Origin of the sequence: Thalassobacillus sp. CUG 92003, assembly GCF_013618635.1 — a bacterium.
Taxonomy (GTDB): Bacteria; Bacillota; Bacilli; order Bacillales; family Halobacillaceae; genus CUG-92003.
Genome location: NZ_JABLSJ010000009.1, coordinates 1 through 115,343, shown reverse-complemented (window position 1 = coordinate 115,343; position 115,343 = coordinate 1). Strand labels below are relative to the sequence as shown.

The following is a 115,343-nucleotide window of genomic DNA, read 5'->3' as shown; positions in this document are numbered from 1 at the left end:
ATAAAACAGATGTCACCATCGGCTCTGAAGTCGGTAATACCTGTCCTGTTTGCCGTAAGGGGAGCATAGAGGATATTGGAGGCTGTAATACCTGCACGAATTGTAATGCTCAATTAAAATGTGGTTTATAATAACGATCGTTTGACACGAGGCATTTTGAAAGGTTTGGGGGGGGGACGGTATAAACAGCCGTCTCCCCCAATTGAACTTTCTAATGTTTCGTGTTTTTCTTATTATCATGTGAGCTTCCTTGTCACTAGACGGAAAGTAGTGTATCATTTTGATGAGTGAAACGTTCGTAATGCCAAGCAATATTGGGGGATGATTCATGCCAACGCCAAGTATGGAAGATTATATTGAACAAATATATATGCTTATCGAAGAGAAAGGTTATGCAAGAGTTTCGGATATCGCAGAGAATTTGCAGGTTCATCCTTCATCCGTTACCAAGATGGTCCAAAAGCTTGATAAAGACCAATATTTAAATTATGAAAAATACCGGGGCCTTATCCTGACGCCTAAAGGAAAGAAAGTAGGCAAACGCTTAGTCTACCGTCATGAGTTGCTTGAACAATTCCTTGAAATTATCGGAGTGGATAAGGGTAATATTTATGAAGATGTTGAAGGTATTGAGCATCATCTGAGTTGGAATTCCATTGATCGTATCGGTGATCTTGTGCAATATTTTGAAGAAAACCCTGCAAGTATAAAAGGACTAAGGGAAGTTCAGGATCAGAATGAACGTCAAAATGATGAAGAAGCCTAATTGAACATATCGTTAAGATTGAAAGCTGTCGAGGAATGCTCGGCAGTTTTTTTGTTGCTTAGGAACTTATAAAATTTGGGCCCTGTGGATAACACATACCTCATAAGCCACGTCCGGCTCCAGCGCCCAGCTCCTCGCGACATAAGTAACCCACCTGCGGAAGGAAAGACCACTTGCGCCTTTGTTCTTTTCACTCTTCTCCCTGAACCACGTGCTATCGTCACCTTTTTGACTTTTTATATTAGCTACCATATGAAGTTCTAGCTGCTAAACGATTGTTCTATACATAAGTAAGGCGCTTGCTTTTAGGGAGGTAGCTTATGAAAATTGACGGGGTGTTTTCCGGCGGGGGGATCAAAGCCCTCGCGTTCATTGGGGCATTGCAGGTTATCGAAGAGGAAGGGTATGAGTTCACTCGATTTGCCGGCACCTCTGCTGGGGCGATTACCGCGAGTCTGCTTGCTGCCGGGTTTTCAGTTAAAGAACTGGAAGACCATTTAAAAACGATTGATTATAACTTATTTATTGACCCTCCTTTTATTGAAAAAATGCTGCCGTTCACAAAGTGGCTCATGTTGTATTTTCGAATGGGGCTATATAAAGGGGAGCAACTCGAAGCGTGGCTCTCTGACATCCTGATGTTGAAAGGAGTAAGAACGTTTAATGATCTGCCTGAAGGGTCGTTGAAGGTTGTCTGCTCGGATCTTACACTCGGTCGCATCCTCGTCATACCGGATGATTTGCGGGAGTTCTACAATATTGATCCGAAGACGTTTTCGGTTGCTAAAGCCGTGAGGATGAGTGCCGGGCTGCCCTACTACTTTATGCCGGTTAAATTGACAGGTAAGGCAGGAAGAAAATCGTTGATTGTGGATGGGGGGTTATTAAGTAATTTTCCGGTATGGGTGTTAGAAGAACGCAATGGGAATCGCAAGCGGCCGATTTTAGGGATGAAATTGAGCGATCCCCCGTATTATGTACCTAAACGTAAAATCCGTAATTCGATTGAGATGTTCCATGCGTTGTTTACAACGATGAAAAAAGCCCATGATGCCCGTTATATTTCGAAATCCAAATCAAACGATATTTTGTTCATTCCAGTCAAAGGGGTGGATACGACCGATTTTCAGTTGACCACAGATCAAGTAGAGCGATTAATCGTAACAGGGAGAGAGTATGGCTCGGAATTTCTAAAACAATGGTCAAAATAAATAATCGAGCCTTAATTCGAGGCTCGATCTTTATCTTTATTTTTATGGCCTTCAATGACACGAAGATGAGGCGCGCTGCTGCGCTTCTTTTTCTTTTTAGGGGCAGGGGCTGTTTTAATGGGTTCACGGGCTGTTGCTGCCTGAGAGGTTGATTTGCCACTGTATCTCATTTTAGACTGTTTTACAGCCTGTTTGTATTTTTTCATTTCTGCAGAAGATCCACCCATTCGCGGACGCAGGAAGAAGTAATAAATCGCACCATACAGGAGCGCTGCCACACCGACCATAATCAGTATGGATGTCAAAAACCCCATGGTATCCCTGAATAATTGGACGCCGACACCAAAGACGGCAAGAGCCATCAAAATATAAATAACAGGCGTGAGACGGCTGCGGGTCATAGGTTTATTCCCCCCTTCTACATCAATTGGATTAAGAAACCACCTTACTATTCTCTATACCACGTTTAGCGCTGTTCTTATCATTTTCTAATACTTTGTTAAAAGAATGGATCGCAACATCGACTTGATCATCCTTAGGTTCTTTTGTCGTCAATAGTTGCAGCCAAAGGCCAGGATAGCCCAGTAAATTCAGGAGAGGAACATTTCTGACTTTATTGGTAAACTGTAAAACTTCGAATGAAATCCCGATCACAACAGGGATTAAAAGTATGCGGTTCACTACACGCCACCACAAGGGATCAGGCTCTACAAACATATAAACAAACATGCCGACGATCACCGTAAACAGAATGAAACTAGAGCCACAGCGATAGTGGAGACGTGATTGCTGCTGAACATTTTCTACGGTCAAGTCTTTGCCATTTTCATACGTGTTAATCACTTTATGCTCTGCTCCATGATATTGGAAAACCCGTTTGATGATGGGCGTCATCGAAATAAGATAGATATAAAGCAAGAGCAGTATTAGCTTAAAACAACTCTCTAAGATAACCTGACCGACCGTTCCCGACACGATAGGGGTGAAAAAATTCGCGACAATGGCTGGTGTTACCGTGAAAATCAACTTACCAAATAGAAAGGAAAGAATTCCGACAGCACCCACACCTAGAATCATAGCAAGTTTAGACGTTTCTTCTTCTGATTGAATCTCGTCATCATCGTCCGGGTGAACATCGTAACGTTCGCTTGAAAAATTGAGATGTTTCGTGCCGTTAGCACTTGCTTGAAGCAGTGACACAATCCCTCGGACGAACGGAATTTTTTTCAATCGCCTTGCTACTTTAGATTCTTTCCTATCCAGCTCAAAATATTCAATACTTTCATCTTTTCTTCTTACAGCTGTGACGTAGCTGCTTTTACCAGCAAACATGACACCTTCAACGACGGCTTGACCGCCGTAAGCTGTCTTTTGTGACTTCTTCATTCCCCCACCAACCTTTTTCATATTCATTACATATTATTTTACAGGAAAATGCAGAATATCACTAGTGGTATCCGTGTTGCAGGATGAATTTTGCCTATTGTGGAAAAACTAAGGCTGAGGTGATGAATGTGTCTAAACGTAAGCACGACCAACGAAAACAGGAACCCCAAAAGAGTGTGGTATCCAAAGCGGTAACAACAGGTTTTGTCTCAGGGGTGCTTTGGAGCGGCATTGGAGCTTTCACTTATTTTTTTCATTTCTCAGAAGTCTCACCTGCATCCTTTTTCATTCGGTCATTTTGGCAAAATGAATGGACGTCAACATGGATTGCAGAAGTGTTAGGCGTGCTGGCTGTAGCTCTGATTTCAATGGTTACAGCACTCGTCTATTACCTGGCTTTGAAGAAGCTGCATGGGATGTGGCCTGGAATAGTTTACGGTATTCTCATTTGGCTGCTTATATTTTTAGCCTTCAATCCTATATTTAATGCTGTGCCGGCTTGGGGAGAGCTCAGCAGTGATACGATGGTGACTACGTTCTGCCTTCATGTTTTATATGGTGTTTTTATAGGGTATTCCATATCATATGAGTATCATGACTTTAATCAGTCAGCAAAATGATTATTCATATAATAGGGGAGTATGATAAACTTAGTATCGGATACCTGTTATAGACATGAGGGGAAGAGATGGACATGAAGCGATTATTACTGTTAAATGGACCGAATTTGAATCTGTTAGGCTCGAGAGAACCAGGCGTTTACGGATCACAAACTTTAGAATCAATCATCAATAGCGTAAATGAGTCCGTGGAACCGCATGGGTTTTCCATTGAACATTTTCAGTCCAACCATGAAGGGGAGTTGATTGATCGTCTTCAACAAGCGAATGGGAAGGTGACAGGTGTCGTGTTCAACCCCGGAGCTTACACACATACGAGTATCGCTTTACGAGATGCGATTCAAGCAATTGATCCCCCTGTTATAGAAGTTCATTTGTCAAATGTTCACAACAGAGAATCTTTCCGGCACCATTCCATGCTTGCTCCAGTGTGTACCGGCCAAATCGTTGGTTTAGGAGCAAAAGGCTATCAATTGGCCGCTATGGCCTTGATTGACCAGCAAAAATCGTGAAGGGAGTTTTTAGTTTAATGGGGAAACTGAATAAATTACGAGAAGAAATGAAAGACCGTGATTTGGAAGGGTTATTGATTACAAGTGATAAAAACAGGCAATATATCACAGGCTTCACGGGATCATCGGGTGCAGTGTTAATTACACACGATAGAGCCATTTTAATTACAGATTTTAGATACACTGAACAAGCTGCTGATCAAGCTCCTGATTTTGAATTGATTGAACATAAAACGCCGATCACAGAAGAAGTAGGCAGCCAGACACAGCAACTGAGTCTGAACCAATTGGGCTTTGAAAAGGATTATCTTACATATAGTTTATTTGAAAAGTATGACAAGCATATTGAAGCCACGCTTGTTCCAACATCCAATATGGTTGAAAAGCTTCGTCTGATTAAGTCAGATGAAGAACTTGCTATATTAAAGGATGCAGCCAAAATAGCGGACGATGCGTTCACTCATATTTTGGATTTTATCAAGCCTGGTGTAAAGGAAATTGACGTTTCCAATGAATTAGAGTTTTTCATGCGGAAACAAGGGGCGGTATCGTCAAGTTTTGATATTATAGTAGCTTCCGGTTATCGTTCAGCCTTGCCGCATGGCGTTGCATCGACAAAACAGATCCAAACGGGGGAGCTTGTGACCCTTGACTTTGGTGCTCTGTATCAAGGATATTGTTCAGATATCACTCGTACGATAGCTGTCGGGGATATCAACGACGAGCTGAAAACGATCTATGACACGGTTCTTCAGGCGCAGTTGAAAGGCATGGATGGACTTAAAGCAGGGATTACAGCCAAACAAGCTGATGCCTTAACACGTGATTATATAAATGACCAGGGTTATGGTGAGTACTTCGGTCATTCAACTGGACACGGCATCGGATTGGATGTACATGAGGGACCGGGGTTATCGTTCCGCTCTGAGCAATTATTGGAGCCGGGGATGGTGGTCACTGTTGAACCCGGCATCTATGTCCCGAAGGTAGGCGGTTGTCGGATTGAGGACGATACGGTCATTACGGCGGACGGAAATGAGAGACTCAATACGTCCCCCAAAGAGCTTATTACATTGTAATATTAAGGAGGAATAAAATGGTTTCTGTAAATGATTTTCGGACAGGCTTGACCATCCAGGTAGATCATGATATTTGGCAAGTTATTGATTTTCAGCATGTCAAACCAGGAAAAGGCGCCGCGTTTGTTCGCTCTAAATTAAGGAATATGCGTAATGGCAACATTCAAGAAAAAACATTTCGTGCAGGGGAAAAAGTAGAGCGTGCTCATATTGAAAACCGCAAGATGCAATACTTGTACTCCTCTGGGGATATGCATGCCTTCATGGATACGGATACGTTCGACCAAATGGAATTACCGACCAGTTCAATTGAGCGAGAATTGAAATATCTTAAAGAGAATTCTGAAGTGAACATCTTAACCTATGAAGGGGAAACCATCGGTGTCGACCTCCCTAAAAACGTTGAACTGAAGGTAGAAGAAACAGAACCGGGCATCAAAGGTGATACGGCGAGCGGTGGTACAAAGCCAGCCACGTTAGAAACTGGCCTGATTGTACAAGTGCCTTTCTTTATCGAAGAAGGGGAAAACTTAGTCATCAGCACAACAGACGGTAAGTATGTTTCACGCGCATAGCATTTTTTCTCATTCAGTTTTAAAAAAACTGTTTGAAGCTTAGGGTCAATCGAAATAAAGTCAAAAGAAACAACTAGCAGCTTTAGCTCTATTCTAACCAGAGCTAAGGCTGTTTTTTTTGATTCCATCTGTCGTTCATAACTGCCATGGGCAGCTATACTAAGACGATTCTGTATGAGCGCGCTTAATCATAAACCCCGCCCAAATGATTAATGGAAGCAGCATGCCGTGTGTTAGTGCATAGAGGAACCATGTCTCCCCAAGAAAGGCTTCGAAATAAGCGACATCAGGGTAAGCCACAATAGACAATACAACCATGCCCATCCCGGTAGGAAGAAGCAATGGCCTGTAGTCTTCCATGTTGAGAAAATTGGCTGTGCCAAGTGAACAAGCAAAATAAATGATGACGAGCTTGAAAAATATGGTCAGCATCCAGATGATGGCGACAATAATTTCTACTCCTTCAAGAAATCCAGCTAAATTAATTTTCTTGGCCAGTTCATAACTAGGGTAAGCGTTTAAGGCAGTTAAATCGCTGCCCATCACCAAAACACTGAACAACGTCACTAATGTCAATATCAAGCCGCCGATCAAGGCGCCTAAGATCCAGGCTCGTCCTGCCTTCTTTTTTTCTTTCACGTAGGGGAACACCATCAGGAAAATCACCATTTCCAGCAAAGGAGTGCCCAAATACGTAAGCGACGATGACAAGATCGGTTTAATGCCTCCACCTAGAATCGGCTGGAGGTTGTCTAGATTAATTTGGGGAGAAATGGAAAAAAATAAAAAAAACAGTAGCAGAAATATCCACGGAATAAATATTTCCGAAGAACGCCCGATTACCTCAAGTCCTTGCCTTGCTCCAAAAATGACCACAAGCAAAAATAATATATGGGTGAACTGTAACGGGGTGTCCGGCATGATTTGCGTAGTCATAAAGTCTCCAATATTCCTCAATACTAGCGCACCCAGAATAAAAATGAAGCTTAAATAAAAGAAGCTGAGCAATCGTCCAAACCAATTGCCAAATGCAAAAATGGCAGCCTCTACAAACGTCTTATTCTCTAATTGCCTGCCAAACGTACTTAAAAACCAAATGATCAAGGTACCTGCTGACACTGGTAAAAGGACCGATAACCATGCATCCTGTTTAGCCATCGCAGCAGTCGGGGTTGGGATGATTAAGATGGAGCTCCCAACTGTAAAGAGGATGACCAGGTACATAAATTGCCGGGGACTAATTGTGTGATTGCCCATCTAGACCTCCCTTTCTTTCTCATTAAACCTGTAACGGATTAGTTTTGGAACCATGATCGGATTGGAGCATAGACGGACTGAATAAAGTCGAGTGGGTTAGGCGTCTCCATCCCTGTGCTTTCGTACAGAGTGGCGGCGGTGGCTAAGGCGAGCAGAATAATAACATACCACATATCTTTTATTTGCTTCTTTTTTTTCAGCTTAGGGACTTCCATGAAGAAGATAGCGCCAGCTACGATTAATATAGCAATGATCGCCCACATACGATTTGCCTACCCTTCCGATTGAAGTGGTTGCGTTGATTTTCCTTTACGACGAATTTTGACTTTAACATCCGTTTTAACCTCTAATTCTGAGAAATGGCTTTTCCAATCGTATTTTATTTGTTTCCAATATGCAGGATGGTTTCTGTGAATGACATTGCCAAAACCGAAAATATCGCTAGCGTATTCTTCCTGAGTGACGTTGATCGCCGCATTAATTTTCTTTTCAATGACTTCTTCTGTCTTTTTATTAATATCTTTCATTTTGTCGTCATCACTTAGATCAATGACACAATCGACTTCGCCCACGTTTCCTTCAACCTCGACTCGGATCGTAATCGTTGGTTTTCCCGATCGCAGTTGCGCATCCATACTTGCGTTCGATCGTAGAATTTCCACACTTAACGTTCCAGGATTGTCACACGCAAAAGTTTCTATCGTGCTCTGCACTGTTCCGGTAGCATAATTATAGCCTTGACTTTCCTCTTCCTTTAACCATCCCACCAATTGATCCCCACGGAAAATACTTAAACCATCTATGCTTAACTTAGTTGGCGCATCGACTTTTTCTACGTTTGTCGTGCTTGTGCCAGTAGCTGCGTCGCCTTCCATCAGAATACCCGGCAGGACCGCTTCTTTTCCGTTACTCCGAACGTCCGCAATCAAATTGTCAATCGTAACGCTTTTAGTGATGCCTAAATTTTCTTCGGTATCAATCAGTGAGTCCATCAATTTTTTAGCAGGTATGCGCTCATAAGGTGTGAGCGTGCTCAAAATATCGCTGACAGATGCATCCCTCGCGACGGTGACAAAGAAGGTCGGTCTGAATTCATGATTCCGGTACAAGAGGTCGAGTGCCGGCGTGACACCTTCGTTCACAATCTCGGGTCCTAATACAACCATGCGTAATTGCGAGACATATACTTTTCTCGGAGAGTGGGTCGTCATATTTCGAAAAGCTTGAAATAATGTATCACCTGTTGTGGTGTATAAGGTAACGGGCGGCCGCGTTGTCGGGGCATCAGAAGCAACCTCGGAAGGGTTAATGATCTGGACAGATAGCACATACCTATCATCCTCGTCTTTATCAACTCCAATCGCAACCGCCACACCTAGTTCATCCAACTCCCTGCTGCTCCAACAGCCTGTGAGTGTCAATACCATTACTACCCATACCAATGTCCATTTCACATATCCGTGTGGAGCTAACGGGTGCCTCATGATTGCCCTCCCCTCGATGAATGGCTGGTTCTGCCTTGATTATTTTTCGCTTGTGTACTGGGACGTGAGAATAGCCCCCAGTGAGGAAAGCGTACCAGTACGTCTTTTTGATCTTTCGTTGTTAACGGAGCGAAGGGGGACATGTAAGGCGAGCCAAACGATTTTAAACTGCACATGTGGATGATCAGGGCGATCAATCCTAAAATAATCCCGTATAACCCGAAAGTGGCTGCCAGAATCATAAATAAAAACCGAAGCATACGAATCGGAATGGCCATATTGTAAGATGGAAAAACAAAACTACTGATCGCTGTCAGAGCAACCACGATGACCATAGCCGGTGAAACGAGCCCTGCCTGGACTGCTGATTCACCAAGGACGAGAGCCCCAACAATCGAAACGGCCGACCCGACAGCCTTTGGTAACCGTACCCCTGCCTCCCTCAAAATCTCAAAAGTGAATTCCATCAATAACGCTTCAACGAAAGCCGGGAACGGCACGCCTTCTCTTTGAGCCGCTAGACTGATGAGTAATGACGGTGGAATCATCTCCTGGTGAAAAGTCGTAAAAGCAATGTATAAAGAAGGCATAAACAAAGCGACGCAAAAAGACAAAAGCCGAAGTAACCGGATGAACGTCCCGATATCGTACCTTTGGTAATAGTCTTCACTTGATTGCAAGAAATTCACGAATAAAGCCGGCACGAGTAAAACATTCGGTGTACCGTCTGTAATAATGGCAACCTTTCCTTCTAATAAACCGCCTGCTATCGCATCGGGCCTTTCCGAGTAATAAACAGTCGGAAAGGGGGAGAAGTGAGCATCTTCTATATATTCTTCAAGATAACCACTCTCTAACACCCCGTCTATGTCTATAGCATCAAGTCTACTATGAACTTCTTCTACAACAGATTCATCTGCAAGACCGTCCACATAAATAACTGCGATCTCGGTTTGAGTGACACGCCCAATCACTTTTCCATCAATACGAAGCTTGGGATCCTTTATTTTCCTGCGAACCAATGCTGTATTCGTCCTTAACGTTTCTGTAAAGGCTTCTTTTGGCCCGCGGATAACACTCTCGGAATTGGTTTCCTGGACTCCCCGGTCTCTCCAGCCTTTGGTACTTGCTGCAAGCGCTGAAGTCTCTTCATCAAGGAGGAGTAATGTTTCACCGGAGAGGAGTCGACTGAATAAATCTTTGAATTGTTTAACTTCTTCGAGCTCTCCTATGGGGAGCGAAGCATCTTTAATGGTGTTATACAGCGTAGTAACGCTGACACGGCGTTTTGGCATCTCAAGCATCAAAGCTTCCATAAGAAAATTCTGAACCGTATGTTTATCGACTAAGCCGTCAATAAATAACACGGCACATTTGGTTTTATTAAGCTGGATATGCCTGATGACCAAGTCGGTACTATTTCCTAAGGCAGTTTCAATATACGCTATGTTTTTCTCTACTCTGGAAAAGAGAGCATGCGGGGCACTATCATCTAATTCGTTTGTTTGTTTATCTTTGTCTGTCATGAAAATGCCCCCTTTCAAAGAGTTTGTCTTAGAATGTGTTGTTTTGTGACTTTTATTACAAAGCCTTTAGGTTAGGTTAAGTTATTCCAACGCTATATGGGCATAGCTTAATGAAGTGTCACGTAATAACGTTCGTTGATTTATATATTCAACAGTTGCTTTTGAGAGGGGAGAGAGTCATAAGCTTCTCTCTTAGACATATATATGAAGTAAAAACAGAGAAGAGGGTCATGCCTTGTGGAGGAGATAACGATCCTGTTTCCAGACCGTTTGAAACACATTCTGGAGAACAATATTGACTGGCAGAACGTGCAAGAAATACGCATCCGGGTAGGCAGGTATATTGAAGTGAATTACACGCATAAGCACGAATTTCTCCAGCAGACCATCATGCGAGCTGAAGATACCGCATATGTATTAAATCAAATCAGTGAGTTTTCACTTTACGCTTATGCAGATGAATTGAAAGAGGGGTTTATAACGATTAATGGCGGTCATCGCGTCGGGTTATCAGGAAAAGTGAACAGTTTTGGTAAAACCATTGAAACGATCAGGCACATCTCATCTATGAATATAAGAATTGCTAGAGAGAAAGTGGGACAAGCAGAAAAGTTGATGCCTTATCTATACGACAAGCACTATCTGAATACCCTTGTCGTCGGTCCTCCACAGTCTGGTAAAACCACATATTTACGGGACATAGCCCGTATTATAGGAACGGGTGGGAAAAACGTCTCTCCTTGTAAAGTTGCGATCGTGGACGAGCGTTCTGAAATTGCGTCATCGCTGCAAGGTGTTCCTCAATTAAATGTGGGGTTGCGGACTGATGTGATGGATGCCTGTCCAAAGTCAGAAGGCATGTTGATGATGATTCGTTCCATGTCGCCGGAAGTCATGGTAGTGGATGAAGTCGGCGGGGGAGCAGATGCGTCAGCAATCTATGAAGCAGTTTACACCGGAGTGTCATTAATCTGCAGTATTCATGGGGCGAATATGGAAGATGTGAAACGTCGCCCCTCTATCCATAAGCTGATCCAGGAGAAAGTATTTGATCGTTTTGTGATCCTATCAGGGAATCCGGCGAATAGCAGGCAGGTGATCACCATTTTCAATAAAAACGGTCAAGTTTTAACTACACAAGATGGGAGGGACCAACGTGCAATGGATAGGAGCGCTCATCGTACTGGCCGCAACTACGTGGGCGGGGTTTGACTTAGCAGCGAAATTCAAACAGCGCCCTCAACAGATTCGTCAATGGAAAAACGCGATCCAAATGATCGAGGCTGAAATGGTATACGGTCAATCATCCCTCCGAGAGGTCTGTGAAACCATTCAGAAACAGCTTCCTCAGCCGATTGCTCGTTTTTTTGCAGAATTAATCGCTGACTATGGAAAGAAGACAGACGACTTTTCGCAATTATGGGAAGACCATATTCATCTTCACTGGAAACAAAATGCCCTGGACCAGAATGAGAAGGAGATCTTGATCCAGTTTGGCAACACACTGGGGCAGCACGATTTGATCCACCAACAAAAGCAAATACGCTTAACGTTATCGCATTTGGAGCGGGAGCTCGAAGATGCTGTGACGATGTTTCATCAATATCATCAAATGGCGCGCGGTTTAGGGGTGCTGAGTGGATTATTAGTCATTATTCTGATCATTTAGGAGGAGGACAACCATTGTGTTGCATGATGCTACGATTTTATTTCAAATAGCAGGTATCGGCATTATAGTGGCAATGATTCACAGTATTTTAAAGCAAATGGGAAAAGAGGAAATCGCCCATGTTGCTACACTGGTAGGGTTTATCATTGTACTTTTTATCGTGTTGAACCGTTTAGCTGATTTATTTCAACAAATCAAATCTGTGTTCTTATACCAAGGGTAGGCTGATATGGATATATTACAAATTGTTTCCCTGGCCATCATCGCTGCGTTACTCATATTGTTGTTAAAAGAAAAAAAATCGACATTGGCTTATTTGCTCTTATTATTTACCGGCGTCATTTTATTCACAGTATTGATCACGCAAATCACACATGTTTTTTCTTTGATCACCTACATGTCCAATCAGGCCAATATTGACCGGATGTATGTAGAAGTCATCTTGAAGATCATCGGCATAGCCTATATTGCTGAATTCGGTGCTCACATAGTACGGGATGCAGGATTGGAAGCGATTGCTTCCAAAGTGGAAATGGCAGGTAAGATATTTATACTTCTTTTAGCTATGCCAATTCTGACCACGGTAATCGAATCGATACTAAAATTTTTGCCGGATTAACCTAAATAAGGGGCTTGCCATTCTATGAACAAGATCATGAACCTATTCATTGCTGTCATTCTGCTCCAATTTTTAGTTGCCATCCCAGACGTACAAGCCGAGACAGAAAAAACGCCAGAAACAGGCATGCTTGATGAAATATCACTAGAGGAGCTGCAAGAGTCCTGGGAATTACTGAGCGATGAATACGGTGAGTATCTTCCAGTAAACGATGTGAATGATCTTCGCTCTCTTCTAGAAAATCCAGAAAAGTTTGATTCGTCAAAGTGGATCCCCGGTCTGCTCCAATTTTTTCTGCACGAATTACTTGCAAATGGCAGGTTGCTTGCTTCGTTACTGTTTTTAACGTTGTTCAGCACTGTCCTTCAATCGATTCAAAATGCATTCGAATCAACAGCTGTCAGTCGTATTGCGTATATGATCATATTTCTTGTTCTTATTACGCTGGCTCTGGAAAGCTTTCATATCGTCATAGACTATACTGTCGATGCTATCGATCATATGAGCAGTTTTATGATGGGACTGCTTCCTCTATTATTAGGGATCATGGCCTCGATCAGTCACTTAATGACAGTTTCATTTTTTCATCCCATTATCATAGCTCTCGTTCATACGAGCGGTGTTCTTGTTAAAACCGTCTTAATTCCGTTATTCACGTCGTCTGCCCTATTAATGATTATCGGGACCTTATCAGATAGATATAAAGTCGATCAGTTGGCCCAGTTATTGCGCAATACTGGTATAGCTTTGTTAGGAGCGTTTTTAACGATATTTCTTGGCGTTGTGTCAGTACAAGGCGCGGTAACAGCTGTCCAGGATGGGGTTGCGATCAAGACAGCGCGTTTTGTAACAGGTAATTTTGTTCCGGTGGTCGGTCGGCTGTTCACCGATGCCACCGACACGATTCTGGGAGCGTCACTTCTATTAAAGAATACAGTTGGTCTTGCAGGCGTCGTTATCATATTAGGACTCGCTCTATTCCCAGCCCTTAAAGTATTTGCGATCGCTATAATTTATAAGGTGGCGGCGGCTTTATTGCAACCGTTAGGTGATGGGCCGGTAACCCAAAGTATGAATATCATCAGTAAGCATATCGTGTACGTATTTGCTTCTTTATTGATGGTGTCATTTATGTTTTTTTTACTCATTGTCATGTTGGTAGCAGCCAGCAATATTACCATGATGATTCGATAAGGATGAGGTTACGATGACATTTCTTACCCAATGGCTCACCCAGGTCGTTCTATTTTTGCTTTTAGCCATGACCGTGGATATGATCCTGCCATCAGGTTCGTTGAAAAAATATGCCAGGCTGGTTATCGGGCTGCTGTTAATATTGGTCCTTCTCGACCCGCTGTTCAGTTTGTTCCAAATCCGGCCCCAGGAGATAACCAATTATTCCATGGCAGCATTGAATCAGATTACAGAAGAGGAAGACATGGAAGAATCTATTGAAAAAAAGAAAAATGAAATACTCGTCCAACAAGATGCATATAAATTAGAACAAGTAAAACAAGCATTGCATGAAAAGCTCGAAACACCTTTATCAGAAGAATGGGATCTTCAATTAAACGGGGTTGATCTAACGTTCAAAGAGCCTTCGCCAAGCACTGAGACTTTAGAAAAGCTCATAGTCACAGTATCTGAGACAGAGGGGGCAGGCAACGTATCACAGGTGGAAATTGATATCGATTCCGATGAAAGCCAACGTGATAACCCGGAAAAGAAGGGATTGGTGGAATGGCTTGCCAAAGAGTTGGAAATGGATCAAGAAATAATCGACATTCATTGGGAGGATCCGGATGAGTAAGTATTTGAAAAATATGTTGGGCAATCTTTCGGGAGGAGAAGGCCGAAAATTCAATAAAAAAATTTACGTGATTGCTCTCGGGGTGATTGGAATATTTTTATTGCTGATAGGCAATTGGTTGCCCGATGACAAAGAAGCCCCCCCTGAACCACCGATCGCTTCCGAAGCCAATGAAGATCATGTCTCGAACGATGAGAGTGATAACAAAGAAATCAAAGCGTTAGAGTCAAGTTATGAAGAGCAATTACAACCACTATTAGAAAACATTGAGGGAATTAGTGATGTTGACCTCATGATTAATCTTGAAGCTACGCAAGAAAAAGTGTTTGATAAAAACTTGATTGTAGGGAAACAAACCACTGAAGAATTGGATGACAACGGGGGAGAGAGGAGTATTGAGGATTATAGCCGGGAGAATCAAATCATTTTAGTCAGACAGGGGGATCGCGAGGTGCCGCTGCTCGTGAAAACTAAAAAACCTGGTATAAAAGGGGTGTTGATTGTTGCCAAGGGCGTAGAGAACATGGAGTTGAAATCTTGGGTCGTAGAAGCCACATCTCGCGTGTTGGATGTTCCAAGTCACAGAGTTTCTGTAATGCCTAAACCATAGGAGGTTTTCCAATGTTAAAAAAACAAACAGTTTGGCTCATGACGATGTTAAGCTTATTAATTGTTCTGAGTGTGTATTATATGACGGCGCCTGAAGGAGAAGAGATGGCGTTTTTGAACGAAGAGGACCTGACAGAACAGGAATCAGGTGAAGAAGGCGATGCGCCTGAAGAAGAAGGAACAGAAGAAGGCAATAGTGAAGGTGACACCGTGATTTCACAAATGTCGAGTGATGAACTGTTCACATCTGTTCGGATGGAGCTGCAAACCAAACGTGATCAACAGGAAGAGCAATTATCTGAAATTGTAGCTTCAAGTGACTTTACCGCAGAAGAAAAGAATGAAGCGATGGAAGAGATGCAGGTATTAAGAGAGACCCGATCGAAAGAATCGATCTTAGAAAACACCATCCAGGCAAGCAATCAATACGAGGATGTCCTTGTCCGGGCCGAAGAAGACACGATACATGTGACGGTGCAAGTTGACGAATTAAATGAGCAGGAGACCAATCACATTATCCAAATGGTGGCAGATGAATTTGGCCATACGAATATAGAAGTGCAATTCCAGCCGGTGAGCTGATGCTTCAAATCGTTCACACATAGGGATACCAAGGCTTGAACCCGCCCATAATAAGAAGAGATGGAAATAATTGTTCATCTTTCTATTATGGCGAGTTCAGGCTTTTTTTCGTTTGATTACCGATTCCTTTACGTATAGTTGCAGTTTCCCATCAATCTATCGTAAAATGTTTGAGAGGCGTCATTCATAAATTAATCATTTATCATAACCTACCAATACATAAAAGGAGCGAACGAGACATGTTAAAGGTTCAAGAAATTCGTGAGTTGATCAAGCTTATCGATCAATCCCAAATTGAAGAATTCGCTTATGAAACAAACGGGACGAAGGTCTCCATGAAAAAACAGAATGGAAAAGTTGTAACAGAAGCACCTGTACAAACAGAAGCACCATCAGTTCCTCAAGCTGCAAACGAATCCTCTCACTCGGGGCAAACGGTTAAAGAAACTACCGCACAAGAGGAAGAAAATAATCAAGAAGCACCGGATCAAGGCAGTGAAGCTGCTCCAGCTTATGACAAAGAGGTTACCTCACCGATGGTCGGCACGTTTTACCAGGCTTCATCTCCTGAGAATGATCCGTTTGTTCAAATTGGAGACAAAGTGAAGACAGATTCGGTCGTATGCATTGTGGAAGCCATGAAATTATTTAATGAAATCGAAGCAGAAGTCTCTGGTGAGGTTGTCGAAATTCTCGTGGAAGATGGGGAATTAGTTGAGTATGGACAGCCCCTTTTCCGGATTAAGTCTGTATAAGGAAGGGGGAGTTAGTGTGATTAACAAGGTACTGATTGCCAACCGAGGGGAAATTGCTGTCCGGATTATCCGGGCTTGTAAAGAAATGGATATTGAAACAGTGGCCATTTATTCGGAAGCGGATAAAGAGGCTCTTCATGTCCAGTTAGCCGATGAAGCCTATTGCGTAGGTCCGACTTTAAGCAAAGACAGTTATTTGAACTATACGAATATCATGAGTTTGGCAACGTTGGCTGAAGTTGACGCTATCCACCCTGGCTATGGTTTTTTATCGGAAAATGCCGAGTTTGCTGAAATGTGCAAAGAGTGCAATGTCACGTTCATTGGTCCTTCTGCATATGCCATACAAAAAATGGGGACAAAAGATGTGGCGAGAGAAACGATGCGGGAAGCCGGTGTGCCTGTCGTACCCGGCTCAGAAGGCATTATTGAGAATGAACAAAGCGGTATTAAAGTTGCAAAAGAGATCGGTTATCCTGTCATCATTAAAGCAACTGCAGGAGGCGGTGGTAAAGGCATCCGCGTTGCGCAAAATGAGGAGGATTTAGTGAAAGGCATTCAAGTGACCCAACAGGAGGCAGAAACAGCGTTTGGTAACCCTGGGGTTTATTTAGAAAAATATATTGAAGATTTCCGACATGTGGAGATTCAGGTGTTAGCTGATAACCACGGTAACGCTGTTCATTTAGGAGAACGAGATTGTACCATTCAAAGACGTCTGCAAAAATTGATCGAGGAGACCCCTTCTCCTGCCATCACCCCGGAAAAACGTAAAGAGATGGGTGACGCAGCGGTCAAAGCAGCCCTGGCTGTTGATTACTCGGGTGCCGGTACGATCGAATTTATCTATGATAAAAATGAAGATCGGTTTTATTTTATGGAAATGAATACACGGATTCAAGTCGAACACCCTGTTACGGAAATGGTAACGGGCATTGATTTGATCAAAGAACAGCTGAATGTAGCTAACGATCTGCCGCTTTCATTCACTCAGGGCGATATAAAGTTTGAAGGATGGGCTATGGAATGCCGGATTAACGCGGAAGATCCCTTCCGAAACTTTATGCCCTCTGCCGGCCGAATTGATATGTATTTACCACCGGGAGGATTTGGTGTTCGCGTTGATTCTGCAGCGTACCCTGGTTACATGATTCCGCCTTACTATGATTCGATGGTGGCGAAATTGATTACGTACGGTAATGATCGTCATGAAGCGGTTCAGCGTATGAAACGTGCATTAGATGAATTTGTCATCGAAGGCGTCCATACAACGATACCGTTTCATCAGCGTATGATGCAGCATGAAGTATTTGTGGAAGGTCATTTTAATACAAAGTTTTTAGATAAATATACTATAATGAAGGATGAGATTGAAGGGAGTGAAGTGAGTGAGTGAGAAACAACTATTGAATGTAAGTGATGGTTCACAGCTCGGAGTTGTTGAAATAGCCCCTGAAGTCATCGAAGTTATTGCGGGTATTGCTGCTACAGAAGTGAACGGTGTAGCCTCCATGCGCGGAAATTTTGCCTCTGGTGTTGTGGAACGCCTCGGCAAAAAAAATCACGGTAAAGGTGTTAAGGTGGAGCTGCGAGAAGATGGCATATTGATTGATATCTATGTCATCATGGATTTTGGCATCTCTATTCCTGATACGGCACAAAAAATTCAGGATAACACGCGACAGGCTTTGAAAAATATGACTGCCTTAGAAATAAGTGAAATCAATATCCATGTGGTAGGTATTCAAATGGAAGTGAAAGAAGAAGAAGTAACAGAGGAGTAATCCGAATGAGTATGGCCATAAAAGGACCCCACCTTTTATGGCCTTTTACATAGGAGAATAATAGCTTTTAAGGGGTGAAAATGTTATGATTCTTATCGGATATTACCTTTAAAGGAGAATGAAGATGAACCGACGGGACGCACGAGAGAAAGCTTTTCAGGCACTTTTTCAAATGGATGTTAATGATATGGAACCAGAAGATGCTATTCAGCACGTATTAGACGAAGGTGATGACCCCTTCCTATTAGGTCTTGTGCACGGGGTTAAGAAAAACCGTGCGAACGTTGATGAAACAATAACGGATCATATGGAAAACTGGACCATTTCCAGATTACCAAGAGTGGAACGAACCATTTTGAGAATCGCTGTGTATGAAATGGTCTACAATGAAGATATCCCGCACGAAGTCGCCATTAACGAAGCTGTAGAGCTTGCAAAACTATTTGGGGAAGAAAAGTCGGGGAGTTTTGTAAATGCGGTTCTCTCGCGCATTAATAAACAGTAAGGTCCAGGACAGCCAATAACCATTAGCTAGTAAAGGGGATGAGTGATTCATGGGAGCAGAAGTGATTTACGGAAAACAACTTGCTACTGAAATCAGAGAGGATATGAAGCAGGAAGCAGCTGAGCTAAGGGAAAAAGGCATTATACCGGGGTTGACTGTGGTGTTGATTGGAGATGACCCTGCTTCCCTTTCTTATGTAAGAGGCAAACAGAAAGCTTCTGAGAAAATCGGTTTGGCTTCTAATCTGATTGAATTACCTGAAAACACGAGCGAAGTAGAATTGCTCGACTTGATCGGCCAGCTTAATCAAGATGGAGAAGTCCATGGCATCCTGGTCCAGCTTCCGCTGCCTGATCATATTGACGACCAAAAGGTGATTGAAGCAATAGAACCCCAAAAAGATGTCGATGGATTCCATCCTATTAATATCGGGCGTATGATGACAGGCCAGGACACGTTCTACCCTTGTACGCCATATGGCATTCTTGTCATGCTTAAGCGTGCTCGTATTGCACTAGAGGGACGCCATGTTGTCATTATCGGACGTAGCAATCTAGTCGGCAAGCCGGTAGGGCAATTGTTACTTAATGAACACGCGACGGTCACCCATTGTCATTCGCGCACGGAAAATTTGCAGCACCACACGAGACATGCTGATATTGTGATTGTGGCAGTCGGAAAACCGGCCTTCATTACAGGCGATGATATTAAAGAAGGGGCTGTTGTAATCGACGTGGGGGTAAACCGTGTTGACGGCAAGCTGACGGGTGATGTGGATTTTGATTCCGTCAAAGAGAAAGCTTCTCACGTCACGCCAGTGCCCAAAGGGGTCGGACCGATGACGATCACCATGCTGTTATCTAATACGATTCAAGCAGCGAAATCCATTCATAACGTTACATAGAGGGGATTTAATGTGAACGAACACTATTTGACTGTTTCAGCTTTAACGAAATATATCAAACGTAAATTGTCCAGTGACCCCCATTTGAAAGAAGTTTGGCTCAAGGGTGAAATTTCAAATTTCAAACACCATAGCAGAGGCCATATGTATTTTTCTATTAAAGATCAGCAGGCAAGAATCCAAGCTGTTATGTTCGCGGGGGCGAACCGGAACTTGAGTTTTACACCGGAAAATGGCATGAACGTCGTTCTACGAGGAGATGTGAATGTCTATGAGCCGATGGGACAATACCAATTATATGTTCAAGACATGCAACCCGATGGAATAGGTGCTCTTTTTCTGGCTTTTGAACAGTTGAAAGAAAAACTCGCAAAAGAAGGATTATTTGCAGAGGGAATCAAACGCCCTTTGCCCCCATTTCCTAAACGGATTGCTGTGGTGACTTCACCAACTGGCGCCGCCGTTCGTGATATCTTGACTACAATCAAGCGAAGGTATCCGTTGGCAAAAGTGACGGTCGTCCCTGTTTTAGTGCAAGGGGCGCAGGCAGCCTCTTCAATCGTCGAAGGCATTCAATATGTCAACCGTATGGATACATTTGATGTGATGATTGTCGGCAGAGGCGGAGGATCGATTGAAGATTTATGGAACTTTAATGAAGAAGTGGTCGCCCGGGCGATTCATGCATCCCGCGTGCCGGTCATATCCGCCGTGGGACATGAAACGGATATAACCATCAGTGATTTCGTTGCGGATGTACGTGCGGCAACGCCTACGGGTGCAGGCGAACTGGCAGTACCTTCAAAAGAGGAGTTGCTGCGGAGTGTAGGGTTGTTACAGCAACGGATGGACAGGACCATGAAGCAGCACGTGAGAGAGGCTAAAGAATCGCTTTCCAGGCTGCAAAAATCATACGCTTTCCGCTTCCCGGCACAACTGATGAGACAAAAAGAACAAGATTTGGATCGCATTATGGAACGTTTGTGGCAACAGTATCGTTTTTCCCATACCCAGCAGCGTGAAAGGTTGTTCAACCTATCAAAACGTTTCGGTCAGCAACACCCCGGGAAACAAGTTCAATTGTACCACCAACAGCTGGAGAGGAATCGGCACCAACTTAACAAAGCTACAGCACAGCAGGTGGAGACCAAAAAAAACCATTTCACCTCCTTATTGGAGAAACTTTCTTTGTTGAGCCCTTTAGATACAATGAAGAGGGGGTTTGCCATCCCTTATTCTGAACAAGGGCATGTAATCAAACACATTCACCAGGTGCATCCTGGTGATGCCGTATCTCTTAAAATGCAAGGCGGTACACTTGACTGTCAGGTATGGGGAATAGAGGAGGAAAATGATGAGTGAAGAACAAAATCAAGAACTCAGTTTTGAGCAAGCGATGAAACAGTTAGAAGAGTTGGTGGAGAAATTAGAAGAAGGCGATGTTCCGCTCGAACAGGCTATCCAATACTATCAGGAGGGCATGAAATTATCTAAATTATGCAGTGATAAACTAGGTCGCGTGGAAGAACAGATGCAGCAAATCGTAAATGAACATGGCGAGTATGAACCTTTCTCAGTGGAGGAAGACACGTGAGCCAACCTTTGAATGATTATATAAAAGCTAAGCGGGACTTAGTTAATCACTACCTCAGAGATTATATTGTACAGTCTACCCGCGAAGGGCGGATCCGGGAAGCAATGCTTTATTCTGTGGATGCAGGCGGTAAGAGGCTTCGCCCTGTTCTCATGATGGCTGCTTGTGAAGCGTTTGGAGGCCGGGATGTTGATGTCATCGCCCCGGCTTGTGGCTTAGAGATGGTTCATACGTATTCCTTGATTCACGACGATTTACCTGCCATGGATAATGATGATTTTCGCAGAGGTTCACCGACAAATCATAAAAAATTCGATGAAGCTACGGCTATATTAGCAGGAGACGCATTACTGACGTTGAGTTTTCGCATCATTTCTCACGCATCATCACTATCATCTAATCACAGGCTATCGCTTATTCAAAGCTTGTCCGAAGCCAGCGGTGCGACCGGTATGGTTGAAGGTCAAATGAGAGATATGCAATCAGAAGGGCAAACGATCGCCCTGGAGGAGTTAGAACGTATCCATCAACACAAAACGGGTGAATTGCTTATGTTCGCATTAAATGCAGGCGCGCTCGTTGGAGGGGCTGATGATAAACAATTGACCGCGCTTGAAAGCGTTGCACGACACATCGGCCTTATCTTTCAAATTCAAGATGATATCCTTGATGTGATCGGCGATAATGAGAAACTGGGCAAACCAATCGGAAGTGATGAAGGCAACAAGAAAAGCACGTACCCACAATTATTAGGTCTGGATGGAGCGATTAATCAAAAAGCATCATATGTAGCTCAGGCATTGGACGCTTTAACTGAGGCTGGCGTGAATCACACGTATTTAGCCCAGTTGATTCTGCACTTAAGTGAGCGCGATCACTGAGTCTAAATTAATTGTGGAATAATAAGCTGTATGTTATATTATATTTACAAAAGGAATGGTGCAGTATTCTAGTCGGTCCTCCGTTTCTGAAGGCGGGCCTAAAAATCCGCCAAAGGGCATATCGATGAAGTTCCTTGTGTCGGCTTGAGGCGCCCAGCCTTGGGTCGATGCTGGGAGTTAAGGTGGCAGGGCGATCCACAAAGGCATGTGGGCGTTGACCCTGCTTCCGCGGAGGCCCATCTTTGTGATGATGCCTAAGCCTGGCGTCATTATGAAATGGGGTATGAACCTGCGACATATGGAGCAATTCTGTATGTGCAGCGTAGCCTGCCTTGAGTGGTGCTGAGGGGATTACAGTATAAGAACACAGATTATGATGCAGTTGGCCGCTGCCGATGTCTGTTATGAACTGTATGAAATCAGCTCTGCAAAAGAGGCTAGGAGACGGTCAAAGGCTGTCGAGGAAATCTCCTAGACTGTTCGAGATGGACACCTTATAAGAATTATAGTACGGACTAAGTGGTAATCCAGTCCGGTTACTGGAAACAGTGCCGATCCGGGTTTAAAGGGGAACCGCCAGAGTGGCGACACTCGGTACCCGGTTGGGAAAACCTACTGGACCTAAGCCGTAATTTTTACTTATAAGGTGACCATTCCTTTCCTACATATTTAAAGCCACTTACAATGAACGAGGTTTATCATGAATTACAAATTAAAAAGATCACTCAAATTCAGTATAAGTATTGCCGTTATCACATTTGTGTTAGCGGCTATTTTTTCAATCATATCGTCTTCGATTTTAAGTGGGGTCGTTTGGGTTGTCGGATTGTGCATTGTCTTTATTATTGTTGCCGTAGGTGTCTTATTTGATACGCTGGGGATAGCAGCGACTGCAGCAGCTGAGCCCCCTTTTCATGCCATGGCTTCAGAGAAGGTAACGGGAGCCAAAGAAGCTATTTTGATTGTACGTAATGCCGATCGTTTCGCTAGCTTTTGCAACGACGTAATCGGGGATATATCAGGAATCGTAAGTGGTACAGCTTCTGCTGTTGTTGTACTCCAGCTGGTGAATGTACTCGGAGAATCAGATGGTTCCACTACACAAATAACCCTGTCGGTCGTATTGACAAGCATAGTGGCTGCGCTTACAGTCGGTGGAAAGGCGCTGGGTAAGTTTTTTGCCATCCATTCCTCGACTAAAATCATTTTGTTTGCGGCTAAAACTATCGCTTTTCTAGAAAAACAATTAAGAATCAATATACTATCCGGTCCGTCAGAAAAAACCAGAAAATCTAGATGATGATAGGAGGTCCATTTATGGATCTGTACAATATTAAAAACCCTGCTTTTTTAAAAAAATTAACTGATGAACAGCTTGTAGAATTGGCTGCTTCTGTTCGCTCATTCTTAATTCAAAACCTGTCCGAAACAGGTGGACATCTTGGGGCTAACTTAGGAGTGGTAGAGCTCACATTAGCGCTTCATCAAGTTTATACAAGCCCGGAAGATCGATTGATTTGGGATGTCGGTCATCAATCCTATATCCATAAGATTCTGACAGGACGTGCTGGACAATTTGATACGCTTCGCCAATACCAGGGGTTATGTGGTTTCCCGAAACGATGTGAAAGCGACCATGACATTTGGGAAACGGGCCATAGTTCAACGTCCCTCTCAGCGGCTATGGGCATGGCGATTGCCCGCGACTTGAATGGAGAAAGCCACTCCGTCGTTCCGATTATTGGAGATGGTGCATTGACTGGGGGCATGGCGCTAGAGGCATTGAATAACATCGGTCATGAGAGGAAAAATGTAACCGTTATCCTTAACGATAATGAAATGTCTATCGCCAAGAACGTTGGGGCTCTCCACGGAGCACTAGGAAGAATGCGGAGTGCGGGAAAATATAATCGCGTTAAAGACGATTTGGAATGGATCCTCAAGAAAATTCCAGCCGTAGGGGGTAAGTTAGCTCAAACGGCCGAGCGTATTAAAGACAGCATGAAATACTTTGTGGTTCCCGGGATGTTTTTTGAAGAACTCGGTTTCACTTATTTTGGACCAGTAGACGGCCATGATTTCCATGATTTGAAAGAGAATCTTCAATATGCCAAAAAAACCGAAGGGCCGGTTATCATCCATGTGATGACTCAGAAAGGGAAAGGTTATCATCCTGCTGAATCAGATCAAAAGGACAAATGGCATGGTGTCGGCCCATATAAAATCGAATCAGGTGAAAAGATAAAGGCAGCTGACGGTCCTCCTGCCTGGAGTTCGGTTATTTCGGAAACATTGCGCAAAGAAGCTCGCGTAGATAAACGGCTTGTAGTTGTAACACCCGCGATGGTGTTAGGGTCGAAACTTGAAAAATTCGGAGATGAGTTTCCAGACCGTTTATTCGATGTCGGCATTGCTGAACAACATGCGACCACGTTATCAGCAGGGTTAGCTACTCAGGGGATGAAACCATTTCTTGCTATTTATTCCACATTTTTACAACGCGGGTACGATCAAATGATTCATGATGTCACCCGGCAAAACTTAAATGTGACATTCGGTATTGACCGGGCTGGTTTAGTCGGCGCCGATGGTGAAACGCATCAAGGAGTATTTGACATTGCGTTTTTAAGAGCTTTACCGAATATCGTGATTATGATGCCTAAAGACGAAAATGAAGGTCAGCATCTCGTACACACAGCGATGACCTACGATGATGGTCCGATAGCCATTCGTTATCCCCGTGGCAATGCAAAGGGGATTGAAATGGACGAAGAATTGAAACAGATTCCGATCGGCAGCTGGGAAGTTCTCAAAAAAGGCAAGGATGCCGTCATCTTAACCTTTGGTACCACGATTGATTTAGCACTAGAAGCCAGCCAAGAGCTTCAAAATGAAGGCATTGCCGTAAGTGTCGTCAACGCGCGCTTTATCAAGCCTTTAGATGAAACGATGTTACATGAAATCATGAGCGAAGAACTGCCTATTCTGACCATAGAAGAGGCCGTACTCAAAGGTGGTTTTGGTTCCAGCGTGCTTGAGTTTGCAGAAGAACAACAATACCATGGCCAATGGATTAAACGTATGGGATTACCAGACCGCTTCATTGAGCATGGCAATGTTCCAGAACTATGGGAAGAAGTCGGATTAACACGTGCAGCCATTTGTGAAAACTTGAAAGAACTGCTTCCCAAGAAAGAAAAACGGGCGTAAATAAATGGGGAAGAAAATACGACTGGATCTTTTACTCGTTGAAAAAGGGTTGATCGATACAAGAGAAAAAGCAAAACGGATGATCATGGCAGGTATGGTTTTTTCAGAAGAGCAAAGACTGGACAAGCCTGGACAGAAAGTGGATGAATCTATTCCCGTTAAGATAAAAGGGAAGGTTATGCCGTACGTGAGCCGCGGCGGTATGAAACTGGAAAAAGCTTTGAAGACCTTCCCCATTTCAGTCGAAGGTAAAATCATGATCGATATTGGAGCTTCAACAGGCGGTTTTACCGATTGTGCCCTGCAGCATGGGGCAAAGGCCAGTTATGCTATTGATGTCGGGTATAATCAACTGGACTGGAAACTTCGCAATGATGAACGTGTTCATGTGATGGAAAGGACGAATTTCCGGTATGTCACGCAGGAAGACTTAACGATGGGGTCGCCTACCTTTGCTACGATTGATGTATCGTTCATATCGTTGACTTTAATTCTGCCTGTCTTGGCGCAACTCTTAAATCATGATAGTTCCGTTATAGCATTGATCAAACCACAATTTGAAGCAGGGCGGAACCAAGTTGGAAAAAAAGGCATTGTAAGAGAAGCTGCCATTCACCGGGAAGTCATTGAAAAGATTGTGAATGCTGCTGGTTCACTCGGATATACTCTTGAAGGGTTGACGTATTCGCCGATTACAGGCGGTGATGGCAATATCGAATTCTTAGCCTATTTTCATTGGGACGGTGCTAAAGAAGGACATCGTATTGATGATGTCGAATTGAATACTGTCGTGTCGGAAGCACATGAAGCGTTTAAAAGCATACGGAATTGAAGGAATAAGTTGAAGCTTTTGCAAGTGAAGCCCCTGGATATGGAGTTGGGTGGTTTAGAAATGGGGGATGTTAGGTGAATAAAGGACAGCGTCATATCAAAATTCGTGAACTCATTACCAATGATGATATTGAAACTCAGGATGAGCTGGTTTTTCGGTTGAAGGCTATGGGTTACGACGTGACGCAAGCTACAGTGTCACGAGATATCAAAGAATTGCACTTAGTCAAAGTACCTATGATTGATGGGCGTTACAAATACAGTTTACCGGCTGACCAGAGGTTCAATCCGTTAGAAAAGCTCAGACGTCTTATGATGGATGCATTTGTGAGCATCGATCGTTCAGGACACTTCATTGTTCTCAAAACCCTCCCTGGCAATGCGAACGCTGTCGGGGCACTGATTGATAATTTGGACTGGGAAGAGATCATGGGCACGATTTGTGGAGATGATACATGCCTTATTATTTGTCGCAGTGAAGAACTCACAGAAACAATCAGTGAACAACTGTTGGAAATGCTTTAGGTGACAGGAGGTGAGCAGGGTGCTCACAGAATTATCCATACGCGACTTTGCCATAATAGATGAAGTTTCGGTAACATTCAAAGAAGGACTCACGGTATTAACAGGTGAAACCGGCGCTGGAAAGTCGATCATCATCGATGCCATACAACTTTTATCTGGCGGACGCGGTTCGGTTGAATACGTCCGTCATGGGACGAAACGCGCGGAAATTGAAGGATTATTCACTGTAGAAGACCATCATATGGTTATCGATGTTGCCCAAGAATTTGGAGTTGAAATAGGGGAAGATCGCATGATTGTCTTACATCGCAGTATCACCCATCAAGGTAAAAGTATTTGCCGAATCAATGGCAAGTTAGTGACCCTTGGTATTTTGAAGGAATTCGGGCGCGTATTGATTGATATCCATAGTCAGCATGAAACACAATCACTGATGGAGCCTGAACGGCATATTGAGTTACTTGATATGTTTGCTGGAGAAGCGCTTTATCAGGCTAAGCGCGATTATCACCGGGTATTTGATCACTATCAAACCCTAGTTAAAAGGTACCGGGAGCTAAGCGAGAATGAACAGGAAATGGCCCAGCGATTAGACTTGCTTGACTTTCAATTAAAAGAACTTCAGAGTGCTGATCTTGAACCCCAGGAAGATGAGAAATTAGCGGAAGAACGCAATAAATTGGCTAATTTCGAAAAATTATTTCAATCTGTCCAAGATGCTTATCATGCCTTGTACGGGGAACAAAAGGGTCTGGATTGGATCTCACATGCCTTGTCTGCCCTTGAAACATCGAACGATGTAGATGCCGAGCTAAGCGAAATGACTGAAGAATTATCCAACTATTATTATTTGATGGAAGAAATGACTTTTAAACTAAGTCAGCGCATGGAAGCATTGGAATTCGATCCCGATCGCCTGAATGAGATTGAAGGCCGTTTAAATGAAATCAATCGTTTAAAGAAAAAATATGGCCAATCTGTCGAAGAAATTCTGGAATACGCTGCAAAAATTGAAGAAGAAATTGATGAAATTAAAAATAAAGACTCGCACTTATCTAAACTGCACCATCAAATTGAAGAAAGCGGGAAAGATGCATTTCTCGATGCTAAACATTTGCACGATATACGTACCTCAGCTTCTGATAGGTTAGCCCAACACATACATGAAGAATTAAAGGACTTATATCTTGATAAAGCAGAATTCGATGTCCATATTACACATAAAGAAGGCAAGCAAGATCAAGACCCTGAATGGGAAGGCTCACGCGTCAAGTTAACACCGTCGGGCTTTGATCACATTCGATTCCTCATTTCCACCAACCCGGGTGAACCCTTGAAAGAGCTTCATAAAGTGGCATCTGGAGGGGAAACGTCTCGTATTATGCTTGCGTTAAAACGCATTTTTTCCAAGCATCAAGGTGTGACAAGCGTCATTTTTGATGAAGTCGATACTGGAGTGAGCGGACGCGTTGCCCAAGCTATTGCCGAAAAAATTTATGGTATTGCAGAAGGTTCACAGGTATTGTGCATTTCTCATCTCCCTCAGGTGGCATCAATGGCTGACACACACTTACGCATTGAAAAAGATGTGACAGAAAACCACACGTCTACTCATGTCGTTGAACTTTCCTCGGAAGAAAAAACCGATGAAATCAGCCGCATGATTACCGGAGCGGAATTAACCGATACGACACGGGAGCATGCAAAGGAATTATTACAATTGGCTGCTAAACATAAAGCTTGATTCATTCACGCTGTCATTCAGCGTGATTTTTTTATTCTAAGGAAATTCATCCTTTATTTACTGATTGTCAAATGGTTTAAAAATGGCTATAAACGACCACATTATAATTAAGCCATTAATAAATGGTTCAGGAGAGTGACAAGGAGTGTGAATCTGTGAAAAATCAAATGACAAAATATATCGTTGGCTCCGTTCTCCTGCTGTTAATATCCCTTTTACCTTTATTTACCCCAGTTCAACACTATTTATCCATCCCAACTCACGTAAAAGTGTTTTCTTCTGAAGCAGGATCAGCACTGCCTGTATTTAGTGACACTAGTCAAAAAGAGGAAAATACGATTCCTGCTGTGTCATCACTAGGTAGCAGCACATTGCAAGACAAAACAAGCATGTATTATGAGCTTGCAGGCCTGCCGATCAAAAAAGTGGACGTAACACCGCTGAAAGATATTCGGCTAGTCCCTGGCGGACAATCTGTTGGAGTTAAGCTCCATACATTAGGCATGCTGGTCGTGGGTCATCACCTTGTAAAAAGTGGTGAAACGAAAGCTTCTCCTGGTGAAGAAGCGGGTATCCAGGTTGGCGATATCATTCTTGAGGTTAACGGAAAGCCGTTAAAGGCCATGAAAGATTTAACGCCGTTAGTGTCTGAATCTGGTGAAAATAATGAGCCATTGACCTTTAAAATAAAGCGTAAGCAACAAACGTACGAAAAAACTGTGACGCCGGGTTTTGATGATAAAGAAAAAGAGTATCAGCTTGGTCTCTATATACGTGACTCTGCAGCCGGTATTGGAACCATGACGTTTTACCACCCTGACAGCCAGAAGTACGGGGCATTAGGGCACGTTATTTCGGATATGGATACGAAGCAGCCCATTGAAATTCATGACGGCACGATCGTACGATCCAATGTCACCTCAATTGAAAAAGGAAGCCAGGGCATCCCAGGAGAAAAACGGGCAGACTTTTCCATGAATGAGGATAAAATCGGAAATATAACGAAAAATTCACCGTTTGGTATATTTGGTGAATTAGAGGATAAAATTACCAATGACCTCTATGAAAAGCCGTTATCAATCGCGCCGGCTGAACAAATCAAAGAAGGGCCAGCGCAAATCTTAACGGTGTTGGATGGAGAAAAAGTACAGCCATTCGATATTGAGATTATTACGAATATGCCAAAGGACAGCCCAGTCACAAAAGGTATGATCATTAAAATTACGGACCCAGAATTATTGGATAAAACAGGCGGTATCGTTCAAGGGATGAGCGGAAGCCCCATTATTCAAAATAATAAAATTGTCGGTGCTGTCACCCATGTATTTGTTAATGATCCGACTTCAGGCTATGGCGTTCATATTGAATGGATGTTAAAAGAGGCTGGAATCGAATTATCCAAGCAACAACAACAAAAGGCAAGCTAAGGTTCTCCTTTGGGAGAGCCTTTTTTGTTAGCCTTGCCATCATTATGTTATAGTACGTAAAGAAAATTCGACAAATCATTCTTGGGAATTGTACCTTTTTGTTGAATGTCATCGAAAACAGAAGCAAATAAAAGTATTTTAAAGAAAAACGAGAATAATTCAATTTTTTCTGTTAGAATAAAAGGGAATTCATAATCCTTGTCGAATACGTTAATTGGAAGAGAAGGATAATTAAGTAAGGAGGAACTTACGTGGAGAAAGTGAAAGTATGTTTAGCTGATGATAACCGTGAATTAGTGAAATTGTTGGAGGATTATTTTTCAGGTGTTCAGGATGTAGACGTTATTGGGACAGCCTATAATGGGAAAGAATGTCTTGATATGCTCGAGGAAACAGATCCTGATGTACTGATTCTTGATATTATCATGCCTCACAAAGATGGACTTGCTGTGTTGCAGACGATGAAGGAAAGTGAAAAGGAAAACAAGCCAAGTGTCATCATGTTGACAGCCTTTGGTCAGGAAGATGTAACGAAGAAAGCAGTTGAGTTGGGGGCGTCATATTTCATGATGAAGCCTTTTGATCTGGATAGTCTTCTGGATCAGGTCCGTCAAGTCAAGCACACGAGCGACCCAATCAACAAAGCGATCGGTAGCAGCTATAAACAAGGGAAGAAACCTGATTTGGATACCAGCATCACGCACATTATCCATGAGGTCGGTGTCCCGGCACACATTAAAGGGTATCTTTACTTGCGAGAAGCTATTTCCATGGTTTATAACGACATCGAATTGTTAGGTTCAATTACAAAAGTACTGTATCCTGATATCGCAACGAAATTCGATACTACATCGTCTCGCGTCGAAAGAGCCATTCGCCATGCTATCGAAGTGGCGTGGAACCGAGGAAATATCGATGCAATTGCTTCTTTGTTCGGTTATACAATTTCCAACAGCAAAGCTAAACCGACTAATAGTGAATTCATTGCCATGGTAGCTGATCGTTTGCGGCTTGAACACCGCGCCAGCTAGTTCTTCATCCTTATCTGAAGCTGAACTTATTTTTCTTTTGATAAAGGATCGTCTCATATGACACGATTTCTTACCTAAGCTTCTTACTTTCATACGTGTTTAAGCCTTCTATTCTAAACGGGATAGAAGGCTTTTTAATGGTGGGTTGTGTTTTTCTAAATATAATTTTTACTTCTTAACGCTTTCAGCATTCAAAATACCCAGTCCGTTATGGTACAATTTAAAATTATTAGTCATATTTCTTATTAGGGAGTTGTACAAATGAATGTAGTAAAATTCGGAGGCAGCTCTGTCGCAGACGCAGAGCAATTGCAAAAAATAAGCAGTATCATTACTGAACATGATGAACGGAAAATTGTTGTCGTGTCTGCCCCGGGGAAACGATTTTCCGGAGATGAAAAAACAACTGATTTATTGATTGAATATGCCGAAACGGTTATTAACGGCGAGGAAGATGAAAAACTGTATCGGAAAATTGTTGATCGCTTTCAGTCCATGGTTGAAGAACTCGGTCTTTCCCTGGAACTCGTAGAAACGATTGAAGCAAAGATCCAGAAAATAGTAAGTGATCATCAGGACGATAAAATGACCATGGATGCCCTGAAATCATGTGGAGAAGATGGCACAGCAATCGTCTTGAGTGCATATTTGCAACATTTAGGTGTTGAAGCGTCCTATGTTAACCCGAAAGATGCCGGTATCTTAGTTAGTGATGACTCAGGCAGCGCAATTGTGTTGAACGATAGCCTTGAACGCCTGTATCAACTTCGTAACCGATCTGAAATCCTCGTCATCCCAGGCTTTTTTGGTTATACCAAAGCGGGTAAGCTGGTGACGTTTTCTCGTGGTGGTTCTGATATTACCGGTTCCATTGTAGCCGCCGGCGTAAAAGCGGATTTGTATGAGAATTTCACTGACGTGGATTCTGTATTTTGTGTAAACCCTAATATTGTGGCAAATCCGAAACAAATAACGTCTTTGACTTATAAAGAAATGCGGGAACTATCGTATGCCGGTTTTTCTGTCTTTCATGATGAAGCGTTAATCCCTGCCTTCAAAGCCAGGATTCCGGTTTGTATTAAAAATACGAACAACCCGGAAGCTGAAGGTACGATGATTGTTTCTGAAAATCATCATGACTATGGTTATGTGGTTGGGATCGCCAGTGATGAAGGCTTTCTTAACTTGTATGTGAGCAAATATTTAATGAACCGTGAAACAGGGTTTGGCCGGAAGCTGTTACACATCCTTGAAGATGAGGATATTTCGTTTGAGCACACGCCCTCAGGGATTGATGACATGTCGGTCATTTTAAGAGACCATCAGTTGACCGAGGAGAAAGAAAAGCGTGTCGTTTCGCGTATCCAATCGGAATTAGATGTCGATATGGTGAGTATTGAACGCGATTTAGCCATGATAATGATTGTGGGTGAAGGCATGAATAGTACAGTCGGAATTGCCAGCCAAGCCACGAATGCAATCAGCGCGGCTAATGTAAACATTGAAATGATTAACCAGGGCTCTTCTGAAGTATCCATGATGTTCGGTGTTAAAGCTGAAGGGATGGAAGATGCCGTCCGCTCGTTGTATCATACGTTTTTTGAATCGTAAATGTTGACTGAGTGCTTCCCCTTATGTATGGTGGGGACTTTCAGATAGCCCCCAACCTACATAAAAGGAAGTTGACACAAATTAAATAAACCACAAAATGCCGAACATTGCGTTCGGCATTTTGTGGTTTGGCTCGAAGCTAACTGGCCTGGCATTAACGAAGCTTCTTCTTGAGATCGAGGTAGGAAAATGGCTCATGTTGGGGAGACAGGCTTATGAGGTGTTGAAACAACTCCGCTGTCATCAAGGCATCGTTTAAAGCATGATGGCGATCCAATTGCTGAATGTGAAAGTGCTTAATCAATTCATCAAGTTGACAATTCATGGTTGGTAACAGCCACTTTGCCATTGCCTGAGAGTCAATGTATGGGGGATCATAAACGGGCAGTTTCCATCTTTTCAGCATTGCTTTGACAAATCTCATATCGAATTTCGCTGGATGAGCAACCAATACAGAGTTGCGACTGAATTCCAAAAACTGTAGGAAGACTGTTATGAATGATGCCGCTTCCTTTAACTGATTCGTATCTAATCCTGTGAGATCCAGAATATGCTTATTCACTGGACGGATAGGGCGTACCACATGATAGAATGTCTCCTCTTCATCAAAGGCATTTATTCGAATGGCTCCAATTGAAATGATTTCATGCCCGATCTCAGGCAAGAACCCAGTTGTTTCCAAATCAAAGATAGTGAAATCAATGTCTTTGAGGTTGGCCTTAAGCATCGTTTCTGGTCGTTGATAATGCTCGAGTTCATCATGCAAATTTTGATAATCTGTGCGTTTAAGGTATGGTTTGATTTTGTAATGGTAAATTGGTTTTTCAAAAAAAATATATTTTAATATCTGCAGATCGATGGGCAGCACTATACCACCCGATTTCTGTTATAACTTAATTCAATGACCTGTTGGAGACGTTTGGCTATGTTTAAAGCGTCCCTTAAACTGCGTTTGTCTTCCTTTGTTAACGTGTTCATCTTCAATTCGTTTGATAAAGGCATTCCGTTTTCTAGCTGATGGAGATGCGCTTTTAATCGCAAATTGAGTAAGCGGTGTAGAGCCAGTTTGGCATTTTCCGCATCTCTTGGATGAAACCGTTCCTGTTCCATTAAACTGCGCAGACGATTAACTGTGTTAATGTCCTCAATGCCGTATTTTATACTGTATATCCGCACGGCGTTAATGATTTGCATAATTGCTGATTTTTTTAGATCCAAGGAACGGTTTTTGCCGGTGGCCGTGATCCTGCCAAATGGTTGAATGGGCACACGGAATCGCAAGGTATCTTTCATAAGCAGTTGATGGAGGTTCAGGGAACGTTGAATGCGCTGGACGACAAAATGGCGGAGATCATATGCAAGAGAATAATCCCCGAATATCGGACGGAAATCCATGAAGATCGTAAAATCGCGAATTTCTTCAGCGTCCATACGTTCAATCCATCGATTAATCGACGTGTGCCACGCTGTCATGGATTGCCGCCATTTTTCCTCTTTTGCCATGATGCCCCCTTTACATAAAGGAAATCCACACGTTTCAAGCATGTCATTTATTTTGTATCCTAACAATTTGAAGTATGACTCAATGCTCTCTCTATGCGCTAAATGTTCATAATCCGATAAGATCAAACCATTATCCTGGTCGGTAGCAAACGCTTGTTCTTTTCTGCCTTCACTTCCCATTACGATAAAGCAATAATTAATGGGCGGGGAGCCATATCCCTCTGAAATCATTTCATCTTCTGCGATCTGGACGATCTGCTTATGAATACGGTCATTATAATTCGACATTAATTCCGTAATATCATAAGCATACATACGATCATCAATTAAGCTCGCAACGAAGGATTGGAAGCGTTGGTTGAACAGAGGAGAGTATTGTTTAAGTTCTTCCGCTGTTTTGGCATGGGAAATGCGATAAGTCAAATCGAAATAGACGGAGTTTTTTATGTTGAAAAATGAGGACTGTCTGAGAACACCAACGATTTTATCTTTGTGCAGAACTGGTATGAGTTCGGTGGGATGGTGTTTAAGGTAGCTCAGTGCATCGTAGATAAATTCTTGATCGGATAAGCCATAGGGTTCGTCTGTCATGTAAGCTTTGACTTGATTATGGTGATCATTGGCAAAATAAGCGCGTAGCACCTCCGGGTAACTAATCATGCCTTGCATCGTTTCCTGATTGTCACTCACAATAAGCGCTTCCACTTTTTCTTTTTCCAGCTTACGCGCAGCTATTTCAACTGTTTCATGCGGCGTAATAAAGATAGGTGGTTCCATGTAGGCTTCCGCCCGTTTTTTATAGAGTTCCAGGTCGTCGTTCTCATCAGTCTGCGAACTTTTATAAACGATTTCATTATATAGACTCTTCATCAGGTTGCTGATGCCGTCAATGACCACTTTGGAAAAGTTCTTATTATGGGTCATCATGGTGAAAAATTTCTCGCGATCCAAACATAACGTTTGCGTCGGTTCTAACGCTTGGACTGAGAACTTCATTTCTCCGCTCGTCAACAACATCATGACGCCGATAAGATCGCCAGGGTAATAAAATCGCACGGAAAGCTGTTGGCCGTTTGAGCGATGCATGATGTTCTTGGCCAGACCTGAGACTTGAAAATGAATATCGATGGTATCCTCGTCCTGATCTTCATGAATGATAAATTCATTCTTATTGTAATCTTTGATCTGAGCGTGTTCGAATATATCTTTATATTCATCTTCACTTAACAGATCGAAGGGGTATTGATTTTTGTATTTTAATAAGTGATCCTCCATGCTATAACTCCTTTATATGTCCTGTCAGTATTTTATCAGCTTTGCGATGAATTATTACAGAAAGCATAAAGAAAGTAGGGTGTCCTCGCCCTACTTTCTTTGATCGAACCGTCCTTTTGTTAAATGGCGTTTTCGATCTCTATGAAGAATAAATCCGCCTATGAATCCAATGCCTCCGACGAGAAATATTAAACCAATGACTCCTTGAATAATCAAATGAAAATAGATATCGTGCAATTCTCCGAACAAGGCATCACGAATCAATTTAATTCCTAATACAGCGATAATGCCCGGTATGACAAGAATGAGTAAAGCGATTAGACGCATAATGAGAAGCTCCTTTGTTTGCAATCAAACTCAGTATACCAAACCTGCCCATTCATGAAAATAATTAAGAACTTGCTAAATCATGCAGGATTGGATATGATGAAAGTGCGCAAATATTTGCAGGATGTGATGACATTGAAACGTGTTTTAATTGTCGGAGCTGGCAAGGGGGGCACGGCTTTATTAAAGCTTTTGCACGAAACTGACCGCATGCAGGTTGTTGCGGTAACGGACATCTCCCCTCATGCCGAAGGTCTTGGCCTTGCCCGGGAAAAAGGCATTCACACTGGCGATGACTGGTTGGAATGGATACATAACAACATTGATATTGTAATCGAAGCAACCGGGCGGGAGGACGTGTTTCAAGCCATTGTAGCGGAACGCCCTGCTAAAACTGTCATTATACCCGGTGATGTCGCTTATATTACCGCCGAGCTTCTTGAAGAGAAGGAAGACTTAGTCGGAAAGCTCAAACACCAAACGCAAAATCAAAATTTAATCTTGAATACGATTCATGACGGTATGATTGTCATTGATGCCAGCGGCAAAATATCTTTTGTGAATGATAGTGCAGAACGCATATTAGGGAAGCCGAAATCTGGAATGTTTAACCAGGGAATCAAGCGATTCATCCCTGCGTCACGCCTTCCGGAAGTGCTCGTTAACAAACGGAAAGAAGTTAATCAAAAGTTAGAACTGGATAACGGAAAGAAAGTGATCACTACCCGGATTCCGATGATCAATGATCAGGATGAAATTATCGGGGCTTATGCTGTCTTTAAAGATATAACTGAAGTCGTGGACTTAGCTGAAGAAATAACCGATTTAAAAGAAGTTAAAACGATGCTTGAAGCTATTATTCAATCCTCTGATGAGGCTATTTCAGTCGTGGATGAGAAGGGTAACGGACTTATGATTAACCCTGCCTACACGCGCATTACAGGCTTGAAGGAAAGCGAAGTAATTGGCCAGCCTGCCACCGTGGACATTTCTGAAGGGGAAAGCATGCACATGAAGGTGCTTCAAACGAGAAGACCCGTAAGAGGCACGCGTATGAAAGTTGGACCGGCCAAAAAAGACGTGCTCGTGAATGTAGCCCCTGTTATCGTGGATGGCAAACTGAAGGGCAGTGTCGGTGTTCTCCATGATGTATCTGAAATCCATGCGCTGACGAATGAATTGAAACGCGCGCGACAGATCATTCGTAACCTTGAGGCTAAATATACGTTCCGCGATATTATTGGTCACACTGAGGAAATGACATTAGCTTTAGAACAAGCAAGAGTAGGGGCGAAAACGCCGGCAACTGTTCTCCTTCGTGGGGAATCCGGGACAGGCAAAGAATTATTTGCCCATGCCATTCATAATGAGAGTGACCGCAGGCATAATAAATTCATTCGTGTTAATTGTGCTGCCATAGCCGAATCGCTGCTTGAGAGTGAGTTGTTTGGCTATGAAGAAGGCGCATTTTATGGTGCTAAACGAGGCGGCAAAAAAGGCTTCTTTGAAGAGGCGAATCACGGGAGCATTTTCCTTGATGAGATTGGCGAACTAACCTTGCCCATGCAAGCAAAATTACTACGCGTGCTTCAGGAGAATGAAATAGTAAGGGTCGGAGGCACCAAACCTGTGTCCATTGATGTCCGGGTGATTACCGCTACGAATATCAATTTAGAAAAAGCGATTATGACACGGGTTTTTCGGGAGGATCTTTATTACCGGCTCAACCGTCTTCCTATTTATATCTCGCCTCTCCGGGAACGCAAAGCTGATATAGACGCGCTTGGCGATCACCTGATTCAAAAACTCAATGAAGATTATGGTCGTAAAGTGAAACGGATCGCGCCCCAAGCCCTCGAGGCATTGAAACAATACGATTGGCCAGGCAATGTTCGGGAGTTGGAAAATATAATCGGGCGGGCCATGATTTATATGGAAACGACAGAAGATACCATCCACCTCGAACACATTCCGCCCTTAAGTCTTGGCTTGAATGAGTTTGCCCACAATGAACATGAACCCTTTACATGGCGTGGGGACTCGCTTCAACAGGCTGTGGAAGATTACGAGCGGGAATTGATTGCCGATGCATTTAAAGCTCACCGGTTCAATAAAACAAAGACCGCCAAAGCCCTGGGTATATCTGTCAGGAATTTTTACTACAAACTAGAGAAATATCAACTCGATAAAAGTAACTTGCAAGATTTTTCATAACGAAGGCCTTGCATTTTTTTGAGGAAATGAATAAAGCGTTTTCAGAAGGATTTTAAGACAGGGGAGAGGTGATGGGATGCAAAAATTAAGTCAGCTTAATGACCAACTTAATCTTCATGATACGAAAGTTGTCGCTGTAGCACAGGCTGCTGACAATGGGGTATTGAAGGCCGTTAAAATGGCTTTGGATAAACAACTTGCTCATTTTCTTCTTATGGGGCCATCAGACGAAATAGAACGTGCTGCCAATGAAGCCAAGCTGGATTTGACACGCTCAGGGGTGGATATAGTCCCCTCTAGTCGTAACGATGCAGCTGTTGAAGCGGTCAAAGCTATCTCCAATAGTCAAGCCAACGTGTTAATGAAAGGAAATCTTCCGACAAAGACTATTTTGCAAGCCGTGCTGAATAAAGAGTTCGGGCTTAGAAAACAGGGCGTTTTGTCTCATGTGGCATTATTTGAGATCCCCGAGCAAAAGCGACTCATATTTTTAACGGATTCAGCCATGAATATATCCCCTGATTTAGACGAGAAAGCCGCCATTATCAATAACGCCGTGGGTACTGCCCAACGCATCGGGTACCACACTCCTAAAGTAGCAGCTTTGTCGGCAGTAGAGGTCGTCAATTCGGCCATGAGTGCTTCTACGGATGCTGCTCTGTTGACACAAATGAACAAACGAGGTCAAATCACAGGGTGTGACGTAGACGGACCGTTAGCATTTGATAATGCTATCAGCCTTGAAGCGGCAAAACAAAAAGGAATTGATTCTTCCGTAGCAGGACAAGCTGACATCCTGCTTGCTCCGACGATTGAAGTCGCCAATAGTCTTTATAAATCGTTTGTCTATTTTGCTCATGCTAAAGTGGCCGGCATCATCAGCGGGGCAGCGGCACCGATCGTGTTGACGTCTCGAGCAGATTCGGCCGAAAGCAAAGTAACATCGCTTACACTCGCTATACTATCCAGTGATTAAATTTAGGAGGATTTGAAGATGGAAATTTTCAATTATATGAATGAGTATGACTATGAACAATTATTGTTTTGCCAAGACGCCCAGTCAGGGTTGAAAGCGATTATCGCTATTCATGACACGACGCTCGGACCTGCTTTAGGCGGGACAAGAATGTGGACTTACAAAACAGAAGAGGAAGCTATTGAAGATGCACTTCGACTGGCGAAAGGTATGACATATAAGAATGCAGCCGCCGGTTTAAATCTCGGTGGAGGCAAAACGGTTATTATCGGGGACCCAAAGAAAGAAAAAAATGAAGAAATGTTTCGCGCATTCGGTCGGTTTATCCAGGGGTTGAACGGTCGTTATATCACAGCAGAAGATGTGGGGACGACAGTTCAGGATATGGATATTATTCATGAGGAAACCGATTATGTAACAGGGATTTCACCAGCGTTCGGTTCATCCGGCAATCCATCGCCCGTAACAGCCTATGGTGTTTACCGCGGTATGAAAGCCGCTGCTAAAGAAGGATTTGGGACGGATTCGTTAGAAGGGAAAACGGTAGCGGTGCAAGGCATTGGAAACGTGGCTTTCAATCTTTGTCGACACTTACATGAAGAAGGCGCCAAACTGATTGTAACAGACATCAATCAGGAGGCGGTTCAACAAGCCGTAGATGAATTCGGAGCCCAAGCTGTAGCCCCTGATGACATTTATAGCGTCGATTGTGACATTTATGCGCCGTGTGCGCTTGGGGCCACGCTTAATGATGAAACCATTCCTGTATTGAAGGCTAAAGTCATTGCCGGTGCGGCGAATAACCAATTGAAAAACACGGACCATGGCGATATTCTTCATGAGAAGGGCATTGTGTACACGCCGGATTATGTGATCAATTCCGGCGGGGTCATTAACGTCGCTGATGAACTGAATGGGTACAATAAAGAGCGGGCTATGAAACGTGTCGAAACAATCTACGATAAAGTTACACGTGTTTTCGAGATATCCAGACGTGATCAAATCCCGACTTATGCCGCCGCTGATCGAATGGCTGAAGAGCGCATTAACCGTTTGCGCCAGTCGCGCAGCACGTTTTTGCAAAATGGCCACCATATTTTAAGCAGAAGATCATAGCACAAGCATACGGTAACGGAGGTCAAAGATAGTGCAATCTACTTATAGAATTTTAGTGATCAACCCAGGTTCGACATCCACGAAAATCGGTGTCTTTGACGATGAGATATGTGTTTTCGAGAAATCGATACGCCATAGCGGTGAGGAACTTAGTCTATTCAAGCGAATTATCGACCAATATGACTTTCGTCGCAGTGTCATTTTAGAGGAGCTTGACTCAGAAGGCATTAACATAAGTAAGCTCAGTGCTGTCTGTGGGCGCGGCGGTTTACTGCGTCCCATTGAAGGGGGAACGTATCAAGTAAATGAAGCGATGCTGCAGGATTTGAAATCCGGTTTTAATGGAGAGCATGCCTCGAATTTAGGCGGATTAATCGCTAATGAAATCGCCAGTGGCTTAAACATAGGCGCTTATATTGTAGACCCTGTCGTCGTTGACGAATTAGAAGAACGAGCTCGTTTTTCTGGCGTGCCTGAAATACCGCGTAAAAGTATCTTTCATGCTTTAAACCAAAAGGCGGTTGCCCGCCGAACGGCTGACGATCTCGGCATGAATTATTGTGATACCCGCTTAATTATCGCCCACATGGGCGGAGGGATTACAGTCGGGGCTCATAAGAATGGCAAAGTCATCGATGTTAATAATGGCTTGCATGGAGATGGCCCTTATTCACCTGAACGGGCAGGTACTGTGCCGGCTGGTGATTTAGTCGCGTTATGTTTTTCGGGCCACTATTATCGAGAAGAAATTATGAAAAAGTTGGTCGGTCAAGGTGGTTTGATGGCCTATTTGGATACCAATGATGCCGTGGAAGTCGAACAAATGATTGAAAACGGAGATCGTAAAGCTGCCAATGTCTATGAAGCGATGGCCTATCAGGTAGCGAAGGAAATAGGCAGTATGGCAGTGGCGCTTGAAGGACGCGTGGACGGCATTGCGTTAACAGGTGGCCTGGCTTATGGAAAAGCGTTTGTCCATATGATTTCCGAGCGAATCAATTGGGTCTCGGACGTTCTCGTATATCCAGGCGAAAATGAGTTGGAAGCGTTGAATGAGGGAACGTTACGGGTACTTCGTCATCAGGAGATCCCTAAGCAATATCCGAATTTTGTGGAGTGATAGAAAGGGGAAAAGATAATGGCTCAAGATTACGATCTGGTTATTTTAGGTGGAGGCACGGGAGGATATGTAGCAGCGATACGTGCCTCTCAGCTGGGACTGAAGGTCGCCATGGTTGAAAAACAAGAATTAGGCGGCACCTGTCTTCACCGTGGCTGTATCCCGTCGAAAGCGCTGCTGAGAAGTGCAGAAGTGTATCGCCAGACAAAAGAGGCAGATCAGTATGGCGTTGAGGCAGCTGAACCGACACTTAATTTTACTAAGGTACAAGAACGGAAGCAGTCGATCGTGGACACGTTGCATAACGGTGTCATAGGCTTAATGAAAAAAGGGAAAATTGATGTATATGAAGGGTTTGGAAGGATTCTCGGACCCTCCATTTTTTCCCCGATGCCCGGCGCTATTTCTGTAGAGATGAACAATGGCGAAGAAAATGAAATCCTCATACCGAACAATGTGCTAGTTGCTACAGGGTCCAGCCCAAAATCACTGCCTGGTCTAGAGGTAGACGAAGATCTCATTATGACCTCAGACGAAGCACTACACATGAGCGAACTGCCTTCTTCCATTATCATTGTCGGTGGCGGCGTCATCGGGATCGAATGGGCGTCGATGCTTGCTGATTTTGGCGTTGAAGTGACTGTTCTCGAATATCTGCCACAGATCTTACCGACAGAAGATGCGGACATTTCAAAAGAGATGCTCAAACAGATGAAGCAAAAAGGTGTCAATATCGTGACGAATGCAAAGGTATTAGGCGATACGTTGACGAAAGACAATGGGGTATCCATCAATGTGGAAATAGAGGATGATACGAAAACGTATACGGCTGACAAAATGTTGGTATCTGTCGGTCGGTCGGCGAATGTGAAACAAATCGGACTTGAGAATACAGATATTAAAGTGGAAAACGGTTTTATCGAAACCAATTCATTTTATCAAACGAAAGAAAGCCATATTTATGCGTGTGGCGATGTTATCGGGGGTATGCAACTGGCCCATGTGGCCTCTCACGAAGGCATCATCGCAGTGGAACATATGGCAAACAAAGACCCGCTTCCGATGAATGTGGAAGAAGTTCCATCATGTATTTATTCTAATCCGGAAGTCGCGAGTGTAGGTCTGACGGAACAACAAGCTAAAGAGCAAGGCTATGAGCAGAAAACTGGAACGTTTCCTTTTAAATCGGTTGGAAAGGCACTGGTCCAAGGAGAAACAGACGGTTTTGTGAAGGTCATCTCAGATGCAGAGACTCATGATTTATTGGGTGTTCATATGGTTGGCCCTCATGTGACGGATATGATCTCCGAAGCAGGATTAGCCAAAGTCCTTGATGCTACTCCATGGGAAGTGGCACACAGTATCCATCCGCACCCGACGTTATCTGAAGCCATTGGAGAAGCAGCTCTAGCTGTAGAAGGCAATCAAATTCACGGATAGTTAAAGGAGGGAGTAACATGGCTGAGAATCGCCATGAACGACTTGGATTAACAGATGAAGATGTGCTGGACATGTACCGCACAATGTTAACGGCAAGAAAAATTGATGAAAGAATGTGGTTATTGAACCGAGCAGGAAAAATTCCGTTTGTTATTTCATGCCAGGGTCAAGAAGGCGCACAAATCGGTGCTTCCTATGCGCTCGATCGCGAAAAAGACTACGCGCTTCCCTATTACAGAGACATGGGCATTGTGCTCGCGTTTGGCATGACGGTACAAGAACTAATGTTATCTGGGTTTGCTAAAGCAGAAGACCCGAACTCCGGCGGCCGTCAAATGCCTGGTCATTTCGGACAAAAGAAAAATCGGATCGTCACAGGGTCATCACCAGTAACGACGCAAGTCCCACATGGGGTCGGAATCGCCCTTGCTGCCAAAATGGAAAATAAGGATATTGTATCCCTTGTATCATTTGGAGAAGGGTCTTCGAACCAGGGTGATTTCCACGAAGGTGCAAACTTTGCTGGTGTTCACAAATTGCCGGTCATCTTTTTTGTGGAAAACAATAAATACGCCATCTCTATACCGGTATCGAAACAGATTGCCTGTGAAAACGTGTCGGACCGTGCTCAAGGTTACGGCATGCCGGGTTACACAGTTGATGGTAATGATCCATTAGCCGTCTATGAGGCCGTTAAAGAAGCGGCTGACCGCGGACGGAATGGAGAAGGACCGAGTTTGATCGAAGCCGTGTCTTACCGGCTGACAGCCCATTCAAGTGACGACGATGATAGTACATATCGTCAAAAAGATGAAGTAGAAGAAGCCAAAAAGAAAGATGCTGTGATAACATTTGGCAACTATCTTCGTGAAATGAATATTTTGACGACCGAGATCGAAAAGGACATGAATGAGGAGATTACAAAACTTGTCAATGATGCGACTGATTATGCCGAGAACGCGCCTTATGCGGATGCAGAGTCAGCTTTAAATTATGTCTACCACGAGTAAGGAAGGGGAAGTCATATGCCAGTAAAATCATATATTCAAGCAGTTACAACGGCTTTAAGAGAAGAAATGCAGAGGGATGAAAAAGTATTTGTTCTCGGGGAAGACGTGGGGAAGCGAGGCGGTGTGTTCCGAGCGACCGATGGCTTATATGATGAGTTCGGCGAAGCGCGTGTTCTCGATACCCCGCTTGCGGAATCTGCAATAGCAGGAGTCGGAATCGGAGCAGCCATGTACGGCATGCGGCCGGTTGCCGAAATGCAATTTGCTGACTTCATTATGCCTGCAGTCAATCAAATTATCTCAGAAGCATCACGCATTCGCTATCGTTCCAATAATGATTGGAGCTGCCCGATTACCATCAGAGCGCCTTACGGCGGTGGGGTGCACGGCGCCCTGTACCATTCGCAATCTGTGGAATCCGTATTTGCCAATCAACCTGGCCTTAAAATCGTCATGCCATCAACCCCTTACGATGTAAAAGGTCTGTTGAAGGCATCGATTCGGGATGAAGACCCTGTTCTCTTCTTTGAACATAAGCGAGCTTATCGGTTAATTAAAGGGGAGGTTCCTGATGACGACTACACACTTCCAATCGGAGAAGCGGATGTAAAACGTGAAGGTTCGGATCTGACGGTAATTACGTATGGCTTATGTGTCCATTTTGCCCTGCAGGCGGCTGACAAACTAGCTGAAGAAGGAATCGAAGCCCATGTGCTCGATCTCCGAACAGTGTACCCGCTCGATCAGGCCTCTATTATAGAGGCTGCTTCAAAAACAGGTAAAGTCTTGCTGATTTCTGAAGATAATAAAGAAGGCGGCATCATCAGTGAAGTATCTGCTATCGTATCGGAGAATTGCTTATTTGATCTGGATGCCCCTGTAACGCGTTTAGCAGGACCTGATATTCCTTCGATGCCATATGCGCCGACGATGGAAAAATACTTTATGATGAATCCAGATAAAGTGGAAAAAGCGATGCGTGAATTAGCGGAATTTTAATGTAAAGGAGGAATTCCTGTGGGTGTAGAAAAAATCAATATGCCTCAGTTAGGTGAAAGTGTTACTGAAGGGACGATCAGTTCATGGCTGGTCGCGCCTGGCGATCAAGTCAATAAGTACGACCCCATTGCTGAAGTTATGACTGATAAAGTCAATGCTGAAGTTCCTTCTTCTTTTACCGGGGTGATCAAAGAACTCATTGCTGATGAAGGAGATACGATCCAAGTCGGTGAGTCGATGTGCTACATTGAGATAGAAGGCGGCGAAAGTTCCGGTGGAGCAGAGGAAGCTTCAAAAGAGGATGAGTCTGAAAATAAGACTGAAACGACTCCATCCGAAAAACCAGCTTCTTCAGATAGCCAAGATCAATCGAAGCCATCGGAGTCCAAACCTAAGAAAAAACGGTACTCTCCAGCCGTCATGACGTTAGCCCAGGACCATGATATTGACCTGAATCAAGTAGAGGGTTCAGGACGAGAGGGCAGGATAACGCGGAAAGATCTGGAGAAGATTATCGAAAGCGGTCATGTTCCTCAAGCTAAGACCTCTTCACAAGCACCAGAACAGGAACAGGGGCAGGAACAAGAGCCAAAACGTTCAGAGAATCCGGCAGCACCTGTCAAAGTTGAAAAAGGGGATAAAGAAATCCCAGTCACGGGTGTCCGGAAAGCAATCGCCCAGAATATGGTGAAATCAACGACCGAAATACCGCATGCTTGGATGATGGTGGAAGTTGACGTTACGAACTTAGTCGACTATCGCCAGGCCATGAAGGATAAATTTAAAGCAGATGAAGGGTATAGCCTGACGTTCTTTTCATTTTTTGTCAAAGCAGTTGCCCAAACACTTAAAGCGTACCCGGAACTGAATAGTACCTGGGCAGGCGATAAAATTATTCAACGTCAAGCAATCAACTTGAATATTGCTGTGGCCAGCGGAAATGAATTGTTTGTTCCCGTCATCAAAAATGCCGACGAGAAAAGCATCAAGGGGATTGCCAAAGACATTACCGAGCTTGCCATGAAGGCTAGAAATAATAAGTTAACGTCAGCTGATATGGAAGGCGGAACGTTTACGGTTAATAATACAGGCTCTTTCGGTTCTGTTCAGTCGATGGGAGTTATCAATCATCCTCAGGCAGCGATTCTGCAAGTGGAATCCATTGTCAAAAGACCGGTCATCAAAGACGGTATGTTTGCCGCTCGGGACATGGTCAACCTTTGTCTCTCCCTTGATCATAGGGTATTAGATGGCCTGCTTGCAGGCAATTTCTTAGCAGCGCTTAAGGAAAATTTAGAAAATATCAGTAAAAATACCACATCCATTTATTAATAAAAGAAACAGCTAACAAAAACGTCTGGGTTTAAGGTCCAGACGTTTTTGTTTGTGGTTGTCTTGTTCAAACAACCAATCTCTTTCTTTAACTACCTTACAATATTTTTATATTGAAGCAGCGATTTTAATCAACTCGGCTTTCAATTCCTCGCTGTTTTCACTAAAATATGCGAGTTGCAAATTATATTCTTTTTCTTTATCAAACCAATGTAATTCGGCGCCATCGATTGCTTCGTTTATTTTAATAAACCCTGTGAGACCATCACTTATTTTGATTGTGTTGTAACCACTCATTCCCGCGTACTTACTATAATATCGATCAAAGTTTGCGACACTATATTCGACTCTCGGAATGGCTGGTTGTGTAATTGAACTTTCTTCCCACTTTGTATTTTCTTCTGTCGATGGATAGCGGATAGATGTTACCACTCTTTCCTCACTGTTTTCCCACCCAGTAATAATCACCTTTGTGTTTTCTTTCTCAAAAGGGAAATAGGATGGGTACTTCATTTCATATGGTAAAGCTTCTTCCGCTATTTCTTTTCTTACTGGCTTATATGTGGTGTTTATATCCTTATTTTCTACTTCAAGGCTCCTAGTATCTAATCCACTATTGTTTGTGTAAGCACACATAAGCACCAGTGTGAAGATAATCCCTAAACGTTTTTTATACAAACTGACACCTCATTAAAAAAATAAAAAAGTTTTGTTTTACGTAAATTCTCGTCGTATTTAATTACTCAGTTAGTTTCTCTTCCTCATTCTTGCCATCCTTTTGTTCTTCAGCATTGTATAAACGTGTTCACTATCCTGTTCCATTATCACAATAACTGATCGTCATTCTCTAAATCACCATTGAAGACTTAAAATCAAGGTTACAAATTATGCCGATTCATATTTTTGTATCGTTCAATATCTTCCTTCGCTCTAGACTGATTTTCAGTTAAAGCAGGATTCTTTTTTTTAAAACTTTTATTCCTAAGGTCGATAAAAATACCAATCCCTAAAAGGATCATAAAAGGTGTTAAAAGAATTAGCCAAACCACTATTCCCCCTCCCTATGCTTCAGATAAGAACATATCAAATAATCCATTTACCTTTGGAATAAGTGGTAACAGTAATCTTCAATCTAATATTCATACGACTTAGTATTCATGAACGTTTCATCCCATTATAATCCCGAAAAGGAGTTACCCCTCATCCTGCCCGTGTGATGGCCATTCATTAAAACTTAACATAATCTTAAGGTTACGCAGACCAAGTTTGCTAAATACTACAGGATCGTACGTTTCTGCGGGCCATAAACCAGCCGCGTTTTGCGCTATCTGGTCCTCAATAATGACCTTTGGACTAATAACAGCGACAAATAGCTTAATTCTTTTACACCATCTTACATAAATTTACACAGTCGTGACATTATTTCTAGTAAAATATAAAGAGAAAGACTAGGGTTCTACTTTAAAAAAGGAGGGCGTCAATTGAAGGTGAAACGTCGTAAGCAGGTGTTCAGTATTACACTGATTCTAACGTTGATTGTTGGGATGTTGGCTCCAGCATCACAGGCACAAGCTGCCCCGGAAGATGTTGGTGATCTATTTATCTCAGAGTACATTGAAGGCAGCAGCTACAACAAGGCAGTTGAAATTTACAATGGAACAGATGAAGCCGTAGATTTAGCGAACTATTCATTAGAATTATACAGCAATGGGCAACAAGAACCTGGCCAAACTGAAAGTCTGTCCGGTGAATTGCCAGCAGGCGAGGTGGTCGTAATCTCCCATAGTCAGGCAGGGAGTGACATTCATGAAAAAACAGATATCACGTCGCATGTAACTAATTTCAACGGTGATGATGTTCTTGTGTTGAAACATGATGGAGACGTAATCGATTCGTTTGGCCAAATCGGAACAGACGAAGATTTCGCTAAGGATACGACCTTCGTTCGCGAATGGTCGATCTCAAGCGGCGATACAAATCCAGAAGACGAATTCGACGACTCTGGGTGGGAAATACTTGCTAAAGATACGTTTACTTACCTAGGCTCGTACAGCGAAGGCGAAACTGCACCTGATGAACCGATCGAACAGCAGACGATTTCCGAAGTCCGCAACGGAGCGGAAGATGGTGATGTTGTCAAAGTAACAGGCACAGCTACAGCCTCGTTTGATTCCGGTGGGCAAACCAACCTGTACATACAAGATGACACGGCTGGAATCATTGTGCGTGCTTCTGGAATGGATGCTGAGGTCGGGGATGAAGTTATGGCCCAGGGTGAATACTCCCCATATTACGGGATGGCGCAAATCTTATCGTCTAATGCCAACGTCACCATTACTACGGAGGACAAAGGGGTGCCGGATCCTGTATCGGTCTCAGCAGAAGACTTTCAAGCCGAGAGCGGAGAAGACATTGAAGGGGAATTTGCTGAAGCTTCAAACGTGACGATCAAAAGTGTTAATCAACACGGCGATTTTACAGCAGAAGATGAAGCCGGTACGTTTAAAATAACACCTCAGGATGACAGCCTGCTTGAAGTTGGAGAAACTTACGAGCACATCAAAGGTGTGGTGAATTATAGTTATGAAGAGTATAAGCTTGTACCACGCGACAGCCGAGATGTCATTGACACCGTTTTTTCTGTCAATGCAACGCCTGATGAGGGTGATGTCCAACCTGGTACACATGTCGAATTGTATACAGAACAAGAAGACGCCTCGATCCATTACACAACAGATGGGACAGAACCGAGCGAAGCAAGTCCAGAGTATCAGGACCCCATCGAGCTCACACAGGATACAGTCATTAAAGCTGTGGTCGTGAAATCAAATGGTGAAACGAGTGACGTCTCTGCTTTCAGTTATACGATGCTCAAACCAGTAGACGAATTGAAAATCCACGATATCCAGGGTGCTTCCCATATTTCACCTTATGAAGGGATCGCCGTGGAGGATGTGACCGGCATTGTAACGAAGCGTGATGGTTCGAATGGTTTCTATATGCAGGATCCTGATCCTGATGGAGACCCTGCTACCTCGGAAGGGATTTATGTCTATAACCCGAACGGGGAAGTCAGCCCCGGCGACCAAGTCAGTGTCGCGGGTGACGTCACTGAATATAGGGAAGATGGCTATGATGATGCGAATGATCTTTTGACTACTCAGATTTCCGCGACTGATGTTGAGGTTGAACAGTCTGATCAGTCGCTTCCTGATCCAATCGTCATTGGTAAGGATCGTTCACAGCCGACTGAAACCATTGAAGATGATGGTATGGAAAGTTTTGATCCTAAAACGGATGGGCTGGATTTTTACGAGAGCCTTGAAGGCATGATGATTGCACTTGAAAACCCGACTGTGGTATCTCCTCCAAAATATGATGAGGTGGCTGTGTTTGTAGAAACCAGTCCGAATCAGCTTAGGAGTGAAGCCGGAGGTTTATTGATATCTCCTAATGATTACAACCCGGAACGCATGCTGATTGATGTTGAAGGGAAGGGCGTCAATGTAAAGACAGGCGATGCCTTTGACGGAACCATAACGGGGGTTGTCAATTATGACTATAGCAACTATAAAATTCGACCAATTGGTGACCTTCCTGCCACAGAAGATGGCGGGACAGAACGCGACGTCACTGATATTGAAGCAAACGAGGACGAATTAAGCATCGCCTCTTATAACGTCGAGAATTTTTCGGCTGAGACGGATGAGGAAAAAGTAAACAAAATAGCAGAATCCGTCACACAGAATTTAAAAACGCCAGACATCATTGGTTTAATTGAAGTTCAAGACAACAATGGTGCAACCGATGATGGCACCGTATCTGCTGATGAAAGTTACCAAACATTAATTGAGGCCATCGAAGCAAATGGCGGTCCAACGTATGAATTCACTGATATTGCACCGGAAGATAAAATGGACGGTGGGCAGCCAGGTGGCAATATCCGAGTAGGTTTCATTTATAATCCAGAGCGTGTGTCGCTAGCTGAAAAAGAAGCTGGAGATGCGACGACAGCGGTCGGTGTAGAAGAAGAAGGCCTTACGCTGAATCCAGGACGAATCGACCCGACCAATGAAGCTTTCAACGATTCCCGGAAATCCTTGGCCGCAGAGTTTGAATTTAAGGGAGAAGACGTTGTCGTGGTGGCCAATCACTTTAATTCTAAAGGTGGGGATGACGCTTTATTTGGAGCGGACCATCCGATTGAACTAGGGAGCGAAGTTCAAAGATTGAAGCAGGCAGAAGTCATCAATGGCTTTGTCAATGACGTTGAAAATACGATGAAGGATGCAAATGTTGTCGTACTCGGTGATTTGAATGACTTTGAATTTTCCGATCCTGTCAATACTCTTGAGGGAGACGTGTTAACGAACATGATCGAGGAACTCCCTAAGGAAGAACGCTACTCTTACATTTATCAAGGGAACTCGCAAGTGTTGGATCACATTTTAGTCAGCAAGCACATGAAGGAACAAACTAAAATTGACAGCGTGAATATCAATGCGGATTTCTCAGAAGCTGACGGGCGAGCGAGTGATCATGATCCGATTTTAGCGCAAATCCAATTTGAAGAGGAATCTAAGCATCCCGATTTACCGGATTGGCTTAAATGGCTGCTGCATAAGCTGAATATTCCGTGGGATAAACTGAAAGACTGGCCGATTTTCAATTTCCCACCGTTTAAACCATAAACTTAAACTATGCTCATGCAAGCGTAATAGAAAAGCTGAGGTTGGCATTTTTACAACCTCAGCTTTTCTGCGTTGCTTAGGAAACGATAAGATTCGTGCCCTGAGGATAACACATACCTAATAAGCCACGTCCGGCTCCAGCGCCTTTGTTCTTGGCCCCTTTTAAAGTTTAGTGTTGATATTACTATCAAAAAAAGAACTTCCAACTTTATGGAAGTTCTTCATTTTTTATATATTGGGCTAATTCAACTAAAGACCCTTTTACTTAAAGACTTAGTTTCGAGACTTTTGTGTGAGTTTAGGGGCTGCGGGAAACGGTTCACTTTCCGTGGGCGGGCGCTGAGCCTCCTCAGACTTCGTCCTGCGGGGTCTCAGCTGTCCTTCAAATCCCACAGGAGTCTCACCGTTTCCCTCCGCCCCTTTACCATATAAGTGTCTCGAATCTACTTGCGAGATAAGCAGCTTTTATGCAAAGTAATACAGAAAGATATAAACATCCGAGGCAGCTACTTTAAAAGTAAAAGTTTGGTATAGAGCGTTTTTCGCTTATAAAACGACGATCGTTGAAGACACGCATCACGAGCTAAGGGGTTCGTTTCCCTCATCTTTTGTATGGGGGTGGGAAGCTGCGAGACTCCCACCTGAAAGCGGAGGCGTCTTGATCAGCGGCGTATGGACTGGACTGAGCTGGAGGAGATAAAGGAAACACGAAGAACGACGTGATTCGATGTTGACTTATCGTACAGAAGCGAGGGAAGTCTCACTAGCCGCTAGACGCCGCAGCTGGATAGGTAAAATACGGCAGGGATTCTATCCAGAAGGCAAATACCCAATTAATTAGCGGAGAAGGAAGTAGGCAAGACCCCACAGGAAAGCGAGTAGCTTCCCAACCACCCCTAACTCTAACTACGGAAACGAACCCCGAGAACATCTCGAAATCGAGTTTTTCACAATTCAGCCTTTTGCAAAAGACTCCGTTTCGAGATAAATATCCACTTCAAATATCAACAACAAACTTTAACTGAGCCTTGTTCTTAGGAGTCGTTAATTGAAACGTGGCTTAAATGTTGGTAAGATGAACGTGATATGAATTTTACAATTCGAGGGGGATAATATATGGATTTCAATATTTACATGAACGATGTTGTAACAAAAGCACGTGATGAAATCGCAAACGCTGGATATACGCAGTTAACCACACCTGCAGAAGTTGATGAAACGTTGGAAAAACCAGGTACGACACTGGTTATGGTAAACTCAGTTTGTGGCTGTGCAGGTGGCGTGGCAAGACCTGCTGCTGCTCATGCTGTTCATTATGATAAGCGTCCGGATCAATTGGTGACTGTATTTGCTGGACAGGATCGCGAAGCAACAGACCGGGCTCGCGAGTATTTCGAAGGCTTCCCTCCATCCTCACCATCATTTGCTTTGCTGAAAGACGGCAAAATCGTAACGATGGTCGAGCGTCATGATATTGAAGGGTCAGAGCCTATGGAAGTCATCGGGCACTTGCAGCGTCTATTTGATGAACATTGTGAAGAATTTTAAAGTCTCATATTAAGTGTGACTGTAACATGGCGTGGATTCCCACTGAATTCACGCTTTTTTTATGGTTGGATATGGCATGGCCAGGTGTCAGTCCTTTTCCCCTTTGCTTACACATGTTATCATTTTAAAGATTTATACCTTAGTGCAAATAGAGGTGGCCCTAGTGAAGATAGGTTATCGCACGATTAAAACAGCGCTTGGCACGCCATTAGCCATATGGATCGCGCAAATTCTCCAACTAGACAATTTTGCTTCAGCCGGCATTTTAACGATTTTGTGCATTCAAGTGACCCGAAAACGTTCATATCTTTCTGCCTGGCACCGCTTTGCTGCGTGTTTGATTGCTATGCTCTATTCGTTTGTATTTTTCGAATTAGTCGGTTATCATCCTTTAGCCATTGGACTCATGTTATTTTTCTTTATTCCGACGACTGTTTGGCTAAAAATAACCCCTGGCATTGTCACAAGCTCGGTTATCATTTTACACTTGTATGGTTCTCAAGGCATCACCTTTGCTACCGTCTTTAACGAGCTCCAGTTAATTATAGTTGGGATTGGCACCGCACTCTTATTGAATGTGTATATGCCAAGCCTTGAACGTAAGCTCGAGGAATATCAGGCTGATCTGGAAGATAATTTTTCCGTCATATTACAGGAAATCGCGAAATATTTGCGAGATGGTAATCAATCATGGAGCGGACGGGAACTGACAGACACCGCCGATTTATTAGAAGAGGCCCAGTCGCTTGCTTTCCGTGATGTCGAGAATCATTTGCTGCGCGGACATAATGCTTTTTATCACTACTTTCATATGAGGCATAAACAATTTGAAATATTAGAACGGATGTTGCCGCTCGTAACACGACTATCGGGTTCCTATCATCATTCAAATCGCATAGCGGCTTTTCTAGAAGAGCTATCAGAAGGCGTGCACCCTGGTAATACAGCGGTCATTTATCTCCAGGAAATCAAGGATTTGCGTCAGCAATTCAGAGACGCACCCTTACCTGAATCGCGAGAAGAGTTTGAGGAACGGGCCAGTTTATTCCACTTGCTCCATGAAATTGAGCAATACTTGATCATTAAACGATCGTTTAAAAAAAGCGATGTATAAGGAGCGGCTAAGACCGGGGAAGCTAAGCAAAAAAGGTGATAGACATGGCACGTGTTCTGACCATTATTTTGTTTCTTTCCTTGATTTTTCCCCCTCAGGTTGATCAGCCTCTCATTATCGTTAATAAAGCAACAAATGAGTTAGCTATGTTTAATGAACACAAAGAGCAGCTCAGATTCCCTGTCGCAACGGGTAAGACGGAAGCATTGACCCCGGAAGGGCTCTTCACTGTTCTCGTCAAAGCTGAAGATCCTTATTATCGGAAGCTTGATACACCAGGAGGTGATCCTCGTAATCCTCTGGGATCGAGATGGATTGGTTTTGATGCCAAGGGGACTGATGGGAGAATTTACGGCATCCATGGGACCAACCGTCCGGAATCGATTGGCTCAATGGTCTCCCAGGGGTGTATCCGCATGTTGAATCAAGATGTCGAAGCATTATTTGAACGTGTACCTAAGGGTGTGAAGGTGTGGGTGGTCAATGAGGAGCAGTCGTTTGAATCACTCTACAACCAGTATTTAAAAAACGCGTGGAGTGAAATGTTGGAATAGTGTGGAGATACTGGCATCCGGCTGGTTGAAGAAGGAACAAAGCACCGCGTGAGAATAAAAAAGATTCTCCTCCATAGTGCCTCGTTAGGCAAATGGGCGAGAATCTTTAATAAAGGCGTATCATATCGAAAGGCAATGTTCCCAGCTGCTATATGTCTAAAAAGGCGATGATGAATCGTCTTTTATTTATTTGGAGCTGAGCATGCCTTTTCCTTTAAGTTCTAATTGAATGCGTTAGATTAATGCGCCTGCTCCTGCAAGTAAGGAAGACAAGACCATGGATAAAATCATGATATAAATGATAATTTTCATCCGACGTTGACGTTTCGATTGTTTTTCAGCCAAGGTTGCAAACCTCCTTCATCCTGTTCCTAACCGTATTCTACATGGAAATGAAAAAATGGACAAGTCCATAAAAATATTTGCCATCATTATCAGGAAATCTACTAAATTTTTGAATGATAACCCTTTCATATCTGTTATGCTAGTAGTATAGAACATGCTTGACCTAGGGGGTACATAACATGACATCATCATCTCATTATGATGAATCCAGAGAGGCTTGGGAAGCCGATCGTAACAAAACGAAACAACGCTTTCCTGAGCGTAAATCATCTTTTAAAACCAGCTCGGATATTGAAATCGACCCGTTATATACGCCGGAAGATAAATCAGATGACTATGCCGAACATCTCGGCTTTCCTGGTCAATACCCTTTTACACGAGGCATTCAGCCGACGATGTATCGAAGTAAGTACTGGACGATGCGGCAATATGCGGGGTTCGGTTCGGCAGAAGAGACGAACAGACGATTCCGCTATCTGCTCGATCAAGGGCAAACAGGGTTGTCCGTAGCATTTGATTTACCTACTCAAATCGGCTATGACTCCGATGATCCGATGGCCGAAGGTGAAGTAGGGAAGGTAGGGGTAGCCATTGACTCCCTGCAGGACATGGAACAATTGTTTCACGAAATCCCTTTGGATAAAGTCAGCACTTCGATGACAATCAACGCTCCTGCTTCTATTTTATTGGCCATGTATATTGCTGTCGGCGAAAAACAGGGCGTGGCGATGGAGAAACTGACCGGGACGATTCAAAACGATATCTTAAAAGAATATATTGCCCGTGGAACGTATATTTATCCGCCTAAACCGTCGATGCGGCTGATAACGGATATTTTCGGTTTTTGCCAGCAGCACGTACCCAAATTCAACACCATCAGTATATCCGGGTACCACATCCGCGAAGCAGGTTCGACGGCCGTTCAGGAAGTTGCTTTTACGTTAGCTAACGGAATGGCATATGTGGACGCTGCAATCGAATCGGGCCTAGAAGTGGATCATTTCGCTCCTCGATTAGCGTTCTTTTTCAATGCACACAACCAATTTTTTGAGGAAGTAGCGAAATTTAGAGCGGCACGACGTATCTGGGCTAAGATTATGAAAGAGCACTATCACGCAGAAAATCCAAAAAGTTGGAAATTGCGTTTTCATACGCAAACAGGCGGATCTACGTTAACAGCTCAGCAGCCTGATAATAATATTGTACGGGTAACCTTGCAAGCTCTTGCTGCTGTCATGGGCGGTACGCAAAGTCTGCACACGAACTCACGTGATGAAGCCTTAGCATTGCCGACCGAAGAATCTGCTCGCGTTGCACTCAGAACACAACAAATCATCGCAAATGAGAGTGGCGTAGCTGACACCATCGATCCTATGGGCGGTTCCTACTATGTTGAATCCCTCACGGATCGTATTGAAGAAGAAGTCAATGACTATCTCGAGAAAATCGACCAATTAGGCGGCGCCGTTCAGGCCGTGGAAGATGGATATATGCAACGTGAGATTCATCATACGGCCTATGAAACGCAAAAAGATATTGAAGCGGGTGAAGAGATTATTGTAGGGCTGAATCAATACAAGGTCGAAGAAGAGATTAACCCGGATTTGCTTCGTGTGGATGAGGAATTAGAAGCGGAACAAATCGAACAAACACGCCAAGTCAGAGAAACCAGGGATCAAACACGCACTGATGAATGTTTAGAGGCATTAAAAACAGCAGCAAAACAAAATAAAACGAATTTGATGCCTTATATTCTTGAGGCCGTCAAATCTTACGCCACGGTTGGTGAAATTGCTAACATCCTGCGCAATGAATTTGGCGAATATACTGAAATGTAGGAGGAGACGTTATGAAACAAATACGAGTATTGATCGCTAAACCGGGATTGGATGGCCACGATCGAGGAGCCCTTATCATTGCTCAGGCGCTTCGGGATCATGGCATGGAGGTCATTTACACCGGCTTGCGACAGTCTCCCAATCAGATTGCCCAGGCAGCCATTCAGGAGGATGTCGATGTAATCGGGTTATCCTCTTTGTCAGGCGCTCATAAATCATTGTTTCCAAAAGTGGTGGATGCCTTAAAGGCCCAGCAGGCTGAGGACATTCCTGTTGTGGCCGGAGGCGTGATCCCCCCGGAAGATGTACCGTATTTAGAGGAAAGAGGCATTACAAAAATCTTTACGAGCGGCTCTTCCACCGAAGCCATTGCCCATTATATCAAGCAGTTGATTGATAAAGATCGCGAACCGGTCACCAAACCCAAAAAGATAGCGCATATCGGCATTGCTGTTCACAGTATTGAACAGGCGCTTCCGTTTTATAAAGATGTAGTAGGGTTAGATCTTTCGGTGGTGGAAGATGTCGAGAGTGAACAGGTTAAAGTGGCTTTCTTGAAAATAGGAGAAAGCAACATCGAATTATTAGAACCGCTCTCAGATGGTTCCCCGATTCAGGCGTTTCTGACAAAACGGGGCGAAGGCATACACCATATTGCGTTTGAAGTGGATGATATTCATAATCGACTGGCACAATATAAAGAGCTTGGGGTTCCCCTCATTAATGAGGCACCGAAAAGCGGAGCGCACCAAAGTGAGATTGCTTTTCTACATCCCAAAGCGGCTCATGGGGTCTTATATGAGTTGTGCCAGCCAGCGGACAAGGAGTGAGACAGATGGATATTTATGATAAGATAAACGAGTTATATGATAAGCGGCGGAAAGTTCAGCTTGGCGGTGGTGACGAGCGTATAGACAAACAACATGAAAAAGGGAAGATGACCGCCCGGGAACGGATTGAATATTTAGTGGATGAAGGTTCGTTTCTTGAGTTGAACCCCTTTATGGAACATCGTGGTGACGATTTTGGTATGAATGGCAAAGACGCGCCGGGAGAAGGCGTGGTCACGGGGTTCGGAAAAATCGATGGCCGTGACATTTATTTGTTTGCCCAGGATTTCACGGTGTTTGGGGGTGCATTAGGGGAAATGCATGCTAAAAAAATCGCGGCTGTAATGGATTTGGCCGCGAAAAATGGGACCCCGTTTATCGGCTTGAATGATTCCGGCGGCGCCCGCATTCAAGAAGGTGTCTCGTCATTAGATGGATACGGGCACGTGTTTTATCGGAATTCAATCTATTCCGGCGTTATTCCCCAAATCTCAGTGATTATGGGCCCTTGTGCAGGCGGAGCGGTTTATTCTCCTGCCATTACTGACTTTGTCATCATGGTAGAGGAAACATCGCAAATGTTTATCACCGGGCCTAAAGTCATCGAAACGGTGACCGGCGAAAAGATCAGTTCAGAAGATCTTGGCGGGGCATACGTACATAATTCCAAAAGCGGCAATGCCCATCTGAAGACAGCAGATGAAGCCTCGGCATTACAAGCTGTACGTGACTTAGTCAATTATTTACCAGCTAACAATAATGAAAAGCCTCCACGTCACGAGTATAGCCACGAGGATGATGATTACCGGCCGGAATTAAATGATAAAATCCCATTTGACCCGATTCGACCTTATGACGTTCGCGTTATCATTGAGGAAGTGGCTGATGAAGGGTCCTTTTTCGAAATTCATCAGGATTTTGCCAAAAATATTGTGGTAGGTTTTGCACGTCTGCAAGGTCAGACCATCGGGCTGGTGTGTAATCAACCCAAATACATGGCGGGTGGACTTGACATCGATTCGAGTGATAAGGCTGCTCGTTTTATCCGATTTTGTGATTCATTCAATATCCCATTGATTACATTTGAAGATGTAACAGGTTTCTTCCCAGGCATTAAGCAGGAACATGGAGGCATCATCCGCCACGGAGCCAAAATTTTATATGCTTACTCAGAAGCTACTGTTCCGAAGCTTACGGTCATTACACGAAAAGCTTATGGCGGCGCTTATGTTGCCCTGAACAGTAAGTCTATCGGAGCTGACTTGGTATATGCATGGCCGAACGCTGAAATTGCCGTGATGGGGCCAGAAGGGGCAGCAAATATTATTTATGCAAAAGAGATCAAAGAAAGTGATGATCCGGATGAGACACGTAAAAATAAAATCGAAGAGTACCGGAATCGGTTCGCTAACCCTTATGTGGCAGCAGGCTTAGGCATGGTTGATGATGTGATCGACCCGAGGGAAACGAGACGTACGCTGATACAGGCGCTTGACATGTTGAAGAATAAGCATGAAGAGCGTCCGAAAAAGAAGCACGGTAATATCCCCCTCTAATTGTTTCAGCCTGGGATTTCTAAAGTGCTTTAAGTAAGGGTTACTCGTAAGGAGGATAACGATATGACGACAATCAACAAACAACGCTTATTAGATGAATTTATTGAACTTGTCCAGGTTGATTCTGAGACGGGTGAGGAAGCAGAGATTGCTGAGGTATTAAAGCAAAAATTTACTGACCTTGGCCTATCTGTTATAGAAGACGATGCCAAATCCAAAACCGGCCACGGTGCAGGCAATTTGATTTGTCATCTACCTGGAACGAAAGAGAATGTGGACACCATCTACTTTACATCCCATATGGATACAGTCGCCCCTGGCAAAGGGGTGAAGCCGATCGTCGAAAATGGCTATGTTAAAACCGACGGTAAAACAGTATTAGGTGCTGATGATAAAGCAGGCGTTGCCGCAATCCTGGAATCGATCCGGGTTTTGAAAGAAAGTCATGCTGAACACGGTGATATTCAATATATTATTACGGTTGGTGAAGAAAGCGGCCTTGTGGGTGCGAAAGCCCTGGAACGCGATCATTTGAAAGCGAAATATGGCTATGCCATTGATAGCAATGGCGAAGTAGGTAATATTATTTTGGCGGCGCCTACGCAGGCGAAGTTGAAAGTCAATGTAAAAGGCCAAAAAGCACACGCCGGTGTAGCTCCTGAAAAAGGGGTCTCAGCGATAACGCTGGCTGCTAAAGCCATTTCCAAAATGCCGCTCGGACGGATTGATGATGACACCACGGCTAATATTGGCCGCTTTGAAGGCGGAAAACAGACCAATGTTGTGTGTGATCACGTCAATATTTTGGCAGAAGCCCGTTCGCTTGAGCCGGAGAAAATGGAAGCTCAGGTGGAAAAAATGAAACAGGCATTTGAAGAAACAGCAGAAGAGATGGGCGGCGAAGTTGATATTCAAGTTGATATCATGTACCCAGGCTACAAACACGAAGCAGGTGAACAAGTTGTGGAGGTTGCTCGGACTGCAGCCAAAACGATCGGAAGAGACAGTGAACTTCTCACCAGCGGCGGGGGAAGTGACGCCAATATTATCGCCGGCCATAACATTCCGACGGTCAATTTGGCTGTCGGTTATGAAGATATTCATTCGACAAACGAACGCATTCCGGTTGCTGAGCTGGAAAAAATAGCAGAATTCATTACGGCTATTTCATCCCAAGCAGCAAAGAACTAAAAACACAGAATGAAACACAAAAAATCCGAACGGTTTCGCTGAAATCAGTTCGGATTTTTTGTGTAGATATTTAGGTAACCAAACAACTTGTGTTCAACAACAAACTTGCCCCGTATCATTCGTATTTCCACGTGCACATGATATAATAAAATTAGAACAAAGGTTCGTAAAGGAAGGATCTGTTATGAGCAAACGCTATCCTACGAATGGGCAAATCATCTTTCATGTGGATATGAATAGTTTTTATGCTTCAGTTGAAATGGCTTTCGATCCATCGCTTAAGGGGAAACCGCTTGCCATTGCCGGTAATCCTGAAGAACGGCGTGGGATTGTCGTTACGAGCAGCTATGAAGCCCGGAAATATGGTGTGAAGACGACGATGCCGGTCGGAGAAGCCATCCGACTCTGTCCGAACTTGACAGTCATGCGCCCCAATTTCCAGCGGTACAAACAAGCCTCACGGGAAATGTTTAAAATATTGGCCGATGTCACACCTGTTATCCAGCCTGTCTCCATTGACGAAGGGTACATGGACGTAACGTTGTGTGCCGATCAGGGCTCGCCCCCTGAGATCGCAGAAGCCATTCAGCGCCGTATAACAGAGGAACTTGACCTCCCGTGCAGCATTGGCATTGCGCCAAATAAATTCCTGGCCAAAATGGCTTCTGATATGAAAAAACCGATGGGGATCACCATTTTACGAAAGCGAGACCTGGCTACGACTCTCTGGCCCCTGCCAATTGAAGAAATGTACGGAGTCGGGGAGAAAACAGCAGTAAAACTTCGGAACCTAAAGATAGAAACAATCGGTGACCTGGCTGAAGCTGATACGTGGCAGCTTAAGCACGTTCTTGGTATCAACGGGGAACGACTGCAAAATCGTGCCAAAGGCATCGATTCCAGACCGGTTGACCCCGACGCAGTTAATGAATTTAAAAGCATCGGGACATCCACCACCCTTCCCTACGACACGACACAGGAAAATGAAGTGCGGCAAGTATTGCGGCGATTAGCAAGAAAAGTAAGTGATCGAATGGATGCTAAACGCGTATTAGCTCATAACGTACAACTGACCATCCGCTATCATGATCGTCGGACGGTGACACGAAGTATGCAGCTACAGGATTACATTGGCACCGCTGATGAGTTGTTTTCTATCAGTTTTTCGTTATTTGAAGAGCATTGGAATCAGCAGCCGATTCGACTGCTTGGCATTACGGCACAAGATCTTGCTGAAAAGAAAGAAATCACGCAACAATTAGACATTTTCAGTTACGAGAAGCACGCTGAAAAAGAAAAGCTTTATGAGGCCATGAACAATCTTACGGATAAATACGGAAAACATATGTTCCCGGATTTGTCGAGTACGTCAAAATCGACCCAGGTCAGTACGAGTTTTCAAAAGGATTTCTTAAATGATTATAAAAAGTGATAAAAAGCTGTCTCGAAGTGCGGATCATCTCCAGGTGGAGAAAATGAAGCAGGGGGCAGCTTTTTTTATTGAATGCGTTTAGTCGTTGTATGAAAGGCAGAGCCGTAAATAGTCAGTGTTCTAGCGTCTTTTATTGATTCAGGTTCGGGGTTATCTGTTATCTAGAAACTAAGTATTAAAGAAACGGGAAGGTTAGTTGAAGACTCAGTTTCGAGATAATAGACTGTATGAAACTAAATTGAATCGATTTCGTATGGTTATTAGGAAGCTTTATTACATAAGCATAGCAAATTGAGTTAATTAAACTGACGGAGCAGGATAGTTCAACAAGAGAGTAGCTTTTCGCTAAAAGGCAATGTTGTTGAATAGGGGTGAGGTAGAGGTGAAATTGGTAAGCAGGATTCAAGAAAGATACAGAAGAAGTAATAAGTTGTTTTTAGCTTTAAAAGTTCTTTTAAGCGCTTTTACAATTTACTTTGCTGTTAGGGTTTTATTCATATCTATTTCGGGGTTAGTGAGTTCGGATACTTCAACTGATTTTCCAAATTTATTCCTTTTTGGTATGCTTCTTTCTTTAGGATTCTCTAAGGCTGTCCGAACTTGTTGAAACGTTCGCTACCAAGAAAAAAGAATATTTTACACTATTACTTATGACTACATTCTTCCTTCTTGGTGTCTTCATATTTGTGGTGTGGGTATGAAATCGCATCTATTTAAGAGAGATGCCTGATTTTACTACTGAAAGATTAACACTAAGAAAGCTGACTTTTTCTGATTTAGATAGACGTTTTTAGATGAATTGCTACTGAAGAACTTCAGGAGCTTGTTCATTTATGATGAAAAGGGGGGGGATTATAATGAAAAAAGCATTATTATTTATATGGTTATTAATAATACTTTTCATAGTAGCAGCATGTAATGGTAAGGATGATTTTGCCAGGCATCATCCTGAGCTGTTGCCTGACGATTCTAACGGCTATGCAATATATGTTGTAGAGGACAGAATAACTCCTGAAATGCTTGAACAAGAAGACATAAGAATTACCTCGATAAGAAATGTTGAGTTAGAAGAAGCAAAAAAATATGAGCAACTAAATATAGAAAAGACGCCAGCGTATGTATTATTTGATCAAGATGGATTAGTTCTAAAAACATATGATTATGATGAGTTAATCAATCATTTAAAAGATGACTAATTATTAAGAGTAATCAAAGATCAAACTATATGGAAAACTCGATAACTTAAAAGACTAAACCACATTCTAAAATGTTTTTGTTAAGATGAATGAATTCAATGGTTTCACTAAGATAAGTATGTATTCCCGAATCTGGAAACAAATAAATTAGGGGGTTAAATAGGGAATAGTTCTGAGTAGTTTTACAATGAAAAATGGGGAATTTATGAAACCGCTGAATCTTTACAAGCCATTCTACTTATGTTGGAAAACAAAGGAGAATAGATTATGGGATTTCTAAAGAATTTTTCCCTGCAATTTCGACATCCGAAGGGTTTTGGTGGTAAGGTAGCAGGTTATATAATGGCCCATACGACAGGAGCGAGAAATGCCTGGACGCTTTCCCAATTAAATATTGAGATAGATGATCAAGTACTTGAGATTGGTCACGGACCCGGGATAGGCATTTTAAAATGCAGTGAAATGGCTAAGCAGGGAAAGATAACCGGGATTGATATCTCAGAAACAATGCATGAACTGGCTGCACACCGTAATCAGTCTGCTATTAAAAACGGAAACGTTGAGTTACGAATTGGAGGAATAGAGACCTTTGACTCGTTTGAGGAACGATTTGATAAAATCTATTCCGTCAATTCCGTAATGTTTTGGCCCGATCGACTGGCAGCATTTCAAAACTTATATGCTTGGCTAAAATCGGGTGGAGTGATCGCTACGACTTACCAGCCGATGTACAAAGGAGCCACAAAAGAAGATGCGGTAAACTATGCCGATGATTTGATAAACATTCTTAAAGAGGTCGGTTTTACGAATATTTCAAAAGAGATGAAGGATTTTAAGCCTGTAGCTGCGGTTTGTGTTCTCGCACGCAAAAGGACACAAAAGGATTACCAGTGATGCTTTTGAGCAGGATATTTAAAGTCTTTATTTATTTGATGATCGCTGCGTCCATTTTTTGGTACTTCATTTATTTTATCTTTCCCGATCAAGAAAGTTTTATCGGAATTCGATATCCTGAAAAAATCCTTTTCTTCGGTTCCGCCTCTTTCTTTTTCGCTGTTTTGGGTGGATCCATGTGGCTATTTAAAAAAGCAATCATAAAAGATAGGAGACTTCTCAATAAGGTCATAAGTCGAGGCACATATCGTTTTATTTACAAGCATCATGTATTAATAGGTATTACGGTCCTTATCACAGCTGTCTCCCACGTGGCTTACTTTTTGGTCAAAGGTTCAGATAGACCTTATATGACGGCGACAGGGTGGGCCGCCATGAATGTATTGGTGTTACTATTTATATTTGGATTATGGTTACGAAAGTCTTCTCACAATTATGCTCGAGTGTTGCATATGTCTTCTTCAGAGGGAATTTTCACATTATAGATTGCTTCAATCATTCGATAGGTGCAAAATTACACTAATGAAATGAATAAGCTTAACTTAGGTTTATTCAAAAAGGAGAAGTATCTAATGACTGGGCTTGTATTTAGTGGGTTATCTATACTTATTTTGTTGGGCGCAGCATTAAGCTATATTACAGCTAAGCGAGGATATGTGAGAAATAAAAAGGTGTTAGAAAACGGATTTTTAGCAACTTGTTTTACTTTTGTCTTTGGTCTCATTAGTGCATTGTTATGGTTTAAGTATGCAGGGCCTATTAATGAATTCTTATTATTTGGGGGGATGCTCTTCATAATTGGAATCACTTTCACTTGTATAGTCATTCTTATTGTAAATTTATTAATCAGGAAAAGGAAATTTATTCAAAATGAAAAATAGAGTCCTTACATAAGGTTGGTTTATTTCTTAATAGTTACATTGTTGGAAATGTCACGAATTCAAGTATTCTGCTAAAGAGGGCTAATGTTGAACAATGGTTTGTTCCCTTATCTAAATATATATAGACGAAAATAATGAACTAGGTCAGGACAGGGGAGATATTAAATGGATAAAGGAATATATGAATTTATTAGTGAAGCACAATTAAAAAAGTATGCAGAACTTGCTGTACGAGCTGGTGTAAATCTGCAAAAAAATCAATTATTGATTATTCATAGTGATATACAAAATGCTACGTTTGCACGGCTAATCCAAACGGCAGCCTATGAGGCAGGAGCTTCAAATGTGTTTATAGATTGGACAGATGAACAGTCTACCAAAGCATTTTACTTAAATGCAGCAGATAATGTCATCGATCACTTTCCTGATTGGCAGGCTGCCCGTTTTAAGGAGTGGGAAGAAACAGGTGCAGCCTACATCCATATTATTTCTGAAAACGTAGATGTCTTCAAGGAGGTTCCTACAGAAAGGATCAATCGTTTCCAAAAAGCTTCTCGTACCAAATTGAGGAATTATTATGCGAAAATTAGATCCCACGAGGTACGCTGGTGTCTTCTGGTTGTCCCAAACGTTGTATGGGCAACTAAAGTATTTCCTAACCTAAGTGAAGAAGAAGCTTTAGAGTCATTATGGACATTAATTTTAAAAGGCTCTCGGGCAGATGGGAATAATCCTATAAAAGATTGGGAGAGTCACAATAAAGCCTTCGAGTCTCGAAAAAAATTCCTAAACGAGAGCCAATTTGAGTCCCTGCATTTTACAAATAGCCGTGGAACTGATTTATTCGTTGGTTTACCTGAAAATCATCTCTATATCGGTGGAGGTGTCAAAGATAAAGATGGAATACCTTTCTTTCCGAACATTCCCACGGAAGAAATATTTACTGCTCCCCATAAACATAAGGTGAGTGGCAAATTGGTAGGTACTAAGCCTCTTATCTATGGGGGAAGTGTCATCGATGATTTCTATCTAATTTTTAAAGATGGACGGATTATCGACTATTATGCCGCAAAGGGCCAGGACGTGTTACAAAGTCTCATCGAAACAGACGAAGGTTCACATTATCTAGGTGAAATTGCCTTGGTCTCTAATAAATCTCCTCTTGCTCAGGCAAATACTCTTTTTTACAACACCTTGTTTGATGAAAATACGTCCTGTCATATTGGAATCGGAAATGCATCTCCCTCCAATATTCAAAATCGCATTGACCAATCTGAGGAAGAGTTGAAAGCTGCGGGTCTAAATACTTCACTTTTGTCAGTGAATGTGACCTTTGGTAGCGAAGATATGAACGTAGTGGGCATGAAAGCAGATGGAACTGAAGTCCTGCTTATGATGGATGGGGATTTCCAATTCTAATTCGTCTCCAAACTTAATAACAGAGAAAACTGATTTCTGGCGGCATTGCTGTAACAAATGAAGATTATGGATTATGTTTGTGAAAGCATGTACTTAACTAACCGGAGCAATAGTTAAAGTTCAACTCCACTCAAAAGGGAGGGGTTTTGATGTTTGCATCAACTCCACAACAAGCATTGAAGTTGTTAGAAGAAGCAACAAACACTCATGATTTCAAAAATGTGTCTGAGTTAATAAGTGAAGAAGCTGTATATTACTTTTCTGATGAAATTGTCTATGGACCTGAAAATCTTAAAAATTACTTTGAAAAAACCTGGAATCATATCCGTGATGAAGATTATCAGATATATGATGTTAATTGGATAAGTACTAGTGATACCGTTGCCGTATGCATATACACATTTCACTGGGCAGGAAAGATAAATGGTACACTAAAAGAAGGTCAAGGAAGGGGAACAAATGTATTTAAAAATGATGGTCATGGATGGAAAGTAGTTCATGAGCATTTGAGTACTCTACATTAAGACACAGAAACTAAACCTGATTGTCTTTCACCTCCAGATTTCAACTATTGCATGCATTATTCGAAAATCTACCGGAAGATATCTCGAAGGCAGGTGTTCCATATTAAGGGGTTAGAGCTGCGCAGTGTCTATTGCTTACTGTGCTATATATAAAGGATTAAGTAATTTAGTGGTGTAGGGGGTGCTTATTATAGGAAAGAAGTCTCTTTCAATCATATCGGGAATATTGTTCCTATTAACTGTTTTTCCTTTAATAGCTGGTTTAACTCGGTGGGGTAATGGAATATTTACATCTGTTTTAAATATAAGTATTTTTTTACCTTTAATTTTGGGTGTATTGGGATTAATATGTGGTTTATTTGGAATCAGGGGAACCTTAAAAGTGAGCCTTGTAATAATGAATATTGTTGGGATATGCCTTTCATCCTTCTTGTTATTTGTGGCGATATTTGGTTTTCAACAACCGTAAACTAAAAGGCACTATTGCTTAACTACTGTTTAGGTGAATCAAGAGTTATGTTAAATCAATAATTGATGAAATGGGGTTCATTTGTGAGAGAGTACATATACGTATTAAAATTAATTCCTAGGTTATATGAAGAAGAGAATTGGACGAAAGATGACCAAGACATTGTTGGACAACATTTTACAAGATTAAAAAATTACTGTGATAAAGGACAAGTAATGACGGCAGGTAAAACAGATAGAGATGATGAAAAGGGATTTGGGATTGTTATTTTTAAAGAAGAAAACGACGAAAAAGCAGAAGCATTTAAAAATGAAGACCCTGCAGTAATGCATGGCATTATGACTGCAGAAGTATTCCCGTACAGAACAGCACTTGGAATAAACGGTAGAAGTAGATAGTGACCAAATAATAAGAGTTGGATCTTCAACTAAAAGGTGCGTTGATTTTAGGATGAACAACCTCAAGTTATTTCGAATAACGAGTTTTACTATAACGGGGGCTTATCTTTAAAAAGGATAAGCCTCTTTTTTGTGTAAAAGTATTGAGTTCCTGGATTTGATTTGAAATAATTGGAATTATATATGTGGTAACAGTATCAAAAACACACTTCCATTATCGACTTGAGGAGGTATTATGAAGAAAATTTTATTAACTATATCAGTAATTGTTAACCTCTTTTATTTAATCAATGTACTTGCTGATTTCGGAATTAGGCTGTCAAATCCAATGAATGTTATCTTGGGATTCATATTTGTAGTAAGTATTTTGGGATCAATAATTATCCTGATACGTTCTAAACAAAATTCGGAATATCATCCTTATTTGTCACTTACCGTGCTTACCTTAAGTTTAGCTTCTTTAGGATGGTTTGCTTTTATCAATTATTTTTCATTAATAATGGGTGTGTAAGGACTCTAAAAAGGTTGATAGCTTGAAGTCGTTTCTAAAATATTAGCGGCGATTGAGCAAACTTAATAGGGTATCCTTTGCTACCCATTCGTAATTTTTTTAGTGCGTACACATAGAGAAAAAGAAAGGAAAGGTGTCTAATTGACTCTATGGTAACCCATATTATTCATTCCAGTGATATTCTACACTACAAGGGATCGGATCCTAATTAAAAGGAGATATGCTTATGATGCTTTATGGACCTTTATTAGTATCTTTAATACCGGGGATAATTGTATTGGCGCTTACGTGGTGGTTCAGGAAAAAGGAATTTTCCTTATTGATGAGGATGTTGCCTGGATGTTTATTAACTATTGGTGCTGTTATTCTTTTTTATATCGGTTTTGTTAACATTAGGGGCTTTGAAGGTGCAGCTTATGGCATTCTTAGTTTTTTACTAATCCTTTTTGCTATTACATCATTTGCAATTGGATTAAAGGTGAAAGTAAATACAATAAGGAATTAGAATTACCTTCTAATGTGAGATACGGGTTAAGGTTTATCTCGGTCTGTCTGCTTGAAAAGGGGGGGGTGTCAATAAAAGCACACGCTTATCGTGTTGATGGAGCTGGAAGTTCAACACGACTAATAAGAGGTATGTTAATATTAGAATAGTTTAATAGTATTTTGAGGAGGAAAATTATGACTTTCGAAGGGGATTGTCCTTTTTGTAATCCACAGAAAGATAACGACCAAAATATACTATTTGAAAATGAAACGTGTTATTTATTACAGCACAATAATCACCAAGATGTATTAGAAGGCTGTGCAGTCATAGTTCCAAAAAATTAAGAGAGAAAAACTAATAAAAAGATAATATTTTATTGTCTTAAAGTTTAAAGTACAGGGAGAGGTGGTTATATGGGGGCTTTCGAAATTAAGGGTTCATTTTTGGAATAATGGGGTTCACTTTCGGTATTATTGCTTTTACGACAGTGTTGAATAGTAATAATAATGTAAAGGAACTAGAAAAAAGAATCAATGATTTAGAGGAAAAATCGTGAACAATGTCTGAAGTATACGGGTCCGTTAGTTTAAGAGCTACTTCAAGGGATCTCGAAATCAAACCTTTCATATAAGGGGCGATTGTTCAATATGAGCAATCGTTTTTTTACTAACTGACAGGATTCGGGAAGACTTCATTTAAAGATAATAAGCAGTTTTAAAACTAATTTCTCTTTCAATCGTTTGGAAAATTAAAACAATTACAAAAGAGGGACAATGCGACATTTAATTATTTTGGGGTTTGGTCGTGTACCTGAAGTAGGGGAGCTCATCTTAGATTTAAACGAGCAATTAATTCGAATCCAACAAATCCCAGCAGAAAGGTTAAATGAGACTTTGGATGAACCCCTTTCAAGCCCGTTCGAGGGAGTTAAGAACTTTGAAGAATTATCAAGTTTGCTATTAATGCATGAAGGAACCCACTTGGGTCAAATTAATGCGATGAAACACATAATTAATGGTAAGCACTTCAACTGATGAACATCCGGAAATGGTAATAATAAGAAAGACTTTGTGTTATCTACTTTCGAAGGTGCGTTGTTCCTGCAACGTGCCTTTTTAATATAGAAATAGTAGGGATATTTTTGATAAGGTGGCTTTACTTATACAATCTTCATGATCAAAAGACTTTTAATATATACCATTTTATATATGAGTGATATATTGAAGATCTTTTATATACGGCATTGTTAAAGTTTAATGTTGATGTATATAGAATAAAAGAATTGCCTTAAAACTAGAAGTTATGTTTGAATTTATTCTCTTTTGGAACCACGCGTCCTTTAGCACAAGATAAGAGTTAATATTTTTCCGTATTTGACTTTGATACAAAAAACAATACGTTAATTGAATTATTCAAGTTTATAATATATTTCTATATGTGGATTTAAATTCCTTTTAATATCGTCCATTCGCTGATAATGTATGCTCACTAACAAAATAATGAAATATAATATCATTATAATTTCAAATAATATTGTAGTTACATGGTAAACGTAGTAAAATACAATATGTAATGAAATATTTATTTGGTTATATTTCAAAATTAAATGGGGAGTGGGGATAGATGCCGATTCAGTTTACGGACGTAAATAAATCCTATATGAGCGGGGAAGTTCCTGTACATGCTCTTAAAGATGTCAGTTTCCACATTCCGGATGAAAGCATTGTGGTTATTCTTGGTCCCTCCGGATCGGGGAAGTCCACATTGATGAACGTCGCGGGTGGGATTGATCAGCCGGATACAGGGAGAATCGAGATTAACAAACACCACCTGGACGTTTTGAATACGCGTCAGCTGACAGATTTTCGTAGACGTTTCGCTGGATTCATTTTTCAACAGTACAATCTTATTCCTACGTTGACCGTAAAAGAAAACGTTGAAGTGGGGCGAGAGTTAAGCGATCATCCGCTTGCGATGGACGACATTCTTGAAAAGGTGGGGATGCTTGATAAACAAGATAAGTTTCCTTACCAGTTAAGCGGTGGGGAACAACAAAGAACGGCGATCGCGAGAGCTGTTATTAAGAACCCTGCTTTCCTGTTATGTGATGAGCCCACCGGCGCGTTAGATGAAGCAACAGGCAAGCAGATTTTGGCATTGTTGAAATACGTCAATGAACAGCACAAAACGACGGTCATGATTATCACTCATAATATCGGAATTGGCGATATGGCTCACAAGGTGCTGAAAATGAAAAGCGGAGAAATCATTGAAACGTTAGAACATGCCGAGCCTCTTGATCCAAAGAGGGTGTCATGGACATGAAGCTAAGAAAAGCCATGTATCGAAATATTAAGGCGAGAAAATTCCAATTTGGCGGTGCGATCTGTTTATTGTTTCTTTCGGTGATGCTGTATGTTGCTTTATCGATGGCTATAACAACATTAGAGGAACGAAATGAACAATTCAAAGAAGCGTATAATCAAGAATCCTTTCACTTCCAAACAGCAGATACCCTATCTGCAGATCAGTTGCGGGAATGGGAGAAACGTTATGATTTGGAGTTAGAATCGCGACGTTATCACGATTTGAATGTAGATGGCGACAAAACGCTCCGGTTGTTTTCAGTAACTGATACAATCAATCAGCCTTATTTTTCAAAAGGCTCCGCGCCAGAATCGGCAGGGGAGATTGCCATATCATCAGGGTTTGCTGATCAAAATGGATTCGAACTCGGTGATTCTCTAACGATAGAGGGCCATACCTATACGATATCCGGGACGGTTTATTTACCAGATTATGTGTATATGTTAGAGCAGGAAACGGATTTAATCAGTCAAACCGGATCCTTTGGTATCGCCGTGACCCCTGATGCTACATTCCAGCATACAGGGGGGGATGCATCTCAACAGGTATTAGGTCATTACCCAGGTACGAGGGATTTAGCTTCATTCAAGAGTGACGTCAATGCGGTATCTGCGATTTTAAAATTTTTAGAGCAAGCCGATAATCCCCGCATTCAATATGTGGAGTCAGAGATTAAAGGGGCTCAATCCACCATGACTGCGCTCCCTCTGTTTATTTTGGTTCTTTCCATTATTATGGTACTCATGCTGATGAAACGACGAATTCAGATGCAGCGTACAGAAATTGGCACACTCATGGCATTAGGTTTTCGCCGCGGGGAGCTATTTCGTCATTATTTAGGTTACGCGTGGTTCGTGGGGCTATCGGGAGCTGGGTTAGGCTTAGGTGTCGGGGCCTCGCTTTCGATACCGATAACGAATATGTATGGTGAATTTTTTAATCTTCCCCGCATTTCGAGTTTTGATTGGGATCCTCTCGTTGTCATTTTAGGGTTTATTGTGCCGTTAGGGTTAATGATTGGAGCCTCTGCTATCATCATATGGAAACCATTACGAGAACAACCGTTGGATTTGCTGCGCCCAGCTGAAATAAGCACTGCTAAAACGTCATGGCTCGAGGCGCTTCCATTTTTTAAACATGGTAGTTTCAGGCGCAGATTCCGCCTCAGGCTGCTAGTCAGAAGCAAAGGCAGAAGCGGCTTTATTATACTTGGCGTTATGTTTTCTAGCATTTTATTGCTGTTTGGATTGATGACATCCAATGCGATGGATTCCTTGGTTGATCGGACGTATAAGAAAACTCAAACGTATGACTATGCTGTACATTACCGTGGTTTACAAAACGATTCAACGAGCCATTCCCAAAGCCCGTATACCTTAGCTGAAGCATCCGTGACCCGTGTTAATGATCGCGCAGTCGAGGATATAGAACCTGACTTATATGGGATAGAAGCCGAAACACCTTACCTTCATTTGCTGCCACAGGGGAATCAGGTCGGCAATGGTTTTATCATCAGCGCCCCGTTGGCGGCTATGCTGGGGTCAGATGAAGGAGATGAGTTGACTTTAACGAATGCGCAGAATAACGAAAAACTGACAGCAAACGTCATCGGGGTAGCTGACATTTTTATTGGCGAGCATATTTATTATAATCGCAACAGTGTTAATGAATTTTTAGGCTACCCGTCCGATGGTTATACAGCCGCTTGGCAGGATACTCAACCGCGTGATGATGAAGCGGTCTATCAAGTGAAAAGCAGCGAAGAGATCATAGCAGGCTTTGAGTCGGCGTCCGGACCAACGCGCTACGCGACAATCGGTGTTGCGGCATTTGCCGTTTTCATCGGCGTCATTGTGTTGAGCCTTTTGACAAATCTGATTGTTGAAGAACATTCCGCGTCGATTTCGCTCTTTAAAGTAATGGGCTTTCACAATCAGGAAATTGCACGTTTGGTCTTGCATGTGTATACACCTATAGTCATTATTGGCTACTGTTTATCCCTTCCGGTTGCAGGATGGATAGTCAATCAAATAATGAAGCTGCTTGTTGAAGAGACAGGATTCCTTTTGCCAACTCAGATTACATGGTGGATGGCAGGAGGAGGGGGCGTAATGATCCTTATAACGTATGGGTGTTCGCTTGCGTTCTCAAAGCGTAAGTTAAACCAGGTTTCACTGCAGGAAGCTTTGAATTCCCGACAGGATTGAAGGTAAATAACCCGGTAAGCCTTTTTAAAAGGTTACCGGGTTATTTATGTATGCTCATTAATCCAGCCATTTTTTCATTAGAGCAAGACCGAATTTACTACCTGGATAACGAAACGACTGATCAAATGCTGTCGTTTGTTTGGTAATGCTTTTGGCATGGGTGAATGTATCAAAACTTGCTTTTCCGTGATAAGCACCCATCCCGCTATTACCGACACCGCCAAACGGCAGACGAGGATGGGCAACATGATAAAGCGTGTCATTGATACAACCGCCTCCGAATGACAGCCCTTCCGTTACGCGGCGCTGCTCGGTTTCATCTTCACCAAAATAATAAAGTGCGAGGGGTTTATGCTGACGGTCCATATCCGCCATGACCTCATCCATATGTTCAAACGTCATGATCGGTAAAATCGGACCGAATATTTCATCTTTCATAATAGCAGCGTCCCAGGTAATATCATCGAGGACTGTTGGTTCGATAGTGGTGTTGATTTCGTCTATCTGACCGCCATGGATAAGGGTCCCTTCATGTAAGTACTCGGTCAACCGGTCAAAATGCTGCTTGTTCACTATTCGGGTATAATCAGGATTTTGCAAAGGGAAGTGCCCATAGAAGGATTCGATGTAAGAAGAGAGCAATGTAAGGAAGCGTTGTTTCACATCTTCATGGACATAAACGTAATCAGGCGCTATACATGTTTGCCCGGCATTGGTGAATTTGCCCCAGGTGATTCGTTTGGCGGCTAACTTAAGATTGGCATCAGAATCAACGATGGCCGGACTTTTCCCGCCAAGTTCCAACGTGACAGGTGTGAGGTAGTTGCTCGCCTGGCTCATGATTTGTCGCCCGACAGAAGTACTTCCTGTAAAGAAAATATAGTCCATATTTTGATCGATTAACTGTTGGGTTGTTTCTTTTTCACCTTCTACCACAGTGAAGTATTCAGGTGGAAAATACGTTTCCACCATTCGCTTGAGTACCCAGGACACGGTCGGTGTTAATTCAGAGGGTTTAAGGATGACAGTATTACCGGCGGCCAAGGCTCCGATCACGGGGGCAATGGCTAAATGGACAGGATAGTTCCAAGGAGCGATTACGAGCGTCGCCCCATAAGGTTCTTTTAGGATATAGCTTTTTGTTCCAGTATGGGTGAGCGGATTTTTCACTTTAGTTGGCGCCATCCACTGTTTTAAATGATTGAGGTGTTCATTGATTTCATTTTGTAAGAACAGAATTTCGGAACTATAAGCCTCAAATTCTGATTTATTCAAATCAAACTTTAAAGCTTTAAGAATGGGGGCTTCAAATGTTTTGAGCATTTTTTGTAATTGAAGCAGTTGGCTTTTCCGGAAAGCGTAAGGTTTTGTTTCACCACTGTTAAAATAATGCTTCTGTCTTTCAACAAGCGTCTGAATCATCTTTTCCTTCCTCCTCAATGCGGTAAAATTTCGTATTTGAAAAAGTCATAGACGATCGTGCTGTTTTGAAATATCTCTTTGGCTTCAGCTTCAAGCTGTTCGTGCTGCTCACCTTGATAGCGTGAGGAAATATGATTGAGGAGCAGACAACCGACCTGAGCCTGATACGCGAGCTCTGCTGCCTGCACGGTGGTGGAGTGAAAGTAATCATGAGCCATGGCTGCCTGGTCTCCCGCGAATGTTGCTTCATGAACGAGCACATCGGCACATTTTACACGCTCTACAAGTTCTGGTATGTATCGGGTGTCTCCTAATATGGCCACTTTCCGTCCCGGCTTATTCGGACCGACATAATCTTCCCGGTTTATGCGTTCGCCGTCCGGAAGAAGCGTTTCTGGTTGCTGCTTGATCTGGTGATAAAGAGGGCCGGGTTTGATCCCCTTCTCTTTAAGCTTGTCTGTCAATAATTCGCCGATTTTATCTTTTTCCTGGATAATATATCCAAAACTGTTCATGCCGTGATCAAGTTGGATGGCACTTACAATGATGCCGTCATCCTCGAACAAAATGCCATCTTCGACTTCTTCAACAAATACAGGGTATTTCAGCCGCGTACCACTGATGCTCAAGCTGATATCGATATATTCCTTTAAGCCTCTCGGGCCGTAAATTGTCAGTGGCGTATCGCCCCCTTGGAAAGACCGGCTGCTTAAGAACCCTGGCAAACCATAAATATGATCGCCATGTAAGTGCGTAATAAATATAGTGTCTATTCGACGGGGGCGGATATTCGTTTGTAAAATCTGATGCTGAGTGGCCTCGCCGCAATCAAACAACCATGTGGCCTGCCGTTCTTGCAGCATGTTAAGCGCTAAAGATGATACGTTTCGTTCTTTAGAAGGCACGCCTGAACCTGTCCCTAAAAAATATAACTCCATCACATACACCTCCTGTACCCTATTTTACCCTACCTATATACTGATGACACGTAAGAAAAAATCGATCGTGAGTTTGAACTGTATATAAAGTGGAAAAGAAGAATCTCTCACATGGGCGATTCGAGGCGCAGTATGGGCGATTCTCCCTCTGATTTGGGCGATTCGAGGTGCTGCATGGGCGATTCTTCCTCTGGTTTGGGCGATTTGCTTCGACTTGGGCGATTATCTGCATGCTTTGGGCGGTTTCCCCTCTGACATGGGCGAATAGTATCTCCGCCTATAAATCCCGAAATGAGTAGTCGATAATCTTACCAACATATGATCAACCAACCAAAATACATAACAGTAACAGAACAAAAAAAGAGAGTGGCAGGTTAGGCCAACTCCCATGAATGTTCAACGATTGATACGTTTAATCAGAAGGGACCACATCCCTATACTCGAGTGCAAGGTGAGGCACATCCGTAAAAATGCCATCGCAGGCAGTGCGCATACACTTCCTCATTTGGATCGGTCGGTTCACTGTGTAGATTCGAATCGGCATATCCCTGCGGTGACACTGCTTCACCAGTCGTTTATTCAACAATCTGTACTTAATATGCAGATTATTGGCTCCGATTTTTTCAGCGTAGGCGGGGAGGTTTCGTGTTTTTTGTGACGTTAAGAACGCCAGCTGGATGGAGGAATCGATGCGCTTGAACCGGGTGATGCTTTCTGAATTAAAGGATGAGATAACAGTATTGCTAAGCTGGCCGTAGCTTACGAGTAGATCGTAGACATGTTTTTCAAGATCTTTATAGTCAATAACGTTGTTTTTCAGTTCAAGGTTCAGTTTCATCGATTTCGTTTGAAACCAGCGTAAGAAGGCTTCTAGTGTTACAATGGAGGTATCTGAAAATTTTGAAGCGAACCAACTGCCGGCATCAAGTTTTTTTAATTCTTTATATGTATAGTCTTGAACAAATCCTGTTCCGTTGGTGGTACGACGAAGATTTTCGTCATGGAGCAATACCGGCACCTGGTCCTTTGTCAATTGAACATCCGTTTCAATTCCATCAGCCCCAGCATTGTAGGCGAGTTCAAAGGCTGGCATTGTATTTTCTGGAGCCAACTTACTTGCTCCTCGATGGGCATAAATCAGCGTTTTAACCAAGCTCTTCACCTCATTGTTTGTTAAGATTGCTTTGATTGTGTTCCATTTTACAAGAAAAGTCAATATAAAAAAGGAGCGATAAAATGGCTAGATGGCAGTCTAAGCAACAATTAGTCGATTTGCTTTGTTCGATCGTGGAACACCCAAGTATTACAGGCAGCGATGAAGAAATCGCTGTGGTTGAATATTTACAGTATTTGTTAGGTACAACATCATACTTCCAGTCAAATCCCCACCATCTTCAGCTTCACCCACTTAAGGATGGGCGGCAGTTCATTAGTGCTTTGGTGAAACAGTCTGACGCTGCGGAAACAGTGATTCTTATTTCCCACGTTGATGTTGTGGGCGTCGGGGATTACGCTTCTTATGAGAACATTGCATTTAGGCCGCGTGAACTGACAAAAGAGTTACATAAAAACATAAATGGTCTTCCTCAAGGGGCTGCCGAAGATCTCGCTTCAGGCGATTGGTTATTCGGCAGAGGGACGATGGACATGAAAGCTGGCCTAACGGTACATTTATCGCTTTTAGAAAAAGCGATGGATGGAACGTTTGATGGCAACATATTGCTTTTAGCTGTACCTGATGAAGAAGTGAACTCTGAAGGGATGCTGGCTGCCCTTCCTGTTTTGGAACACATTAAAGAGAAAGAATCCTTGAGTTATAAGACAGTCCTCAATGGCGAACCGATGTTCAGCAGATATCCTGGCGATTCGTCCTACTATTTATATACAGGTTCAATCGGAAAAGTATTACCAGGATTTTTATGTTACGGAAAAGAAACACATGCGGGTGAACCGTTTGCAGGATTGAATGCGAACCTTATGGTCAGCCACCTGGCTCAGGAACTTGAGTTGAATGAAATATTCATTGAAGAATCTGATTCGGAAAAAACGCCGCCTCCGGTCAGTCTCATGCAGCGTGACTTAAAAGAAGAATACTCTGTGCAAACGCCTCAAGCGGCTGTTGCCATGTATAATGTACTCTATATGAAACAGAGCATTTCAGAATTGAATGACAAACTGCTTCAAGCAGCAAAAAGGGCAGGGCGTCGTTCAATTGAGCATTACTTTGATAAGGCGGAGCATTTCTTGAATAAAAACCAGACCTCCACTTTCAAGCCGAACGTCAATGTATTGACGTATGATGAGCTTTACCAAAATGCCGTTCAACGGTACGGAAAAGCAGAGGTGGAACGCCGGTTGAATTTACTTATTCATAAACGTGAGGAAGGGGACCGTGATTTTTCCACTCGCTTAATCTATAACCTGGCTTCACTTTGTAAAGATTTGACGCCGATGATTGTATTATTCTATAGTCCACCTTTTTATCCTGCGGTCTCTTCGGATCACGATCCTTTTATACAGGCAGCCGTGAACAAAGCAACATCGTATGCTAAGCAAACCTATGGATTGGATTTAACAAAGGTCGAGTATTTTACGGGGTTATCCGATTTGAGCTTTATTGGCCCCTCCAGTTCGCGATCTTCAGTGAATGACCTTGTCAAGCAAATGCCTATTCAAGGGAAAGGTTATCAATTGCCCGTTGAAGTTATGGATACGTTAAATGTTCCCATTATCAATGTCGGTCCGTTGGGTAAGGACCCCCATCAATGGACAGAACGCGTTGAATTAACGTACTCATTTGCACAGCTGCCTGATATTTTAACCGATCTCCTTCACTTCTTTTTTAAGACGGATCCCAAGGGTTAGTTTTTCACACGTTTATGGCGGGTAACAGATTAATAACCGTGGATCACTATAAATGAAAGTGGAGGTCGAAACGTATGGCAAACTGCAATATTGACCATTCCCAAGATGACGTGTCAAAAAAATTGATCAGCCAGGAGCAATATGTGCCCGATGATTTAGCTGTCAAACTGCATATGTATTTAAAACAGATCCTTCCCCAAGGTGAGCTGAATGACATCTTTCATTTATTAAAAAAATATGATCAAGCATCAGAAGAAGAACGAGAAGAGAGAAATCAAGCGTTAAGGAAATACGTTGAATAAAATGGAAGCAGTATTACGTTGCTACGTAATGCTGCTTTTTTGAATGGGAATTATTGAAGAACCATGCTACAATAAAGGTAGGCAAAACTGAATGATCATTCATTTATATGGGGGCCACGTCATGACAATGGTAAAACAAAGGATTCATCAACTTACTGTTCCAACACCTTTTGCAGTTGGAGATGTACATATATATTTGCTTGAAGGCGATGCGTTGACACTGATCGATGCAGGGGTCGAAACTGAGGAAGCATGGAGCGTGTTTTGTGAACAGCTGAAGGAAATAGGCTATACTCCGGAGGAAATCGAACATGTTGTCCTTACGCACCACCACCCCGATCATATGGGATTGATTGATCGATTTTCGCGCGCCCATACATTGGCTGCGCACCCGCGTGTAGAACCCTGGCTTTCGCGAGATGAAGGCTTTTTTCAAAGATATGAGCGCTTTTTTGAAGCGTTGTATGAGCAGTCAGGGGTTCCGGATCGTTATAAGCGATTCTTAAAAGGGTTAAGGAAGCCTTTAGCCTATAGTTCACCAGGTGAGATGACTCACTATTTACGAGAAGGGGACACGCTGCCTGGACACGAAAAGTGGCGCGTGATTGAAACACCTGGTCATGCACAAAGCCATATATCTTTTTATCATAATGAGAGTGGTGAGTTATTGGCTGGCGATCACTTGCTTGAGCATATATCACCTAATCCTTTATTGGAACCCCCTCTTAAATCGGGAGATAAGCGGCCTCGACCTCTCTTGGATTACCGCCATTCCTTGAAAAAGCTGAAAGACTATAATTTAACGACCATTTATCCAGGGCACGGAAACACGTTCACGTATTCGGATACTTTAATTCATTCACGTTTAAAAAAGCAGGAGGAACGAGCTGAGAAAGTTAGGCAACTGTTGCTCGCAGGGAGCATGACCGCTTTTGAAGTGTGTGAACAACTCTTCCCTAAGCACATTGATAGCCAATTTGGACTGACGATGTCTGAAACCATTGGGCAACTGGATTACTTACAATCGCTAGATCTTGTGAGTAGCTCGCTCATTAATGAACAAGAATATTATTATGTAAATTAGGTGAAACACATGCTGAACGAATCCATTTCAAATAAAAAGATACTGATTACCGGAGCTTCTGGAGGCATTGGTATGTACCTTGCCATTCATATTGCTCATCAAGGGGGCGTCCCGATTTTAGCGGCACGTTCCGAGGATCGCCTTAAAGTGATCTCTGAGCACATAACCCGCCGTTACGACGTTCCTTGCCCCTGGTATAAAGCGGATCTCACCGATATGGAAGCGTGGCGCAATACAATCGCTCATATCCTTGAAGACGTGGGATTAATCGATGCTGTTATTAATAACGCAGGGACCGGGCTGTTTCAGCATTTTTCTGACATGTCCCAGGCTGATATAGATCGCATGTTAGCGACCAATTTAGCGTCCTTGATGCACACGACACATCAACTGCTGCCGCAATTTCTTGCCCGCAGGCGTGGTCATATTATCAACATCGCTTCTCAAGCTGGAAAAATGGCGACCCCGAAGGCTGCTGTATATTCAGCGACTAAGCATGGCGTCCTAGGGTTTACAAATGCCCTTCGGCTCGAAGCAGAACCCCACGGTGTGTTTGTGACGGCGGTCAATCTAGGCCCGGTTAAAACACGCTTTTTCAAAACGGCTGATCCTGCAGGTCACTATGAATCGACAGTGGCCAGCATGATGCTTGAACCTAATCACGTGGCTCAAAAGATTGTGCAGCACTTATTTACAAAACAGAGGGAAATCAATCTTCCCAGGTGGATGAATGCAGGCAGTACATTATATCAACTTGTGCCCGGCGTTGTGGAAAAGATAATGGCGCCTCAGTTTTACAAAAAATAGCTAATGTTAGTGCTGCGAGATTCAAAGTCCATCTCTTATAACCTTGAATTTTGTTATGTTAGTAAAGTGGGAGAAGCGGGTAAACGAAACAAAACATTTACGTTTGAAAGGTGTGATGACCATGATTATAGAGGTGGACGGCGGGCAAATTGAAACGCGCAAAGGGGATATAGCCGCTCAACAAGATATGGAGGCTGTGGTGAATGCTGCGAACGCAGAACTGCTCCCCGGTGGCGGTGTGGCTGGAGCGCTGCACAGCGGGGCAGGACCTGCCTTAGCTGATGCGTGTGCTCCGTTTGCCCCAATAGCGCCGGGAGAAGCAGTCCTGACTGAAGCATTCGATCTCCCAAATAATTATGTCATCCATTGTCTCGGGCCCGTATACGGTCAGGATAAACCAGAGGCGGAGCTGCTGGCTAGCTGTTATGAAAAAGCGCTCCAAATCGCGGATGATCATTCGATTTCAAATGTAGCTTTTCCTTCTCTATCAACGGGCGCGTTCGGTTATCCGTTAGAGGAAGCAGTCGGAACGGCAGTGCCTGAGGTATTAGAAACACTCTCTAATTGTCCAAATGTGAACCAGGTATGTTTTGTCTTGTTTAGTGAGAAGGATCTTAAGGTTTATGAGGATTATTTGACGAGGATTGCGGGCTGAATAATGGATACAAAACGACAAGCCGACTCGTATTATCGTATAATAGATGTAAATAAATGAAATGTGTAGAGCCAACAATGAACGTGAGGTGATGGCTATGAAATTGAATATTACGGGAAGGGCCGAAGCGACTTTACGCCAGTTGGCCCCGCCTGAAGATGCTCTGCTTCGCTTGGATTATGATTCAGAGGGGTGCGGCTGCGGGGTCAATGGTGTGCCTGTCGTAAGGTGGACACGGAGGACAGATGAGTGGGATGAGCCTGTAGATAATCCATTATTTGACGTAATCGTGCACCGACAGGAAGCCGTATTTTTTCAACCGGAGATGAAGTTGGACTTTATAAACAATGCGTTCCGTTTGTCCAGTCCACAGGGGATTCTAAATCCTATCATTTCCCCACAGACGGTTGTAAAGGAGGTACACCATGACAACAAAGCGCAATCATAATAAAGAACAGGGCGGACTGAAAGACAGGTTGAACGAAGATATGCTGACGCAGCTCCAATCAAAAAAATCTCATCTAAAGCAACAGGAAGAACAGAAAAAAGCGGCTGAATATGAACGGAAGCGACAAGAGCTAAAGAAACAGGAAGCAAACAAGAGTTTTGAACAATTGCTGGAAGAAAGTGAGTTGGATTGGGAGACATTCAAATAAGACTGATGAGAACAAAATGCCGAACAGATTTCAAATCGTTCGGCATTTTGTGGTTCATTTCGTTTTAAGGCTGTTTCGTGTTTACACGCTTTTTATAGGAACGGGTGCCATGCCGCTCCAATGGTCTTTAGCGGTGTTGATGATAGGTAATGGGTCTCGTAACATTTTGAATACTGCTATAAAGCTCATCAGTTAAAGGTGCTGCATTTAAGAATGATAAATTCTCCACTAATTGTTCAGGAGAACTTGCGCCGAATACGGCTGTGGCTACCGTGGGGTGATGCAGGACGTATTGAAGTGCTAATGCATTCAATGGACGCTCGGGAGATTGAAACGCCTCCCATTTTTCTATCATTGTCATCATTTCTTCATAGCTGTAGTCAAGGAAGCCGTTAGTCGCTTTCTGTTTGGTTTTTTCGACTGCGCGATTGCTCAACATGCCTTTGGCCAATGGTCCACGCGCGAGCACACTAATGTGATGTTCGGCAAGAAAATCAAGCATTTCTTCTTCGGGTCTGCGGTCGAGTGCATTATATTGCATCATCACACTTACAATATCAGACCGCTTGGCGTATTCACGGATAACATTGGGCCGGATTGATGAAATGCCATATTCCCGGATCAAGCCATCTTTTTTAAGTTCATCAAACGCTTCAATGGCTTCATCGATGTTATCTTCAATTTTACCTCCGTGCAATTGGTAGAGATCGATGTAATCAACCCCGAGACGTTGAAGACTGTCTTTAACACCAGATTTAATATGAGATTTTGAAGCGTCCCAATGCCAGTCCTTATTCTCCGCATCAAAATTGTTCCCGACTTTTGTACCAAGAATGAGTTCGTCACGTCGACCTTGAATCGCTTTCCCGACGATTTTTTCATTCTCACCAAAATCATAGAGGTCAGCAGTGTCAATATAATTGATGCCAGCTGCTAGCGCTTGATCGACAATTGTACGCGCCTGATTTTCATCAGTTCCTAAAGACATCGCCCCGAGACTTACTTCTGACACGTATAAGTTAGAATTACCAATTTGGCGTTTGTTCATTTGTCCCATCCTTTCGCTAACATATTCACTATTCCCAGTCTATGTTAAAATAAAGCGTAAAAGTGAAGCAAAGGAAGTGAATGAAGTGAAGAAATTTGAAGAAAAAACGATAGATACACAGCACATTTTCAAAGGTAAAATCGTGCAACTGCAGGTCGACAGTGTACAATTACCCGATGGCAATACTTCTAAACGGGAATTGGTCAAACACCCTGGAGCTGTGGCCGTCATTGCTTTGAAGCCTGAAGGTAAGCTTGTCTGCGTGGAACAATATCGCAAACCGTTGGAAAAAAGTCTGGTAGAAATTCCGGCGGGTAAACTGGAAGATGGAGAGGAGCCTGAAGTAACGGCGGTTCGGGAGCTGGAAGAAGAGACGGGCTATACGACAGACCATTTGGAAAAAGTGACCTCTTTTTACACATCACCAGGCTTCGCTGATGAATTGATACATATATACTTTACGGATCAGTTGAAGAAGCTTGAAACAAGGCCCGACTCTGATGAGGACGAGTTTGTTGAACTAAAGGAAATTACCCTGGAAGAGGCCGAAGAACTTTCAGCTTCTGAACGGATCCATGATGCTAAAACGGCATATGCTCTGCTGTACGTAAAAGCTTTGCAAGCAAAATGAAGTAGTTTGAGATAAGGTGAGGCGAATAAATGAAAGCTCTTCCGACTTGGTCTATTTTTATGATGCCTTTCATAGAGTGGTAATAGATCAATGCTAGGGAAGGGTGGAATGTTTATGCGCCGGGGGATACGTCTGGTTCGAAATGACCTTACGCATCATGTCAATATTTATATATTCATTTTTGTATTGTTTTTTATCGGTATCATCTTTGGGGCTATCATCGTCAACAGTATGAATTTCATCCAGCGGCAAGATTTATTTTTTTATTTGAAGCAATTTTTCCAATTAATATTGGACACTGAAGGGATCGACAGCACCACCTTGTGGAAAGATACCTTCTTTTACCATTTAAAATATATGCTCTTACTGTTCATTCTCGGCATTTCTGTAATAGGCATGCCCGTCATCACCGTTTTGTTATTCATTAAAGGTCTGGTTGTAGGGTTTTCAGTCGGATTCTTAGTGAACCAAATGGGGTGGTATGGATTTATCGTATCATCCGTTGCTATCGCGCCCCAAAACCTATTGATCATCCCCATTTATCTAGTGGCAGGGTCGATGGCCTTAATTTTTTCGATGACTTTATTCAGGCAATTGTTTGTTCGTAGGGTTCACCAGCCTTTGCTTCCGATTTTTGGACGCTACACCATTACGTTTTTAGGATTATTTGGCGTGCTGATTATTGCATCGCTGATTGAAGTTTTTATTTCTAATTATGCGCTGGAAGCTGTTATACGTTGGATTTATAAATAAATTGCTAGATTATGCCTTACAAAATTGTTATCATTTTAGAATAGTTACAGATAACACATTATAATGATTTTAATTTGACACTCCTTCCCTCTCTGCTTATAATATAAATGGAAATGCGAGGGAGGGACTAAATTGGAGCATCGTATCGAACGGATTAAAAAGCAGCTGCATTCACAGAGTTATAAACTGACTCCCCAGCGGGAAGCGACGGTGCGTGTGTTACTTGAGAATGAAGCCGACCATTTAAGCGCAGAAGATGTTTACCTCCTCGTGAAAGACAAAGCGCCTGAGATTGGTTTGGCTACCGTGTATCGTACATTAGAATTACTATCAGAATTGAAAATCGTCGATAAAATTAATTTTGGCGACGGAGTCTCCCGCTACGATCTTCGCAAAGAGGGAGCCGAACATTTTCACCATCACCTCGTGTGCATGGAATGTGGAGCAGTTGAAGAAATTGAAGAAGACCTCTTAGGTGACGTCGAGAAGCTTGTTGAGAATCAGTGGGGTTTTCAAGTGAAGGACCACAGGCTGACGTTCCATGGTGTATGCCGTGTATGTCAGGAAAAGACAGTGAAGAGTTGATACCATACTTAGGGCTCAAGGGTGGATGCAGCGATGACATTCACTCTTTTTTTGTGAGAATTGAAAGAAGATTTGTGAAAGGCTGTCCTCTATTAAACTAAGAGTGATGACCAACGCTAAGTTTTTATTTACAAATTCTTTAATATCGTGTACGTTAAAACAGAATGGATTTAGGAAGTATAAATGCGTTGATTTTTGGCATATCTTTTAACATAAGGGTTAAAGGAGCGAGGCCATGAATCAGTTAACGCGCAATGCCAAAGATATCATTAGAATCTTGATTCTATTTACTGTATTTACGTCTTTTTTCTATATGACCATTCGTATGGTTCATGATGAATATGAGAAACAGCACCGGTATGATCCCCCTGCAGGGTCGGCCGTCAAAGTGTTTCAATCTGATGAGCAGCCATTGAGTGAACGGCTGTCAATCTTTTTTCAACTGGGGGAGTAAGCTATGCGTCATGCGTTGGAGGATTTCTACCATTACTTAATAGTAGAACGCGGCCTGTCTGACAATACGATTCAATCGTATCGCAGAGATTTGAACCAGTACCAGGAGTACCTCTCCAAACAGTATGACCTGGAGAATTGGGATGACGTTACGAGAACGCATATTATGCAATATCTCCATTATTTAAATGACCTCGGACGTTCGTCAGCCACTGTAGCCCGCTGGCTTTCATCGGTTCGGTTATTTCACCAGTTTCTCATCAGAGAAAAAATTGCCCAGCAAGATCCCAGTTTACATATTGAAACGCCTCGAAAAGAACGGCGACTGCCTAAGATCCTTTCCTCAGAGGAAGTGGAGAGGTTGTTGAATATCAACCCGAGTAACGCGCTGGAGTCACGTAATAAGGCGATGTTGGAAATGCTTTATGCTACGGGGCTTCGTGTCACTGAACTGGTATCATTGCGGGTAAGCGATCTTCACTTGACGATGGGATTTGTGCGATGTCTAGGAAAAGGTTCTAAAGAACGTATTATTCCGCTTGGTGACATGGCTAAATCCGCTGTCGAGCACTATTTGGATGGACCTCGTCAAGCATTGGTCAAGAAAAAAGCGACGGAAGAACTATTCGTCAATCATCATGGCAACCCGTTATCGCGGCAAGGGTTTTGGAAAGTGCTGAAAGCGGTTTCCCGCGATGAAGGGATTACAAAAGAGATCACCCCTCACACGTTACGCCATTCTTTTGCTACACATTTGCTGGAGAATGGGGCTGATTTGCGAGCGGTCCAGGAAATGTTAGGGCATGCGGACATTTCGACGACGCAGATCTATACGCATGTTTCAAAAACGAGACTGAAAGATGTCTATCGCTCGTTTCACCCGCGGGCGTAGGCCCTTTCATTTTTTATGTATTAAGAGGTCTGACATCCTACCTCTTAACGGAAAACGCTTAATCTATTTATGTTTTGGGAATATTTTTAATGGAGGGATGACAATGACAACATTTAAACGTGTTTTTTTGATTGTAATGGATTCGGTAGGAATCGGTGAGGCACCTGACGCTGAACAGTTCAATGATCGAGGAGCCGATACACTGGGTCATATTGCCGAACATATGAAAGGCTTATCCATGCCCAATATGGAAGGCCTGGGGCTAGGCAATATCCGTGAATTCCCTGGAGTTCAAAAGGTTGGACAGCCTAAAGCACACTATACAACCATGCAGGAAGCTTCCAACGGGAAGGACACCATGACCGGGCATTGGGAAATTATGGGTCTGCATATACCACAGCCGTTCCGTACGTTTCCTGATGGCTTTCCGGATGAGTTGTTACGGATTTTAAAAGAAAAGACAGGACGCGATATTATTGGCAATAAGCCCGCTTCAGGCACGGAAATCATTAAAGAGCTGGGCGAGGAACATATGAACACGGGAGCATTGATCGTTTATACGTCAGCGGATAGTGTATTGCAAATCGCAGCGCATGAGGAGATTGTTCCGATTGAAGAACAGTATGAAATCTGCGAGATTGCGCGGGAGCTGACACGCGACGAAAAATATATGGTCGGACGCGTCATTGCACGTCCGTTTGTTGGAGAACCCGGTGCATTTGAGCGGACATCCAATCGCCATGATTATGCGCTTAAACCATTTGGACGCACGGTAATGAATGATTTGGCAGATGAGGGCTATGATGTTATCGCTCTAGGGAAGATTTCGGATATTTATGATGGCGAAGGGGTAACAGAAACGATTCGCACCGACAATAATGATGACGGAATGGACAAATTAGTGAAATCGATGGATGAGTCATTCACGGGTCTGAATTTCTTGAACCTTGTTGATTTTGATGCGAAATTCGGCCATCGCCGTGATCCGCAAGGTTATGGGGAAGCGTTAGAAGCTTATGATGCAAGGCTGCCTGAGGTCCTTGAGAAACTGACTGAAGATGATTTGCTCTTGATTACAGCAGACCATGGAAACGACCCCATCCACCACGGAACCGATCACACACGCGAATTAGTGCCACTTCTTGCTTACCATCGCGGTATTGACGAAGGAAAAGCCTTAGATCCGAGAAAAACGTTTGCAGATATCGGAGCCACCGTTGCGGATAACTTCAAGGTGACCATGCCGAAACATGGCACAAGCTTTTTAACTGACATTAAATAGGGGGAAGAGCATGTATATTGAAGAAATTAAACAAGCAGCAGCTTATTTGAATGATCGTTTACAGCATCAACCGACAACCGGACTGATTCTTGGATCAGGTTTAGGTGTATTGGCCGATGAAATCACTGACCCTGTTGTGATTCCATACGGAGACATTCCTCATTTTCCACAGTCTACTGTGGCCGGGCATAAAGGGCAGTTGGTCGCTGGGACGCTAGAAGGACGTCACGTCATAGCGATGCAAGGGCGCTTCCATTACTATGAAGGCTACTCGATGAAACAAGTCACGTTTCCGGTTCGTGTCATGAAAGAACTGGGAGTGGAAACGTTAATCGTTACGAACGCAGCAGGAGGCATTAACGTAACATTTGAGGCAGGTAATCTCATGGTGATCACGGACCACATCAATCAAATGGGTGATAATCCGCTATTAGGTGCAAATGAGGAAGCTTTAGGAGAAAGGTTCCCGGATATGTCTCAGGCGTATGATCGCGAATTGATTGAGCATGCCAACCGTTGTGCGGAGCACCTCAGCCTGACGGTGCAAAATGGCGTCTACGTAGGGAATACAGGGCCCGCTTATGAAACAGCAGCAGAAATTCGTATGCTTCGCACCTTAGGAGGCGATGCGGTTGGGATGTCGACAGTCCCGGAAGTCGTGGCGGCGAACCACGCTCACATGCGTGTACTCGGCATTTCATGTATTTCTAATATGGCTGCTGGCATTCTTGATCAACCCCTGACCCATGACGAAGTGATTGAGACGACAGCTCAAGTCAGGGAAGATTTCTTAGGGTTTGTGAAACATATTGTGAACACTTTGCCAGAAAAGTACTAACGGATAAAGGGGATAATGCTATGAGAATGGTAGATATCATTCAGCAAAAGCGAAACGGGCACGTCCTGACACAAGAAGAAATTGAATTTTTCGTGGCAGGCTATACAAGAGGAGATATTCCTGATTATCAAGCGTCAGCTCTCATGATGGCAATTTATTTTCAAGGGATGGATGAACAGGAAATCGCTACGCTCACCCAAGCCATGGTTGATTCAGGCGAAACGATTGATCTATCTTCAATTAAAGGGCATAAGGTGGACAAGCATTCAACCGGCGGCGTAGGTGACAAAACGAGTTTTGTCGTAGCCCCGCTTGTCGCTTCGGTCGGCATTCCGGTCGCAAAAATGTCTGGTCGGGGATTAGGACATACGGGTGGCACCTTGGACAAACTTGAATCAGTCTCAGGGTTCGATATTGAGATGAGCAAAGCGGATTTTGTGGATCGTGTCAATACGAATAAACTAGCTATAGCTGGTCAAACGGGGAACCTTGCTCCGGCAGATAAAAAACTTTATTCACTCAGAGACGTGACCGCCACAGTCGACTCGATTCCATTGATTGCAGGCTCGATCATGAGCAAGAAGCTTGCATCAGGAGCAGACAGTATCGTTTTGGACGTGAAAACAGGTTCAGGCGCTTTTATGAAAACGTTAGAAGAATCAGAGGCACTGGCACGTGAAATGGTCAGAATCGGGAACAATCTTGGCCGCAATACGGTCGCTGTTATCAGTGATATGAATCAACCCCTCGGTTTTGAGGTCGGCAACGCAAATGAAATCAAAGAAGCGGTCGCTGTTTTAAAAGGCGAACGCATACATGATTTAAGACGTCTGTCGTTGGAGCTTGCGGCTCATATGGCAGTCGTGGCTGAGGTGTTCTCTTCCTATGAAGAAGCGTATGATCAGCTTGCTGAGAATTTGGATAATGGGAAAGCATTTGAAGCCTTTCGTACTTTTATCGCAGCGCAAGGCGGTAACGTTGAGATGATCGATGACTTGAACAAACTGCCTTCTTCTCAGTACCACGTTGACGTGAAGTCACCTAAGGGTGGTTATGTAGCTGCGATTGATGCTGAATCGATCGGGGTAGCAGCTATGTATCTCGGCGCTGGAAGAGCGACAAAAGATGATGCTATTAACCATGGTGTCGGGATATCTTTGCAGAAGAAAATCGGGGATGAAGTGAGCGAAGGTGAAACACTCGCGGTTTTACATGCTGAGGACGCGCACCCCCAAGATTCGATCGATCGGGTATTGAGCGCTTATGTGATAGAGGATGATCAACCCGACCCTATCACGTTGATTCACAAAGTTATCAAGTAGTTTCAGTTAAAATGAAAGGGTAATCGCCATGATTTAAACAGTCTTCCTAATGGGAGGCTGTTTTTTTGTATAGAACAGGGGATGGAGGGAAATATAGGAACACTTACGTGATGGGAGGAAAGAAGATGAGAACTTGGATCGTTTTATTAACAGTGGTAGTGGGGAGTATGGCCACCATAGGATCCGTTTCAGCTAAAGAAAATGCAGAAGAAATACAATTAACAGAAAGTGCAGAATCTGCTATTTTGATCGAAAAAAATAGCGGTCAAATCCTCTATCAAAAAGAAGCAGATAAAAAGCTTCCACCAGCGAGTATGACAAAAGTGATGACGCTGCTGCTTATCATGGAAGCCCTTGATGAGGAAAAAATCAAGCTTGATGAAATAGTAAGGGTGAGCGAGCATGCAGCATCGATGGGCGGCTCACAAATCTTTTTAGAAGCAGGCGAAGAAATGTCTGTCAAAAATCTATTGAAAGGTGTAGCTGTAGCATCTGGGAATGATGCGAGTGTTGCACTAGCCGAACGTATCGCAGGAAATGAAGAGCAATTCGTGGAGATGATGAATAATAAAGTCGCCGAACTTGGCTTGGAAAACACCCACTTTGTGAATCCGACGGGACTTCCAGCAGACAATCATTATTCAACGTCACATGATATGGCTATTATGGCTCAGGAGCTTTTGAAACATGAAGAGATAACCGAATATACAAAAATTTATGATGATTACTTACGCAAAGGTCAGAAAAATGAATTTTGGCTCGTTAATACAAATAAACTCATGAAATCCTATCCGGGTATGGATGGGCTTAAAACCGGCTTCACCTCGGAAGCAAAGTACTGCTTAACTGCCACAGCAAAACGTGACGGGATGCGGTTGATTACGGTCGTCATGGGTGCCAAAACACCGAAAGAACGTAATGCAGATGTAGCCAGTATGCTTGATTATGCCTTCCAGCAATATGATACCCAAATCCTCCATAAACAGGATAAGCCGCTGTCTGTCAAGCGGATGGATCGCGGTAAACCGGTAACCTTGAATGTGGTGCCGAAATCAGATGTCACTGTTCTCAAGCGAAAAGGCAGCAAAGACGACACGTATGAGCTTCAGCTTAAGCTTGACCATACAGATGAACTGCCTGTGTCCGAAGGGGATAAGCAAGGGAATTTAATGGTCATGAAAAATGGAAAAAAACTGTCTGAAATGGAAGTCGTTGCGGGTAATACAGTCAATCAAGCCGATTTTTGGACGTTGTGGCAGCGTTCATGGAAATATATGACGACTTTTGAGAACTTTTAGCGATTTGCCACTAGTCCTGTAAAGGAGAAGGAAATCGAACAAAATATAGAGAAAGACTCACTATATCATTCAATGAGGAGGAATGGGAGTGGGTCTTAAGGTCAACTTTACACGCATCGAAAATGTACTGCTAGTCCGTTTAGATGGTGAGCTTGATCATCATGAAGCGAACCATCTGCGCTCAGAGTGGCAGCAGATTTTGCAGCAACAGCCGATTGAACACGTTATTTTGAATTTAGAAAAACTTTATTTTATGGATAGTTCAGGACTTGGTGTTATCCTGGGACGATATAAAGAAATGCAAAAATCTTCAGGAGAAATGGTCATTTGCTCGATATCCCCGGAAGTAAAACGATTGTTCGATTTATCGGGCATGTTCAAAATTATGAAGCTCGTTGACAACGAATCTTTCGCTTTAAAAATGTTGGGGGTGGCTTCATGAAAAATGAGATGAATCTTGAATTTTTGAGCATTAGCGAAAATGAATCGCTCGCCAGGGTCACTGTTGCCGCATTTGTAAGTCAGTTGGATCCGACGATGGAAGAAATCACAGATATTAAGACAGTCGTTTCAGAAGCGGTGACGAACTCAATCATCCATGGTTACAATGAAAAAAAGGATGGTAAAGTGCTGATTTCCTGCCGGATCGATGAAGGTCGACTCGAAATTACCATCCAAGACCATGGTATTGGGATCGGGGACGTGGACGAAGCAAGAGAACCTTTATTCACTTCAAAACCTGAACTGGAACGGTCCGGAATGGGCTTTACGATTATGGAGAATTTCATGGATGAAGTAGACATCACGTCTAACGAAGGTCAAGGTACAACCGTTCGCATGTTTAAGCAGCTCATTACAAACAAGGCGCTATGTAATTAGTGGGATGCCTATGAATGCTAAACTGTCGAGAAAAACCCTATCTGATGATGAAGTAAGAAGTCTTATTGAAGATAGTCAAAACGGGAATCAGGATGCACGTGACTTTTTAGTCGAAAATAACACCCGACTTGTCTGGTCCGTCGTTCAACGATACATCCGCCGCGGCTATGATCCAGACGACTTGTATCAGATCGGCTGCATCGGTTTGTTGAAATCGATTGATAAGTTTGACTTGAGTTTTGACGTTAAATTTTCCACGTATGCTGTCCCCATGATCATTGGAGAAATCCAGCGGTTTATCCGGGACGATGGAAGCGTCAAAGTCAGCCGCTCTTTGAAAGAACTAAATCACAAAATTCGAGCCAAAAAAGAGGAGCTTATCAAAGAGCTAGGGCGCTCCCCTTCCATTGATGAAATGGCCCAAGAAATGGATTTGACGCGTGAAGAGATCATCCATGCTGAAGAAGCTGGACGCTCCCCGCAATCTATTTACGAAACCGTTTATGAAAATGAGGGCGATCCGATCACGCTGGTCGATCAAATGGCCGAAGACGATACAAATTGGTTTGATAAATTATCGTTGCAAGAGGTTTTGGGTCAGCTCGAAAAACGCGAGCGTTTGATTATTTATTTAAGGTATTATAAAGATCAAACGCAATCGGAAGTGGCTGAGCGGCTCGGAATTTCTCAAGTCCAAGTGTCCCGTCTGGAAAAGAAAATTTTAAGTGATATAAAAAAACAGATGGAAGTTTGAACCTGTGACAATACTAAATAAAACACAAAAAAATGCCGAGTGAATGGATTCGGCATTTTTTTGTGTTTTATTTAGGCTCGGTTAAAGTTTAGTGTTGATATTACTATCAAAAGAAGAACTTCCAACTTTATGGAAGTTCTTCTTTTTTTATATATGGGCTAATTCAACTAAAACCCCCTATTGTGGAAGAGTCAGTTTCGAGACTTCTGTGTATGCGGATGCTGGATGGGAAAATGGATCGCTTTCCGTGGGCATGGGGTGAGCTTCCTCAGGCGAAGCATGAGGAGGCTTGGCAGTTCCCCCGCAGGAAAGCGAATCCTTCCCCAGCGGCCCTACACTCCCACAAACATCTCGAAATCGAGTCTTACAGAATTCTGCTCCCTTAGCGAAAGACTCCGTTTCGAGATAAATATCCACTTCACATATCAACAACAAACTTTAACTGACCCTTTATTTAAGGGACAGTCCATGACCGAAACGAAATGGGTTGTCTGGGAAATGGCGAGGTCTTTAGGTCTGTTATAGCTGGATGGGTCATCAGGAAGCATGATTGATGAAGCTAAGGCGAAATTGACAAAAAACACCTTTCCCAGTATCTGACTCTCATGCATGATTTCGGCTCAAACAACCATACTAACATCAAAATTGATTCTTCTTCAGGAGGTGGGAGGGTGCCGCAAACGGTCTATATTCGACTAAAACAGTCCGTAACGTTACCGCGTGATTATGATGTTCAGCTTAAAGATGTAGCCCTAGTGACTGGTCCAAACGACACGGTTCGTAAGCTGAATGAAACAGGGCTTCACCATATAACGGCTAAAGATAAAAGTCTGGTAATACTCGATGGATTTTTCATTATCGATCATTTACTTGATGGAGATGCCGGAGCTTTGGAATTAGATTTGCAATTGATTGGTCCATCACAATGTATCGTGCGCATCCAACAACCCAAAATGCCCGTTAGACCCTGGTTGATTAGTGGAATATGGATTCTGCTCTTTGTCGGCGCAGCGATGGCCATTATGAATTTTCATTATGATGTCAGTATGGAATCCGTCCAGCAGAAACTTCATTTTATGCTGACAGGTGAAGAAGCTGAACACCCACTTTGGATTCAAGTTCCTTATTCTATCGGCCTAGGTACAGGTATGATCCTGTTTTTTAATCACATATTCAAGAAAAAATTCAATGAAGAACCGAGCCCGATGGAAATTGAAGTGTTTAATTACCAGCAAGATTTGAACCGCTACGTGTCCTTACATGAAAATAAGGTCGAAAAGCATGACGATTCTAGTTGAAATTATTATCGGCTTTTCAGCAGGAGTTGCTGTCGGTACCGGCTTCGTTGCATTTTTAACCGTGCTCGGCATTATTCCACGGCTTATGCAAATCAGTCATTCCGTGTCTCATATCCACTCTTATGAACTTGCAGTGATGACCGGCGTGATGTTCGGTATCTACCTTTCTTTTGGCGATGTACCGTTTTCGTTTCCCATCGTTATGTTGATCGTATGGGGAGCGTTGCACGGCATTTTTATTGGGATGTTGGCAGGGGCATTAACGGAAGTACTCAATGTTTTTCCATTACTCGCAAAACGTATCGGATTTGAAGATCAAGTCTTCATTTTATTGATGGCGCTAGTTTTAGGAAAAATTGCTGGCTCATTATTTCAATGGGTCATATTTGTGAACTAGGAGGCACCACTTATATGAAACAGTCATTTGATCAGAAGCAATACAATCAAACAATAAAAACGTATCAGCCTAAACCGAATTATTTTATCAATTGTTTGAAAGCATTTGTCGTGGGCGGTCTTATTTGCATGCTAGGCGAAGGAATCACGACATTTTACGTGGAAGTGTTCAACTTCTCTGAAAAAGATGCCGGAAATCCTACGGTTACGACCTTGATTCTGATAGCAGCGTTGCTGACAGGCTTTGGTGTCTATGATAAATTAGGTCAATTCGCAGGGGCTGGTTCAGCCGTCCCGGTTACAGGGTTTGCCAATTCGGTTTCATCTGCAGCATTGGAACATAAGAGTGAAGGGCTCGTTTTAGGTGTAGCCACGAACTTGTTTAAACTGGCGGGTTCGGTCATCGTGTTTGGGGTCGTCTCCGCTTATTTACTCGGAATTATCCGTTATTCATGGAAGATTTGGTTTTAGGAGGAAATTGGTATGTCCAAAATGGGATCACGTACATGGTATTTTGAAAAACCGGTATATATTCAAGCGACAGGTACGTCTGTAGGGCCGTTAGAAGGAGAAGGACCGTTAAAGGATACATTTGATCAGATCCATGCCGAACTCCATTGTGGAGAAAACAACTGGGAATTAGCAGAGCGGCGTTTAATGACAGAATCGGTTAACGCTTGTTTAAAAAAAGCAGGGGTGGATAAAACGGATGTCAATCTTTTTTTAGCGGGAGACTTGTTAAATCAAAATGTAACAGCTAACTATGTTGCCAAACAACTCGAGACGCCTTTTCTTTGTATGTTTGGCGCATGTTCGACCTCGATGGAAACGCTCGCTAACGGGGCGGTTTTTGTAAACAGCGGTTATGCTGATCACGTTTTGGTGGCGGCAAGTTCGCACAATGCTACAGCGGAAAGGCAATTTCGTTATCCCACTGAATACGGTGGCCAAAAGCCGAAGACGGCGACGTTCACTGTAACAGGAAGTGGCGCCGCATTACTTTCTAAACAAAAAAGTTCCGTCAGAGTGGAGTCTGCTACGATTGGCAAAGTGATGGACTACGGAACGAATGATCCATTTGACATGGGTTCGGCGATGGCCCCTGCTGCTTATGACACAATTAAAACGCATCTTCAGGATATGGGACGTACAGCTCAAGATTACGATTTAATCGTAACGGGCGATCTTTCAGCAGTAGGGACGCCGATTTTACGCGATATGCTTGCTGAGGATGGCTATGATATTACAGAGAAGCATAGTGATTGCGGGCTCATGATCTACCATAGCGATCAGCCGGTGTTTAGTGGTGGTAGTGGGTGTGCGTGTTCAGCAGTCGTAACGTATGGAAAGATAATGGAGGATCTGAAGCAAGGTCGGTTGACTAAAGTCCTTGTTGTTGCTACTGGGGCATTAATGAGCCCTACGATGATTCAACAGAAAGAAACCATTCCGGCTATCGCCCACGGTGTCGTCCTTTTACGAGAGGAGGGGAGCTGATGGATTATGTATGGGCCTTTGTTGTCGGCGGTGGAATCTGTGTAATCGGCCAGCTGCTTATGGATATTTGGAAGCTTACCCCTGCGCACGTTATGAGTTCATTTGTCGTTGCGGGGGCAGTGTTGGACGCGTTTGATTTGTATGATAACTTGATCGAATTCGCGGGGGCAGGAGCTACAGTTCCGATTACGAGCTTTGGTCACTCTTTATTACATGGAGCGATGGAGCAGGCAGATGAACATGGCATAATCGGGATAGCGGTCGGGATGTTTCAATTGACATCAGCAGGTATTGCGTCTGCCATACTATTTGGTTTTCTCGTAGCAGTCTTCTTTAAGCCAAAGGGATAGTAGGATCACCGTGCAGGAAGGAGGCGGACTGATGGCGAATAAGCAAGAACCTCAGATTCCGATTTCATCATATTTAAAAAATAATGAACAGGTTATGGACAAACGTGCTGGTGTGGGAACCTCGTTTGACTTAGGTTATCGGAAATTTCCTGTATTAAAGACAAATGTCAGCATGTATTATGTAACGGGTTTATGTGAAACACCGGTTATCGTAGAGTTGATGAAAGAATTATTAGAACTCAATCATCTTGATAAGGATGAGGACATCTTTGAGCAAATTCATGATCATCTCGTTCACCAGCAGGTAGAGATTGTTGAAACGATAGACGATGCCCTGGTGGAAATGCTCTCGGGTCTTGTCGTGTTTTTTATTGACGGTGAAAGGAAAGCTCTAGTCGTCGATGTGAGGACGTACCCCGGACGGCCTCCACAAGAGCCCGATACGGAAAAAGTGGTGCGAGGGTCGAGAGACGGTTACACCGAGAACATTATTGAGAACACCGCATTGACAAGAAGGCGGGTTCGGGACGGACGGTTGCGCAATGAAATCATGCGGGTAGGTGAGCGCTCAAAAACCGACATCTGTCTCTCCTACATTGATGGGGTGGCGGACCCGGGGTTAGTAAAGTTATTAAAGAAGGAATTAGAGAATATTAAAATCGATGGGCTTTCCATGGCTGATAAAACGGTGGAAGAATTTCTTGTTCATCAGGGTAGAACGCCGTTTCCTTTGGTCCGATATACGGAACGGCCAGATGTGGCATCTGCCCACTTATTAGAGGGGCATGTGCTCGTTATGGTTGATACTTCACCGAGTATGATTATCATGCCTACCACATATTTTCATCATATTCAGCATGCTGAGGAATTCCGACAATCTCCCATCACGGGATCATTTATCCGTTGGATGCGATTCTTAGGCATTTTAGCGTCTGTTTTTTTATTGCCTTTATGGCTGGTATTGGTATTGGATCCATCGCTACTCCCAGAACAGTTGGCGTTTATTGGACCAAGCGAAGAAAGTAGCTTGCCTGTATTTGTTCAGATTTTGATTGCTGATATTGGCATTGAATTTCTGAGGATTGCTGCCATTCATACGCCCACTCCCTTATCGACGGCAATGGGGTTGATTGCAGCTGTATTAATTGGCCAAATCGCCATTGACGTGGGCTTATTTATACCGGAAGTCATTCTCTATGTCGCTATTGCTGCAATAGGGACCTTTGCAACCCCAAGTTACGAATTGAGCGTGGCGAACAAGCTCTGTCGTCTCCTGCTTGTACTTGCCACGGCAATGTTTCAGGTGAAAGGACTGGTCATTGGAGGGATGTTGTATATCTTATTATTGGTTGCGACGAAAACCCTTAACACACCTTATTTATGGCCGTTCATTCCCTTTAATGCAAAAGCCTTGTTCCAAGTGCTTATCAGAATGTCAATTCCATTCACGAAATATCGCCCGAGCGTTGTACACCCCCAAAACAATAAACGGCAACCTTAGTATATTGCCGGTTCTTTATCAATGTGATAAATTAAACGTTAGTAATATGTTATGTTCCTTACTGGTCCACAGTCAGGGACATTTTTCTTTGAGAGCGGAACCGGAATAGGAAAGGCGGATCGATTATGAACAAGAGTGTAGGAGAAAATGGTCATTTAATGATTGGCGGCGTTGATGCTTTAGAGCTTGCCGACCTCTATGGCACGCCGTTGTATGTATATGATGTTGAACGCATCAGAGCAAATGCCCGAGCGTTTGTTGAGACCTTTAAGAGCTTTGGAGTAAAAGCCCAAGTCGCCTATGCCAGTAAAGCGTTCTCATCCATCGCTATGCTTCAAGTGGCTAAACAGGAAGGGTTAAGTTTGGACGTTGTGTCAGAAGGAGAACTTCATACAGCCTTGGAAGCTGGTTTCCCTGTCAAACGGATTCATATGCATGGAAATAACAAAAGCATCCCTGAGCTTGAAATGGCTGTCAAACATGATATTGGATGCATCGTAGTCGATAACTTTCATGAAATTACATTATTGTCTCACATCCTTGATGAACAGCAACGTACCATGGATGTGTTGTTACGGGTGACGCCGGGAATCGAGGCCCATACCCATGATTACATTTTGACCGGACAAGAAGATTCCAAGTTCGGTTTCGACCTCAGCAACGGCCAAGCAGAAGAAGGATTTCTGAAAATACGTGAAGACAAGCGTTTGCGCTTAACCGGGCTGCATTGCCATATCGGATCCCAAATTTTTGAAACAAGCGGCTTCCGGCTGGCCACAAGAAAATTAATTTCAGCCTTATCCCAATGGCAGCGCAATTACAACTTTACGGCCGAAGTGCTTAACCTAGGGGGCGGATTTGGGATTAAGTATACCGATGACGATGATCCTTTAGAATTCGATCAATACGCCAAGGCTTTAATTGAAGAAGTGAAACAACAATCGGATCACTATGCGTATCCGATGCCTGAAATCTGGATCGAACCGGGGAGAGCCATCGTGGGCGATGCTGGAGTGACTTTATATTCTGTGGGCTCGACAAAGGATATTCCTGGAGTAAGACGCTATATTTCAGTCGATGGGGGCATGACGGATAACTTGCGTCCTGCTTTATACCAAGCTCAATATGAAGCTGTAGCGGCGAGCAAGATGAGGGAACCGGCTACTCAGGAGGTTTCCATAGCTGGGAAGTGCTGTGAGTCGGGAGATATGCTAATATGGAACGTGGCGTTACCGGAAGTATCGCCGGGCGATGTCATTGCTGTTTTCAGCACGGGTGCTTATGGTTATTCCATGTCTAACAACTATAATCGTTTCCCGCGCGCTGCTGTCGTGTTTGTTGAACATGCAGAGCATCATCTCGTTATCCAGCGGGAAAGTTTTCAAGATTTAACGCGATTAGACGTATCGTATGAATAAGAAATGGGAGGTTTTATGATGAAAAAAGGAACCATAAAATTTGAGAATGGGGAAACAATCGCTATCGAGTTTTTTCCTGAAGCGGCCCCTAACACCGTGGCGAATTTTGAAAAATTAGCGAACAGCGGGTTTTATGATGATGTTATTTTTCATCGCGTTATTCCCGGATTTGTTGCTCAGGGTGGGGACCCTACAGGCACAGGGACAGGAGGATCCGGTGAAACCATTAAATGTGAAACGGAAGGCAACCCTCATAAACACGTAGCAGGTAGTCTTTCCATGGCTCATGCTGGTAAAGATACAGGAAGCAGCCAATTCTTCCTTGTCCATGAACCCCAGCCTCACTTAGATGGTGTCCATACCGTCTTCGGGCAAGTAACTGAAGGCCTGGATACGGTATTGCGCATCCAAAAAGGTGACACGATGCAAGAAGTGAAAGTTTGGGACGAATAAGCAGAAAGGACACCAACTAGAACTTTGTTGGTGTCCTTTTGGTGGTACGAAACCTTCCATTTGAGGCGGAGTATGAGCGTGGGTTGAATATTTGGCTTGTTTAGATTATGCTATTGCCTGAGGTGTACAATGGCACACTTCAATTTCTGGAGGAATACGATGAAACAGAAAAATGGGATTTTGTTTGCCATACTCTTAACCTTAGGGTTAGTATGGGGATTATATTACTGGTTCGTTATTGTATGATAAATTCCCATCATGTAAAAAGGATGAAGTTTGGTGAAAGATAGCAATAAACAAGAAAAAATTCTTTTTTGGCTCGTCCTGGGCATCGCGGTTTTATTTTTACTATCTATGATTGGAAAGCTATTTTCTTAGTGAGGGATATTATGTTAATTCGATATAAGAAGGCGTTTGAAAAAATCGCCATGGGGCTTTTGTCGTTCATGCCAGAGGAAAAGGATGTCAAAAAGCTTCAACACACAATAAAAGAATACGAGGATAATGAAAAATGGCAGCTGTTCCTATGGAAAGAAGAGGATATCCTGGGGACGGTCGGCGTGCGTATTGAAGAGCAATACGTGATTGTCCAGCACATTTCTGTCAATCCTTCTCATCGTAATATGGGAATTGGAAGGAAAATGATTCAAGGGGTCCGTGAATTTTATTACGGGCAATATGATGTCACCTCGAACGATCTTACGATATCTTTCCTAGAACGTTGCGAAGTGGATAATTCAACTCCTCCAACATCATAAGCACCAGACTTTGGGAACAGCCCGGTTGTCTGGTGTTTTTAGCGTTTTGACTGATCGTCGGCTTGCTTTCGATCCCGTTCAGCAATGACGCCGGTACGGTCACGCCGTTTATGCTTATGGACCAGAAAATCATTTTTCAAATCACTGTCGTCACCGAATGTTACCCCCCACGATTGACACATGTTTTCAGTTTTCTCTAAAAGCTCAGGGTCATGAATCGGTAAATTAATGCTTTGATAAGGCACATCGTGATTGATGTTGGTCTGAACCTTCTGCAAGCAGCCGTATAGTTCTGAATGATCCAGGCCAAGTTTTTCGATTTCTTCATGGCGTTTTGGCCATTTTGCTAAGGCTTTTTCATTCATAATGGAGGCCCCTTTGCTATTGCCACGCCTGTAGTGGTACTGGCAGACAGCGATTTGAATCAGGAGTACCCAGACAGAATCACGCACGCCAGGCTCCCTTTCTTTCCATAATTCTTCTAGCACTTCATGGCATTCAAAATAGTCACGCGTGCCGTGAAAATGGGCTAAGTATTCAATGTAAAGATTTGGATACATATGTGGACCCCTTTTAATTTAATCGTTCTAAAAGTGTAACATAAGCAGCGGATGCGTGTCTTTATTGTCCCGTTGACCCCTCTGGAAAGGTGCTGCCTTGCATGTGTTCGGCAGGAAATTCCGCCTTTTTTCGGTTAACGGTCTTTCGTTTTTTTGGTACCATTTAGATTGCAGGCGAAACGTCTGAAAAATTGGGGACGTCCCGTTGGCAAGATGCCCCTGGACAAAAAAGGAAGCGTATATACATGACAGAGAGTTATCACGTTAAAGTTGAAGGTTTTGAAGGGCCGTTGGATCTGTTGCTTCACTTGATTCAACGTTATGAAATTGATATTTATGATATTCCCGTTGCGCGGATAACCGAGCAGTATATGTCATATATACATACTATGCAGCAGCTAGAACTGGATGTTGCGAGTGAATATCTCGTAATGGCTGCGACGCTTCTTGTCATCAAAAGCCAGATGCTGTTACCGAATCAACCGGAAGCATTTGATGATGAAATGGAGGCGGAGGAAGACCCGCGAGACGAATTGGTTCGAAGACTGGTTGAATATAAGCGCTACAAAAAAGCAGCTCAAGATTTACAGATGAAAGAACTCCAAGCCCATCGCATTTATAGCAAACCGCCTTCTCCCTTGCAGGAATACGGGAACGAACAAGCTCCTGTTGAACCTGGTGAGGCTTCTGTCTATGATATGCTAGCTGCGATGAGCCGTCTGATGACGCGCCAGTCTCCATCAGCCGCTCCCATAGAAACAAAAGTGACACGCGAAGAAATTCCGATTCAAACCCGGATGAATGAAGTGCTTCATTCATTAGGTTCTAACCCCGGCGGTACACGCTTCGAAAATTTGTTTCCGGAACGAACAAAACCTCATGTCGTGGCTACGTTTATGGCTTTGCTCGAATTGATGAAAGCAAATGAGATTACGTGCGTTCAAGCATCACATTTTGATGAATTAATGGTGTACAAACGGGAGGATGCAACATGAAATTAACAGACTATCAAGCAATCATCGAAGGTCTGCTTTTTGCCGCTGGAGACGAAGGGTTGAGTGCCAGGCAGATGGCGAAGCTGCTGGAAGTGGAGATGGATACCGTATACGAAGCGATTGAAGGCTTAAAGGAGGCGTATCAGCAACCAGAGCGAGGCATTTCATTAATGGTTTCCAACCAGGTTTACCATATGACGACTAAAAAAGAGCATGCGCCGTATTACGCTAAGCTTGTGGACGCCCCCCAATCCACGCGATTGTCACAAGCTGCATTAGAAACGTTGGCTATTATCGCCTATCAACAGCCGATCACACGGATTGAAATCGATGACCTTCGCGGCGTGAAGAGTGAACGAGCCATTCATACCCTGACAACGCGGCACCTTATTTATGAAGTCGGCCGAAAAGAAGCAGTCGGACGCCCCATCCTTTATGGAACAACGGCTGATTTTCTTAGTTATTTTGGCTTGGGTTCCTTGGAAGAACTTCCTCCCCTGACAGATTTAGAGCAACATGACAGCGAAGTTGAAGATGAAGCAGATTTATTCTTCCAGTCGCTTTCGGAATCACCTTTATCTTCAGAGGACAATGATGCCTGAACCGCCCGATTTTTTAAGGGAATGTGGTATGATAGTGCTGACTAAGTCGTAAGAACATAGGAGGGTGACAATGGAAATTGTAGCAATCCATGGGGAGCAGCTGGAGAAATCTCAAAAAAATTCACCCGAAGATTTTTTTAACCGTTCAGAAGTGAGATATGTCGATAAAGGAAAAGAACATAAACTTAACGTCGTTTACGTCGCTTATTTTGATTCTAAAATGTCTGAATGCACGCCGTTCAATGAAGACGTCGTGTATGAATCTGATGGGGTCACGTTCGCGATGAAAGATGTGTTCGCCCTTATCGCACTCATAAAGAAACCTGAGTATAAACATCGTCAGCGTGTATATGTTAGTGAGTGGGAGGAGTATAAGGATTACCTCGATCATATGAACTGGACGGAGATCGAACACGTTTGCTCGGTCCTCGCTGCCAAAGAGACGTACGTTATTGAATCAACGCTTTCATTTTTGCAAGCTTGAGAAGACAGACGAATCGGAATTGTTCCAGGAGGAAACGTGATGCGTAATAAAACGGTGTTTGAACAGACAGAAATCGTACATGGGTGCATGGTCCATATTGTTGAGCAGCTTGAGCAATTCTTGAATCATTACAATGTGGAGCGGCTCTCGCTAGGGAACGGCGGTGGCCCTACCCAGTATGAACAGCAGGTATTAAAGTCTTTGAGACGATTAGAAGTTTTTTGTGATGAAGCAAAGGATAAGCTTGCCAGACTCCTGAGTGCCCCCGTCTTTAGGGAAAGTAAGGCGGAGAAGTGCTTGTATGGTATTTATCACCAATGTATTAGCGAATTCTTTTTACCTAAAGAAGAATCGTGGTATGAAAATAGCCGGGCAGCTTATTCCAGCGGTCCATCCATCACGTTTCACCATGTTCCGGGGCCATCGCTTCAAGAGTTGTTTGCTTCCCTGGAGACATCGTTTCACTTCTTGCGGGATGTATTGGATTATTATGATATGGAATATGAACGGAAAAGCTCAACGAAAGAAAAATCATAATATTTGCCCACTCATAGATAGGTCCAATCCATACGAACTTCCTCGTATGGATTTTTAGTAGCTTCAAACGCCCTCTTTCTAACTGAAAACGCTCCATAAAAGCAGAGCCCCTTCCTTGTCAAACTGACTTCTCAAATTGCTGACAATATCCATTCATATTTAATGCAAAACGGAAAAAGAGCTTTGTGTTAAAGGATGGGATGCTGACTCATAATCTTGTCCTCCCAATCATAGAATGAAGCAAGTGAAAAGGCGAGGAGGACAACCTTTGAAAAAGTGGGCCATCATGATAATGACTATCTTAATAATGTTGCCAGCCGGTGCAAGGGCGGAGACATCTTCATCGATTCAAGTGTCAGCGAGACAGGCTGTGTTAATGGACGCTGAATCGGGTCGGGTGTTATATGAAAAAGATGCCCATCAAACCTCCTTGATTGCGAGCACTACAAAAATCATGACAGCGATTGTAGCCATCGAATCGGGGAAATTATCTGAGAAAGCAGATGCTAGCCACCGTTCAGTTCATACAGAAGGGTCTTCGATTTACCTTGAAGAAGGCGAGAAAATGACGTTAAACGATCTTGTTTATGGATTGATGTTGAGGTCCGGAAATGATGCAGCTGTTGCTATAGCGGAACATGTGGGGGGGAGTGTTGAAGGCTTCAATTATCTGATGAATGAAAAAGCAGCCTGGATCGGGATGGATGAGTCACATTTTGATAACCCGCATGGCCTTGATTCCGATACACACTACTCGTCTGCTCACGATCTTGCGTTGTTAATGCGCTATGCGATGAAAAATGAAACCTTCCGCGAGGTTACGAGTAGCGAAAAATACTTATCCCAAAATAGAGACTACGCTTGGATGAACAAAAATAAGTTATTGACCCAGTATTACCCGCATACAACCGGAGGAAAAACGGGCTATACCAAGCAGGCAGGTCGAACGTTGGTCAGTAGTGCTAAAAAAGGTGACTTGGAACTGATCGTCGTGACCTTAAACGCCCCGAGCGACTGGAATGATCATCAACGGTTATACGAATGGGGGTTCAGTGAATATGAACGGGTCAAGCTTCACGATAAGGGAAAAACAGACGTTGAAGGTCGCACCTTTTATTACCCCCAGGACGTGCACCTCCCGCTGAACCAAGAGGAAAAACAAACGGTGCGCTCGGTCATTCAATTATATCCGGAAGAAAACGAATCGATGACAGCAGGAAAAAAGATATACCTGATAGATGATGAACCGATCATTGAGACCAGCTTTTCATCCGAGCCCTATCAAGCGGGTTTCTTCTCGCAACTGAAGTCCATGATTAAAAGCATGGCAGGTTTAGGCGGATGATTAATGTCATCTGGGCAATGCTGGCTGTGATCGGAATTGTATATGCAGGTATCAATGGCACGATGGCTGAGGTTAACCGCGCGATTTTCCAGACAATTGATGACAGCGTTATGATCACCCTCAGCTTAATGGGTGTTTTGATTTTTTGGCTAGGGTTGATGAAGGTGGCTGAAGAAGCAGGTTTGTTGCGGGCATTAGCTAAAGCATTCCGTCCGATTGTGACCAGGCTTTTCCCGGATATACCGCGAGACGACCCGGCCATGGGTTACATATTATCGAATATGACAGCTAACATGCTGGGATTAGGGAATGCTGCAACGCCGATGGGGATCAAGGCGATGAAAGAGATGAAACGATTGTCAGGATCTGATGAGGCGAGTCGTTCGATGATTACGTTCTTAGCATTGAATACATCTTCGCTCACCTTAATCCCCACCACTGTGATAGCGATCAGAATGAAATTTGATTCAGCCGCACCGACGGAAATCATTTCAAGTACGTTGATTGCGACCGCCATTTCAACTATGGCAGCCATATTAATAGATCGGTACTTTTATTATCAACGAAGGAAAAAGGAGAGGCATATATGATCAGCACTTGGTTTATTCCATTGATCATCCTGCTGATATTGGTAACGGCGACAATTAAGCACGTACCGGTCTATGAGAAGTTTGTGGAAGGTGGTAAAGAAGGTATATCCATGGCGATTTCGTTATTGCCGTTTTTAGTAGGTATGATGGTAGCTATTGCAATATTTCGTTCCTCGGGTGCCATGGAAGCAATGTTGACGTGGGTCAGCCCTTTAGCAGAAAGGTTGGGGTTCCCTGAAGAAGTCTTGCCGCTCGCTGTGGTAAGACCTATATCCGGCACAGCTGCATTAAGTGTTACGACAGAACTGATCAAAACGTTCGGCCCCGATTCTTTGATAGGACGTATGGCCTCTACGATGCAAGGTAGTACGGATACCACACTCTACATCTTGACCGTCTATTTTGGAGCGGTAGGGATCAAAAGAATGGGCAATGCGCTTAAAGTCGGATTGCTGGCGGATCTCGTCGGAATAGTAGCTTCGATTGTTGTGGTCCTATTTCTGTTCGCATAAAGTGAGTTTGTTTTGTTAAAAAGGAACAATAGTGTGTATAATGGATATGAAACTGACAGCCACGCTGAACACCAGCGTGGCTTCGTGTTGTCGATTGATGATAGACTCAATAGAAAGAGCAGGTGACATTTCATGTCGAAACAAGAACGACTGCAAAAAGTAATTGCTCATAGCGGAACCACTTCTCGACGAAAAGCGGAGAAATTGATTGTAGACGGACAGGTTAAAGTAAATGGCGAGGTCGTCAAAGAATTGGGAACGAAAGTATCTCATGACGACAAGGTCGAAGTAAACGGCATCCCGTTGGAGAAAGAAGAACCCGTGTATTATTTACTCTATAAACCAAGAGGGGTGATCTCTAGTGTAAGTGACGATAAAGGTCGCAAGGTTGTAACCGATTATCTAGCTGAGGTCAAAGAACGTCTGTTTCCAATCGGGAGGTTAGACTACGATACATCCGGTATTATCTTATTAACGAACGATGGAGAGTTCGCCAATCTGCTCATGCACCCTAAGCATGAAATTGATAAAGTATATGTCGCTAAGACAAAAGGCATTCCAAGTAAGGAAGAACTGCTTTCGTTAAAACAAGGTGTTAGAATTGATGGAGAATATATGAAAGCTGCTCATACCAAGTTGATGTCCGTTGATCGTAAAAAAAATACAGCCATCATCCAAATCATTCTTCACGAAGGTAAAAACAGGCAAATCAGGCGTATGTTCGATAATTTAGGGTATCCGATTGATAAATTAAAACGAGAACGATACGGTTCACTTACGTTACACGGTATGAATGCGGGTGATGCACGCCCATTGACCCCCCATGAAGTAAAGACACTTCGGTTTCAAGCTGAACAAAATGTTGAATAATGTTCAAATTTTGTTCACCCCTATAATGTTATAATGAGCTGGGAGTGAATGAAATGCAGAAAAAAAAGAGACGACTGATCTTTCGCACTGTGCTGCTCACTATAATGGCAGGACTCGTAACCTATGCGTTATTCGCTAACTTTACAAATGATGACCCTGTGGTCGCAGAAGGCGAGCAGGCGCCCAATTTTCAGCTTACCGAATTCGGGACAGATGAATCAAAGGAATTAAAAGATTTTGAAGGAAAAGGCGTGATGCTGAATTTCTGGGCCACTTATTGTGAACCCTGTAAAGATGAGATGCCGCATATGGAGAAGCTGTACGAAGAATATGAAGATAAAGGTGTCGAAATCGTCGCGGTAAACCTTGATTCCACGAACCTGGTCGTGAAACGATTTCTTGAAAAATACGACATATCATTCCCGATTCTCCATGACAAGAATGGACAGGTCATGGATCTTTATAAAGTAGGAAATATTCCTTCGAGCTTATTCATCAATGCTGAAGGAGAGGTCGTAAAGCGCGTGGACCGACAGCTTACACTTGATAAACTTGAAGGATATTTAAAGCAAATTCAGCCAGACGCTTAAGTTATCCAGTAATTGTGAGGTTTTTGTATGAATAATAAAATTACATGTGAATGCGGGCATGTAAATCCCGAGGGCACCGAGTTATGTGAAGCTTGCGGCAAACCGTTGACTCCACAGCAACCTGGACAGGATAATAAGAATGAATCGCTTTTGAATATGCGGTATGATGGCAGTGCGCGTCGTTCTCAAACGTACAACCGGACAGTCATCGATAAAATTTGGAATTTTTTCTCCAGTGTTAAAGTCGGCGTATGGCTGATTGTCATTACGCTGACCGCTTCCATGCTGGGTACTATTTTCCCGCAGGAAATGTACATACCCCCGGGTGTTAACCCTTCCGTTCATTATGAAGATCAATACGGTCTAGCAGGTCAAATTTATTATCAGCTAGGTCTCCATAACCTGTATAGTTCGTGGTGGTATATGATTTTGATTGCGTTGATCGGGATTTCGATTGTCATCGCAAGTATTGACCGGTTTGTGCCATTGCACCGGACATTGAAAAATCAAAAGCCGAAAAGGCACGAACGTTTTATGCGTAAACAACGCTTGTTTGGAAAGAGCCCATCTGCTGATACAGAGTTGCTGAAGCAGCAGTTGAAAAAGCGGCGTTTTAACGTAAGGGAAGAAGATGGTCACATATTAGCTGAAAAGGGACGGTTTGCCAGATGGGGTCCTTATGTAAACCACATTGGTCTCATCATCTTTTTGCTAGGTGCTTTACTACGGTTTGTTCCTTTTATGTATACCGATGATTTTGTCTGGGTTCGTGAAGGGGAAACTAAAGTCATTCCCAGTACAGAAGGTCAGTATTACATTAAAAATGAAGACTTCATATTAGAAACGTATGACGAAGACGACCCCCGTTATAAAGAAGCCCTGCAGCAACAAGGCGGCCAAGTTCCGAAAAACTATCAAACGAACGCTGTTATTTACGAACGGAAGGACGACGCCACGGTCGGCACAGATCCAGAGTTGGAAGTATTAAAAGAAACACATTCAAAAGTCAATCAGCCGATTAAATTTGATGGTTACAGTTTATATCAAGCAAGTTTTCAGCAAAATGAATTCAGCAGCATGACATTCAATCTTCATGACACGGGTAATGAAGATAATGTGCACGGCACATTTACAATCGATTTGTCAGATCCACAGTCAGAATATGAACTCGAGGACGGTTATCGAGTAGTTATCAATGAATATTTTCCTGAATACGAGCTTGAGGATGGAGCGCCTGTTTCCAAATCCAAGTACCCAAAAAATCCTGCATTCGTGTTCGAGGTCCATCCTCCGGGGGATGCAGAACCTGAAGTGAGCTTTGCCGGTATTGGTCGTAACATCGATCCTACAAATGAAAACGATTATAAGCTTGGAATTGAAGATTTCGAGATGAGGGACGTATCCGGTCTCACGGTGAAAAAGGATCACACGCTTCCGTTCTTAGGATTAGGCGGCGCCATTTTCATGATTGGGGTCATGCAGGGTATGTACTGGAATCATCGCCGCATCTGGATTCACCCTAAAGATAATGAAGTTTGGGTAGCCGGGCACACCAATAAGAATTGGTATGGCTTGAAAAAAGATATGGAGAGAGCATTTAATGATACAGGTCTCTCCGTTCCGGAAGATCAACAGGAAATAAAAGCCGCATCTGAAAAACCCCGGGCAAAGGAGGATGAACATGGAGTTAAGCACAATCAGCAGTAATTTACTGTATGCAGCATTTTTTATTTATTTAGCGGCCATACTTTTTTTTGGAGCTACAGTTAAGGATAAGAACAGTGGGAAGGCCAGTAAAGCAGGTAAAATAGGAATAACCTTGACTGTGATCGGTTTCCTCTCACAGGTTGGCTATTTTTTCACACGGTGGGTGGCAAGCGCTCATGCCCCTGTCAGTAATTTGTTTGAATATACAACGTTCTTCGGTATGATGTTAGTTTTGGCATTTATTGTGATTTACTCCATTTACCGTCTCAACATTCTTGGGTTGTTTACGTTGCCTGTAGCAGTGTTGATCATAGCATATGCAAGTATGTTCCCGAGAGAAATCTCGCCGCTTGTGCCTTCTCTGCAAACGCATTGGTTATATATTCATGTCACAACTGCTGCGCTTGGTCAGGCTATTTTAGCGGTCAGTTTTGCTGCGGGTCTCTTATTTTTAATTCGTCAGATCGACCAATCTCAGAAGTCTAAGCACACATTCTGGTTGGAATTCGTGATGTATATTGTCTTTTCTACCCTCGGATTTATTATCGTATCCAGTGCTTTCAGCGGGTTCGGTTACCAGGTGGCGTTCCAAGCTCCTATAGAAGGCGAGATGACAGCAATTGAGTATGAAATGCCTGCTATTGCTGGTCCGCATGATGGTGAATTGACATCTTCCGGTAAGATGGCACCGTGGTTCGATGCTCCTGTATGGATGCGGGGAGTGGATGCTGCTCAAAAGTTTAACACATTGATTTGGTCATTATTGTCCGGGCTAGTGCTCTACGGGGCAGTGCGACTGATCTTGAGAAAACGTATAGCCGCAAGTATTCAGCCCTGGTTGAAAAAAGCGAATCCTGATATTATTGATGAAGTCTCTTATCGCGCAGTGACCATCGGATTCCCTATCTTCACGTTAGGCGCTTTAATTTTCGCAATGATTTGGGCCCAACAAGCTTGGGATCGCTTCTGGGGTTGGGATCCTAAGGAAGTCTGGGCATTGATCACATGGCTGTTCTATGCTGCCTTTTTACATTTACGACTCTCGAGAGGCTGGCACGGCACAAATTCGGCTTGGTTGGCTGTCGGTGGTTTTGCTATCATCATGTTTAATTTAATTGCGGTGAATTTAGTGATTTCCGGACTTCATTCATATGCGTAGGTCACAAAAGGGGAGTTTTCAAAAACTCCCCTTAACGTCGTGAAACGTATATGGCGATCTGACCAATACTAAAGGTCAATACTTATGAGGGAGCGATTGTCATGGAGAAAGAAGCCCGAATATTAGTTGTAGATGATGAAGATAGAATACGGCGATTAGTAAGACTTTACTTGGAAAAAGAAGATTATGAAGTTGAAGAAGCAGCAGATGGAGATGAGGCATTGACGCTTGCCTTGAATCAAGACTATGATGTCATTTTACTCGATCTCATGATGCCAGGAACGGACGGGATTGAAGTGTGTCAGCGATTACGCGAAAAAAAATCCACACCCGTCATCATGCTGACGGCTAAAGGTGAAGAAGCCAATCGTGTTCAAGGGTTCGAAGTGGGTACGGATGATTATATCGTCAAACCATTTAGCCCGCGTGAAGTCGTTTTACGTGTGAAAGCGTTGCTTAGACGATCATCCCAGACGCGATTCCTGGACACTGAAACGGCCGCACGGAACGTCATCGTTTTCCCACATCTCACCATTGATCTTGACGCTCACCGCGTCACGGCTGATGGAAAAGAAGTGATGTTGACACCTAAGGAGTATGAACTCTTGTACTATTTGGCTAAATCGCCCGATAAAGTATTTGCGCGAGAGGAATTACTTAAAGAGGTATGGCAATATGAATTCTTCGGTGACCTACGCACAGTCGATACACACGTCAAACGCCTGAGGGAAAAATTGAGCAAAGTCTCAGCCAATGCCGCCGCCATGATCGTGACGGTTTGGGGTGTCGGATATAAATTCGAGGTTAATGGTAGCTGATGTTCTGGCGCAGTGTAGTCGGAAAATTATGGTTCACCATCCTGTTGATGGTTTCGTTCGTTCTCTTCATCTTAACGGTTTTATTATTGGAGTTCTTTGAGAACTATCATGTGATTGAGGCTGAAGAAGAGTTACTTCAGACAGCCGGACGTGTGGCTGAAACGATTGAGAGTCATGACGATCGGGAGCTTGGGTTAGAGATCGCCGAACAAATGAAAGATCCTTCAAGCCGCATTATGATTACCTTTGGCAATGACAACGTCTGGATGTCGAGCGAACAAAATGATTTACCTGATATCAATGAGCAGTGGGTCCGCTCTGATCCTGAGTTAGCTCGCGTGTTTGAGGATCAAGCTGATGTGAAGAAAATAGCTGATTTAGACAATGATGAGCGGCAAGTAGTCGTTGTGGGGACACCTTTTCCGAATAGAGAAGGGGGCGTCTTTGTTTATCAGCCTCTAGATATTATCGAAGAAACGAGCCGGCAAACGACGAAAATTATTTTTCTTGCCGCTGGCATAGCGATCTTCCTCACTACGATATTCGCTTTTTTCTTGTCAACTCGAATTACTGCACCCTTGATAAAAATGCGTGAAGGAGCATTAGAACTGGCTGAAGGTGAGTTTAATACGAAAATTCCTATATTGACCCACGATGAAATAGGCGAATTGGCTATGGCTTTCAATCGTATGGGAAGGCAGCTTAAGTATCATATCAATGCAGTGAATCAAGAGAAAGAACAGCTTTCCGGAATATTAAGTTCCATGGCAGATGGTGTGATAACGTTCAATCGACAAGGTGAAATCTTAATTACAAACCCTCCTGCGGGTCAATACTTAGAAGCAGTGGAATATCATTCTGATGCCATGTCAAATGGGGAAGTGACGAAAGAGCAGAGCTTCCTGCCAGATGAGCTGTCTCAATTATTCAATCGTGTGATTACGCAGGAAACAGAAGTCATGACAGAAACTAACGTGCAAGGTCGTACATGGGTTATTATTATGACGCCTCTATACGATAAAGCTTTTGTCAGAGGAGCGGTAGCTGTTATCCGGGATATGACAGAAGAAAGACGCCTTGATAAATTGCGAAAAGATTTCATAGCCAACGTTTCCCATGAACTTCGCACACCTATATCAATGCTGCAAGGTTACAGTGAAGCCATCGTGGATGATGTAGCTGAAACCAACGAAGAGAAAAATGAACTGGCCGATATCATTCACGATGAATCATTACGTATCGGCCGTTTAGTTAATGAGTTATTGGACCTGGCGCGTATGGAAGCAGGCCATATCTCGTTAAGCAAGGAAGCTGTGGATGTGTCGCCTTTCATAGAAAGAATCATTCATAAGTTTCAAGGACCTGCTCAAGAAAAGCAAGTTGATTTGCGAATGAACATCGATATGCCTGAGCAATACATTGACATGGATCCTGACCGGATTGAACAGGTGATGACCAACTTAATTGACAATGCAATCCGTCACACTCCCGTTAAAGGCACCGTTGAGATTAACGTGACTAAAGAAAACGAGTGGGTTGAAGTGTCTATTCAAGATTCCGGTACCGGGATCGCTGAAGAGGATCTGCCGTTTGTGTTTGAACGCTTTTATAAAGCCGATAGGGCAAGAAAGCGTAAAGATGGCAAAAAAGGAACCGGCCTTGGTTTGGCAATCGCCAAAAACATCGTTGAAGCACACGACGGTTTCATTAACGTGCATAGTAAAGAAGGTAAAGGTACAATTTTCAGCTTCCATTTGCCAGAAGGAGCCGAAAATTCAGATAACCTGTAAGAAAATCTTGTTGTTCATGAAACATTTAATTTTACAAATAGTAAAAGTGTGGTAATCTATTAATTGAACTGAATATTAAGAATGAGGGTGCCGTTTCGGCATAATAGGGAATCCGGTGAAAGCCCGGGGCTGTCCTCGCAACTGTTAAGGCTGACGAAACAAGAAGATCCACTGTACGCTTGGGTATGGGAAGGACTTGGAGTAGGAAGAGGCCTAAGCCAGTAGACCTGCCTGACTTCTTAGTTTCAAAGCTCCGGGGATTGAGCGTTTGAGACAGCCGATCGGGTCTATTTTGTTTGTTATGAAGATCATATATTGGTATGTCTTAAGCCTATCCTGCTTCAGGGTAGGCTTTTGTAGTGTCTGAAATCGGCTGTACATGAATCAAGTCCAATCGCTGAGTGTCAAATCAGATTAATAGGGGGAGGAAGGTTATCATGAAGTGGTTGTCATCATTTTTATTCGCATGTATGTTAATGGGAAGTGTCCTGACAGGCTGCCAATCTGATGGGGGCGAGTCGCAGGAAGCAAATACGGAAAAAGAACAGCAGGAAGAAGTAAATGTAACTGTTAACATCACCCAAAATAATGGAGAGGAAACAGTCGCTGAAGAGGAATTGACCGTAGAGGAAGGCGCCGTATTGATGGACGTGATGAAAAACAACTTTGACATTAAAGAAGAAGATGGATTCATTACGAGCATTGAAGGTGTTTCTGCTGAAGAAGGAGAACAAAAAGCTTGGATGTATACCATTAACGGAGAGGAAGCGTCTACAGGTGCCAATGAGTATGAAGTAAAAGATGATGATAATATCGAATTCGATTTTGCAGCTTGGGAATGATGAGGATGAATACCTACAAGCTCACCTTGATCGCTATGTTGGCTGCATTAGCAGTGGCAGGCCGGTTTATGCTAGCTGGCCTGCCGAATATCCAGCCCGTCACGGCGATCATCATCTTAACAGGTTTTTGGATGGGGCCGCTTGCGGCAGTATGTGTAGCTGCTTTAACGACCTTTTTATCTAATGTGTTGCTCGGGATGGGACCCTGGGTAGTATGGCAGGGCACTGCCTGGATATTGATCGGGGCGGGAGCCGGGTTGTTAGGGCATTATCGTGCTCATGTGCCCTTCTGGGGCCTCTCCATATACGGAGCTATGAGCGGTTTTTTCTTCGGTCTCGTTCTTTCTTTAACGATGAGGGCTGCGGGACAGCCGTTTTGGGGTTACTATTTAGCAGGACTCCCTTTTGATGGATACCATGCCTTAAGCAATGCCGGCTTCATCCTAGTTTTAGCCCCACTTGTTCAACGCTTGTTTTTTCGTTACCAGAATCAATATTTGACGATATGATACCAGCCAAAATTCAGGTTGGTATTTTTTTGTGGAACATATTATGATTAAGAGTGAAACATTTTGTCTTACATAAACGACTATACCTATGAACGGGAGGAACACATATGAAAGCTGTGTTCGAACGTCTTTACGATCACTATCATCGAGACGTTTTTCAGTTCATCCTTTATATGGTGAAAAATAGAGACTTGGCAGAAGATCTTGTGCAAGATGTCTATATTAAAGTGATGAAATCGTATGATTCTTTTAACGGAAAAAGCAGTGAAAAAACGTGGTTGTTCTCCATTGCCCGCCATGTCACCATCGACCATTTCCGCAAGCAAAAACGGACGCGCGAACGTATTATGGAATTTTTTGATTGGGGGGAACAGGGAGAGCGCTTGAAAGATAACGAGCCTTTACCTGAAGAAATTACGATTCAGAAAGAAGAGATGAAAAAAGTGTACCGAGGTCTGGATTATTGTACGGTCAACCAGAAGAGTGTCATCATACTTCGATTCATTCAGTCGATGTCAATTGAAGAAACCGCGGCTATTCTGGGGTGGAGTGAAAGTAAAGTGAAAACAACACAGCATAGAGGAATGAAGGCACTGAAGGAACAGTTAGAGAAGCTGGAAGAGGAGGGGATAGAACATGAAGCGTGAGCCGCATCGATTTGATGACGAAAACATAAAAAAACAGTTGAAACAGATGCCGACCATAGAAGATCATCAAACCAAAGATGAGCTTTACCGAAAGATCTCACCGCATGTTTCAAAACCAGCCAGCAAAAAGAAAAGAACCTGGTTTGCGCCTGCAGTGGCAACGTGCGCTGTCCTCCTCCTGCTGGCATTGATTCTCCCGACTGTTATGCTGAATTCAAATCAAGGGTCAGCGCCATTGAATGATTCGGCTGATCAAGCTGAATCCAGCGGGGAGAAGGCGAATGAATCATCCGAAGAGACGACGAGTGAAGATGCGCAGCCAGAAGGTGCAGAGGAATCTGAATCCCAGCAGGAGAATCCTTCACATGATTCTTTGAAGAAAGAACCTGATGCTTCTTCTCAAGCTGAAGATGGGGGTGAAGCGAGCTTCTCTGAAGACGCTGGGCCTCAGCTTAATAGCCATGTTGTCACCTCCTCAGAGGAGGGTGCCGTTCAAGTTGCCTTTCCGGAACCTAGTGGTCAGTATGTCGTACCCGTGACGCTTCAATCTGACAGCGATGCGCAGAAGAGCCTGATAGACATCCTTAATGAAGGAGTAGAGGAATATGTGCAACCCGAGACCTTGGGGTTACTTGAATTTATGTTAGAAGGTTTTACTTTTTCTGTGGATGAATCTGGCAAGACAGCTCGTATAACAGCTCCTGAAGGATTCTCCAGTCAAGGATCCTCAGCTGATGTCTTATTTGTTGATAGTGTTCAGTCGATGTTCAGCTCAACGGTAGTCGAGGAAGTGGCGTTAAAAGATAATCAAGGCAACCCCCTCGTTCTTGGTAATTATGGGGAACTCACGTCACTTACTGTCGAAAAGGAAGAACGTGCGGCCTATAAAATATTTCAAGCTAATAACGAAACGCCGCAATTGTTGATTCCGATCAAAGCCGATTATCGTGAAGTTTCTGAGGCGATTGAGGAACTGAAAGAAAGTGAAAGTCAAAATAAAATTTATCCCAGTATACCTGAGCAAATTGCCATTAATGATATCAACGCGGCAGAAGACAGCGTAACCATCCAATTCAATGATGCGCAAGACTGGGAGGCCAACCAGGAAATATTGAATATGGTTGAATCCATCCTTATGACGGTCAAGGCGTTCGGTTATGAAGAAGTCGTCTTCGAGTCACCTGGACGATCCCAAATTGGGCCCTATGATTTAACCGGGAGCATCTCCGTTCCAAGCAATCCCAATCCGATTGATTGACTTCAGGAAGAGGTGCTAGCACAGGGAAAAGCGATTTCAAACTCCGTTTCGAGACTTTTGTGTATGTGGATGCTGGCTGGGAAAACGGATCGCTTTCCGTGGGCATGGGGTGAGCTTCCTCA

Annotated in this window: 120 protein-coding genes and 1 riboswitch (1 of these 121 running past the window's edge); of the genes, 104 read left to right on the top strand and 16 right to left on the bottom strand. The window is 43.2% G+C overall.

What is annotated here, in order from left to right; all coding sequences use genetic code 11:
- The 3 genes from HOP45_RS14365 to HOP45_RS14355 all read left to right on the top strand — a co-directional run.
- Nucleotides 1-131, top strand: partial view of a vitamin B12-dependent ribonucleotide reductase gene (locus tag HOP45_RS14365; RefSeq protein ID WP_181350085.1) — the 3' end only. It extends 2,437 nt beyond the left edge of the window; only the last 131 of its 2,568 coding nucleotides appear in the window; its start codon lies off the left edge, out of view; its stop codon occupies nt 129-131.
- A gap of 197 nt (nt 132-328) precedes the next feature.
- Nucleotides 329-766, top strand: a complete 438-nt coding sequence (mntR, locus tag HOP45_RS14360) for a transcriptional regulator MntR (protein ID WP_181350084.1) — start codon at nt 329-331, stop codon at nt 764-766.
- 320 nt (nt 767-1,086) lie between these two features.
- Nucleotides 1,087-1,977, top strand: a complete 891-nt coding sequence (locus tag HOP45_RS14355; RefSeq protein ID WP_181350083.1) for a patatin-like phospholipase family protein — start codon at nt 1,087-1,089, stop codon at nt 1,975-1,977.
- An 11-nt stretch (nt 1,978-1,988) separates the two neighbouring features.
- Here HOP45_RS14355 and HOP45_RS14350 read toward each other — a convergent pair whose 3' ends face one another.
- A complete protein-coding gene (locus HOP45_RS14350; RefSeq protein WP_181350082.1) occupies nt 1,989-2,378 on the bottom strand; it encodes an SA1362 family protein in 390 nt (129 codons plus the stop codon).
- A 31-nt stretch (nt 2,379-2,409) separates the two neighbouring features.
- Entirely contained in the window at nt 2,410-3,363 is a 954-nt protein-coding gene (locus tag HOP45_RS14345) for a DUF1385 domain-containing protein (protein ID WP_181350081.1), read from the bottom strand.
- A gap of 122 nt (nt 3,364-3,485) precedes the next feature.
- Between HOP45_RS14345 and HOP45_RS14340 the strand changes: the two genes are divergently transcribed.
- The 4 genes from HOP45_RS14340 (at nt 3,486) to efp (ending at nt 6,149) form a co-directional block, all read left to right on the top strand.
- Entirely contained in the window at nt 3,486-3,983 is a 498-nt protein-coding gene (locus HOP45_RS14340) for a YqhR family membrane protein (RefSeq protein ID WP_219914628.1), read from the top strand.
- 74 nt (nt 3,984-4,057) lie between these two features.
- A complete protein-coding gene (aroQ, locus tag HOP45_RS14335) occupies nt 4,058-4,495 on the top strand; it encodes a type II 3-dehydroquinate dehydratase (protein ID WP_181350079.1) in 438 nt (145 codons plus the stop codon).
- A gap of 17 nt (nt 4,496-4,512) precedes the next feature.
- On the top strand, nt 4,513-5,574 hold the full coding sequence (locus tag HOP45_RS14330) for a M24 family metallopeptidase (protein ID WP_181350078.1): 1,062 nt from the start codon (nt 4,513-4,515) through the stop codon (nt 5,572-5,574).
- Nucleotides 5,575-5,591: 17 nt separating this feature from the next.
- Entirely contained in the window at nt 5,592-6,149 is a 558-nt protein-coding gene (gene efp / locus HOP45_RS14325; RefSeq protein ID WP_181350077.1) for an elongation factor P, read from the top strand.
- A 159-nt stretch (nt 6,150-6,308) separates the two neighbouring features.
- Here efp and HOP45_RS14320 read toward each other — a convergent pair whose 3' ends face one another.
- Genes HOP45_RS14320 through HOP45_RS14305 form a run of 4 tightly spaced genes read right to left on the bottom strand, consistent with a single transcriptional unit; the run spans nt 6,309 to nt 10,416 of the window.
- Nucleotides 6,309-7,406 (bottom strand): GerAB/ArcD/ProY family transporter, encoded by a 1,098-nt coding sequence (locus tag HOP45_RS14320; protein WP_181350076.1) that lies wholly within the window; start codon nt 7,404-7,406, stop codon nt 6,309-6,311.
- A 38-nt stretch (nt 7,407-7,444) separates the two neighbouring features.
- Nucleotides 7,445-7,669, bottom strand: coding sequence for a hypothetical protein (locus HOP45_RS14315; RefSeq protein ID WP_181350075.1), 225 nt, complete (start codon nt 7,667-7,669; stop codon nt 7,445-7,447).
- A gap of 9 nt (nt 7,670-7,678) precedes the next feature.
- Nucleotides 7,679-8,890: a Ger(x)C family spore germination protein gene (locus HOP45_RS14310; protein WP_181350074.1), complete on the bottom strand. Its 1,212-nt coding sequence runs from the start codon at nt 8,888-8,890 to the stop codon at nt 7,679-7,681.
- The gene (locus tag HOP45_RS14305; protein WP_181350073.1) at nt 8,887-10,416 is read right to left on the bottom strand and encodes a spore germination protein; all 1,530 of its coding nucleotides are present in this window, start codon (nt 10,414-10,416) and stop codon (nt 8,887-8,889) included. The genes HOP45_RS14310 and HOP45_RS14305 overlap by 4 nt, the downstream gene beginning before the upstream one ends.
- Nucleotides 10,417-10,653: 237 nt before the next feature.
- Here HOP45_RS14305 and spoIIIAA point away from each other — a divergent pair, with 237 nt between their 5' ends.
- The 24 genes from spoIIIAA (at nt 10,654) to HOP45_RS14185 (ending at nt 32,507) form a co-directional block, all read left to right on the top strand.
- On the top strand, nt 10,654-11,628 hold the full coding sequence (gene spoIIIAA / locus HOP45_RS14300) for a stage III sporulation protein AA (RefSeq protein ID WP_181350072.1): 975 nt from the start codon (nt 10,654-10,656) through the stop codon (nt 11,626-11,628).
- Complete coding sequence (gene spoIIIAB / locus HOP45_RS14295; RefSeq protein ID WP_370458033.1) at nt 11,573-12,085, top strand: stage III sporulation protein SpoIIIAB; 513 nt, start codon at nt 11,573-11,575, stop codon at nt 12,083-12,085. Before spoIIIAA ends, spoIIIAB begins: the two co-directional genes overlap by 56 nt.
- 16 nt (nt 12,086-12,101) lie before the next feature.
- Entirely contained in the window at nt 12,102-12,308 is a 207-nt protein-coding gene (gene spoIIIAC / locus HOP45_RS14290) for a stage III sporulation protein AC (protein ID WP_181350070.1), read from the top strand.
- A 6-nt stretch (nt 12,309-12,314) separates the two neighbouring features.
- Nucleotides 12,315-12,704, top strand: coding sequence for a stage III sporulation protein AD (gene spoIIIAD, locus HOP45_RS14285; RefSeq protein WP_181350069.1), 390 nt, complete (start codon nt 12,315-12,317; stop codon nt 12,702-12,704).
- A 24-nt stretch (nt 12,705-12,728) separates the two neighbouring features.
- Nucleotides 12,729-13,898 carry a stage III sporulation protein AE gene (gene spoIIIAE, locus HOP45_RS14280; protein WP_181350068.1) on the top strand — a complete coding sequence of 390 codons (1,170 nt, stop codon included), beginning with the start codon at nt 12,729-12,731 and terminating at the stop codon, nt 13,896-13,898.
- 13 nt (nt 13,899-13,911) lie between these two features.
- Nucleotides 13,912-14,514 (top strand): stage III sporulation protein AF, encoded by a 603-nt coding sequence (gene spoIIIAF / locus HOP45_RS14275; protein ID WP_181350067.1) that lies wholly within the window; start codon nt 13,912-13,914, stop codon nt 14,512-14,514.
- Nucleotides 14,507-15,124, top strand: a complete 618-nt coding sequence (spoIIIAG, locus tag HOP45_RS14270) for a stage III sporulation protein AG (RefSeq protein WP_181350066.1) — start codon at nt 14,507-14,509, stop codon at nt 15,122-15,124. The genes spoIIIAF and spoIIIAG overlap by 8 nt, the downstream gene beginning before the upstream one ends.
- Nucleotides 15,125-15,135: 11 nt before the next feature.
- Nucleotides 15,136-15,705 (top strand): SpoIIIAH-like family protein, encoded by a 570-nt coding sequence (locus HOP45_RS14265; protein ID WP_181350065.1) that lies wholly within the window; start codon nt 15,136-15,138, stop codon nt 15,703-15,705.
- A gap of 239 nt (nt 15,706-15,944) precedes the next feature.
- The gene (accB, locus tag HOP45_RS14260; RefSeq protein WP_181350064.1) at nt 15,945-16,460 is read left to right on the top strand and encodes an acetyl-CoA carboxylase biotin carboxyl carrier protein; all 516 of its coding nucleotides are present in this window, start codon (nt 15,945-15,947) and stop codon (nt 16,458-16,460) included.
- Nucleotides 16,461-16,476: 16 nt separating this feature from the next.
- The gene (gene accC / locus HOP45_RS14255; protein ID WP_181350063.1) at nt 16,477-17,856 is read left to right on the top strand and encodes an acetyl-CoA carboxylase biotin carboxylase subunit; all 1,380 of its coding nucleotides are present in this window, start codon (nt 16,477-16,479) and stop codon (nt 17,854-17,856) included.
- A complete protein-coding gene (locus HOP45_RS14250) occupies nt 17,849-18,244 on the top strand; it encodes an Asp23/Gls24 family envelope stress response protein (RefSeq protein WP_181350062.1) in 396 nt (131 codons plus the stop codon). Before accC ends, HOP45_RS14250 begins: the two co-directional genes overlap by 8 nt.
- 124 nt (nt 18,245-18,368) lie before the next feature.
- Entirely contained in the window at nt 18,369-18,749 is a 381-nt protein-coding gene (gene nusB, locus HOP45_RS14245; protein ID WP_181350061.1) for a transcription antitermination factor NusB, read from the top strand.
- Between the two features lie 49 nt (nt 18,750-18,798).
- A complete protein-coding gene (gene folD / locus HOP45_RS14240) occupies nt 18,799-19,653 on the top strand; it encodes a bifunctional methylenetetrahydrofolate dehydrogenase/methenyltetrahydrofolate cyclohydrolase FolD (protein WP_181350060.1) in 855 nt (284 codons plus the stop codon).
- A 12-nt stretch (nt 19,654-19,665) separates the two neighbouring features.
- Nucleotides 19,666-21,015: an exodeoxyribonuclease VII large subunit gene (xseA, locus tag HOP45_RS14235; protein WP_181350059.1), complete on the top strand. Its 1,350-nt coding sequence runs from the start codon at nt 19,666-19,668 to the stop codon at nt 21,013-21,015.
- Nucleotides 21,008-21,247 (top strand): exodeoxyribonuclease VII small subunit, encoded by a 240-nt coding sequence (locus HOP45_RS14230; protein WP_181350058.1) that lies wholly within the window; start codon nt 21,008-21,010, stop codon nt 21,245-21,247. Before xseA ends, HOP45_RS14230 begins: the two co-directional genes overlap by 8 nt.
- The gene (locus tag HOP45_RS14225; RefSeq protein ID WP_181350057.1) at nt 21,244-22,128 is read left to right on the top strand and encodes a polyprenyl synthetase family protein; all 885 of its coding nucleotides are present in this window, start codon (nt 21,244-21,246) and stop codon (nt 22,126-22,128) included. The genes HOP45_RS14230 and HOP45_RS14225 overlap by 4 nt, the downstream gene beginning before the upstream one ends.
- Nucleotides 22,129-22,828: 700 nt before the next feature.
- A complete protein-coding gene (locus HOP45_RS14220) occupies nt 22,829-23,428 on the top strand; it encodes a hypothetical protein (RefSeq protein WP_181350056.1) in 600 nt (199 codons plus the stop codon).
- Between the two features lie 17 nt (nt 23,429-23,445).
- The gene (dxs, locus tag HOP45_RS14215; RefSeq protein ID WP_181350055.1) at nt 23,446-25,338 is read left to right on the top strand and encodes a 1-deoxy-D-xylulose-5-phosphate synthase; all 1,893 of its coding nucleotides are present in this window, start codon (nt 23,446-23,448) and stop codon (nt 25,336-25,338) included.
- 4 nt (nt 25,339-25,342) lie between these two features.
- Nucleotides 25,343-26,170, top strand: a complete 828-nt coding sequence (locus HOP45_RS14210) for a TlyA family RNA methyltransferase (RefSeq protein ID WP_181350054.1) — start codon at nt 25,343-25,345, stop codon at nt 26,168-26,170.
- Nucleotides 26,171-26,244: 74 nt separating this feature from the next.
- Nucleotides 26,245-26,694: a transcriptional regulator AhrC/ArgR gene (ahrC, locus tag HOP45_RS14205; RefSeq protein WP_181350053.1), complete on the top strand. Its 450-nt coding sequence runs from the start codon at nt 26,245-26,247 to the stop codon at nt 26,692-26,694.
- Between the two features lie 19 nt (nt 26,695-26,713).
- The gene (recN, locus tag HOP45_RS14200) at nt 26,714-28,438 is read left to right on the top strand and encodes a DNA repair protein RecN (protein WP_181350052.1); all 1,725 of its coding nucleotides are present in this window, start codon (nt 26,714-26,716) and stop codon (nt 28,436-28,438) included.
- 155 nt (nt 28,439-28,593) lie between these two features.
- Entirely contained in the window at nt 28,594-29,865 is a 1,272-nt protein-coding gene (gene spoIVB / locus HOP45_RS14195; RefSeq protein WP_181350051.1) for a SpoIVB peptidase, read from the top strand.
- Between the two features lie 251 nt (nt 29,866-30,116).
- Entirely contained in the window at nt 30,117-30,896 is a 780-nt protein-coding gene (gene spo0A / locus HOP45_RS14190) for a sporulation transcription factor Spo0A (protein ID WP_181350050.1), read from the top strand.
- Nucleotides 30,897-31,157: 261 nt separating this feature from the next.
- Nucleotides 31,158-32,507 carry an aspartate kinase gene (locus HOP45_RS14185; protein ID WP_181350049.1) on the top strand — a complete coding sequence of 450 codons (1,350 nt, stop codon included), beginning with the start codon at nt 31,158-31,160 and terminating at the stop codon, nt 32,505-32,507.
- 154 nt (nt 32,508-32,661) lie between these two features.
- Here HOP45_RS14185 and HOP45_RS14180 read toward each other — a convergent pair whose 3' ends face one another.
- From HOP45_RS14180 to HOP45_RS14170, 3 genes are all read right to left on the bottom strand, one after another.
- Complete coding sequence (locus tag HOP45_RS14180; RefSeq protein ID WP_181350048.1) at nt 32,662-33,375, bottom strand: 3'-5' exonuclease; 714 nt, start codon at nt 33,373-33,375, stop codon at nt 32,662-32,664.
- Nucleotides 33,375-35,285 carry a DUF294 nucleotidyltransferase-like domain-containing protein gene (locus tag HOP45_RS14175; protein WP_181350047.1) on the bottom strand — a complete coding sequence of 637 codons (1,911 nt, stop codon included), beginning with the start codon at nt 35,283-35,285 and terminating at the stop codon, nt 33,375-33,377. Before HOP45_RS14175 ends, HOP45_RS14180 begins: the two co-directional genes overlap by 1 nt.
- 90 nt (nt 35,286-35,375) lie before the next feature.
- On the bottom strand, nt 35,376-35,612 hold the full coding sequence (locus tag HOP45_RS14170; protein ID WP_181350046.1) for a DUF2627 family protein: 237 nt from the start codon (nt 35,610-35,612) through the stop codon (nt 35,376-35,378).
- Between the two features lie 135 nt (nt 35,613-35,747).
- On the opposite strand from HOP45_RS14170, the gene HOP45_RS14165 reads away from it, so the two are divergent.
- The 8 genes from HOP45_RS14165 to HOP45_RS14130 all read left to right on the top strand — a co-directional run bounded on the left by HOP45_RS14165 (nt 35,748) and on the right by HOP45_RS14130 (nt 45,819).
- Nucleotides 35,748-37,826: a sigma-54 interaction domain-containing protein gene (locus HOP45_RS14165; protein WP_181350139.1), complete on the top strand. Its 2,079-nt coding sequence runs from the start codon at nt 35,748-35,750 to the stop codon at nt 37,824-37,826.
- 76 nt (nt 37,827-37,902) lie between these two features.
- Complete coding sequence (locus HOP45_RS14160; RefSeq protein WP_181350045.1) at nt 37,903-38,802, top strand: bifunctional enoyl-CoA hydratase/phosphate acetyltransferase; 900 nt, start codon at nt 37,903-37,905, stop codon at nt 38,800-38,802.
- Nucleotides 38,803-38,820: 18 nt separating this feature from the next.
- On the top strand, nt 38,821-39,918 hold the full coding sequence (gene bcd / locus HOP45_RS14155; protein WP_181350044.1) for a branched-chain amino acid dehydrogenase: 1,098 nt from the start codon (nt 38,821-38,823) through the stop codon (nt 39,916-39,918).
- A 28-nt stretch (nt 39,919-39,946) separates the two neighbouring features.
- Nucleotides 39,947-41,038, top strand: a complete 1,092-nt coding sequence (gene buk / locus HOP45_RS14150; RefSeq protein ID WP_181350138.1) for a butyrate kinase — start codon at nt 39,947-39,949, stop codon at nt 41,036-41,038.
- A gap of 18 nt (nt 41,039-41,056) precedes the next feature.
- Nucleotides 41,057-42,478: a dihydrolipoyl dehydrogenase gene (gene lpdA / locus HOP45_RS14145; protein ID WP_181350043.1), complete on the top strand. Its 1,422-nt coding sequence runs from the start codon at nt 41,057-41,059 to the stop codon at nt 42,476-42,478.
- Nucleotides 42,479-42,495: 17 nt separating this feature from the next.
- Nucleotides 42,496-43,488 carry a thiamine pyrophosphate-dependent dehydrogenase E1 component subunit alpha gene (locus HOP45_RS14140; protein ID WP_181350042.1) on the top strand — a complete coding sequence of 331 codons (993 nt, stop codon included), beginning with the start codon at nt 42,496-42,498 and terminating at the stop codon, nt 43,486-43,488.
- A gap of 15 nt (nt 43,489-43,503) precedes the next feature.
- Nucleotides 43,504-44,487, top strand: coding sequence for an alpha-ketoacid dehydrogenase subunit beta (locus tag HOP45_RS14135; RefSeq protein WP_181350041.1), 984 nt, complete (start codon nt 43,504-43,506; stop codon nt 44,485-44,487).
- 18 nt (nt 44,488-44,505) lie between these two features.
- Nucleotides 44,506-45,819, top strand: coding sequence for a dihydrolipoamide acetyltransferase family protein (locus HOP45_RS14130; RefSeq protein WP_181350040.1), 1,314 nt, complete (start codon nt 44,506-44,508; stop codon nt 45,817-45,819).
- 108 nt (nt 45,820-45,927) lie between these two features.
- Here HOP45_RS14130 and HOP45_RS14125 read toward each other — a convergent pair whose 3' ends face one another.
- Nucleotides 45,928-46,497, bottom strand: a complete 570-nt coding sequence (locus HOP45_RS14125; RefSeq protein ID WP_181350039.1) for a hypothetical protein — start codon at nt 46,495-46,497, stop codon at nt 45,928-45,930.
- Between the two features lie 809 nt (nt 46,498-47,306).
- On the opposite strand from HOP45_RS14125, the gene HOP45_RS14120 reads away from it, so the two are divergent.
- The 4 genes from HOP45_RS14120 (at nt 47,307) to HOP45_RS14105 (ending at nt 53,726) form a co-directional block, all read left to right on the top strand.
- Complete coding sequence (locus tag HOP45_RS14120; protein ID WP_370458037.1) at nt 47,307-50,510, top strand: chitobiase/beta-hexosaminidase C-terminal domain-containing protein; 3,204 nt, start codon at nt 47,307-47,309, stop codon at nt 50,508-50,510.
- Nucleotides 50,511-51,626: 1,116 nt separating this feature from the next.
- Nucleotides 51,627-52,058: a BrxA/BrxB family bacilliredoxin gene (locus HOP45_RS14115; protein WP_181350038.1), complete on the top strand. Its 432-nt coding sequence runs from the start codon at nt 51,627-51,629 to the stop codon at nt 52,056-52,058.
- A gap of 154 nt (nt 52,059-52,212) precedes the next feature.
- Nucleotides 52,213-53,172 (top strand): aromatic acid exporter family protein, encoded by a 960-nt coding sequence (locus HOP45_RS14110; RefSeq protein WP_370458036.1) that lies wholly within the window; start codon nt 52,213-52,215, stop codon nt 53,170-53,172.
- A 44-nt stretch (nt 53,173-53,216) separates the two neighbouring features.
- Entirely contained in the window at nt 53,217-53,726 is a 510-nt protein-coding gene (locus tag HOP45_RS14105) for a L,D-transpeptidase (protein ID WP_181350036.1), read from the top strand.
- A gap of 234 nt (nt 53,727-53,960) precedes the next feature.
- On the opposite strand, the gene prli42 is transcribed toward HOP45_RS14105, so the two are convergent.
- On the bottom strand, nt 53,961-54,071 hold the full coding sequence (gene prli42, locus HOP45_RS14100; RefSeq protein WP_255437665.1) for a stressosome-associated protein Prli42: 111 nt from the start codon (nt 54,069-54,071) through the stop codon (nt 53,961-53,963).
- A gap of 179 nt (nt 54,072-54,250) precedes the next feature.
- On the opposite strand from prli42, the gene HOP45_RS14095 reads away from it, so the two are divergent.
- The 16 genes from HOP45_RS14095 (at nt 54,251) to HOP45_RS14020 (ending at nt 72,271) form a co-directional block, all read left to right on the top strand.
- Nucleotides 54,251-55,909, top strand: a complete 1,659-nt coding sequence (locus HOP45_RS14095) for an acyl-CoA mutase large subunit family protein (protein ID WP_181350035.1) — start codon at nt 54,251-54,253, stop codon at nt 55,907-55,909.
- Nucleotides 55,910-55,920: 11 nt separating this feature from the next.
- Nucleotides 55,921-56,739, top strand: a complete 819-nt coding sequence (gene mce, locus HOP45_RS14090) for a methylmalonyl-CoA epimerase (protein WP_181350034.1) — start codon at nt 55,921-55,923, stop codon at nt 56,737-56,739.
- Between the two features lie 5 nt (nt 56,740-56,744).
- Nucleotides 56,745-58,295 (top strand): acyl-CoA carboxylase subunit beta, encoded by a 1,551-nt coding sequence (locus HOP45_RS14085; protein ID WP_181350033.1) that lies wholly within the window; start codon nt 56,745-56,747, stop codon nt 58,293-58,295.
- Between the two features lie 63 nt (nt 58,296-58,358).
- Complete coding sequence (locus tag HOP45_RS14080; RefSeq protein WP_181350032.1) at nt 58,359-59,486, top strand: M20/M25/M40 family metallo-hydrolase; 1,128 nt, start codon at nt 58,359-58,361, stop codon at nt 59,484-59,486.
- A 184-nt stretch (nt 59,487-59,670) separates the two neighbouring features.
- Nucleotides 59,671-60,918, top strand: a complete 1,248-nt coding sequence (locus tag HOP45_RS14075) for a DNA polymerase IV (protein WP_181350031.1) — start codon at nt 59,671-59,673, stop codon at nt 60,916-60,918.
- A gap of 857 nt (nt 60,919-61,775) precedes the next feature.
- On the top strand, nt 61,776-62,114 hold the full coding sequence (locus tag HOP45_RS14070) for a hypothetical protein (protein WP_181350030.1): 339 nt from the start codon (nt 61,776-61,778) through the stop codon (nt 62,112-62,114).
- A 267-nt stretch (nt 62,115-62,381) separates the two neighbouring features.
- A complete protein-coding gene (locus HOP45_RS14065) occupies nt 62,382-63,008 on the top strand; it encodes a class I SAM-dependent methyltransferase (RefSeq protein WP_181350029.1) in 627 nt (208 codons plus the stop codon).
- A 572-nt stretch (nt 63,009-63,580) separates the two neighbouring features.
- On the top strand, nt 63,581-63,889 hold the full coding sequence (locus tag HOP45_RS14060) for a hypothetical protein (protein ID WP_181350028.1): 309 nt from the start codon (nt 63,581-63,583) through the stop codon (nt 63,887-63,889).
- 165 nt (nt 63,890-64,054) lie between these two features.
- Nucleotides 64,055-65,308, top strand: a complete 1,254-nt coding sequence (locus HOP45_RS14055; RefSeq protein ID WP_181350027.1) for an aminopeptidase — start codon at nt 64,055-64,057, stop codon at nt 65,306-65,308.
- A gap of 149 nt (nt 65,309-65,457) precedes the next feature.
- On the top strand, nt 65,458-65,832 hold the full coding sequence (locus tag HOP45_RS14050) for a YybH family protein (protein WP_181350026.1): 375 nt from the start codon (nt 65,458-65,460) through the stop codon (nt 65,830-65,832).
- A gap of 552 nt (nt 65,833-66,384) precedes the next feature.
- Complete coding sequence (locus tag HOP45_RS14045) at nt 66,385-66,699, top strand: YciI family protein (RefSeq protein WP_370458031.1); 315 nt, start codon at nt 66,385-66,387, stop codon at nt 66,697-66,699.
- A gap of 737 nt (nt 66,700-67,436) precedes the next feature.
- Nucleotides 67,437-67,715: a YesK family protein gene (locus HOP45_RS14040; RefSeq protein ID WP_181350025.1), complete on the top strand. Its 279-nt coding sequence runs from the start codon at nt 67,437-67,439 to the stop codon at nt 67,713-67,715.
- A 176-nt stretch (nt 67,716-67,891) separates the two neighbouring features.
- On the top strand, nt 67,892-68,041 hold the full coding sequence (locus HOP45_RS14035; RefSeq protein ID WP_181350024.1) for a hypothetical protein: 150 nt from the start codon (nt 67,892-67,894) through the stop codon (nt 68,039-68,041).
- Between the two features lie 429 nt (nt 68,042-68,470).
- The gene (locus tag HOP45_RS14030) at nt 68,471-68,731 is read left to right on the top strand and encodes a DinB family protein (RefSeq protein ID WP_181350023.1); all 261 of its coding nucleotides are present in this window, start codon (nt 68,471-68,473) and stop codon (nt 68,729-68,731) included.
- A gap of 589 nt (nt 68,732-69,320) precedes the next feature.
- On the top strand, nt 69,321-70,022 hold the full coding sequence (locus tag HOP45_RS14025) for an ABC transporter ATP-binding protein (RefSeq protein WP_181350022.1): 702 nt from the start codon (nt 69,321-69,323) through the stop codon (nt 70,020-70,022).
- Nucleotides 70,019-72,271, top strand: coding sequence for an ABC transporter permease (locus HOP45_RS14020; protein ID WP_181350021.1), 2,253 nt, complete (start codon nt 70,019-70,021; stop codon nt 72,269-72,271). Before HOP45_RS14025 ends, HOP45_RS14020 begins: the two co-directional genes overlap by 4 nt.
- A 57-nt stretch (nt 72,272-72,328) precedes the next feature.
- Here the strand turns inward: HOP45_RS14020 and HOP45_RS14015 are convergent, their stop codons facing one another.
- The 3 genes from HOP45_RS14015 to HOP45_RS14005 form a co-directional block, all read right to left on the bottom strand.
- On the bottom strand, nt 72,329-73,693 hold the full coding sequence (locus HOP45_RS14015) for an aldehyde dehydrogenase (protein WP_181350020.1): 1,365 nt from the start codon (nt 73,691-73,693) through the stop codon (nt 72,329-72,331).
- Between the two features lie 14 nt (nt 73,694-73,707).
- Nucleotides 73,708-74,631, bottom strand: coding sequence for a ribonuclease Z (gene rnz / locus HOP45_RS14010; protein ID WP_181350019.1), 924 nt, complete (start codon nt 74,629-74,631; stop codon nt 73,708-73,710).
- 412 nt (nt 74,632-75,043) lie between these two features.
- A complete protein-coding gene (locus tag HOP45_RS14005) occupies nt 75,044-75,784 on the bottom strand; it encodes a glycerophosphodiester phosphodiesterase (protein ID WP_181350018.1) in 741 nt (246 codons plus the stop codon).
- Between the two features lie 83 nt (nt 75,785-75,867).
- Here HOP45_RS14005 and HOP45_RS14000 point away from each other — a divergent pair, with 83 nt between their 5' ends.
- From HOP45_RS14000 to HOP45_RS13970, 7 genes are all read left to right on the top strand, one after another.
- A complete protein-coding gene (locus tag HOP45_RS14000) occupies nt 75,868-77,496 on the top strand; it encodes a M20/M25/M40 family metallo-hydrolase (RefSeq protein WP_181350017.1) in 1,629 nt (542 codons plus the stop codon).
- Between the two features lie 74 nt (nt 77,497-77,570).
- On the top strand, nt 77,571-77,798 hold the full coding sequence (locus tag HOP45_RS13995; RefSeq protein WP_181350016.1) for a group-specific protein: 228 nt from the start codon (nt 77,571-77,573) through the stop codon (nt 77,796-77,798).
- A 121-nt stretch (nt 77,799-77,919) separates the two neighbouring features.
- Nucleotides 77,920-78,882, top strand: coding sequence for an MBL fold metallo-hydrolase (locus HOP45_RS13990; RefSeq protein ID WP_181350015.1), 963 nt, complete (start codon nt 77,920-77,922; stop codon nt 78,880-78,882).
- Between the two features lie 9 nt (nt 78,883-78,891).
- Complete coding sequence (locus HOP45_RS13985) at nt 78,892-79,689, top strand: SDR family NAD(P)-dependent oxidoreductase (protein WP_255437662.1); 798 nt, start codon at nt 78,892-78,894, stop codon at nt 79,687-79,689.
- Nucleotides 79,690-79,810: 121 nt separating this feature from the next.
- On the top strand, nt 79,811-80,344 hold the full coding sequence (locus HOP45_RS13980) for a macro domain-containing protein (RefSeq protein ID WP_181350014.1): 534 nt from the start codon (nt 79,811-79,813) through the stop codon (nt 80,342-80,344).
- 97 nt (nt 80,345-80,441) lie between these two features.
- The gene (locus tag HOP45_RS13975; RefSeq protein WP_181350013.1) at nt 80,442-80,792 is read left to right on the top strand and encodes an iron-sulfur cluster biosynthesis family protein; all 351 of its coding nucleotides are present in this window, start codon (nt 80,442-80,444) and stop codon (nt 80,790-80,792) included.
- Nucleotides 80,770-81,000 (top strand): YqkE family protein, encoded by a 231-nt coding sequence (locus HOP45_RS13970; RefSeq protein WP_181350012.1) that lies wholly within the window; start codon nt 80,770-80,772, stop codon nt 80,998-81,000. The genes HOP45_RS13975 and HOP45_RS13970 overlap by 23 nt, the downstream gene beginning before the upstream one ends.
- Nucleotides 81,001-81,127: 127 nt before the next feature.
- Here the strand turns inward: HOP45_RS13970 and HOP45_RS13965 are convergent, their stop codons facing one another.
- A complete protein-coding gene (locus HOP45_RS13965) occupies nt 81,128-82,048 on the bottom strand; it encodes an aldo/keto reductase (RefSeq protein ID WP_181350011.1) in 921 nt (306 codons plus the stop codon).
- Between the two features lie 85 nt (nt 82,049-82,133).
- On the opposite strand from HOP45_RS13965, the gene HOP45_RS13960 reads away from it, so the two are divergent.
- The 21 genes from HOP45_RS13960 (at nt 82,134) to HOP45_RS13860 (ending at nt 99,406) form a co-directional block, all read left to right on the top strand.
- Entirely contained in the window at nt 82,134-82,679 is a 546-nt protein-coding gene (locus HOP45_RS13960; protein ID WP_181350010.1) for an NUDIX hydrolase, read from the top strand.
- Nucleotides 82,680-82,793: 114 nt separating this feature from the next.
- Complete coding sequence (spoIIM, locus tag HOP45_RS13955) at nt 82,794-83,432, top strand: stage II sporulation protein M (RefSeq protein ID WP_181350009.1); 639 nt, start codon at nt 82,794-82,796, stop codon at nt 83,430-83,432.
- A gap of 132 nt (nt 83,433-83,564) precedes the next feature.
- Nucleotides 83,565-84,017, top strand: coding sequence for a ferric iron uptake transcriptional regulator (fur, locus tag HOP45_RS13950; protein WP_181350008.1), 453 nt, complete (start codon nt 83,565-83,567; stop codon nt 84,015-84,017).
- Between the two features lie 235 nt (nt 84,018-84,252).
- Nucleotides 84,253-84,471 (top strand): DUF4227 family protein, encoded by a 219-nt coding sequence (locus HOP45_RS13945; protein ID WP_181350007.1) that lies wholly within the window; start codon nt 84,253-84,255, stop codon nt 84,469-84,471.
- Nucleotides 84,472-84,474: 3 nt separating this feature from the next.
- The gene (gene xerD, locus HOP45_RS13940) at nt 84,475-85,362 is read left to right on the top strand and encodes a site-specific tyrosine recombinase XerD (protein WP_181350006.1); all 888 of its coding nucleotides are present in this window, start codon (nt 84,475-84,477) and stop codon (nt 85,360-85,362) included.
- Between the two features lie 103 nt (nt 85,363-85,465).
- Entirely contained in the window at nt 85,466-86,644 is a 1,179-nt protein-coding gene (deoB, locus tag HOP45_RS13935) for a phosphopentomutase (RefSeq protein WP_181350005.1), read from the top strand.
- Nucleotides 86,645-86,654: 10 nt separating this feature from the next.
- Nucleotides 86,655-87,482 carry a purine-nucleoside phosphorylase gene (locus tag HOP45_RS13930; protein ID WP_181350004.1) on the top strand — a complete coding sequence of 276 codons (828 nt, stop codon included), beginning with the start codon at nt 86,655-86,657 and terminating at the stop codon, nt 87,480-87,482.
- 20 nt (nt 87,483-87,502) lie between these two features.
- Nucleotides 87,503-88,804, top strand: coding sequence for a pyrimidine-nucleoside phosphorylase (locus HOP45_RS13925; protein WP_181350003.1), 1,302 nt, complete (start codon nt 87,503-87,505; stop codon nt 88,802-88,804).
- A gap of 125 nt (nt 88,805-88,929) precedes the next feature.
- Nucleotides 88,930-90,102, top strand: coding sequence for a D-alanyl-D-alanine carboxypeptidase family protein (locus HOP45_RS13920; protein WP_181350002.1), 1,173 nt, complete (start codon nt 88,930-88,932; stop codon nt 90,100-90,102).
- Between the two features lie 88 nt (nt 90,103-90,190).
- Nucleotides 90,191-90,544 carry an anti-sigma F factor antagonist gene (gene spoIIAA / locus HOP45_RS13915; RefSeq protein WP_181350001.1) on the top strand — a complete coding sequence of 118 codons (354 nt, stop codon included), beginning with the start codon at nt 90,191-90,193 and terminating at the stop codon, nt 90,542-90,544.
- Entirely contained in the window at nt 90,541-90,981 is a 441-nt protein-coding gene (spoIIAB, locus tag HOP45_RS13910; RefSeq protein WP_181350000.1) for an anti-sigma F factor, read from the top strand. The genes spoIIAA and spoIIAB overlap by 4 nt, the downstream gene beginning before the upstream one ends.
- 4 nt (nt 90,982-90,985) lie before the next feature.
- Nucleotides 90,986-91,735, top strand: a complete 750-nt coding sequence (gene sigF / locus HOP45_RS13905) for an RNA polymerase sporulation sigma factor SigF (RefSeq protein ID WP_181349999.1) — start codon at nt 90,986-90,988, stop codon at nt 91,733-91,735.
- A gap of 671 nt (nt 91,736-92,406) precedes the next feature.
- Nucleotides 92,407-93,033: a stage V sporulation protein AA gene (locus tag HOP45_RS13900; protein ID WP_370458030.1), complete on the top strand. Its 627-nt coding sequence runs from the start codon at nt 92,407-92,409 to the stop codon at nt 93,031-93,033.
- Nucleotides 93,017-93,430, top strand: coding sequence for a stage V sporulation protein AB (locus tag HOP45_RS13895; RefSeq protein WP_181349997.1), 414 nt, complete (start codon nt 93,017-93,019; stop codon nt 93,428-93,430). The genes HOP45_RS13900 and HOP45_RS13895 overlap by 17 nt, the downstream gene beginning before the upstream one ends.
- Before the next feature lie 14 nt (nt 93,431-93,444).
- Nucleotides 93,445-93,900, top strand: a complete 456-nt coding sequence (gene spoVAC, locus HOP45_RS13890) for a stage V sporulation protein AC (RefSeq protein WP_181349996.1) — start codon at nt 93,445-93,447, stop codon at nt 93,898-93,900.
- A gap of 12 nt (nt 93,901-93,912) precedes the next feature.
- Nucleotides 93,913-94,926 carry a stage V sporulation protein AD gene (spoVAD, locus tag HOP45_RS13885; protein WP_181349995.1) on the top strand — a complete coding sequence of 338 codons (1,014 nt, stop codon included), beginning with the start codon at nt 93,913-93,915 and terminating at the stop codon, nt 94,924-94,926.
- Nucleotides 94,926-95,276 carry a stage V sporulation protein AE gene (spoVAE, locus tag HOP45_RS13880; protein WP_181349994.1) on the top strand — a complete coding sequence of 117 codons (351 nt, stop codon included), beginning with the start codon at nt 94,926-94,928 and terminating at the stop codon, nt 95,274-95,276. Before spoVAD ends, spoVAE begins: the two co-directional genes overlap by 1 nt.
- A gap of 31 nt (nt 95,277-95,307) precedes the next feature.
- Complete coding sequence (locus HOP45_RS13875; RefSeq protein ID WP_181349993.1) at nt 95,308-96,777, top strand: spore germination protein; 1,470 nt, start codon at nt 95,308-95,310, stop codon at nt 96,775-96,777.
- 125 nt (nt 96,778-96,902) lie between these two features.
- A complete protein-coding gene (gene lysA / locus HOP45_RS13870; RefSeq protein ID WP_255437658.1) occupies nt 96,903-98,195 on the top strand; it encodes a diaminopimelate decarboxylase in 1,293 nt (430 codons plus the stop codon).
- Nucleotides 98,196-98,213: 18 nt separating this feature from the next.
- Nucleotides 98,214-98,648: a peptidylprolyl isomerase gene (locus tag HOP45_RS13865; protein WP_181349992.1), complete on the top strand. Its 435-nt coding sequence runs from the start codon at nt 98,214-98,216 to the stop codon at nt 98,646-98,648.
- Nucleotides 98,649-99,037: 389 nt separating this feature from the next.
- A complete protein-coding gene (locus HOP45_RS13860) occupies nt 99,038-99,406 on the top strand; it encodes a GNAT family N-acetyltransferase (protein ID WP_181349991.1) in 369 nt (122 codons plus the stop codon).
- 38 nt (nt 99,407-99,444) lie between these two features.
- Here HOP45_RS13860 and HOP45_RS13855 read toward each other — a convergent pair whose 3' ends face one another.
- Nucleotides 99,445-99,966, bottom strand: a complete 522-nt coding sequence (locus tag HOP45_RS13855; RefSeq protein WP_181349990.1) for a DUF309 domain-containing protein — start codon at nt 99,964-99,966, stop codon at nt 99,445-99,447.
- 245 nt (nt 99,967-100,211) lie between these two features.
- On the opposite strand from HOP45_RS13855, the gene HOP45_RS13850 reads away from it, so the two are divergent.
- The 17 genes from HOP45_RS13850 to HOP45_RS13770 all read left to right on the top strand — a co-directional run bounded on the left by HOP45_RS13850 (nt 100,212) and on the right by HOP45_RS13770 (nt 115,221).
- Nucleotides 100,212-100,961: a segregation/condensation protein A gene (locus tag HOP45_RS13850; RefSeq protein ID WP_181349989.1), complete on the top strand. Its 750-nt coding sequence runs from the start codon at nt 100,212-100,214 to the stop codon at nt 100,959-100,961.
- Nucleotides 100,958-101,563: an SMC-Scp complex subunit ScpB gene (scpB, locus tag HOP45_RS13845; protein WP_181349988.1), complete on the top strand. Its 606-nt coding sequence runs from the start codon at nt 100,958-100,960 to the stop codon at nt 101,561-101,563. The genes HOP45_RS13850 and scpB overlap by 4 nt, the downstream gene beginning before the upstream one ends.
- A gap of 70 nt (nt 101,564-101,633) precedes the next feature.
- Nucleotides 101,634-102,047 (top strand): hypothetical protein, encoded by a 414-nt coding sequence (locus tag HOP45_RS13840; protein WP_181349987.1) that lies wholly within the window; start codon nt 101,634-101,636, stop codon nt 102,045-102,047.
- Nucleotides 102,048-102,086: 39 nt separating this feature from the next.
- Nucleotides 102,087-102,584, top strand: a complete 498-nt coding sequence (locus HOP45_RS13835; RefSeq protein WP_181349986.1) for a DUF3907 family protein — start codon at nt 102,087-102,089, stop codon at nt 102,582-102,584.
- 268 nt (nt 102,585-102,852) lie between these two features.
- A complete protein-coding gene (locus HOP45_RS13830; protein ID WP_255437655.1) occupies nt 102,853-103,929 on the top strand; it encodes a D-alanyl-D-alanine carboxypeptidase family protein in 1,077 nt (358 codons plus the stop codon).
- The gene (locus HOP45_RS13825) at nt 103,926-104,519 is read left to right on the top strand and encodes a nucleoside recognition domain-containing protein (RefSeq protein ID WP_181349985.1); all 594 of its coding nucleotides are present in this window, start codon (nt 103,926-103,928) and stop codon (nt 104,517-104,519) included. The genes HOP45_RS13830 and HOP45_RS13825 overlap by 4 nt, the downstream gene beginning before the upstream one ends.
- On the top strand, nt 104,516-105,031 hold the full coding sequence (locus HOP45_RS13820; RefSeq protein ID WP_181349984.1) for a spore maturation protein: 516 nt from the start codon (nt 104,516-104,518) through the stop codon (nt 105,029-105,031). Before HOP45_RS13825 ends, HOP45_RS13820 begins: the two co-directional genes overlap by 4 nt.
- A 132-nt stretch (nt 105,032-105,163) precedes the next feature.
- Entirely contained in the window at nt 105,164-105,901 is a 738-nt protein-coding gene (locus tag HOP45_RS13815; RefSeq protein WP_181349983.1) for a pseudouridine synthase, read from the top strand.
- Between the two features lie 53 nt (nt 105,902-105,954).
- Nucleotides 105,955-106,491, top strand: coding sequence for a thiol-disulfide oxidoreductase ResA (resA, locus tag HOP45_RS13810; protein WP_181349982.1), 537 nt, complete (start codon nt 105,955-105,957; stop codon nt 106,489-106,491).
- Nucleotides 106,492-106,518: 27 nt separating this feature from the next.
- Nucleotides 106,519-108,198, top strand: a complete 1,680-nt coding sequence (resB, locus tag HOP45_RS13805; protein ID WP_181349981.1) for a cytochrome c biogenesis protein ResB — start codon at nt 106,519-106,521, stop codon at nt 108,196-108,198.
- Nucleotides 108,173-109,357, top strand: coding sequence for a c-type cytochrome biogenesis protein CcsB (ccsB, locus tag HOP45_RS13800; protein WP_181349980.1), 1,185 nt, complete (start codon nt 108,173-108,175; stop codon nt 109,355-109,357). Before resB ends, ccsB begins: the two co-directional genes overlap by 26 nt.
- Before the next feature lie 101 nt (nt 109,358-109,458).
- Nucleotides 109,459-110,175: a response regulator transcription factor gene (locus HOP45_RS13795; RefSeq protein ID WP_181349979.1), complete on the top strand. Its 717-nt coding sequence runs from the start codon at nt 109,459-109,461 to the stop codon at nt 110,173-110,175.
- Nucleotides 110,175-111,965, top strand: coding sequence for an ATP-binding protein (locus HOP45_RS13790; protein WP_181349978.1), 1,791 nt, complete (start codon nt 110,175-110,177; stop codon nt 111,963-111,965). The genes HOP45_RS13795 and HOP45_RS13790 overlap by 1 nt, the downstream gene beginning before the upstream one ends.
- 68 nt (nt 111,966-112,033) lie before the next feature.
- Nucleotides 112,034-112,214: riboswitch (cobalamin riboswitch) on the top strand.
- 188 nt (nt 112,215-112,402) lie between these two features.
- On the top strand, nt 112,403-112,807 hold the full coding sequence (locus tag HOP45_RS13785) for a DUF4430 domain-containing protein (protein ID WP_181349977.1): 405 nt from the start codon (nt 112,403-112,405) through the stop codon (nt 112,805-112,807).
- Between the two features lie 5 nt (nt 112,808-112,812).
- The gene (locus HOP45_RS13780) at nt 112,813-113,316 is read left to right on the top strand and encodes an ECF transporter S component (protein ID WP_181349976.1); all 504 of its coding nucleotides are present in this window, start codon (nt 112,813-112,815) and stop codon (nt 113,314-113,316) included.
- 107 nt (nt 113,317-113,423) lie between these two features.
- A complete protein-coding gene (sigX, locus tag HOP45_RS13775) occupies nt 113,424-113,963 on the top strand; it encodes an RNA polymerase sigma factor SigX (protein WP_181349975.1) in 540 nt (179 codons plus the stop codon).
- Nucleotides 113,953-115,221, top strand: a complete 1,269-nt coding sequence (locus HOP45_RS13770) for a GerMN domain-containing protein (RefSeq protein ID WP_181349974.1) — start codon at nt 113,953-113,955, stop codon at nt 115,219-115,221. The genes sigX and HOP45_RS13770 overlap by 11 nt, the downstream gene beginning before the upstream one ends.
- Nucleotides 115,222-115,343: the final 122 nt, after the last annotated feature.

Bases quoted from the DNA above. Each gene is read 5' to 3' on its own strand.
- HOP45_RS14050 (WP_181350026.1), top strand. From the start codon at position 65,458: ATGTTTGCATCAACTCCACAACAAGCATTGAAGTTGTTAGAAGAAGCA.
- HOP45_RS13945 (WP_181350007.1), top strand. From the start codon at position 84,253: ATGAATCAGTTAACGCGCAATGCCAAAGATATCATTAGAATCTTGATT.
- rnz (WP_181350019.1), bottom strand. From the start codon at position 74,631: ATGGAGTTATATTTTTTAGGGACAGGTTCAGGCGTGCCTTCTAAAGAA.
- HOP45_RS14060 (WP_181350028.1), top strand. From the start codon at position 63,581: ATGACTGGGCTTGTATTTAGTGGGTTATCTATACTTATTTTGTTGGGC.
- HOP45_RS14095 (WP_181350035.1), top strand. From the start codon at position 54,251: ATGACATCATCATCTCATTATGATGAATCCAGAGAGGCTTGGGAAGCC.
- HOP45_RS14315 (WP_181350075.1), bottom strand. From the start codon at position 7,669: ATGTGGGCGATCATTGCTATATTAATCGTAGCTGGCGCTATCTTCTTC.
- HOP45_RS14080 (WP_181350032.1), top strand. From the start codon at position 58,359: ATGACGACAATCAACAAACAACGCTTATTAGATGAATTTATTGAACTT.
- HOP45_RS14085 (WP_181350033.1), top strand. From the start codon at position 56,745: ATGGATATTTATGATAAGATAAACGAGTTATATGATAAGCGGCGGAAA.
- sigF (WP_181349999.1), top strand. From the start codon at position 90,986: ATGCCTATGAATGCTAAACTGTCGAGAAAAACCCTATCTGATGATGAA.
- HOP45_RS13930 (WP_181350004.1), top strand. From the start codon at position 86,655: ATGTATATTGAAGAAATTAAACAAGCAGCAGCTTATTTGAATGATCGT.
- HOP45_RS13875 (WP_181349993.1), top strand. From the start codon at position 95,308: ATGGCGAATAAGCAAGAACCTCAGATTCCGATTTCATCATATTTAAAA.
- HOP45_RS14350 (WP_181350082.1), bottom strand. From the start codon at position 2,378: ATGACCCGCAGCCGTCTCACGCCTGTTATTTATATTTTGATGGCTCTT.
- HOP45_RS14210 (WP_181350054.1), top strand. From the start codon at position 25,343: ATGGGGAAGAAAATACGACTGGATCTTTTACTCGTTGAAAAAGGGTTG.
- HOP45_RS14015 (WP_181350020.1), bottom strand. From the start codon at position 73,693: ATGATTCAGACGCTTGTTGAAAGACAGAAGCATTATTTTAACAGTGGT.
- spoIIAB (WP_181350000.1), top strand. From the start codon at position 90,541: ATGAAAAATGAGATGAATCTTGAATTTTTGAGCATTAGCGAAAATGAA.
- HOP45_RS14310 (WP_181350074.1), bottom strand. From the start codon at position 8,890: ATGAGGCACCCGTTAGCTCCACACGGATATGTGAAATGGACATTGGTA.
- HOP45_RS13970 (WP_181350012.1), top strand. From the start codon at position 80,770: ATGACAACAAAGCGCAATCATAATAAAGAACAGGGCGGACTGAAAGAC.
- HOP45_RS13770 (WP_181349974.1), top strand. From the start codon at position 113,953: ATGAAGCGTGAGCCGCATCGATTTGATGACGAAAACATAAAAAAACAG.
- HOP45_RS14035 (WP_181350024.1), top strand. From the start codon at position 67,892: ATGACTTTCGAAGGGGATTGTCCTTTTTGTAATCCACAGAAAGATAAC.
- HOP45_RS14355 (WP_181350083.1), top strand. From the start codon at position 1,087: ATGAAAATTGACGGGGTGTTTTCCGGCGGGGGGATCAAAGCCCTCGCG.
- HOP45_RS14070 (WP_181350030.1), top strand. From the start codon at position 61,776: ATGAAAAAAGCATTATTATTTATATGGTTATTAATAATACTTTTCATA.
- HOP45_RS13860 (WP_181349991.1), top strand. From the start codon at position 99,038: ATGTTAATTCGATATAAGAAGGCGTTTGAAAAAATCGCCATGGGGCTT.
- deoB (WP_181350005.1), top strand. From the start codon at position 85,466: ATGACAACATTTAAACGTGTTTTTTTGATTGTAATGGATTCGGTAGGA.
- HOP45_RS13925 (WP_181350003.1), top strand. From the start codon at position 87,503: ATGAGAATGGTAGATATCATTCAGCAAAAGCGAAACGGGCACGTCCTG.
- HOP45_RS14185 (WP_181350049.1), top strand. From the start codon at position 31,158: ATGAATGTAGTAAAATTCGGAGGCAGCTCTGTCGCAGACGCAGAGCAA.
- HOP45_RS13865 (WP_181349992.1), top strand. From the start codon at position 98,214: ATGAAAAAAGGAACCATAAAATTTGAGAATGGGGAAACAATCGCTATC.
- xerD (WP_181350006.1), top strand. From the start codon at position 84,475: ATGCGTCATGCGTTGGAGGATTTCTACCATTACTTAATAGTAGAACGC.
- nusB (WP_181350061.1), top strand. From the start codon at position 18,369: ATGAACCGACGGGACGCACGAGAGAAAGCTTTTCAGGCACTTTTTCAA.
- HOP45_RS14220 (WP_181350056.1), top strand. From the start codon at position 22,829: ATGAATTACAAATTAAAAAGATCACTCAAATTCAGTATAAGTATTGCC.
- resA (WP_181349982.1), top strand. From the start codon at position 105,955: ATGCAGAAAAAAAAGAGACGACTGATCTTTCGCACTGTGCTGCTCACT.
- HOP45_RS13785 (WP_181349977.1), top strand. From the start codon at position 112,403: ATGAAGTGGTTGTCATCATTTTTATTCGCATGTATGTTAATGGGAAGT.
- spoIIIAF (WP_181350067.1), top strand. From the start codon at position 13,912: ATGACATTTCTTACCCAATGGCTCACCCAGGTCGTTCTATTTTTGCTT.
- sigX (WP_181349975.1), top strand. From the start codon at position 113,424: ATGAAAGCTGTGTTCGAACGTCTTTACGATCACTATCATCGAGACGTT.
- folD (WP_181350060.1), top strand. From the start codon at position 18,799: ATGGGAGCAGAAGTGATTTACGGAAAACAACTTGCTACTGAAATCAGA.
- HOP45_RS13820 (WP_181349984.1), top strand. From the start codon at position 104,516: ATGATCAGCACTTGGTTTATTCCATTGATCATCCTGCTGATATTGGTA.
- HOP45_RS14265 (WP_181350065.1), top strand. From the start codon at position 15,136: ATGTTAAAAAAACAAACAGTTTGGCTCATGACGATGTTAAGCTTATTA.
- spoVAE (WP_181349994.1), top strand. From the start codon at position 94,926: ATGGATTATGTATGGGCCTTTGTTGTCGGCGGTGGAATCTGTGTAATC.
- HOP45_RS14170 (WP_181350046.1), bottom strand. From the start codon at position 35,612: ATGCGTCTAATCGCTTTACTCATTCTTGTCATACCGGGCATTATCGCT.
- HOP45_RS14075 (WP_181350031.1), top strand. From the start codon at position 59,671: ATGAGCAAACGCTATCCTACGAATGGGCAAATCATCTTTCATGTGGAT.
- HOP45_RS13980 (WP_181350014.1), top strand. From the start codon at position 79,811: ATGATTATAGAGGTGGACGGCGGGCAAATTGAAACGCGCAAAGGGGAT.
- HOP45_RS13840 (WP_181349987.1), top strand. From the start codon at position 101,634: ATGGAAATTGTAGCAATCCATGGGGAGCAGCTGGAGAAATCTCAAAAA.
- HOP45_RS14305 (WP_181350073.1), bottom strand. From the start codon at position 10,416: ATGACAGACAAAGATAAACAAACAAACGAATTAGATGATAGTGCCCCG.
- lysA (WP_255437658.1), top strand. From the start codon at position 96,903: ATGAACAAGAGTGTAGGAGAAAATGGTCATTTAATGATTGGCGGCGTT.
- mce (WP_181350034.1), top strand. From the start codon at position 55,921: ATGAAACAAATACGAGTATTGATCGCTAAACCGGGATTGGATGGCCAC.
- HOP45_RS13825 (WP_181349985.1), top strand. From the start codon at position 103,926: ATGATTAATGTCATCTGGGCAATGCTGGCTGTGATCGGAATTGTATAT.
- HOP45_RS13850 (WP_181349989.1), top strand. From the start codon at position 100,212: ATGACAGAGAGTTATCACGTTAAAGTTGAAGGTTTTGAAGGGCCGTTG.
- HOP45_RS13975 (WP_181350013.1), top strand. From the start codon at position 80,442: ATGAAATTGAATATTACGGGAAGGGCCGAAGCGACTTTACGCCAGTTG.
- mntR (WP_181350084.1), top strand. From the start codon at position 329: ATGCCAACGCCAAGTATGGAAGATTATATTGAACAAATATATATGCTT.
- HOP45_RS14065 (WP_181350029.1), top strand. From the start codon at position 62,382: ATGGGATTTCTAAAGAATTTTTCCCTGCAATTTCGACATCCGAAGGGT.
- HOP45_RS13795 (WP_181349979.1), top strand. From the start codon at position 109,459: ATGGAGAAAGAAGCCCGAATATTAGTTGTAGATGATGAAGATAGAATA.
- HOP45_RS14105 (WP_181350036.1), top strand. From the start codon at position 53,217: ATGGCACGTGTTCTGACCATTATTTTGTTTCTTTCCTTGATTTTTCCC.
- spoVAC (WP_181349996.1), top strand. From the start codon at position 93,445: ATGAAACAGTCATTTGATCAGAAGCAATACAATCAAACAATAAAAACG.
- spoIIIAE (WP_181350068.1), top strand. From the start codon at position 12,729: ATGAACAAGATCATGAACCTATTCATTGCTGTCATTCTGCTCCAATTT.
- lpdA (WP_181350043.1), top strand. From the start codon at position 41,057: ATGGCTCAAGATTACGATCTGGTTATTTTAGGTGGAGGCACGGGAGGA.
- HOP45_RS14000 (WP_181350017.1), top strand. From the start codon at position 75,868: ATGGCTAGATGGCAGTCTAAGCAACAATTAGTCGATTTGCTTTGTTCG.
- HOP45_RS13990 (WP_181350015.1), top strand. From the start codon at position 77,920: ATGACAATGGTAAAACAAAGGATTCATCAACTTACTGTTCCAACACCT.
- HOP45_RS14175 (WP_181350047.1), bottom strand. From the start codon at position 35,285: ATGGAGGATCACTTATTAAAATACAAAAATCAATACCCCTTCGATCTG.
- HOP45_RS13790 (WP_181349978.1), top strand. From the start codon at position 110,175: ATGTTCTGGCGCAGTGTAGTCGGAAAATTATGGTTCACCATCCTGTTG.
- aroQ (WP_181350079.1), top strand. From the start codon at position 4,058: ATGAAGCGATTATTACTGTTAAATGGACCGAATTTGAATCTGTTAGGC.
- HOP45_RS14340 (WP_219914628.1), top strand. From the start codon at position 3,486: ATGAATGTGTCTAAACGTAAGCACGACCAACGAAAACAGGAACCCCAA.
- spoVAD (WP_181349995.1), top strand. From the start codon at position 93,913: ATGTCCAAAATGGGATCACGTACATGGTATTTTGAAAAACCGGTATAT.
- HOP45_RS14230 (WP_181350058.1), top strand. From the start codon at position 21,008: ATGAGTGAAGAACAAAATCAAGAACTCAGTTTTGAGCAAGCGATGAAA.
- HOP45_RS14030 (WP_181350023.1), top strand. From the start codon at position 68,471: ATGCGACATTTAATTATTTTGGGGTTTGGTCGTGTACCTGAAGTAGGG.
- ccsB (WP_181349980.1), top strand. From the start codon at position 108,173: ATGGAGTTAAGCACAATCAGCAGTAATTTACTGTATGCAGCATTTTTT.
- HOP45_RS13815 (WP_181349983.1), top strand. From the start codon at position 105,164: ATGTCGAAACAAGAACGACTGCAAAAAGTAATTGCTCATAGCGGAACC.
- HOP45_RS14115 (WP_181350038.1), top strand. From the start codon at position 51,627: ATGGATTTCAATATTTACATGAACGATGTTGTAACAAAAGCACGTGAT.
- HOP45_RS14140 (WP_181350042.1), top strand. From the start codon at position 42,496: ATGGCTGAGAATCGCCATGAACGACTTGGATTAACAGATGAAGATGTG.
- HOP45_RS13995 (WP_181350016.1), top strand. From the start codon at position 77,571: ATGGCAAACTGCAATATTGACCATTCCCAAGATGACGTGTCAAAAAAA.
- HOP45_RS14135 (WP_181350041.1), top strand. From the start codon at position 43,504: ATGCCAGTAAAATCATATATTCAAGCAGTTACAACGGCTTTAAGAGAA.
- HOP45_RS14320 (WP_181350076.1), bottom strand. From the start codon at position 7,406: ATGGGCAATCACACAATTAGTCCCCGGCAATTTATGTACCTGGTCATC.
- resB (WP_181349981.1), top strand. From the start codon at position 106,519: ATGAATAATAAAATTACATGTGAATGCGGGCATGTAAATCCCGAGGGC.
- spoIIM (WP_181350009.1), top strand. From the start codon at position 82,794: ATGCGCCGGGGGATACGTCTGGTTCGAAATGACCTTACGCATCATGTC.
- HOP45_RS13920 (WP_181350002.1), top strand. From the start codon at position 88,930: ATGAGAACTTGGATCGTTTTATTAACAGTGGTAGTGGGGAGTATGGCC.
- HOP45_RS14160 (WP_181350045.1), top strand. From the start codon at position 37,903: ATGCAAAAATTAAGTCAGCTTAATGACCAACTTAATCTTCATGATACG.
- HOP45_RS13855 (WP_181349990.1), bottom strand. From the start codon at position 99,966: ATGTATCCAAATCTTTACATTGAATACTTAGCCCATTTTCACGGCACG.
- HOP45_RS14020 (WP_181350021.1), top strand. From the start codon at position 70,019: ATGAAGCTAAGAAAAGCCATGTATCGAAATATTAAGGCGAGAAAATTC.
- HOP45_RS13985 (WP_255437662.1), top strand. From the start codon at position 78,892: ATGCTGAACGAATCCATTTCAAATAAAAAGATACTGATTACCGGAGCT.
- scpB (WP_181349988.1), top strand. From the start codon at position 100,958: ATGAAATTAACAGACTATCAAGCAATCATCGAAGGTCTGCTTTTTGCC.
- HOP45_RS14040 (WP_181350025.1), top strand. From the start codon at position 67,437: ATGATGCTTTATGGACCTTTATTAGTATCTTTAATACCGGGGATAATT.
- spoIIIAD (WP_181350069.1), top strand. From the start codon at position 12,315: ATGGATATATTACAAATTGTTTCCCTGGCCATCATCGCTGCGTTACTC.
- HOP45_RS13895 (WP_181349997.1), top strand. From the start codon at position 93,017: ATGACGATTCTAGTTGAAATTATTATCGGCTTTTCAGCAGGAGTTGCT.
- dxs (WP_181350055.1), top strand. From the start codon at position 23,446: ATGGATCTGTACAATATTAAAAACCCTGCTTTTTTAAAAAAATTAACT.
- HOP45_RS14345 (WP_181350081.1), bottom strand. From the start codon at position 3,363: ATGAAGAAGTCACAAAAGACAGCTTACGGCGGTCAAGCCGTCGTTGAA.
- HOP45_RS14330 (WP_181350078.1), top strand. From the start codon at position 4,513: ATGGGGAAACTGAATAAATTACGAGAAGAAATGAAAGACCGTGATTTG.
- HOP45_RS13780 (WP_181349976.1), top strand. From the start codon at position 112,813: ATGAATACCTACAAGCTCACCTTGATCGCTATGTTGGCTGCATTAGCA.
- efp (WP_181350077.1), top strand. From the start codon at position 5,592: ATGGTTTCTGTAAATGATTTTCGGACAGGCTTGACCATCCAGGTAGAT.
- HOP45_RS13835 (WP_181349986.1), top strand. From the start codon at position 102,087: ATGCGTAATAAAACGGTGTTTGAACAGACAGAAATCGTACATGGGTGC.
- HOP45_RS14025 (WP_181350022.1), top strand. From the start codon at position 69,321: ATGCCGATTCAGTTTACGGACGTAAATAAATCCTATATGAGCGGGGAA.
- bcd (WP_181350044.1), top strand. From the start codon at position 38,821: ATGGAAATTTTCAATTATATGAATGAGTATGACTATGAACAATTATTG.
- spoIIIAG (WP_181350066.1), top strand. From the start codon at position 14,507: ATGAGTAAGTATTTGAAAAATATGTTGGGCAATCTTTCGGGAGGAGAA.
- HOP45_RS14055 (WP_181350027.1), top strand. From the start codon at position 64,055: ATGGATAAAGGAATATATGAATTTATTAGTGAAGCACAATTAAAAAAG.
- accB (WP_181350064.1), top strand. From the start codon at position 15,945: ATGTTAAAGGTTCAAGAAATTCGTGAGTTGATCAAGCTTATCGATCAA.
- HOP45_RS13965 (WP_181350011.1), bottom strand. From the start codon at position 82,048: ATGAACAAACGCCAAATTGGTAATTCTAACTTATACGTGTCAGAAGTA.